This is a genomic window from Sphingomonas insulae (genome assembly GCF_010450875.1).
Taxonomy (GTDB): Bacteria; Pseudomonadota; Alphaproteobacteria; order Sphingomonadales; family Sphingomonadaceae; genus Sphingomonas; species Sphingomonas insulae.
Genome location: NZ_CP048422.1, coordinates 2320344 through 2433022, shown reverse-complemented (window position 1 = coordinate 2433022; position 112679 = coordinate 2320344). Strand labels below are relative to the sequence as shown.

Sequence of the window (112679 nt, the reverse complement as noted above, 5' to 3'; positions counted from 1 at the left end):
CGAACCGCGACTGTCGGCGATGTCGGCGGCGTAGGCGTCGGCGAACCACAGCATGGTATCGCGGGTCAGCAGAAAGCCGTCTGCGAATTCGTCGAACGACGGATAGGGCTTCGACGTGTCGGCGGCGGGATAGATGGGGGCCTGCACGATTACCGGTACCGCCGCGGGCCGATCGCGCAGGTCCATCGCCGCGACGATCGCCAGCGTGCCGCCGGCGCTGTCGCCGCACAGCACCAGGCCGGTGACGCGGCGGTCCAGTTCCGCCGGGCTCTGCGCGACCCAGCGCGCTGCCGCCTCGCAATCGTCGGGTGCCGCGGGCCAGCGATGTTCCGGCGCCAGCCGATAGTCGACCGACACGATCGGCACGTCGAGCACCCGCGCCATCTCGGCGCAGAAGCCCGCGTGCGTATCGAGATTGCCGATCACGAAACCGCCGCCGTGGAAGAAGACCAGGGCAGGGCCCGGCTCGCGCGTTTCGCGTGCGTCGAACAGGCGCGCGGGGATCGCACCGGCCGGTCCGGGAATGGTCAGGTCGCGGGTCACCGCCACGTCGCCGATGGGCAGATCGGCGACATCCTTCATCGCATGATACACCTGCCGCGCCGCGTCAGGCGTCATCTGGTGCGTGCGCGGCCCGGGCATGGCATTCAGATAGTCCAGGAAGCCGCGCACGTCCGGGCGGACGAACGGCAGGGGTGGAGTGGCGGACGGCGTATCGGTCATGCGGCTTTCTCCGGTGGCGCTTGGGCGGCGCCGGTCGGCACCCTAACTAGGTGACGTGATCGCGATCGTCCATCATCCCGCCTATGTCGCGCCCGCGCCGGCGCGCTCCACCTATCGCTGGAACAAGAACGGCCTGATCCGCGACCTGCTGCGGGCGGAGGGGGACCGCGTCGCCTGGCATGTTCCCGATCCGATGCCGCAGGCGTGGCTGGAGGCGGTGCACGATCCCGATTACGTGGCCGAGGTGCTGGCAGCGCGGGTGCCGCCCGCCAAGACCCGCCGCATCGGCTTTCCGGTGACGCCGGAAGTCGCGGCCCGCGCGCAGGCGGTACCGGGCGGGACCTGGCTCGCGGCACATCTCGCGCTGGAACACGGCTTCGCGGCCAACACGGCGGGCGGCAGCCATCATGCGCTCGGCGACACAGGTGCCGGCTATTGCGTGTTCAACGATCTCGCCATCGCTGCGGTACGGTTGATCGAGGAGGGGACCGTCGACCGGCTGGCGGTGGTCGACTGCGATGTCCACCAGGGCGACGGCACCGCCGCGCTGCTCGCCGGACGGCCGGGCATCGCCACCTATTCGATCCATGCCGAAAAGAACTTTCCTGCTCGCAAAGCTCGCTCAACGCTGGATGTGCCGCTGGCGGACGGGCTGGATGACGATGCCTATCTCGCCGCGCTGGCGGACAGTCTGGCGCCGTTCCTTGCCGAACACCGGCCGCAACTGATCCTCTACCAGGCCGGCGTCGATCCCTTCGCCGGCGATCGCCTCGGTCGATTGTCGTTGACCCTGGATGGCCTCGCCCGCCGCGAACGGTTGATCGCGCGCCTCGCCGCCGGTGTCCCGCTCGCGAGCACCGTCGGCGGCGGTTATGGCGACGATGCACTGGAGATCGCCCGCCGCCACGTCGCGGCCATTCTGACGCTCGGCGAGGCGTTCGGCGCAGGCTGACGGGCCGGATCGGAACACCGGGCCTTTCCCAACACTGAAAGCTGCGGCATGAGCGCGCCCGACATGCCAGGGGACACATTACAGCACCGCGTGCTCGCGCCCGTTTTTCACCGGTTCCTCGACCGGATCGATGCCGGGCTGGAGGCTGGCGGTATCGAGGCGCGGCTGCCCGACGGCACCCACCGCTTGCTCGGCGGGCGCAGGCCCGGACCGGTACCGATCGTCAGCCTGCATCGCTGGCGCGCGCTCACCCGGCTGGCGACCGGCGGATCGGTCGGCTGGTACCGCGCCTGGGCGGACGGCGACTGGTCCAGCCCCGATCCCGTGCCGCTGTTCGACCTCTTCATGCGCAATCGCGTCGCCCTCGCCGGCACCGCGCGGGCAGGGGGGCTGTCGAAGCTGCTGCTGCGCGGCTGGCACGCGCTGCGCCACAACGATCGCGACGGTTCGCGCCGCAACATCGCCGACCACTACGACCTCGGCAACGATTTCTACCGCGAATGGCTCGATCCCGGCCTGACCTATTCCAGCGGCATCTTCGATCCCGGCGATACGCTGGACACGGCGCAGGACCGCAAGCTGGCCGCGATCCTCGCCCGCACCGGCACCGCGCCCGGCGATACCATACTCGAAATCGGCTGCGGCTGGGGCTCGTTCGCCGCGGCGGCGTCCGCTGCGGGACGCACGGTCCACGCGCTGACCCTCTCGACCGAGCAGAAGGCTGCGGTCGATGCCCGGCATCTGCCCGGCGTCACCGTATCGCTGACCGACTATCGCGACGTCGCCGGCCGCTTCGATGCGATCGCTAGCATCGAGATGGTGGAGGCGGTCGGTCAGGCCTATTGGCCGATCTATTGCGACACGCTGGCACGCCTACTGAAACCCGGCGGCCGTGCCGCGATCCAATATATCAGCATCGCCGACGACGTGTTCGAACGCTATGCGCTCGGGGTCGACTTCATCCAGCGCTATGTGTTTCCCGGCGGCATGCTGCTGTCGGAGAGCCGCTTTCGTGCGCTCTGCGAGGCGCGGGACCTCGCGTGGACCGATCATCACAGCTTCGGCCTGGATTATGCCCAGACGTTGCGCCACTGGCGCGAACGGTTCGACAACGCCGATCAGGCCGGCCGCCTGCCGGAACGGCTCGATGCCCGCTTTCGCGACCTGTGGCGCTATTATCTGATGTACTGCGAAGGCGGCTTCCGCGGTCGCGGCATCGATGTCGCGCAGGTGACGCTGGTCAAGCGCTGACCGGCGTCCAGCCCGGCGTCATCCCACCCGCTCGCGGTGCCCCGCGGTAAAACCGGCGATCGCCAGCGCGACGATCCGTTCCGCCACCGTCTCGGGCGGCTTCACCGATGCCGGGTCTTCTCCCGGATAGGCGCGGGCGCGCATCTTGGTCCGGGTCGCGCCGGGATCGACGATCGCGGTGCGGATGCCGCTGATCTCGCTCGTCTCGTCGCCATAGGCGTCCAGGATCGTCTCGAACGCCGCCTTGGACGCGCCATAGGCCCCCCAATAGGCGCGCGCGTTGCGCCCGACGCTGGAGGTGACGCCGATCACCTTGCCCGCCGATGCCTTGCGCAGCATCGCGTCGAACGCCTGGATCATGGCGACCTGTGCGCTGACGTTCAGCGTCAGCACCTGCGCCAGCTCCTTGGGATCGATCGCCGGCACCGCAGCGAGACTGCCGAGCATGCCGGCGTTCAGCACCAGCACGTCCAGCGCCTGCCAGCGTTCGCCGACCGCCGATGCCAGCCGCGCGATGCTGTCGGTCTGCGTCAGGTCGAGCGGGGCGATCGTCGCCGATCCGCCGGCATCGAAGATCGTCTCCTCGACGCCCTCCAGGTCCTTGGCGGTGCGGGCGGTGAGCACGACGTGTGCGCCCGCCGCGCCCAGCGCGATGGCGGTGGCGGCACCGATGCCGCGGCTCGCGCCGGTCACCAGCGCGAGTTGGTCTGCAAGTGGCTTGGTCATGATCGGCGCTTAATTGACCCGCTCGGCGAGCATTGCGAACTGGTCGACCGCGACGCTGTCGTCCTGGTCGGTCAGCGAGGTCGGATAATCGCCGGTGAAGCAGGCATCGCAATATTTGGGGCGGATATCCGCACGCTTCGCCTCGCCCAGCGCCTTGTACAACCCGTCGATCGAAACGAACGCCAGGCTGTCGGCATGGATGAAGTCGGTCATGCCGCCGACGTCGTGCTTGGCGGCGAGCAGCTTGGCGCGCTCCGGCGTATCGACGCCATAGAAACAGCTGTGGCGGGTGGGCGGCGAGGCGATGCGCATGTGCACTTCCGCCGCGCCCGCATCGCGCATCATCTGCACGATCTTCAGGCTGGTCGTACCGCGGACGATCGAATCGTCGACCAGGATGATGCGCTTGCCCTTGATGAGCGCGCGATTGGCATTGTGCTTCAGCTTCACGCCCAGGTGGCGGACCTTGTCGCCGGGCTGGATGAACGTGCGGCCGACGTAATGCGACCGGATGATGCCGAGTTCGAACGGGATCCCCGATTGCTGCGCATAGCCGATCGCCGCCGGCACACCCGAATCCGGCACCGGGATGACCAGATCGGCCTCCACCGGCGATTCGATCGCCAGCTGCGCGCCAATCTCCTTGCGCACCGAATACACCGACTGGTCGCCGGCGATTGAATCGGGACGGCTGAAATACACCCATTCGAAAATGCACGGCCGCGGTGCCATCGGTGCGAAGGGACGGATCGACCGGACGTCCTGCCCGTCGGGCCCGTTCTGCACGATGACCAGCTCGCCCGGCTCGACCTGCCGTTCGAAGGTCGCGCCGCACACGTCGAGCGCCACCGTCTCGGATGCGAAGATCACCGCGCCGTCCAGCTTGCCCATCACCAATGGCCGGATGCCGAGCGGGTCGCGGCACGCGATCATTCCCTCCGGCGTCATCACGACGAGGCTGTAGGCGCCCTCGATCTGCTTCAGCGCGTCGATGAACCGGTCCAGCAGCGTGCGATAGTTGGACGTCGCGACCAGATGGATGATCGTCTCGGTATCGCTGGTCGACTGAAAGATCGACCCGCGCCGGATCAGTTCGCGGCGCAGCTTCATCGCGTTGGAGATGTTGCCGTTATGCGCCACCGCAAAGCCGCCGCTCGCCAGCTCGGCATAGAGTGGCTGGACGTTGCGCAGCGCGGTCTCCCCGGTGGTCGAATAGCGGACGTGGCCGACCGCATAGTCGCCGGGCAGCGACCGGATCACGTCGTCGCGGTCGAAATTGCCGGCGACGTGGCCCATCGCGCGATGGGTGTGGAAATGATGACCATCGAAGCTGCTGATGCCGGCGGCCTCCTGCCCCCGGTGCTGCAACGCATGCAGGCCGAGTGCCACGAGCGCCGCAGCGCTGTCGCTGCCGGATATGCCGAACACGCCGCACTCTTCGCGCAGCGTGTCGTCCCCATCGTCAGGGTCGGAATGGAAAGGATGGGTCGTCAGCATGGTGGCGGGGGCTCACGTCGTGGCGGTGGCCATATAGGAACGCATTCCGCGTTTGTCGCCTCCCTGTAACATGCAAATCGAACCCTTTCGTCCCGTTCTGCGTTTCGGGCGCGAACGAGGAGGCGATGCCATGGCCAGGGATCACGGCGCACAGATCAAGGACGACGCGCTCTACGAGGAGCTGCGCAAGCAGGGCGATTCCAAGGAAAAGGCCGCGCGGATCGCGAATGCCAGGGCGAACGGCTCGCTCGACCACCGCGGCGATGCTCTCGACGATCGGACGAAGGCAGACTTGCTGAAGGAAGCCCGCGAGCTCGGCATCGCGGGACGCTCGAAGATGGACAAGGCCGAACTCGTCAAGACGATCCGCGGGCATAGGTAGAACCTCCGCGGCACCGGAAGGGGAAGCGTCCCCTCCCGTCACGGGTTCGCCGCGCTTACCCCCTGTTCCGGGGCGGGGCGATGGTCCGCATCCGGCTTGCGTCGCACCCCGCCCAGCACGTCGGCATCTTTCGCCACCGGCATGGCGGTCATCAGCACCTGCTGTTTCATGCATTCGCGCCGGTCGACGCGTTTCGTCTGCGCGCAATTCCACAGCATCTTGTCGATCCCGGCATCGCGGTCGCGCAGATAGCTGAAGGTCATCGTCGCAACCTGTTCGGGCGCCAGCGGCAGGGCGGTCGGCGTCGCCGCCGCATCCGCCCAGGCGGAATATTTGCATATCTTGCGCCCCCCGCAGGCATGCGCTGCGAGGGCGGGGTAGCTGGCCGGCGTCGCATTGGCCGGTAACGTGACGAGCAGGCTGTCGGGATCGGCCGGACCGCCGCTCACCGCCACCGCCTCGGACGGTGCAATTTCGCCATCGACCAGTCCGAGCGCCGCGGATGCTTCCAGCAGCGCGGCATCCGCGTCCGCCATCGCCGCCGCGGTCTTGTGCGCATCGGACAGCGGGGCGAGCTGCGCGATCACCGGCTCCGACGAACTCACCGTCCGGTTGAATGCAGACGGCGTGCCCCACCAGCCGGTCCAGCGAAAGAACAGGTGGCTGTGCACCGCGACGACCTTGTCGAGACTGGCCTGCCAATACGGGACGACCCAATCGGTATGGTAATGCGTCGCATAGCCGATCGGCTTGTAGACCGACCCGTTCAGCGCCTGCGTCGCGACCTCGCGGGCGCGCCGCCAGGCATCGGCGGTCGGCGTCCAGCGGGTCAGGGCATGATCGCAGCTGAAGCTGAACTGGCAGCCGGTGCTGCGCTCCTGCCCCTCGAAGATCACGCCGCAGACGGTTTTCGGAAAGGCGGGGTGACGCAGGCGGTTGAGCACGACCTGCGCGACCGCGCGTTCGCCCTCGGTGTCGTCGCCCGCTTCGTACAGCACGCCCGCCGCCATACAGTCGAGCGCCCGGGCGCGATCCTCCTCGCCACCCGAAAAGCGGAACGGACGGGCCGCGGGATTGGGCAGCGTGGAAAACGGCACGCCCGCATTGAATGCCCTGGCGTCCTCCGGCGACAGGTCGACGAACTCGACCGGCTCGACCGGCGGCAGTTCGGCCGGCGGCACGATCCGGTGCTGTGGCATGGCAAGGCGCGTGTGGACCGGCACCGGTATCGTGGGGGGATGCGTGACCACGATCGCCGGAACGACGATGGCCAGCATCGCGGTCGCCACCAGCACCGGGCGCAGCCACATGGGGAAGGGCGGCGTCCCGCTACCCGATTTGATCGACGTCATCCCGGCCTCATTGCGAGGACAAGGCCGCCGATGCAATCCGCCGATCGCCGATCAGGCGTCGTTGCGAGCGCGACGACACGGTCCGCATGGATATCGCACCCCGTGTCGCGTCGCGCGCAACGACCACCCTGTCATTGCTCGGGCAGGAAATCCGGCACCGACAGATACCGCTCGCCGGTGTCGTAATTGAAGCCGAGCACCCGGACGGTGTCGGGCAGGTCGGGTAGCTTCTGCAGGATCGCCGCCAGCGTCGCGCCGGACGAGATGCCGACCAGCATGCCCTCCTCGGACGCCGATCGCCGCGCCATGTCCTTGGCCACCGCGGCGTCGACCTCGATCACGCCGTCCAGCGCCTGCGTGTGCAGGTTGCGGGGAATGAATCCGGCGCCGATGCCCTGGATCGGATGCGGACCCGGCTGGCCGCCGGCGATGACCGGAGAGGCGGATGGCTCCACCGCGAACACCTTCAGGTCGGGCCAATGCTTTTTCAGCGCTTCGGCGACGCCGGTGATGTGGCCACCGGTGCCGACGCCGGTAATGATGACGTCGATCGGCGAATCGCGGAAATCGTTCAGGATCTCCTGGGCGGTCGTCCGCACATGGACGTCGATGTTGGCGCCGTTCTCGAACTGCTGCGGCATCCACGCGTTCGGCGTCTGGCGCACCAGCTCCAGCGCCCGCTCGATCGCGCCCTTCATGCCCTTTTCGCGCGGCGTCAGGTCGAACGTCGCGCCATAGGCCAGCATCAGCCGGCGCCGTTCCAGCGACATCGATTCGGGCATGACGAGGATCAGCTTGTAACCCTTCACCGCGGCGACCATCGCCAGCCCGACGCCGGTATTGCCGCTGGTCGGTTCGATGATCGTCCCGCCCGGCTTCAGGTCGCCGTTCGCTTCCGCCGCCTCGATCATCGCCAGCGCGATACGGTCCTTGATCGATCCGCCGGGGTTCGACCGTTCGGACTTGATCCAGACTTCCGAACCGGGGAACAGCTTGGACACGCGGACGTGCGGCGTGTTGCCGATCGTTTCCAGGATGGTGTTGGCCTTCATGGCTTGGCTTCTCCGTGCTGAGGTTCGGTTTCGAGTATCTCTGGCGGGTCAAAGGTTCGCGCGGCGCCGAGTTCCGGAAACAGGCGTGCCCAGATCAACGTGATGCCGATCGCGCCGACCCCGCCGAACACCACCGCGCCGACGGGCCCGAGCAACGACGCCATGACGCCGCTCTCGAATTCGCCCAGTTCATTGGAGGCCGATATGGTCAGCTGCGACACCGCGCTCACCCGTCCGCGCATCGCGTCGGGCGTGTGCAGCTGGATCAGCGACTGCCGGACATAGACCGACACCATGTCCGCCCCGCCCGCGACGACCAGTGCGGCGAGGCTGAGGACGAAGGCCGGATCGATCGTCAGCACGGTGTCGGCGATGCCGATCCGCGACGTGGCGAGGCCCAGCGCGCCGGTGATGATGCTGGCAACGCCGAAGGTCAGGATGGCCAGTCCGAACACGACCACCGCGGCCAGCATCTTGGTGCCGACATTGGTGTTCATCGGCCGGAACGAGAACCAGATCGCGGTCGTCGCCGCGCCGATGCCCATGCCCGCCGCCAGCACGCCCAGGCCCTGCGACCCGACGTGGAGGATATCGCGCGCATAGACCGGCAGCAGCGACGTCGCGCCCGCAAGCAGCACCGCGAACAGGTCGAGCGTGATCGCCGCCAGCACCAGCCGGTTGCGTCGCACGTAGCGGAACCCCTCGGCGATCCGCGCCAGCGGGCGATGGTCGGTCTGTGCCGGCGGCTGCGGCACCGGCCCGATCAGGAACATGAAGACGAGCGCGACCGCGAACAGCGCGGTGGCCACGCCATAGGCGACTTCGGGGTGGATGGCGTACAGCAATCCGCCGACGCTGGGACCGGCAATCGTCCCCACCTGCCAGGCGATCGAGCTGACGGCGATGGCGGTCGGCAGGCTCTCGCGCGGCACCAGATTGGGGGCGAGCGCGGAATAGGCCGGCCCGGAGAACGCACGGGCGACCCCGAACGCCACCGCCGCCGCGAACAACGCGGTCAGAGTCAGATGCCCGGACCAGGTCAGCAGCCACAGCAACCCCGCGGTCAACACCAGCAGCGTCGTCGTCGCCCGGACGATCCACCGGCGATCGACGCTGTCCGCCACCAGCCCGGTGACCGGCGTCAGCAGGAACAGCGGGACGAATTGCGCGAAGCCGATCATGCCCAGCATGAACGCTGCCTGCGGCACGTCCATCGTCTCGCGCGCCAGATTGTACACCTGCCACCCGATCACGATCGACATCGCGCTGACCGCGATCGTGCCGCTGAAGCGCGACAACCAATAAGCGCGGAAGTTCGCGATGCGGAACGGGTGGACGGGACGGCTGGCCATAGGACGACCATTTGGCCTGTGCGGTGGGGAAGGGCAACATAGTTGCTCTTGCCTCCCGCGATGCCTGCGCCTGCGCGATCGGCGCCATCGGGCAGGGTCGGGCCGCCGCGTCCGGCCCGGTGCGTCGGGTCGCGTCTGGTAACGTTACGTCACAGCCAGATTGCGCCAGGGAATTGATGTTCTGGCGAAACCCGGCCTATAGGCTCCACCACATCCCCAGGACCGTTGAGGTAATACGTGGCCAAATCGCCTGCTCCTCCCGCCATACCGCTCTCCAACCGCGAGCGCCCTGCCGATCCCAAGCCGTTCGAGGCGACGAAGGAACAGCTGCTCGACTTCTACAAGCACATGCTGCTGATCCGCCGTTTCGAGGAAAAGGCGGGCCAGCTCTACGGCCTCGGCTTCATCGGCGGCTTCTGCCACCTCTACATCGGCCAGGAAGCGGTCGCGGTCGGTCTCCAGTCGGCGCTCGACGGCGACAAGGATTCGGTCATCACCGGCTACCGCGATCATGGCCACATGCTCGCCTACGGTATCGATCCCAAGGTCATCATGGCCGAACTGACCGGGCGTGCCGCCGGCATCAGCCGCGGCAAGGGCGGTTCGATGCACATGTTCTCGACCGAACATAAATTCTACGGCGGCCACGGCATCGTCGGCGCGCAGGTGTCGCTCGGCACCGGCCTCGCCTTCGGCCACAAGTACAGCAACGACGGTGGCGTCTGCCTCGCATACTTCGGCGACGGCGCGGCCAACCAGGGCCAGGTGTACGAGAGCTTCAACATGGCCGAGCTGTGGAAGCTGCCGATCATCTTCGTGATCGAGAACAACCAATATGCCATGGGCACCTCGGTCAACCGCGCGTCGGCCGAGGACCAGCTGTATCGCCGCGGCGAAAGCTTCCGCATTCCCGGCATCCAGGTCGACGGCATGGACGTGCTCGCGTGCCGCGGTGCCGCCGAGGAGGCGCTCGCCTGGGTCCGCGCCGGCAAGGGGCCGGTCATCCTCGAGATGAAGACCTATCGCTATCGCGGCCATTCCATGTCCGACCCCGCGAAATATCGCAGCCGCGAGGAAGTGCAGGGGGTGCGCGACAAGTCCGACCCCATCGAGCACGTCAAGAAGCTGCTGGAGGCCGAGGGCGTCACCGAGGCCGATCTCAAGACCATCGAGCAGGACATCCGCAAGACCGTGAACGAAGCCGCCGATTTCGCCGAAAGCACGCCCGAGCCGGATGCGGCAGAGCTGTATACCGACGTGCTGGTGGAGACGTATTAAGATGGCAATCGAGATCAAGATGCCCGCCCTCTCCCCCACCATGGAGGAGGGCACGCTCGCCAAGTGGCTCGTGAAGGAAGGCGATACCGTCAAGTCCGGCGACATCATGGCCGAGATCGAGACGGACAAGGCGACGATGGAGTTCGAAGCCGTCGATGAAGGCACGATCGGCAAGATCGTCATCGCCGAAGGCACCGACAACGTGAAGGTCGGCGACGTCATCGCCGTGCTGCTGGAAGAGGGCGAGAGCGCCGATTCGGCGGTGACGACCAAGGACGACAGCCCCAAGGGCGATGCCAAGGCCGACGAGAACAAGCCTGCCGACAAGGTCGAGGACTCGGCACACCCGGCGCAGGAGAAGGTCGAGACCGGCGCACGGCAGCTGTTCGACGCGGCGAAGAACGACGGCGTCGCCGATCCCGCGATCCCCGAAGGCACCGAGATGGTGAAGACCACCGTCCGCGAAGCGCTTCGCGACGCAATGGCGGAGGAGATGCGCAAGGACGACCGCATCTTCGTGATGGGCGAAGAAGTCGCGCAATATCAGGGCGCCTACAAGGTCACGCAGGGCCTGCTCGACGAATTCGGTGACCGTCGCGTCATCGATACGCCGATCACCGAATATGGCTTCGCCGGCGTCGGCACCGGTGCGGCGATGGGCGGGCTGAAGCCGATCATCGAATTCATGACGTTCAACTTCGCCATGCAGGCGATCGACCACATCATCAATTCGGCGGCCAAGACCAACTACATGTCGGGCGGCCAGATGCGCTGTCCGATCGTGTTCCGCGGCCCCAACGGCGCCGCAAGCCGCGTCGGCGCGCAGCATAGCCAGAATTATGCGCCCTGGTACGCATCGGTCCCCGGCCTGATCGTCATCGCGCCGTACGACGCGGCCGATGCCAAGGGCCTGCTGAAGGCGGCGATCCGCTCGGAAGATCCTGTCGTCTTCCTCGAGAACGAACTGATGTACGGTCGCTCGTTCGAAGTGCCCAAGCTCGACGATTACGTCCTGCCGATCGGCAAGGCGCGGATCATGCGTCCGGGCAAGGACGTTACCCTGGTCAGCTATTCGATCGGCGTCGGCCTTGCGCTCGAGGCGGCGGAGACGCTGGCGGGCGAGGGTTTCGAGGTGGAGGTCATCGACCTGCGCACGCTGCGCCCGCTCGACAAGGATACGGTGCTCAAGAGCCTCGCCAAGACCAATCGCCTGGTCGTGGTAGAGGAGGGCTGGCCGACCTGCTCGATCGCCTCGGAGATCACCGCGATCGTGATGGAAGAGGGCTTCGACGACCTCGACGCGCCCGTCCTGCGCGTCACCAACGAGGACGTGCCGCTGCCGTATGCGGCTAACCTCGAGAAGATCGCGCTGATCGACGCCAAGAAGATCGTCGCGACGGTCAAGAAGATCCTCTGATCCTTCGGGGAGGGGCGCGTGTGCGCCCCTCCCGCTACCCGGCCCAGCCATGCACGGCTTGCATGACCGGGCGAGACGCGGCAGCGGATGTCGCATGCCCACGCAAAGCCCTACCGACCGCAGCCTGGTGCTCGCCGCGGCACCGATCGCGGTACGTGCCGCTCTCTCTACGCTGTTCGCACTGGACGATCGGCTGGCGGACATCGTCCGCACCACGCGCGAACCGCTCGTCGGTCAGATGCGCCTGACCTGGTGGTATGAGGCGCTGGTTGCCCTCGACAGCACCGCCGCACCCGCCGAACCGTTGTTGCAGGATGTGCAGCGCACCATCCTGCCGCTCGGTATCCCCGCAACATCGCTCGCCGGCATGGTCGACGGGTGGGAGGCGCTGATCGTCGTCGACCCGGTCGATATTGCCGCCATAGCCCGTCATGCGCAAGCGCGCGGCGCGGGGCTGTTCGGAATCGCCGCACGTATCCTCGGCGCCGATTCGCCGTTGCTGGTGGCGGCCGGGGAGGGCTGGGCACTCGCCGACCTCGCAGCGCACCTGTCGGCACCCGCACTGGCAGATACCGCGACCGAATTGGCCGGCGACCGTATCTCGCAAGCATTTTCAGGCAATTGGCCCCGTCGATTGCGTCCTATTGCCCTGTTGAGTCTGATCGCGGGATTGGACAGGACCGTTGGCTCACCGATCGGCAAGGCGTTTCGCGTCGCGCAATTCAGGCTGACAGGGCGCTGAAGACTTGCTCATCTTGGCTTGCATGCTAGCCTGATCTTGCAAGGGGGGCGATGCGATGTGGCGATATCTGGCGGGTGGTGGCGCGTTGCTGGCGGTGGCGGGCGCAGGGGTGATGGCGCTGGGCGGCTCCTCCCGGCCGACATCCGCCTTGCCGGCAGCGCCGATCGCCCGGGCCAGCGATGCCACCACGGCGAACGCCGCCGACGATCCGGTGCCCGAAGCCTCGGCGGCGACGCGCGAGGAAAAGCGCTTCGGGCGCTACGACAAGGATCGCGACGGTAAGGTGACGCGCGAGGAATATCTCGCCGCCCGGCGCAAGGCCTTTGCCAAGCTGGACACCGATGGGGACGGCCGGCTCAGCTTCGATGAATGGGCGATCAAGGCGACGACAAAATTCGCCGCCGCCGATCGCGACAAGTCGGGTGCGATGGATCAGCCCGAATTCGCCACGACCGCGGTCAAGCGGAAGGGACCGGCTCGCGCGAAGTGTCCGCCCCGGCAGGCTGCTCCGGCGGACGAGGGCTGAGCCATTCGGCAAAGGCGGCGCGCGCGCGGTCGGTGTACATCCGCTTGCGATCCGCCTTCTTGGTGCGCCCCTCGATCGGCGGCATCAGACCGAAGTTGACGTTCATCGGCTGATAGGTTTCGGCGACCGCCGCGCCGGTGATGTGGTGCAGCAGCGCCCCCAATGCGGTCGTCACCGGCGGCGGGGCCAGCGCCTCGCCGGCCAGTTCCGCCGCCGCGAAACGCCCGGCCATCATCCCGACCGCGGCACTTTCGATATAGCCCTCGCAACCGGTGATCTGGCCGGCGAAGCGGATGTTCGGCCGGGTCTTCAGCCGCAACGTCGGGTCGAGCAGTTCGGGCGAGCGGATGAAGGTGTTGCGGTGCAATCCTCCCAGCCGCGCGAATTCGGCGTTCTGCAGGCCCGGAATGGTACGGAACAGCCGCACCTGTTCGGCATGCTTCAGCTTGGTCTGGAAACCGACGATGTTCCACAACGTCCCCTGCGCATTGTCCTGACGCAGTTGCACGACCGCATACGGCCAGCGGCCGGTGCGCGGATCGTCGAGGCCGACCGGCTTCATCGGCCCGTAGCGCAACGTGTCGACCCCGCGCTCCGCCATCACCTCGATCGGCATGCAGCCCTCGAAGTATGGCGTATCCTTTTCCCAATCCTTGAATTCGGTCTTTTCGCCGCCGACCAGCCCGGCATGGAAGGCGAGATATTCGTCCTTGTTCATCGGGCAGTTGATGTAATCGTGTCCGTCGCCCTTGTTCCAGCGCGACTGGAACCAAGCCGTCTCCATGTCGATGCTGTCGCGATGCACGATCGGCGCGATCGCATCGAAGAAGGCGAGCGCATCGCTGCCCGTCGCCGCGCCGATCCCTTCCGCCAGCGCTGGCGCGGTCAGCGGGCCGGTGGCGATGATCGCCGGCCCGTCCGGCAGGGCATCGATCCGTTCGCGTACGATGGTGATGTTGGCATGCGCCTCCAGCGCCGCGGTGACGCCCGCCGAGAATCCGTCGCGATCGACCGCCAGCGCCGATCCTGCCGGCACCTTGTGGATGTCCGCCTGCGCCATGATGAGCGATCCCATCCGCCGCATCTCCTGATGCAGCAGGCCGACCGCGTTGCTGTCCGCATCGTCCGATCGGAAGCTGTTCGAACACACCAGTTCGGCAAGGCCGTCGGTATGGTGTGCCGGGGTCGCGTCGCCGCCGCCGCGCATTTCGGACAGGCGCACGCGATATCCCGCTTCCGCGAGCTGCCAGGCCGCTTCCGATCCGGCGAGACCGCCGCCGACGATGTGGATGTGATGCATGGTCATGACGCTGTGCCGTATCGTGATAATGGGATTTGGGACGGGCCCGGCCCCGATCCATAGCGCGGCGGCGCGATCGAACATACCCCGCCGCACCATTCCGACCGATATGCCGCAACCATAACGGGTTTAGTACCGGGTTGTTTACCATTAATGATTTAAGTCCTTGTTTAACAAGGGGTATGTCAGGAATGGTTATATCTATCAGGGGGCTGCGCGCGATGTCGCGCGCACTGTGGCAGGATCGGCGCGGCTCCGCGATCACCATGATGGTGGCAGGATTGATCCCCGGCATCGCCGCGCTCGGTTCCGCGATCGATGCCGGCCGGGTCTATGTCGTGAAGTCGCAATTGCAGGCGGGCGTCGATGCCGCGGCGCTGGCCGGCGCGCGCGCCTACGAACTGGACAACGACACGCCCGCCGGTCGCAACGCGCAGGCATTGGCCTATTTCAGCGGCAACTTCCCCAACGGCTACATGGGGACCAGCAATCTCGATGTCCGGCCGGCCTTCGCGACGATCGACGGTCGCAACAACACGACCGTGCGCGCGACGGCGGTGGTACCGATGTCGTTCATGCGCGCCTTCGGTATTCAGCAGCAGAACGTCGCCGCGGTCGCCCGTGCCGAAATCCAGCCGCACCCGCTCGAAGTGATGATGGTCCTCGACAATACCGGGTCGCTGAAGGCGGATCTGCCCAGGGACCAGTTCGGCGTGAAGAAGACGCGCATCACCGCGCTGAAGGATGCCGCGAAGAGCTTCCTCGACGTCCTCTACCAGGGCGGCAACAGCCGTGCCGACCTGGCGATGGGGTTCATCATGTACGACATCACCGTGAACGTCGGAAAATTGCTGCCCAACTGGCAGTCGCCGACGGTGGTACGCCAGCAATTCGCCTTCAACGACGCCTATGTCGCCTCGATGAACCTGTCCTGGCCCTCCAGCCACCTCGCGTGGAAGGGGTGTGTCTTTGGCGACGATACCGTGAAGGATCTCAACAGCACGCTGACCTATCGCGAACCGGGCGCCTGGGACCTCGACCGGACCTTGCCGGGGGAGGGGGCGCATCCCCCGGTCAGTCCGTATTTCATCCCGCCGATGTACGTCCCCAACCTCGCCCTCGATCAGGCGACGGCGGCGGAAAAGGCGAAGGACAACGGCCAATATTACAAGGTTTCGAACGTCGAACCGGGCAACAACCTGTACCGGCTCGATCCGAACTACGCCAATTACATGCTCAATCCCGCCCAATATGGCGTTCCGGCGGGCTACAACCCGTATCGTCGCTGGTTCTACACCATGTACATCGGCCTGAACGATGGCGCGGCCAGCGCCGGGAACGACGTGGTGACCACGCCCAACGGCGACTATTACGATCCCGCCAACGGCTTCAATTTCACGACGAATCAGGGGCCGGCGTTCAAGATCAACTATGATCGCATCCCGCGCTTCTCGTCCGACTGGAAGGATGCGACCGAAGCGACCGTCAATCCGGCAGGTGGGTCGGTCAACGACGGCAACAAGAACAAGACCGACATGCCCTCGCCCAACTGGCAATGCCCCGAAGAGGCGGTGCCGGTCGGCTATGGCCGCGATCGCAGCTTCTACACCAACATCATCGATACCAAGAATGCCGCGATCTACCCGGCCAACGGCACGCTGCATCACGCCGGCCTGTTGTGGGGGTACCGGTTGCTGGTCCGCGACGACGTCTTCAAGCGCACCAATCCCACCCGCGAATCGCCGAAGCGTGCGCTCGTGTTCATGACCGACGGCGAAACCGCGCTCGGCGCATCGCAGAACGGTTATACCGACCGTACCTGGACCTTCTACGGCAACTATGCCGACGCGCCGATCTCCGCCTCCGCCGGCGGCCTGACGGGGCAGTCCGAACGGCGCTTCGCCAAGACCTGCGCGGCGTTGCAGGCAGAGGCGAACCCGCCGACCGTATACATCGTCGCGTTGACCACCACGGACGCCAACACGCTGAAGATGTTCGAACAATGCGCGCCCGGCCACGTCTACCGCACTTCCGATGCCGCGACGCTCACCGCCGCCTTCAACGACATAGCCGCCGAGCTTGTCGACCTTCATCTGGTGCAGTGACGGTGGCGCGTCTTTCCACCCTGCGGCGCGATCGACGGGGTGTCACCGTCGTCGAATTCGCCATCATCCTGCCGGCGATGCTGACGCTGATCTGCGGCACGATCGAGATGGGTCACATGATCCTCGCCCGACAGGTGCTGGAGGGGGCGGTGGTCGATGCCGCGCGCAAGGCGACGGCCAGCCTCGAAACGGACGAGGCGGCGCGGCGTCAGGTCATGATCGACAGCGTCACGCGCTCGATGGCGGCTTTCGCCACGGCGCCCGGCCAGGCGATCTCGATCCAGACCAGGGTCTATGCCGATTTCAGCTCGGCCTACCCCGAAACCTACACCGACCAGAACGGCAACGGCCGGTACGACACCGGCGAGCCCTATGTCGATCGCAACAAGAACGGGCAGTGGGACAACACCACCGCCAAGACCGGAACGCTGGGCGGGCCGGGTGACGTGGTGAGCTATACGGTGCGCTTCCCCAAGCGGCTGCTGTTCGGCTTCGTCGGCCGGTTCGTCGGCAGCAGCAACGGCGTGCTGCCGCTCAACGCGACCACCGTCGTCCGCAACGAAGCCGTGGTGCGCAGTTGATGCTTCGCCGCTTTTTCGCTGACCGCCGCGGCGTGTCGATGCTCGAATTCGCGCTGATGCTGCCGCTGTTCCTCGGCTTCGTGCTGACGGGCATCGAATTCGCCAATTACGTGATGGCCAACAACCGCGTGCAACGGCTCGCGGCGATGAGCGCCGACCTCGTCGCGCAGAGCGGCACCGGCAAGATCGGCGTGGCGGAAGGGCAGATCTACGACCTGTTCAGCGCGCTGGACCTCACCGCGCGGCCGTTCGACCTGCGTCGGTTCGGCCGGGTCGTCATCACCGGCGTGCAGGGCATCGACAACGACAATGACGGAAAGGTCGACAACAAGATCCTCTGGCAGCGGTTCGACGGCGATTTCGTGACGCCGCCGGCGCTCGGCTGCAACCTCAACACCGCGGTGGCGACGCTGCCGCAGGGTCGCCAGCTGATCCGCGACGAAATCCTGTTCCACGTCCAGGTCAGCTATCGCTATCAGCCGATCTTCAGCGCGATGCCGTTTCGCTGGCTGTCGCTGCCGACCAGCTTCACGCGCAGCGCGATGTTCCGCGCCCGCAACAAGGATTTCACCACGCCGACGCCCGATTCGCGTTTCCCGGCGAAGAAGAACTGCAACACCGCCACCGGCCTTTGATCTATACGGGTGGCATGACGACGATCTACACCATCGGCTACGAAGCGACGACGATGGCGGACTTTCTCGCCGCCCTGCAGGCCGCCGGCGTCGCCCGCGTCATCGACGTGCGGGCGTTGCCGCTGTCGCGCCGTCCCGGTTTTTCCAAATCCGGCCTTGCCGCCAGCCTCGCCGAAGCGGGCATCGACTATGTCCACCTGAAGGCGCTCGGCACCCCCAAGCGTGGCCGCGATGCCGCCAAGAAGGGCGACGTCGCCACGCTGGAGGCGGTATACGACGACCAGCTGGCCCTGCCGGAGGCGCAGGCCGCCGCCGCGATCATGCTGGGCCTCGCCGCCGAAAAACCGAGCGCGCTGCTCTGCTATGAACGCGATCCGCGGCATTGCCATCGCACGCTGCTGCTCGACGCGGTGGGCGAGGGGGCGACCGTGGTAGACCTCTACGCCTGATCGCGCCGCGGATAGGGCGTGCCGTTGCGCTGCTGCTCGCCGCCCTCGGGCGTCCAGATCAGGTCGATGTCGGAATAGACCACCTTCGATGCCTCGGGCAGGCTCACCGCCAGCAGCACCAGCGGCGCGTCACCTTCGTTGACCAGCTTGTGGCCGTTGCCGTCGCCCTTCGGAAACACCGCGATCTCGCCCGCCGCCATTGGGTGCCGGCCCTCCTCGTCGACCAGGATCGCCGCGCCCGACAGCACCACGACGATTTCGTCCTCGCCCACATGCCAATGCCGCTGCGACGACCAGCCGCCGGGCGGCACGATGACATGGTTGGCGACGAAATCGGCACCGGCGGGCATGACGTTGCGCGCCTCCCGCCCGGCCAGCGGCAGGTGGAACGGCGCCGGATAGTCGCTGCCACGCTTGGGTTCGATCGTCGCCGGGTCGATCCGGGGCATCATGCTCTCCTGTCGTCTAGAGCGCTCGCCTTGCGCGGGTCGCTGTCCATCCTGCCAGCGCCGCGACACCGCTGACCGGCACCGCCAGCACGGCACACATCGCCACGCCGAGCATCCACAACGCGGGAATACCCGTATTGGCCCACATCACCGGCAGTTGCGCCGCGGTGACGATGATCCCCGCCAGCCACGCCCGTTTCGGCATCGCCGCGCCCGCCACCGCGGCCAGGACGAAGGACACCGGGTACCAGAGCGTCCAGTAACGCGCCGCGTCCCAGGGTTCGGCGACGCGGTCCAGCTGGCATACGACCTGCCAATAGACGCCGCCTGCGATCAGCAGCGCAAGCAGCGCGGCGGGCCGGGCCATCGCGATCACCCCACCGGCCGCGGGCCGGCGGCGTCGGCCAGCCGCCGTACCCGCCGGATCCGCGGCTCGCGGTCCAGTTCCGCCTCGGCGCGGATCGACTGGCGCAGCTCGTCGCGCTTCTCGTGGATCGACGCGATCACCGGCCCCATCGCCACGCCCAGGTCGACCAGCACCGCCTCGGACAGTTGCAGCGAGCTTTCCAGCGTTTCCGGCACCGCATCGGTCACCCCGGCGCGGTACAGCTCGGCGGCGTGGCGCGGATCGCGAGCGCGTGCGATGATCGGCAGGCTCGGCGCCAGCGCGCGCATCCGCCGGGCCAGCCGCACCGTCAGCACCGGATCGTCCATCGTCAGGATCAGCGCCCGGGCATGGGCCAGGTCAAGCCGATCGACCAGCTCGTTGCGTGCGATATCGCCGAACAATACCGGATAGCCGCTGCGACGCGCCTCCGCGACGGTATCGATGTCCGCCTCCACCGCGATGAAGCGCTGGTCATGGATCATCAGCATGTCGGCGACCATCCGGCCGACCCGGCCAAAGCCGATCAGCACCGTACCCGGTCCCTCGCCGCTGTCGTCGGGGGGCAGGCCATCGCCGGCGATGCTGCCCTCGATTCCCCGCGACAGCATCTGCCCGGCCTTCGCCAGCAGGGGCGTGATCGTCAGGCCGATCGCGGTGACGGTCTGCCAGAATGCGGCGGTGGAGGGCAGGATCAGCTGTGCCTGTGCGGCGGTCGCCAGCACGATCAGCGTCGTTTCGGACGGGCTGCCCATCAGCAGCCCGGTTTCCGCCGCGGTGCCGCGCCCCGCCTGCGCGACGCGCAGCAGCAGGAACGTCACCACCGCCTTGACGCCGACGACCGCGACGACGGCGACCAGCAGCGACGACCAGTTCGCCACCACCTCGGCCAGGTTGACGCTCATGCCGACGGTGATGAGGAACACGCCGAGCGCCAGCCCCTTGAACGGGGCGGTCATCACCTCGACCTCGGTATGATATTCGGTCTCGGCGATCAGCAGTCCGGCCAGCAGCGCGCCGACGATCGGCGACAGGCCCGCCGCGGTCGTCGCGACGCTGGCGACGATCACGACCAGCAGCGATGCGGCGAGGAACAGCTCCGGGCTCTTGGTCCGCGCCGCCTGCGCGAACAATCGCGGCAGCACCAGGCGCCCGCCGACGTACATGACGACCACGGTCGCCGCGCCGCGCAGCGCGACCCCGGCAATTCCCGCCCAGCCCTCGTCGGTCGCGGTCGGCGCCATCGCCCCCAGCGCGAAGATGATCGGCACCAGCGCTAGGTCCTCGAACAGCAGCATCGCGAACGCGGCGCGTCCGACCGGGCTTGTCGTGCCGACCAGCGGCAGCACCAGGGCGGTCGACGACAGCGCCAGCGCCAGCCCCAGTCCCGCCGACCCGCCCCACTCCTGCCCCAGCAGGTGGACCGCGATCGCGATCAGCACCGCCGACCCGATCAGTTCCGCCGCACCGGTCCCGAACACCTGCGCCCGCATCGACCACAGCCGTTTGAACGACAGCTCCAGCCCGATCGAGAACAACAGCAGGACGATCCCGAACTCCGCAAACGGTTCGATCGAATGCGGGTTGGATATGGTCAGATAGTAAAGCCACGGCGCCCGGTCGGTCAGTTGCCCCAGCCCGAACGGCCCGACCAGCATGCCCACCAGGATAAACCCGATTACCGGGCTCACCCGGAACCGCGCGAAGGCGGGGATCACCAGCCCCGCCGCCCCCAGGATCACCAGCGCGTCGCTGAACCCCGCATTTTCCAGTCCGATCGCCATGATCGGACCTTAGAGGGGAGGGCTAGGAAAAGTCAGCCCTTGATCGAAATGCGCAGGCAAAAGGCATTCTTCGCCCGTCACGTCCCCGGCGAAGGCCGGGGCCCGGTCGGGGAGGGAGTCGTGATGGATGCGACGCGCTCGCCGATCGCCATCGTCCCGACCAGGCACGGTCTCCGCTGAGGGCTAGGGTGTATCGACGTTCAGCCTGCTACCTCCCCGGCGGAGGCCGGGACCCAGTTGGGGCAGGCTGGTGATGAGGCGCATGCCAGCGTCACAGTTGCTTTCCCTACTGGGCCCCGGCCTTCGCCGGGGAAGCAAGCTGATCCAATTGCCGTCTCACTGTTGAATGTCGATCCGACCTCAAGGTGGGTAGCGGCTGCTCACCCTCAGGCAGCGGCCAGCCGGTAATCCTTGTATTGTTCGCGCAGCGCCGTCTTCAACAATTTGCCCGTGGCGGTGTGCGGCAGGCTGTCGACGAACACCACCGCGTCCGGCAGCCACCATTTCGCCACCACGCCGGCCAGATGGTCGACGATCGCCGCCTCGCCGACGTCGCTGCCGGGCTTTCGCACCACGATCAGCAGCGGTCGCTCGTCCCATTTCGGATGTGCGATGCCGATCGCCGCCGCCTCCGCCACGCCGGGACAACCGATCGCGGCATTTTCGAGATCGACCGAACTGATCCATTCGCCGCCGGATTTGATGACGTCCTTCGACCGGTCGGTGATCTGCATGGTGCCGTCGGGGTGGATGACCGCGACATCGCCGGTGTCGAACCAGCCGTCGGCGTCGATCGCATCCGCCTCCGCCCCGAAATAGCGTTTGACGATCCACGGCCCGCGAATGTGCAACCGCCCCGCGCTGATGCCGTCGCGGGGCATGTGCCGGCCGTCGTCGTCGATCACGGCCAGTTCGACGCCGAACGGGATCTGTCCCTGTTTCGTCAGGAAATCGAGCTTGCGGTCCCTCGGCCAATCCGCCCAGCCGACCGGGGGGGCGCCGGCGGTCGCCACCGGCGACGTTTCGGTCATGCCCCACAGATGCTTCACCTCGACACCCATGTCCATCAGCCGCTCGATCATCGCCCGCGGCGCCGCCGATCCGCCGATCGTCGCGAGCCGCAGCGCGCGCGGCGTTTCGCCCGTCGCATCGATATGCGCGAACATCGCCAGCCACACCGTCGGCACGCCGGACGAGATGGTGACGTCCTCGCGGTTCATCAGCTCGCACAGCACCCTGGCGTCGTTGACGGCGGAAAAGACCAGCTTCGCGCCCGCCAGCGGCGCCGCGAACGGCGTGCCCCAGGCGGCGGCATGGAACAGCGGCACCACCGGCAACAGCACCGACGCCGACGACAGCGACAGTACCGCGGGCGACACCACCAGCATCGAATGCAGGACCGTCGATCGATGCTCGTACAGCACGCCCTTCGGATTGCCGGTCGTCCCGCTGGTGTAGCAGAGCATGCAGGGCTCGCGCTCCGCTCCCGTCACCCAGGCGTAATCGCCGTCCTCTGCCTCGATCAGCGCGCGGAACGTGCCGGGGCCGTCGCCATCCATGACGACGTAATGCTCGATCGTGGTCCAGCGGTCGCGCAGCCGGTCGACGATCGGCTGGAACGCCCGATCATAGAACAGCACGCGGTCTTCGGCATGGTTGGCAATATAGACCAGCTGGTCGTCGAACAGCCGCGGATTGATAGTGTGGATCACCCCGCCCATGCCGATCGTCCCGTACCAGGCGGCAAGATGATGGCCATGGTTCATCGCCAGCGTCGCCACGCGATCGCCGCGCCTGACGCCCAGCCGCTCCAGCGCCTGCGCCAGCCGCCGGGCATCCTCATGCAGCCCGTACCAGTCGCTGCGCGTCTCGCTGCCGTCGGCCCAGCGGCTGACGATCTCGCGGCGGCCGTGTTCACGCGCCGCATGATCGATCAGCGCCGATACCCGAAGTTCGAAATCCTGCATTCCGCCCAGCATCGGATCATCCTCTCGCATGGGGACGCCGCCCGCGCCTCCCGTTCGAACGGACCATACCCATTGGATGAGACAGGGCAATGCCGGCGACGTGAGGAAAGATTGCCCGGCCGCCTGTCGTCGCCGCCATTGTCGCGGGCGGGCGTTGCGCCCATCATGGCGTCCACCGCCCGGAGGAATCGATGGTCCCGGCCTGCCTCGCCTTGCTTGCCAGCGTTCTGCCCCCGATCGGCGGTGTCATGCCACCCGTCGGCACCACGCTGGTCGACATGGACATCACGCCCGCCGGCACCAACGACGTGCCGCCCGAAACCTATCGGATCGCCAGCGCCCTGCCACCGGCAGCATTCCGCGCCGCTTATGCGGCGGCGGCCAGGCGCGCGGGATATGAGACGTCGTCCAGCGCGCGCATCGTCGCCGGCATCCATCCATCGGGCCGGCGGTTTCGCCTCGTCCTCCAGCCGCATGGCGGCGGCAGTCGCGGCATCCTGACGATGATCGACACGCGCAAGGCTGGGAACTGAGCGTCACCTTTACCGCACGCCGCTCGCGGATATACCGGCGCAGCGCCTGATCATCCCGGCCTTGAGCGGGAGGGGAGCGCTATCGATCGACGAGCACGAACGCAGGAACCCGGATCAGGTCCGGCGTGACGGACGTCGTGACACGACACCCCACTTGAACCTGGGGTGTATCGACATTCAGCCTGCTACCTCCCCGGCGGAGGTCGCAGGCTGGCGATGAAGCGAACGCCAGCGTCGCAGCGGCTGTCCCAACCGGGTCCCGGCCTCCGACGAGGAAGCAAGCTGGCCCGAATGCCGCCTTCGCTTTTAAGATCGATCCGACCTAGCCTCGTCAGCCTTCGGGCCGAACCGCTCAATCCTTCGCCGGGGTCGACACCGTCGTGGACTGCGGGCTGACGCTGCCGTTGACCGCGGCGATCGTCGTCGGGTTCGGCCGGGCCGCCACCCGCACCGCCGCCGCGCCGGGCAGGCCGGGGAAGCGGGGCCACATACCCTGCGCCAGCGCCGAACGGCTGACCGATGCCTTGCGGCCGCCCTGCGCCTCGTACATCCAATAGTTGCGCAGGACCGTCGTCACATAGCCGCGCGTCTCCCAATAAGGGATGCTCTCGATGTAGAGCAGGGGATCGCCATTGTCGTGGACGATGGCGTTCCAGTCGCCCACCGGCCGGGGACCGGCATTATAGGCGGCGATCACCTTCGGCAGCAGTCCGCCGGTGACGCCGGCCATGTCGCGCAGCCGCTCCAGATGGCGTTGGCCGATATCCATGTTGGTCGCCGGCTTGGTCAGCGCCGCCTTGTCGAGCGGCAGGCCACGTTCGCGCGAGTAATCAGTCGCGGCCGCCGGCATGATCTGCATCAGGCCATAGGCGCCGGCCGGGCTCACCACCTTGTTGCGAAAACCGCTTTCCTCCAGCGTGTGGGCATAGACAAGCGCCTTGTCCACGCGCCATCCGCTCGACGGCGTCCAGTTCGGGGTGGGGTAACGCGCCTCGGCGGTCGCGACGATCCCCTGCGGGCAATTGTGCGCCAGCCAGACCGTGGTGGCAGGCAGGCTCAGCGCCTCGGCGACGCGGACCAGGCTACCGAATTCGGCCGGATCGCCGATCCGCGCCTGCTGGCGAACGACGGTGTCGGCAAGGTCGGTTTCGCCGATCTCCGCCAGGGCCGCGGCGACACGGATGTTCGGCCGCTTGTCGAGCCGCGCCCAATCCGCGGCGACGACCTGCGTCGACGGCTTGCCCTTGTCCTTGATGAGCAGGGCCTGGCGCGACAATTGGCCATAGAAGCTCTCGGAGAATTGCGCCGCCGATTGCAGCCGCGCCTGCACCTTGTCGGGCCGGCCGCAGACGATGTCGGCACGCGACGCCCAATATAAGGCCGCCGCGCGCAGGTCGACGTCGGTCGCGCGCGCCGCCACGCCCTCGAACCCGGTCTCCGCCGCGGCGCAATCGTTCTGCCGCCACGCCGACAGCGCACCCATCCAGCGGCCCTGCACCGCCCAGTCGCCCATGCCGTTCGCCGCCTTCGCCGCCATGCTGCGGGTGTTCGCATCGTCCCCGGTCAGGAAATACATCCAGGCGACCTTGGCCTGCCATTCGGTCTGCGCTTCCGGCGTCAGCCCCTGTGTGCTTTCCAGCAGCGCCTGCGCGTCCGGCCCCATGTCGGCCTTGACGAACGGCTGCATCCGCACCGCCAGGTCGGCGGCGATCTCGTCGCTCTTGTTGGTCTTGGCGCGCACCCGGCGCGGCGCACCATCCTGCCAGATCAGCCGCTGCGCCTGGGGCAGGGGGGGCAGCTCACTCGCGCCGCGGGCCTTGGCGAGGCGGGCGAGGTCCGCCGCCTCGGGCAGCTCCGGCGCTTCGTTGAGCAGCGCCATCAGCGGCTCCAGCTCGATCCGTGGCGATCCCTTGGCGGTATAGAGTTCGGCACGCGCGATGGCGTGCAACGGGCCGGGCTTCATCGCGTCCAGCCCCAGCTGCGCCGACTGCCACTGGCTGTCGCGGATCGCCTGGAACACCGCGCGATAGCCCTCGCGCTGCGTGGCATCCAGCTGGTCCGGAATATGGTCGGCGTTGCCCGCCCCCACGTTGCGCGTCTCGCCCGCGGGCGCGGCCACCGGGTCGGCCCAGGCGGGCAGCGCGGCCATCATCGTCACGGCCGTTCCAAACGTCAGCGCCAGCTTGCGGGTCACGCGGATAATCCCCCCATCAGCAATTGCAGATCCTTCCAGGCCTCGGCCTTCGCCGCGGGCTTCTCGATCAGGAAGCGCGGATGAAAGCTGGCGACCACCCCTGTCTGTCCACGCTTATGGTTAAACGGGTGTAAAGACCCACGCGTCCCCGGCATTTCCGCCCCCAAAATCGCACGGCTCGCCGCATTGCCCAGCAACAGCAGCCGTTTCGGCGCGACCAGGCCGATGTGGTGCTGCGAAATCTCGGCCAGCCGCGCCTCGACGTCGCGCGGCATCCGGCCCGCCACCGGCCGCTTCGCGCACACCGCCGCCAGATGCACCGTTTCCCGGCTCAGCCCGATCGCGGCCAGCATGCGGTCGAACAGCGCGCCGGTCGCGCCCGTCATCAGCGTGCCGGCATCGCCGTCGTCCTTGTCGGGGCAATCGACCAGCACCATCACCTGCGCGTCCGCCGGGCCGGATGCCGCGATCGACACGCCCCGCCACGCGACCTCGGGCACCGCATCGCCGCCGCGCCAGGCGATGAAATCGGCCAGCGCCGCGGGCATCGCCGCCGGCACGGCTGCCGGCGCGGCGGCCACGGCAAAGGCGACCGGCGCCGCCATCGGCTCGGCCAGCCAGTCGCGCGGATCATCGTCGACGAGGACGTCGACGCCCGCCTCCTGCCACCAGTCGAGCGCGCTCATCGCGCTGCTCATCCAATCGAGATGCTGATCGGCCCCCACGCATTCCCTTTTCTGTAGGTTGACGTTTTCGTCAACTTGTCCGATCGCGGTTCGGAGACGAGACGTTGTCGGCCTGCGCCTGACCGCTATCCCCCGGCGCCGACAACCGCAACCGTACCCGGGAGTGGATGAGATGACGACACGTGAATCCCAAAGAGAGTCGATGCCTTACGACGTGGTGATCGTCGGCGCGGGCCCGGCGGGCCTGTCGGCGGCGATCCGCTTCAAACAGGTCGCCTCGGAAAAGGGCGCGGACCTCAGCGTATGCGTGCTCGAAAAGGGGTCGGAGGTCGGCGCACACATCCTGTCGGGCGCGGTCATCGATCCGCGCAGCCTCGATGAACTGCTGCCCGACTGGCGCGACGATTGCCCGCTCGCCGAAGTACCGGTGACCGAGAATCTGCACTGGGTGCTGTCGGCGAAGAAGAAGGTGACGCTCCCGCACCTCTGGACGCCGCCGTTCCTGCACAACAAGGGCACCTACACCGGCAGCTTGGGCAATCTGTGCCGCTGGCTGGCGGGGAAGGCGGAGGAACTCGGCGTCGAGATCTTCCCCGGTTTTGCCGCCGCGGAGATCCTGTTCGACGATCAGGGCCGGGTGAAGGGCGTCGCCACCGGCGACATGGGCGTCGCCCGCGACGGCACGCACAAGGGCGATTATACCCCCGGCCTCGAACTCCATGCCAAATACACCTTCTTCGCAGAGGGCGTGCGCGGCCATCTGTCCAAGGAGGTCATCCGCACCTTCGACCTCGCCAGGGATGCGCAGCCGCAGGTCTACGGCCTCGGCGTCAAGGAATTGTGGGACATCGATCCCGCGCTCCACAAGCCCGGCCGCGTCATCCACACGCAGGGCTGGCCGCTCGGCGACGATGCCAACGGCGGCGGCTGGCTGTACCATCAGGCGAACGGCCAGGTCAGCCTCGGCTTCGTCACGTGGCTCAACTATTCCAACCCGTATCTCTCGCCGTTCCAGGAGATGCAGAAGTGGAAGACCCATCCCGAGATCGCCGCGATCCTGAAGGGTGCCAAGCGCGTCAGCTACGGCGCGCGTGCGATCAGCGACGGCGGTCTGCAGTCGATCCCCAAACTCGTCTTCCCCGGCGGCGCGCTGATCGGCTGTTCGGCGGGCTTCCTCAACGTGCCGCGCATCAAGGGCACGCACACCGCGATGAAGAGCGGCATGATGGCCGCCGAGGCCGCCGCCGATGCGATTCTGTCGCAGCGCGAGCATGACGAGCTGACGGCCTATCCCGAGGCGTTCGAGGCGTCGTGGGTGAAGAAGGAACTGTCGATCGTCCGCAACGTGGTGCCGCTGGTCAAGAAGTTCGGCGACTTCCTCGGCTCGGGCCTCTCGGGCGTGACGATGTGGCTCGAACATTTCGGCATCCGCATGCCCTTCACCCTCAAGCATCACCCGGACCACGAGACCCTGTGGCGCAAGGACATGGTGAAGCCGCCGGTCTATCCGAAGCCCGACGGCGTGCTCACCTTCGACCGTCTGTCCTCGGTGTTCCTGTCGAACACCAACCACGAGGAGGATCAGCCGGTTCACCTGACGCTGAAGGACCCGGACGTGCCGGTCGAATACGACCTGCCGATGTACGACGAACCCGCGCAACGCTATTGCCCGGCCGGCGTTTACGAAATCGTGGGTCAGGACACCGGTGATCCCAAGTTCGTCATCAACGCGCAGAATTGCGTCCACTGCAAGACCTGCGACATCAAGGACCCGACCCAGAACATCAACTGGGTCGTACCCGAGGGCGGTGGAGGCCCGAACTATCCCAACATGTAAGCGTCTGTTCCTCGCATCGGTCCTCAGTCTTGGCGCCATCGCGCCGGCGGGGGCCGATACGTCCCCCGTCGCCGATTATCTGAAGGCACGCGCCGCCGATGCGGCCGGCGACAGCGACCGCGCCCTTGCCGGCTATACCCGCGCCCTGGCGGCGGCGCCCGCCAGCACCGCGATCGCGACGCGGGCCTATCGCGAAGCGCTGGCATCCGGCGACATCCCGCTCGCCGAACGTGCCGCTGCCGTCCTGCGCGGCACCGCCGACGCGCCCGCCGACCTGCCGCTGTTGCCGCTCGCCCTCGCTGCCGCCCGCAACGATGGCGCCGGTACGGATGCGGCGGTGGCGGCGCTCGCGCCGACCCCGCTCGCCGTGCTCGTGCCCTCGCTGCGCGCCTGGATCGCCTACACCCGTGGTGCGGACCCGAAGTCCGCCGCCGCCGCCGCCGGCAAGAACCCGGTCGCCCAGCGCCTGGCCGCAGAGACGATGGCGCTGGTCCGGATCGCCCGCGGCGACGTGGATGGCGGGTTGGCGGCGGTGCAGGCCCTGCGCGAAACGGGCTCGCCGATCGACCTGCGACTGTCCGCTGCACAATTGCTGTTCGGCACCGGCCACGCCGATCGTGCACGCACACTATTGGTCGGCGACGATCCCGTATTCGTCGCGCTGCGGCAGGGGGCAGGGGCCAGGCCGACGCTCGGCTTCGGCGTATCGCGCCTGCTCGGGCGGATCGCCAGCGACCTGGCCGATCAGGATGCCGCCCCGCTGTCGATCGCCTTGTCGCGCACTGCGCTGATCGCCAGTCCCGCCAACGATCGCGCCCGCCTGCTGCTCGCCGCCGCGCTTTCGCGGGACGGCGCCGTCCCGCTCGCCCTCGCGACGCTCGATGCGATGCCGCCCGCCAGCCCGTTCGCCACCACCGCCGCCGCGGCGCGGATCGCGATGCTCGCCAACGCCGGCCGCGATGCGGAGGCGCTGGCGCTCGCCTGTACCGGCGCCACCCGCGGCGATGCCGGCCCTGCCGATTGGCAGACCTATGCCGACCGCCTTGTCGCCGCCGATCGGCCGGCCGATGCGGCGACATGGTATCGCCGCATCGTCGATGCCGATCCGCAGGAATGGAGTGCCTGGCTGCAATATGGCGGCGCGCTGGAACAGGCGGGCGACTGGCCCGGCGCCCGCGCCGCCTTGCAAAAGGCGGTGGCCATCGCGCCCGATGAACCGCTGGCGCTCAACTATCTCGGCTATGCGCAGGCCGAACGCGGCATCGACGTCAAGGCATCGACCGCGATGCTGGAACGCGCGCATGCGTTGAAGCCCGACGACGGATCGATCACCGATTCGCTCGGCTGGGCCTATTTCATCACCGGCGACACCGCGCGGGCGCGCCCGCTGATCGAACGTGCGGCGGCGGCCGATCCGACCAACGCCGAAATCGCCGAACACCTCGGCGACCTGTACTGGACGATCGGCCGCCGGTACGAGGCGCGCTACGCCTGGCGCGCCGCCGCGCTCACGGCACCCGCCGGCGACCAGGCGCGTCTGTCCACCAGGATCGTTCAGGGACTGATGCCCAAGTGATCGTCGAATCCGCGCCCGCCAAGATCAACCTCGCGCTCCATATCCGTCATCGCCGCCCCGACGGCTATCACGAACTGGAAACCCTGTTCGCCTTCGCCGCCGACGGCGACACGATCACGGTCGTCCCCGCACAGGCCGACAGCCTCCGGGTCACCGGCCCCTATGCAGAGGCGCTCCGATCTGCCCCTGACCGGGCGGGGGGGCGTTGGCGGAGGGGCAGCCCCAGCCGCAAAACCTCGTCGAGAAAGCCGCCCAGGCGTTCTGCCGGACCTTCGGCATCGACCGGCGCCACGCGATCACCCTCGACAAGCACCTTCCCGTCGCCAGCGGCATCGGCGGCGGTTCGGCCGATGCCGCCGCCACGCTGCGCGCGCTCGCCCGCCTCCACGCCATCGCCCCGCAGGACCCGCGCCTGTTCGTCATCGCCGAGGGGCTTGGCGCCGACGTGCCTGCCTGCCTGCTCGGCCGCACCACGCTCGGCACCGGCAAGGGGGAGGCGCTGATTCCCGTCCACGGCCTCGCCGGCACGCCGATGCTGCTCGTCAACCCCGGCGTCGCTGTGTCGACCGCCGCCGTGTTCGCCAGATGGGACGGCGTGGACCGCGGCGGCATCGCGCATGACGGCGACCTGCTCGCCCGTGCCGTCGCCGGCCGCAACGACCTCCAGCCCGCCGCCCTGCAGCTCGCCCCGGTGATCGCCGAAGTCCTGACCGCGCTTGGGCACGCGCCCGGCGCCACGCTCGCCCGCATGTCCGGCAGCGGCGCCACCTGTTTCGCCCTGTTCACCGACATTGCGGCGCGCGACGCCGCGGCGGCTGCGATGCGCGACAGGAACTGGTGGGTGCTGGCGACGCTCGTGACCTGAGGTCAGCGGCAGTAGAAGATGCCGTCCGTCTTCATATAGGCACGCGTCCGCGCCGGGCATTCGTGGATGACGATCACCAATGTTCCGGTCGCGGATTGCGATACGCGGTTGGTCCACCCCACCGGCGCATAGCCGGAATTATGGGCGCCGGTCATGGCGTTGCATGCTGGCGGATTGCTGGTCTGATACACCGTCGACTGGCGCCAGAAGAAACCGACGGGATCGCCGCAGCGATTGGCGTACTGGACGTACGAGCTGTCGTAGACGCCCGCGACCTGTCGTACGAAGGTCCAGCCGATGCAGCGTTGTCCGCCGGCCTGCACCTGCGCCATGGCGGGCTGCGGCATCGGGCCGAGCGTTGTTGTTGTCAGCAGTGTTGCCGCCATCGCCATCAATCGCTGGATCGCCACGTCCTCCACTGGTGTCGAACGTACGCGGGTCACCCGCGCCGGCAAGCCGAACTTGCTCCGTTCCGGTCCCATGTATCTGTTCGTTCATTCAAAAGTTCCCCTCTTGTTCCGTGAGAACAAATGACGTACATGGAGAACAGATGCGTTGCCCCGGTGGCGCGCTTGTTCTAGCGAGGGAAACTCCCGATGGCCGCCAATCTGAAAGTGATCGATACCGGCATGGCAACCGCTACCACCGACCGCCAGAAGGCGCTCGACGCCGCTCTGGCCCAGATCGACCGTGCCTTCGGCAAGGGTTCGGCGATGAAGCTCGGCGCGAAACAGTCGATGGAGGTCGAGACGATCTCCACCGGCTCGCTCGGCCTTGACATCGCACTCGGTGTCGGCGGTCTGCCGCGCGGCCGCGTGATCGAGGTCTATGGTCCTGAATCCTCGGGCAAGACTACGCTCGCACTGCATGTCATCGCAGAGGCGCAGAAGGGTGGCGGCACTGCCGCCTTCGTCGACGCCGAACATGCGCTCGACCCGGTCTACGCCAAGAAGCTGGGCGTCAACATCGACGAACTGATCGTCTCGCAGCCGGACACCGGCGAACAGGCGCTGGAAATCGTCGACACGCTCGTGCGTTCGAATGCGATCGACGTGCTGGTGGTCGATTCGGTTGCCGCACTCGTGCCCCGCGCGGAAATCGAGGGCGAGATGGGCGACAGCCACGTCGGCCTCCAGGCACGTCTGATGTCGCAGTCGCTGCGCAAGCTGACCGGTTCGATCAGCCGCTCGCGCTGCATGGTGATCTTCATCAACCAGCTGCGCATGAAGATCGGCGTGATGTACGGCAACCCAGAGACGACGACGGGCGGCAATGCGCTGAAGTTCTACGCCAGCGTGCGCCTCGACATTCGCCGCACCGGCGCGATCAAGGACCGCGAAGAGGTCACCGGCAACGCCACCCGCGTGAAGGTCGTCAAGAACAAGGTCGCGCCGCCGTTCAAGCAGGTCGAATTCGACATCATGTACGGCGAGGGCATCTCCAAGATCGGCGAGATCCTCGATCTCGGCGTCAAGGCCGGGCTGGTCGAGAAATCGGGTGCCTGGTTCAGCTACGACAGCGTTCGCATCGGGCAGGGCCGCGAGAATTCGAAGAACTATCTGCGCGAACATCCCGAAATGGCCGACCGCCTCGAAAAGGCGATCCGCCAGCGCACCGAAAAGGTCGCCGAAGAGATGATGACCGGGCCGGATGCCGAAGACGACATCTGATGACCGGGTGTCCCCTCGGGATGCAGAAAGGGCTCGCCGGCAACGGCGGGCCCTTTTCGCATACGGGGCATTCCGGGCGTGACGTAGTGTCAACTTCGGCAACTTCCGACGGCGTCGGACGCACCGACACCGGATCACGACGCGCATCAAGATGCGCGAGCCGGATCGAGCGGTTGGCGCCGGCAGCTTGCGGTAACAGCAACGCCGCGGTCGCGGCCAAATTGGATTGCATCAACACCCGATTTGCCCTCGACCCGACCGCCCCGCATCGTCACCCCGATCGCGTACGCAAAGCCGACGTACCACCCGGACAGGGCGAAAGGATCGACCCCGTCCCGCCCGGCGGCGCCTCCAGAGGTGCACAAAACAGCCAGCACGGGTTGGCACGCCATCCCGGCCAAACGGGGAGCGCAACCCCGCACGATGCGTCCTGCATGCATATCCAACCAGATCCATTTCCCGCCGGATATCGACGCCACCCTACACCCGGGGCAGGAATGCCCGATCACAACCACCACCAACGATTCGACCGAGCGCGCGACCGGACACCGACCGCAGTCCGGATATCGACCCCCCTACATCCCACGCAGGGACGCCCGATCACAACCACTACCAACGGCTGGACCGCCCGCGCCGACCGGACATCGACCGCAGTCCGGATATCGCCCCCTACATTCCACGCAGGGACGCCCGATCACAACCAGCAGCAACGGCTGGGTCACCCGCGCCGACCGGCCATCGATCGCAATCCAGATATCGCCGCCACCCTATACCCAGCGCAGGAACGCCCAATCATGACCACCACCGACGACCGGACCTGCCGCGCTGGCCGAACATCGCCCACAAACCAGAACTCGCCGCCACCCCCTACCCAGCGCAGGGACACCTGATCATGACCACCGCCAACGACTGGACCGGCCGCGTCGGCCAGACATGGGCCGCGGAATGGCAGCGCATCGAACGCTCGTTCGCCGCCCTCGCGCCGCATCTCGACGCCGCGATCCGGACCGCCGCCTCCGACGCTCCGATCCGCGTTCTCGACATCGGCTGCGGTGCCGGCTCGACCGGCCTTGCGCTTGCCGCCGCCCGCCCGCACGCGACGATCACCGGCGTCGACCTGTCCACCGATTTGCTCGCCGTCGCCCGCGATCGCGGGGCAGGGCACGCCAATCTCACGTTCCGGCAGGGCGATGCCACCGCCGTCGCCGCCGACCTCGCCCCGCTCGACCTGCTGCTATCGCGCCACGGCGTCATGTTCTTCGCCGATCCCGTCGTCGCCTTCACCGGCCTGCGCCAGGCCAGCCGCCCGGGCGCGTCGCTGGTCTTTTCCTGCTTCCGGCATCGTGCCGACAATCCCTGGGCATCCGACCTCGTCGAACAGGTCACCGGCACGCCCCCGCCCGCCGCATCCGGCTATGCGCCCGGCCCGTTCGGTTTCGCCGATCCCGCCGTCACCGCCGCCATCCTCTCGGACGCCGGCTGGACGATCGACGGCCATGCCCGCGTCGATTTCGGCTACCGCGTCGGCGCCGGCGACGATCCGGTGGCGGACGCTGCCGCCTTCTTCCGCCGCATCGGTCCGCTCGCCTCCGCGTTGCGGCAGGCGCCCGATCCGGCCACATCGAACGCGCGGCTCAAAACCGCGCTGGAACGTTATCGTACCGACAACGACGTCGTCTTTCCGGCGTCGGCATGGATCTGGCGGGCCACCGCCAATCAAGGGGAGAGAGCATGATCGTCGTCCACCATCTCGAAAACAGCCGGTCGCAGCGGGTGCTGTGGATGCTGGAGGAACTCGGCCTCGACTATCGCATCGAACGCTATGAGCGCGACAGGAAGACGATGCTCGCGCCGCCCGAACTGAAACGCGTCCACCCGCTCGGCAAGTCACCGGTGATCGAGGATACCGACGGCGCGGGCACCCATGTCATCGCCGAAACCGGCGCGATCGTCGAATATCTGGTTGAAAAGGCGGACGGTCGCCTCGGCGCCCCCGCGCGCCGCGACGACGCACTCCGCTATCGCTTCTGGCTCCATTATGCCGAAGGATCGATGATGCCGCCGCTGCTGCTCAAGCTGGTGCTCGGCCGCATACCGTTGATGGGCAAGCCGGCGATGAAGCGCATCCAGCCGATGATTGACGTCCACCTCGACTATGTCGAATCGGAACTCGCCCGGCGGCCGTGGTTCGGCGGTGCCGACCTCACCGCCGCCGACGTCATGATGAGCTTCCCCCTGGAAGCGGCGCGCAGCCGTGCCGGCCTGGACGCTTCCCGCCCCGCGACGATCGCCTGGCTGGACAAGGTGCACGCCCGTCCGGCCTATCAGGCCGCCCTCGCCAGGGGCGGCCCCTATGCCTACGCCTGATGGCCGCCGCCGACCGGCTAGTGGCGGAAGCTGGTCGGTGCCGGTGGCTCCGGCACGTGCGCGGGTGCGTGCGCCGGCTCGATCTCGGCGGGTTCGCGCGGATCGAATCCGCCTTCCCATTTCGCCACCACCGCGCTCGCCACGGCATTGCCGATCACGTTGGTCGCGGTGCGGCCCATGTCGAGGAAATGGTCGATCGCCAGGATCAGCAGCAGCCCCGCCTCGGGTATGTCGAACACCGGCAGCACGGCGGCGATGACCACGAGGCTGGCGCGCGGCACCGCGGCGATGCCCTTGGACGAGATCATCAGGAACAGCAGCATCGCGATCTGCGTCCCCAGCGGCATGTCGATGCCATAGGCCTGGGCGATGAACACCGACGCGAACGTGACGTACATCATCGATCCGTCGAGGTTGAACGAATAACCGAGCGGCAACACGAAGCTGGCGATCTTGGGGGGCACGCCGAACCGGTCCAGCGCCTCCAGCATCCGTGGATAGGCGGCCTCGGACGATGCGGTCGTGAACGCGACCAGCAGCGGCTCGCGGATGTAGCGGATGAGGTCGCGGATACGGGGCCCGATGAACAGGAAGCCGAAGCCCAGCAGGACCGCCCACAGGATGAACAGCGCCAGGTAGAAGCTGCCCATGAAGAACGCGAGTTGCCCGATCACCCCTGCGCCGCGCTCGGCCAGCGTCGCGGTGACCGCGCAGAATACGGCGATGGGTGCAAAGCGCATCACATAGTCGGTGATCTGCAGCATGATCGCCACCAGCGCCTCCACGGCGCGGATCAGCGGCTTGGCGACGTCGCCGACCGCGGTGATCGCCACCCCGACGAAGATCGAAAAGACGACGATCTGCAGGATCTCGTTGGTCGCCATCGCCTCGACCATCGATGCGGGGACGATATGGGTGATGAACTTGGCGAGGCTGAACGCATCCGTCGACACGCCGGCATCGGCGCCGACCGGCGGCAGCGGCAGGTTGATGCCGACCCCCGGATGGATCGCGTTGACCAGGATCAGCCCCAGCCCCAGCGACAGCAGGCTGGCGCAGACGAACCAGCCGATCGCCTTCGCGCCAACCCGGCCCAGTGCCGCGGTATCGCCCATCTGCGCGATCCCGCTGACCAGCGTCGCGAACACCAGCGGCGCGATGATCATCTTGATGAGCCGCAGGAAGATCGTCGTGCCGATCGAGACATAGCCGGCGACGTCCTTCAGCCGCGCCGCCGCGGCGGGCGTGCCGTCGTCCAGCCAGCCGTGGATCGCCAACCCCGTGACGATGCCGAGCAGCAGGCCGATCACGATAAACACAGTCAGCCGTTTGGCCATTCATGCACTCCCGAAACTGCACGGCAGGGAAGGGGATTGCGGCCGTCGGGTCAAGCGCCCTATCGATCCGCGATGGTCGTCTCCCCCTCCCGCCGCACGCTGCTCGCCGGTTTAGCCGCGATCCCGCTGCTGTCCACTGGCGTGCTGCGCGCCGCCGAACCCGATCTGGCGGAACTGCACGATATCACGGCGGGCGCCATCCCGATCGGGGCGGACGAACGCGCCCGTCGCCTGTCCAGGGCGCAGGCGCTGATGCGGGCCAACGGCATGGGCGCGGTGCTGATCGAGCCCGGCTCCTCGATGACCTATTTCACCGGCATCCGATGGGGCCGCAGCGAACGCCCGACGCTAGCCATCCTCCCCCGGGACGGCCAGCCGCTGATCGTCACCCCGTTCTTCGAGGAACCATCCGTCCGCCAGTCGCTCGCCGTCCCGGCAGAGGTCCGCGTCTGGCAGGAGGACGGCAACGCGCTTGCCGTCGTCGCGGCGTGGCTGAAGGAACGGCGGCTCGATCGCGCGACGATCGGCATAGAGGAAACCACCCGCCTCTTCATACCGACCGATCTCGGCCGTTTCGCGCCTGATGCCAGGCAGGTCGTCGCCAATCCGGTCGTCCGTGGCTGCCGCATGATCAAGACGCCCGCCGAACTCGCGCTGATGCAGGTTGCGACCGACGTCACGATCGCGGCCTATCGCTGGCTCGCGCCGCGTATCGAAACCGGCATGACGGGGGGCGAGATCGGCGCGCTGATGAACGCGGCGACGCGCAGGCTCGGCGGCGACCCGGAATTCGCGCTCGCCCTGATCGGACCCGCCGCCGCGCTGCCGCACGGCAGCCGCGAGGTCCATCGCATCGCACCCGCCGAAATCCTGCTGATGGATTGCGGCTGCACCGTGCAGGGCTACCAGTCCGACGTGTCGCGCACCTGGGTGCCACAGGGCGCCGCCACAGTCGCGCAGCGCAAGGTGTGGAACGACGCCGCGCACGGACAGCAGGTCGCACTTGCGGCGGCGAAGATCGGCGCCACCGCCGGCAGCGTCGACGATGCGGTCCGCGCCTATTATACCGGGCTGGGCTATGGTCCCGACTACGCGCTGCCCGGCCTGTCGCATCGTACCGGCCATGGCATCGGCATGGACGGTCACGAACCCGTCAATCTCGTCCGCGGCGAGTTGACGCGGCTGACTGCGGGCATGTGCTTTTCCAACGAACCCGGCATCTACCTGCCCGGTCGCTTCGGCGTTCGGCTGGAGGATTGCTTCCACCTGACCGCCGACGGCCCGCGCTGGTTCAGCACGCCGCCCAGGTCGATCGACGCGCCGCTCGCATGAAGCAGTTGCTGCACGAGGAGGGCTACGCACGCTGGCCGCGGACATTGGACCGCGCGGCGCTCGCCGGGCTGGATCGGCTGTTTGCGCGACTGGCGGCGGACCGGCCAGGCGTCCGGATCGACGCGGCCGCGTGCAACGACCTTGCCGCGGTCCAAGACATCCGGCCGGATGTCGAGGCATTGCTGGGGCGATCGGCGCGTCCGGTTCGCGCGCTGCTGTTCGACAAGCGCGACGGCGCCAATTGGGCACTGGGCTGGCATCAGGATCGCACGATCGAGGTTGCCGAACGGATCGAGGTTCCGGGTTTCGGCCCGTGGACGTGCAAACAGGATCGGCTTCATGTCGCCCCGCCGATCGAACTGCTCGAACGCATGCTCACCGTGCGCATCCATCTCGATGCCGTGCCGCCCGACAATGCCCCGCTGCGGGTCGCGCCGGGGTCGCACCGGCTTGGCTGTATCGCGGAAGACACGATCGATGACGTGGTGGCGGCGTGCGGAGTTGCTACCTGCCTCGCCGATGTCGGCAGCGTCTGGTTCTACGCGACGCCGATCCTGCATGGATCGGCCCGCGCCGCGTCGGGTGGGCGCCGCCGCGTGCTTCAGCTCGAATTCGCTGCCGAGGATTTACCCGGCGGCCTTCGCTGGGCCGCGCAACGGCGCTTGAGGGTGGCGGAAGTCTCGCCTAAGCCGCTGACGCTATGACCTCGACCAACGACATCCGCCGCGGCTTTCTCGATTACTTCGCATCGCAGGGGCACACGATCGTGCCGTCCGCGCCGCTCGTGCCGCAGAACGATCCGACGCTGATGTTCGTCAACGCCGGCATGGTGCCGTTCAAGAACGTCTTTACCGGGCTGGAATCGCGCCCCTACGTCACCGCGACCAGCAGTCAGAAGTCGGTCCGCGCGGGCGGCAAGCATAACGACCTCGACAACGTCGGCTATACCGCGCGCCACCACACCTTCTTCGAGATGCTGGGCAACTTCTCGTTCGGCGACTATTTCAAGGAACAGGCGATCCATCATGCCTGGACCTTGCTGACCGATGTCTGGGGCATCGCGGCGGACAAGCTGACCGCCACCGTCTATCACACCGACGACGAGGCTTATGCCCTCTGGACCAAATACCTGCCGGCGGAGCGGATCATCCGCATCGCCACCAAGGATAATTTCTGGGCCATGGGCGACAGCGGTCCATGCGGGCCATGCTCGGAAATCTTCTACGACCACGGCGCTCATATTCCCGGCGGCCCTCCCGGCAGTCCGGACGAGGATGGCGACCGCTTCGTTGAGATCTGGAACCTCGTGTTCATGCAATATGAGCAGGACGCCAATGAGATCGTCGGCGAACTGCCTAAGAAGTCGATCGACACGGGCATGGGGCTGGAGCGGATCGCCGCAGTGCTTCAGGGCGTCCACGACAATTACGACACCGACACGTTCAAGGCGCTGATCGCCGCATCGACATCGTTGACCGGCACCGATGCGGACGGGCCGCACAAGGCATCGCATCGCGTTATCGCCGATCATTTGCGCTCGTCCTGCTTCCTGATCGCCGATGGCGTGCTGCCGGCGAGCGAGGGACGGGGATACGTCCTGCGGCGGATCATGCGCCGGGCCATGCGGCACGCGCACCTGCTCGGCGCGAAGGAGCCGTTGATGTACCGGCTCGTCCCGGCGCTGGTCGCGGAAATGGGCGCCGCCTACCCGGAACTGGTGCGCGCGCAGCCGCTGATCGAGGCGACGCTGCGTCAGGAGGAAACGCAGTTCCGCAAGACGCTCGACAAGGGGCTGAAGCTGCTCGACGAAGCCACCGCCGGCATGGCCGATGGCGCGACGCTCGCTGGTGAGACCGCCTTCCGGCTCTACGATACGTTTGGCTTCCCCTACGACCTTACCGAGGATGCGTTGCGCGAACGCGGGCTGACCGTCGATCGCGCCGGCTTTGATGCTGCGATGGCCGAACAGAAGCGCGCGGCGCGTGCGGCCTGGAAGGGATCGGGCGCGAAAGCCTCCGATGACGTGTGGTTCGACATCGCAGAGGAAACGGGTTCGACCGAATTCATCGGCTATGCCGCCGATGCCGGTGAGGGCGAGGTCGTCGCGCTGGTCAGGGACGGCGCGCGCGTGGAACGGGCGAACGCCGGCGATACGGTGGCGATCATCGTCAACCAGACGCCATTCTATGGTGAAAGCGGCGGTCAGGTCGGCGACACGGGGACGATCTCGACTGATGCTGGCCTGCGCGCCCATGTGGGGGAAACCTCGAAGCAGCTCGGCCGTATCTTCGTGCATCATGCGACCATCGAGAGCGGCGGCGTTACCGTCGGCGACGCGGTGCGGCTGCAGATCGACGTTGCCCGACGCGCGCGGATCCGTGCCAACCATTCCGCCACGCACCTGTTGCACGAAGCGCTCCGGCAGCGGCTCGGGACCCATGTCGCGCAGAAGGGGTCGCTAGTCGCGCCCGAACGGCTGCGCTTCGACGTCTCGCATCCGGTCTCGATGAGCGCACTGGAACTTGCCGACGCCGAGGCGGCGGTGAACGCCCAGATTCGCGGCAACGGCAGCGTGACAACGCGCCTGATGACTCCGGACGAGGCGATCGCAGAGGGTGCGATGGCGCTGTTCGGCGAGAAATACGGCGACGAAGTGCGCGTTGTGTCGATGGGGACTGAGGACGGCGGCAAGACCTATTCGGTTGAGCTCTGCGGCGGCACCCACGTCAACGCGCTGGGCGACATCGGCCTGTTCAAGGTCGTGGGCGAAGGCGCGGTATCCTCCGGCGTCCGCCGGGTCGAGGCGCTGACCGGCGAGGCCGCACGCGCCTATCTGATCGGGCGTGACGAACGCTTGCGCGAGGCCGCAACCGCACTGAAGACCACGCCCGATGAGGTGCCTGCACGCGTCGCCGCGTTGCTCGAAGACCGCCGCCGGCTTGAGCGCGAACTGGCCGATGCCAAAAAGGCGCTCGCCCTGGGCGGTGGCAGCGGCGGGGTAGCCAGCGGTCCTGAACAGGTCGGCGGCGTCGCGTTCATCGGCCAGGTGCTCGATGGATTCGAGGCGAAGGGACTTCGTGGTGCGGTGGACGACGCGAAGCAGCGTCTGACGGGATCGGGAGTCGCGGTCATGGTCGCGGTCAACGACGGCCGCGCATCGATCGCGGTCGGCGTTACAGACGACCTCGTCGGCCGGATCAGCGCGGTCGACCTGCTGCGCCGCGCGGTGACCGTGCTTGGCGGGCAGGGCGGCGGCGGCCGTCCCGACATGGCGCAGGGGGGCGGTCCCGACGGCACCAAAGCCACGGAGGCGCTGGACGCGATCCGCAGCGCCTTGGCGGAGCAGCCACAGACAGCGTGATGGCGTTTCAGGTGACCGGTTTCAGTGATCAACTAGATTACCCGACCGCTGGTCGGCGTTAGCTGACTGGTCGATCAAACCGTGACGACCTGCACCTGATACGACAACGGGGAGGGCATTCGCCCTCCCCGTCACCGCGTTCAAACCACGTTTACTTGGTCGGCGCGGCAGCGCTCGCGCTGGTACCGGCGGTAGCCGCTGCCAGCTGATCGGCGGTAATTCCGACGATCACCTTGCCGCTGGCATCGGCGCTGAAGCCCGCGATCGGAAGCTTCACGTCACCCTTCGCGGTCGTGACCGTAACGAACTGGGCGTCAGCCGACTTGATCGTGCCAAGCGATGCACCTTGCAGGCCACTGACCGCGGTACCGGGGGTCAGTTTCGCCTTCACCGCCGCCTGTGCCTGCGCCTGCGAACTCGCAACCGCGGCATCGAGATCGGTCTTGGTCATCGCCATTGCGAACCCCTTGTCGGTCTTGCCGATCGAGGCGGGCGGCACCGGAACCTGTGCTGTGCCGGTGTTGAGGATCACCGCCTGGGGCGTGATGCTGGCGACGGTGCCGAGGGCTACACCGGCGCTGTCGTAGATCGTCGCACCGACCGTCGGTGCGGCTGCGGTGGCAGAGGTGGCAGGCGCCGCGGCGCCGGGGGCAGGCTGGGCTTGCTGTGCCAGAGCCGCGGCGGGCACCATCATCAGGCTGCCGATCGTCAGGGCTAGGGTACGCATGGGGATTCTCCATCTTCTGTCGTTGTGACAGGGTAACGATGGTCGGTCCGATGCGGTTCCGCCCGCCTTGATCGGCGAGCGGAGGTGCCTGCGGGATCAGCCGGTTACCGGCAAACGGATGATCCCGTCTTCGCCACGGCTCATCGGCGCATAGGCGATCACCGTCTCGAGCAGCAGCGGCCCGTACAGATGCGGAAAAAGCTGGCCGCCGCGTGATTCTTCCCACTTCAACGATGCGCCGAAGCTGCCCAGATCAACGGCGACGACATGCAAATCGCTTTGGCCGGCGAAATGCTTGTCGACCGTTTCTGTTAACTGCGCGGCGGTCGACATATGGATATACCCATCCTGCAGGTCGATGGCCGCACCGGCGAAGCGACCGTCGCGCTCCAGCGCCGCCATCTGATCCGCGGTCAACACCTTATAGGCCGTGGTCGGCAGATCGCTCATGCATCCTCCTCGCCGCCGTCGTCGCTGTCATCGACCGCCTCGTCCATCGTGTGCGGCCCCGTGCCGTCGTCCACCGTCAGCTGGCCTTCGGCCGGCGCGGCAGGCGCATCGCTCAATTCCTCGGCAACCAGTGCCTCGGCGTCGTTTTCGGGATCTTCCTCCTCGTCGATGCGAGCGGCGGAGACGACATGCTCGTCCTTGGCCACGCTGAACAGCGTAACACCCTGCGTGTTCCGCCCGGTGACGCGAACGTCGCCAACCGACATGCGGATCAGCTTCGCCTGATCGGTGACCAGCATCAGCTGCTCGCCCGAATGCGCCGGGAAGCTCGCCACTACCGGGCCGTTGCGGCCGGCAGAGACGATGTTGGTGATGCCCTGGCCACCGCGGTTCGTGCGCCGATACTCATACGCCGAGGTACGCTTGCCGAAGCCATTCTGGGTGACGGTCAGAATGAATTCCTCCGCCGCCTCGAATTCGGCCATGCGATCCGGCGACAGCGCTATCTCGCGCTCGCCCTCCTTCCACGGGGCGGCTTTCAGATAGGCATCGCGCTCATCCGTAGTCGCCGCAAACCCGCGCAGGATCGACAGGCTGATGACCTCGTCGTCGCCGATCAGGCTGACGCCGCGTACGCCGGTGGACGTGCGGCTCTGGAATTCGCGCACGTCGGTCGCGGCGAAGCGGATCGCCTTGCCGTTGCGCGTTGCCAGCAGGACGTCGTCCGTCTCGGTCAGCACCGCGACGCCGATCAGCTTGTCGTTACTGCCTTCATCGAAGCGCATCGCCAGCTTGCCGTTGGTCGGAATGTTGGCGAAGGCGTCCATCGCGTTGCGCCGGACCGTCCCGTTGGCGGTCGCGAACATCACGTGCAGGTCGCCCCAGCGGGTTTCGTCCTCGGGCAATGGCAGGACGGTTGAGATCGTTTCTCCCTCGGCGAGCGGCAGCAGGTTGATCATCGGTCGGCCGCGCGTAGCCGGGCCGCCTTCGGGCAGGCGCCATACCTTCTTGCGATAGACCTTGCCGTGGTTGCTGAAGAACAGCACCGGCGTGTGGGTCGATGTGACGAAGAGCGAGGTGATCGCATCCTCCTCCTTCGTCGCCATGCCGGCGCGGCCCTTGCCGCCGCGCTTCTGCGCTCGAAAGGCGTCGAGCGGGGTCCGCTTGATATAGCCCTGCACGGTGACGGTGACCACCATCTCCTCGCGCTCGATCAGGTCCTCGTCGTCGATCCCGTCCGCGGCAGCGGCGATCTCGGTCCGGCGCGGCGTCGCGAAGATTGAGCGGACGTCGACCAGCTCCTCGCGCATCACCTCATACAGGCGGACGCGATTGCCGAGGATCTCCAGCAGGGCGGCGATCGAATCGGCCAGCCCCTTCAATTCCTCGCCGATCTCGTCGCGGCCCAGCGCGGTCAGGCGATGCAGGCGCAGATCGAGGATTGCGCGGACCTGCGTATCGGACAGCTTGTACCCGTCGCCGACCTGCGTGCCCTCGACGGCCTCGACCAAACTGAGATAGGGGGCGATCTCGGCGATCGGCCATTCGCGCGCCAGCAGTGCGGCGCGCGCTTCGGCCGGGCTGCCCGATCCACGGATGATCCGGACCACTTCGTCGAGGTTGGTGACCGCGATCACCAACCCCAGCAAGATGTGCGCCCGGTCCCGTGCCTTGTTCAGCTCGAACTTCGACCGGCGCGTGATGACCTGTTCGCGGAACTGGACGAACGCCTGGATGATGTCCTTGAGGTTCAACGTTTCCGGTCGGCCACCGCGGATGGCGAGCATGTTGGCGGGGAACGACCCCTGCGCGGGCGTGTGCCGCCACAATTGGTTCAGCACCACTTCCGGCGTCGCATCGCGCTTCAGGTCGATGACGATGCGCACGCCCTCGCGGTTCGATTCGTCGCGAATGTCGCTGACGCCCTCGATCCGTTTGTCCTTCGCAGCTTCCGCGATCTTCTCGACCAGCGCGTTCTTCCCCTGTTGAAAGGGGATGGCGGTCAGTACGATCGAGCGCCGATCGCCGCGGCTTTCCTCGACAATGTGGCGCGAGCGCACGATGATCGATCCACGCCCGGTGTGGTACGCGGATCGCGCGCCGGCCTTGCCGAGGATGATCGCGCCGGTCGGAAAGTCCGGCCCCGGTACGATCTCGATCAGCTCGTCGATCGTGATCGCCTGATTGTCGATATAGGCGAGGCAGGCGTCGACCACTTCGCCCAGGTTGTGCGGCGGGATGTTGGTCGCCATGCCGACCGCGATGCCGCCCGCGCCGTTGACCAGCAGATTGGGGAAGCGCGCCGGCAGCACCTGCGGCTCGCGCTCGCTGGCATCGTAGTTCGGCTGGAAATCGACGGTGTCCTTGTCGAGATCCTCCATCAGGTAATTGGCGGCACGGGCGAGGCGCGCCTCGGTATAGCGCATCGCGGCGGGCGGATCGGGGTCCATCGAGCCGAAGTTGCCCTGGCCGTCGATCAGCGGCAGCCGCATCGACCAATCCTGCGTCATCCGTGCCAGGGCGTCGTAGATCGCGGTGTCGCCGTGCGGGTGGTATTTACCGATCACGTCACCGACGATGCGGGCGGATTTGCGGTAGGGCCGGTTGAACAGGAACCCGTTCTCCTGCGCGGAGAACAGGATGCGGCGATGCACCGGCTTCAACCCGTCGCGCACGTCGGGCAGCGCCCGCGCGACTATCACGCTCATCGCATAGTCGAGATAGCTCGACTTCATCTCGTCGACGATGGAGATCGTCGAAATGCCGTCGTGATGGGAGGGGGGTTCGGCGAGTGTGGTCTCGTCGGCCAAGGCAATACGCTTTCGGATTGTTACAGATGTGTGCCGAACATGTAGGCACGTCCGCACCGAAAGTCACGCGCGCGTACGCACCTACGCGTACGCGCGCGGATCGCTCACCGAGGTGAGCGGAGCCTCACTTCTTGCAGGCGGCCTTGTTGGCGTTGCCGGCCTTGCCGCAATCGTAGGTCATGGTCTTGCCGGTGCTGGTCTTCACGGTGACCATCCGCCCCTTTGCGGCGGTCGTCGTCTTGGTCGTCGTGTGCGTCGCGACGGTCGGCTTGCCGACCATGGGCTTGGTGGTCGTGGTGGTGCGGCTGGTCGCCGTCGTCTTGGCGGCGGTGGTCTGGCCGCCCGTGGCGAGGGCGGCGGAACCGCAGCACGGCGAGGCTGCGGCGAGCAGGGCGAAGGGCAGGGACTTGATCATGGCATCATCTCCACCGGCGGACGCGGGGGAGCCCGCGTCGTCGTGATGGCACGATGCGCGCGGTCGATTGACGCCGACGTGGCCGGATCATGACGTTTCTGTCATCTTGATCCACGCCGCCGGCGATCAGGGCGCGACCTCGTTTCCTTCGAAATCGAACAGCTTGCCGCTGTCCGGCACCTTCAATCCGTCGAGTACGTCGAGCAGCTGCGATGCGGCGCGATCGGGGGTGAACAGCGTGCCCGGCCGGACGTTGCCCTGGAATGGCTTGGACAAGGCGGTGTCCACCGTGCCGGGGTGCAGACCGACGACGATGGACCGGTCGTTACGCCGTTTCTCCTCGATGCTCAGAGTCCGCACCAGCTGGTTGAGCGCCGCCTTTGCCATGCGATAGCCATACCAGCCGCCCAACCGATTGTCCGAGATGCTGCCGATCCGTGCAGACAGGACCGCAAAAACGGTCCGCCCCTGCTTCGGCATCAGCGGCAGCAGATGCTTGGCGACCAGTGCCGGTCCGACCGCATTCACCGCCATCGTCTTCGCCAGCCATGCCCCGTCCAGTTCGCGATAGCTCTTCTCGGGCAGACGATCTCCATCGTGCAGCAGGCCGGTCGCCACGATCACGAGCGCGGGCGGGGGGCCGGCTGCGATCCGTGCCGCTGCGGCCGCGACGCTCGCTTCATCCTCGATATCGATCGGCGTCTCGCCGGATCGCGACAGCGCGTGCACCACCGCATGTGCGCCCTCATCCGCGATCGCATCGCGCAAGGCCGCACCGATCCCGCCGGATGCGCCGATGACGACCGCGCTCGCACCGCCTGCGCTCATCGTGCGAACCGCCACTGATCGTCGCTACTGGCATCGGCATCATAGGCGTAGCCGGCGCTGTCGAAGCTTTTCATCGCCTCGATGTCGGTGATGCGATGCTCGATCATATAGCGGGCCATCAATCCGCGCGCTTTCTTGGCATGAAAGCTGACGAAGCGTTCGCCATCGCGGAAATCGACGCTGACGACGCGGACGCCCGCCGGCAACTGCCCATCGACGGCAGCCCAATATTCCTGGCTGGCGAGGTTCAGCACCACGCCCGATCCATCCTGTGCCACGTCGGCGGCCAGCACCTTGGCGATCCGGTCGCCCCACCAATCGGTCAATTTCTTGCGGCGCGGCGCCCAGCGCGTGCCCATTTCCAGTCGATAGGGGCGCATCAGGTCGAGCGGGCGCAACAGGCCATACAGCCCCGACAGCATCCGCAGATGATCCTGCGCGAACGGCAATGCCTCGGATTCCAGGCTGCCGGCGTCCAGCCCTGTATAGACATCGCCATCGAAGGCGAACATCGCCGGCCGCTCAGGCGCATCGGCGAAGTCGCGAAACCGGTCGGCATTCAGCTTCGCCAACGCGGGCGAGATATGCATCAGCTCCGACAGCTTCTTCTGGGTCAGGTGCGCCGCGGCTGCGGCGAGTGTCTTCGCCTCCGCCGCGAAATGCGGCGTCGTCGGCGACATTGCGGGCAGCGGCGTCTCGTAATCGAGCGTCTTGGCGGGGGAGATAACGGCGATCATCGTCGCTGCCGGTAGCCGCCATGGCGACCGCGTTCAATCGTGGTTCAGCGGTCGCCGTTCAGGGAAATCGTTCGATTGCCCCAGCTTGAACGGCCCGCGGCGGACCGTTAGAGGCCTGCGAACGTTAGCGGCAGCGATGCCCCACTTGTTGGAGAGAGAGTTAGCATGAAGACCCTGTCGAAGCTCGCGCTTGCCGCGGTGCTGGCCGCCGGCGTGAGCGGCCTTGCGATCGTCGCGCCCGCGGCCGCCAAGGACAAGAAGGAAGAGCAGGCTGCACCCGGCTTCAAGCTGAGCAAGCCGGTTCAGGCGATCGCCTTCCAGGCGCAGGATGCCATCAAGCAGCGCAACCCCGCCGTCGCGGAGCCGCTCGTTGTCCAGATCGAAGCCGCGGCGACGACGGATGACGACAAATATATCGCCGCCGCCCTCCGCTACGACCTCGAGAACACGAAGCTCGCGATGGCGCAGACCGCCAATCCCAAGGCGCCGATCGACGAAACCGTATTGGCCAAGCCGCTCGATGCCCTCCTCGCGGCCAAGTCGACGCCGGCGGCCGATCGCGGCAAATACCTGTTCCGCCGTGGCCAGCTCGCCTACAACAGCGGTCAGTATCCGGTCGCGACGCAGTATTTCAACCAGGCGAAGACCGCCGGCTACAGCAGCCCGGATTTCGATCTTCAGCTGGCGAAGGTGAAGGTTCAGGCCGGCGACACCGCCGGTGGCTTGGCCGACCTCGACCGCTATATCACGGCGCAGAAGGCGGCAGGTCAGCCGGTCCCGGAATCCTACTATCGCTTCGGTATCGCGACCGCCAACGGCAAGAAGATGGCGCCGGAAACGCTCGCCTGGATGCAGAAGTACGTCGCAGCCTATCCGAACGCCAAGGTCTGGCGTGACGTGATCCTGCAATATGCCTTTGCGCAGAACAGCTTGGCGGCTCCGGACAAGGCGCAGAATGTCGATCTGTACCGGTTGATGCGCGCGGTCGGCGCGATGCCAGACCAGGCGATGTACGAGGATTACGCCAAGAGCGTCTACGATCGCGGCAATCCGTACGAGGCGGCTGCGGTGCTGAAGGAAGGGATGGCGTCCGGCAAGATTCCGGCGTCGAGCACCTTCTCCAAGGGGCTGTTGACCGCCGCGAATACCGCGATCAAGGCGGAAGGCTCGCTGGCGACCAGTGAAAAGCAGGCGATGGCGGCGAAGGACGGCAAGATCGCCGCGTCGACCGGCGATGCCTATCTCGGCCAGAACAACTACGCCAAGGCAGTCGAACTGTATCGTACCGCGCTGACCAAGGGCGGCGTCGACGCGAATGAAGTGAATACCAGGCTCGGCATCGCGCTGGCGCGCTCGGGTGACAAGGCGGGTGCGCAGGCTGCCTTCGGGGCGGTGACCGGCAATCCGCGGGCAGGTATCGCGGCGCTGTGGACGACCTGGACGCAGGTGGGTTCGTCGCCGGCGTCGACCGCCGCACCGGCGGCATAAAACCGATCAATCGATCATGGGGCGGTTCCGCGAGGAGCCGCCCTTTTTCTTTGCCGTCAGTCGATGATGACGGGGATGCCGGACGTAGACTTGGCGGTGCGGATCGTCAGCGACGTTTTGACGCTCGCGACATTGGGCGCCGGCGTCAGGTGCGTCGTGAGAATTTCCTGAAAGCTCTTCAGATCGCTGGCAACGATCTTGAGGATGAAGTCGATTTCGCCGTTTAGCATGTGGCATTCGCGAATCTCGGGAATGTCGGCGACATGCGCTTCGAATGCGGTCAGATCGTGTTCGGCCTGGCTCCGCAGCGACACCATTGCGAACACCGTGATCGGAAAGCCGAGGCTGGCGGGATCGAGATCCGCGTGATAGCCGCGGATGACGCCGGCTTCCTCCAGCGCACGTACGCGGCGCAGGCAGGGCGGGGCGGTCAGCCCGACACGTTCGGCCAGCTCGACATTGGTCATCCGCCCGTCCTGCTGCAGGTGAGCCAGAATTTGACGATCGATCCGATCGAAGGACATTGCGTACGAAACTCCGAAAACAGGCCGGTTGGCGGCGGCGCAACTCTCTAATCATAATAAAATTGCGGCGCAACGCAATTGTCCCACTATGCGACGCGCCGATCCTCTCCGCAAATGAGCGGTTTCCACGATGAGTCACCCTCGATAAGGACGGTCGAGGCTTATCGTCGGATAAGCCCGATGCGGGAGTTGACGTGCGTTTCGACGACAGCCTGAAAACCGTGCTTTCGGCGGACATGGAGAGCGGCTTCGGCGCGCAATCCGCATGGCGTCAACTGATCGACCTGATGGGTCGCGGTCGTATCCCACCCGACGAACCCTCGCTCGCCCGCCTTCGTCTGTTACGGCAGGCGGTGCCGGTCGCGGTACGGTCGGCCAGCGCGCGCGCGCTGGCGTTCACGAGCCCGCCGGCGTCGCTCATCGCCTTTTTCGCGGAGGATGAAATCCTTGTCTCCGCGCCGGTGCTGCGCACGGCGTGCATCGATGACGATGCGTGGTTGGCCATATTGCCGCGCCTGGACCCGCATGGCCGCGCCCTGTTGCGCCACCGCCGCGACTTGCCGGCGGCCGTCAGCCGTGGGCTGGAAAGCTTCGGTCCTGCCGATTTCGTCCTGCCCTACGATCCGCCGATCGCCGCCAACGATCCAGTCGTGAGTACGCCGGTGACCGATGTGCCGCCGGCCCCGGACCTCGGCTCGGCTCCTGATCCCGTGATCGCTTCGCCGCCATTGCCGGCGCATTCGCCCGTGCCCGTCGCGCCACCCGAACCGCGCCCCGTTGCCAACGGCGGATTCCAGATCGCCGACCTCGTGGCGCGGATCGATGCGTTCCAGCGGCAGCGTGAGCCCGCAATCCCGTTGGCGAACGACATGGCCGAGCCGGATGGCGAGGTGACGAGCTTCCGCTTCGACACCGACAGCAAGGGGGTGATCTGCGCGGTCGACGGCGTGTCGCGCGGCGCGCTCATCGGCGCATCGCTCGCTTACGGTGCACCCCAGGGCGACGTCCGGATCGACGCCGTCATCAACGGTGCGCTCCGGCAGCGTCAGCGCTTCGCCGATGCACGCCTGGACGTCGACGGGCGATCCGACGCCGCAGGAACGTGGCGCGTCACCGGCATGCCGCAGTTCGACACGGCGACGGGCCGATTCACCGGCTATTCCGCGATCGCCCGCCGTCCGCGCAGCGACGAGGATGTCAGTCGCGCACCACGCCGCGCGGCATCGGATTTGCTGCGGCAACTGGTCCACGAGCTGCGAACCCCGACCAACGCCATCGCCGGTTTCGCCGAATTGATCGAGGCGCAACTGCTCGGGCCCGTGTCGTCGGTATACCGCCAGCATGCGATGACGATCCGTGACTCTGCGACCAGCCTGCTCGGCGCGATCGAGGATCTCGACACCGCAGCACGGATAGAGGGGAAGGCGCTGGACCTGCGCGCCGGCTCCGTGGCGATCGAGCCGATGCTGGTCCGCATCGCGCAGGATCTCGAGCCGCTTGCCACCTTGCGGGGAACCGCGCTCGATATCCACCCGATGGGCGATCATGCCGCACTGGCCGACGACCGCGCGTTGGAGCGTCTGCTGTCGCGCCTGCTGGCCGCCCTTACCGCGGCCGCCGTCGCAGGCGAAAGGATCGACATTGCGGAGGCTCCCGCACCCGACGGACAGGTCGCGCTCTGTTTCGCTCGTCCGCAATCGCTCGGCACCGCCGAGGAGAATGTGTTGCTCAGCATCGATGGCGACACGCCCGATCCCAGCGAAGCGGAGGGCGGCGCGCCGTTGCTCGGTACGGGATTCGCCCTCCGCCTCGCGCGCAACCTCGCTCGTGAACTGGGCGGAGAGTTGATCTTCGGCGAGCACCTCTTGACGCTGCGGCTACCCGCCGCGTCGAATGTTGCGGTGGGGCAGGCAATCAACTGACCGTGGCGGACGGCGTCGTCTCGCCATATCGGCCGCCGCGCCCCGCACCGGGCGACGTCATCGCGTGGCCCGCGACGTTCGGCGACCGGTTCATCGTCTTCGTCGATGTCGAGGAGGAGTTCGACTGGTCGGCGCCGCGTGACCGGCGGCACCGCGCGGTCACTGCGATGCGCGCCTTTCCCGCGGCCCACCGGCGTTTCGCCGAACGCGGCATCGGGCTCGCCTGCATGGTGGATCATCCGGTGGCCAGCGACGCTGCCGCCGTGGACATTCTGAACACGGTCGTGGCGGACGGGCGATCCTCGATAGGTGCGCAGCTCCATCCATGGGTGAACCCGCCCTACGCACCGCTCCAGCCCGGCGACAGCTATGCCGGCAATTTGCCGATCGCCTTGGAAGCAGCGAAACTCGATACGCTGACCGATCTGTTGCACGAGGCATTCGGCCGGCGTCCCCTGGCCTATCGCGCCGGTCGCTATGGCATCGGGCCTGCGACCACGGCATTGCTCGCCGAGCGTGGCTATCGCATCGATGCCTCGGTTCGGGCACGCTATGATTATCGCGGCGATGGCGGTCCGGACTTTTCAGCCATCGGCAGCGCCGCCTACCGCTGGGACTCGCTGGTCGAGATACCGCTCACGACCGTCTTCACCGGCAGGCTGCGCGCTCTCGGTCCGGCCCTCCATCCGCTTCTCGGTCGGCTCCCCTTCGGCCACGGGCTGGGCGCGGGGACGGGCCTGTTGCAACGCGTCGCCCTGACGCCGGAGGACATGCCGATCGACGATGCACTGGAAGCGGTGCGCAGCGCCTTGGGGGAGGGGCAGCAACGTTTGCTAAGTTTCTCGTTCCACTCACCGTCGCTGGCATCCGGACACACGCCTTACGTGCGCGATGCTGCCGACCTCGCCCGGTTCTGGACATGGTGGGACCGGATGCTGGATTGTCTGGATCGCCTGAACGCGATGCCGACAACGCTCGATGAACTCATCGCAGCCGCGGCGCACATTACAGATGCCTGAACCCATGGCGGGGTCGCCAAACCTATCATATAGTTCACGAGTAATGGCCCTGGCGGCGTGCGGTCGAACTGCGCATCAGCAATAACGGATGGGCGGCGTCGGCGTGTTCGAAGATGGCTCAAGTGTCTGGAGATACTATATTTGCACCATCACATCCGGCTGGACGCATGTCGGGCCACTGCTGACTTAAAACTGCAATCTAAGGCGATGGTAAGTCACCAAAAATTCTGGTTGTCTTTTATGAGAATCATGCCATTGGTGACGCTCACTTTATGAGGGGGAACCACCATGGTTGCCAAGTACCTGATGGCCGCAGCTGCAGCCACTCTCGCCGTGGCGCCCGCCGCGGCTGCTCCTGCGAATCCTGCTGCCAGCCTGTCGGTTGCCAAGTCGGTCCGCACCGGTTCGGCTTCGAAGAAGCAGAACGAACTCGCTGGTGGTGGCATCATCATCGCGCTGGTCGCAGCCGCTGCGGTCGTTGCCGGCATCGTGATCGTTGCCGACGACGACAGCGACAGCAACTAACAGCAGTCGGCGTACGGCTGAGTTCCCAAGACGCAGGCCATATGCTGAAATGCTAAAGACAAGGGGAGCTTCGGCTCCCCTTGTTGATTCTGGCCTTGTTGATTCTGGCGCCGTTGTATCTCGCTGACCAATGCCGCCGGCAGGAAACGGCAGAGTAGACGCCGCCGCCGACTATCCGATGTCAGGGCAGGTGCCCCGGCGCGGCATCGGCAACCCCTTGTTGATCGGCCGCCAATATCGTCGATCGTGCTGCGGCGGCGAAATGCGCGACCGCGACCGCGATCGCAATCACGACGCGGCGGGTGGGCGAAAATAGCCGATCATATGCGCCGCGTAATCGGCCTTTCCCAGCTCGATACCTTCAGCGCGCAGGATCGCATACGCGGTCACCACGTGAAAATAGAATTGCGGCAGTGCCCAGTCGCGCGCGTATTGCTCTGCCGTCAGGTCCAGGGTCATCCCGTTCGGTAGAGCATGAGCGATCGGGGCGGAGGATTCGATCGCGATTGCGCCCACTGTGGCCTCCACCACCGCCAACGTCTCCGCAATCCGGGCTTGCGCGTCTGCAAGCGTACCGGGCCGGTCACCCGCATTGCGCCCCTCATCGAGCAGCGTTTGCAGTGCCGGAGGAAAATCCTGCTCCGCCAGCCGAAATACCCCCTCCTGCGCCTGCCGGCATGCGAAACGAATCTGGGTGGCGAGAGGAAACATATCCGGTGCAAGCCGCGATGCCAGCAGCGCATCGGCTTCATCCGCCGGCCGCTGCGCTGCGGCCTTGTCGAGCCACTTCGACAGCGCACCCAGCATCTGGACGTAAGTCGGCACCACGAGATCTGATGGCGTCATAAGAGGTGGCTTTCCTTGGCTTTTCGATGACGGAGCCAAGCTCGTGCGTGCGCTGCGGTCAAGCGGATTAGCAGGCGATCACCGGCGTTACGCCACGAGGGATCGCGATGACGGCGGCGCCACCCGCCCGACGCATCGCCGGCGCCATCGAAACCCGGCAAGGGCGCTGCCGCTGCGACACCTGTTGCACCGCTCCCCCGGGCGGACGAACCCCGCGATCGGGCGTCCGGCGGATGCGTACCCGATCCGAAACCTCGACCGACGCAGTGATCGAATACGATCCGGCACTGCAAATTGCTGTCGTTCCTGCTAGCGCTTCGTCATGCTCAAGACTCGAATGAAGCGACTGTCGGCCGAAACCGAGCGTGCGCTCGATCGCCTCGCCGCCGTGGAGGCGTCCGTAGCGGCGCTCGGCGATGACGATCTGCTCGACTTTGCCGACATTTTCGCCGCCGGCGAACCGACGCCGCTTCGCACGATGGCCGAAACCGAGATGCGACGCCGCAACCTCAGTCTGTGAAACGGATTCCCTCCCGCTTCCGTCGCCTCGACGCTGCGCTCGCCGATCTGCCCGTCGAGGAGCCGATGCTGCTCACCGAGTTGGATGGCTTCCTCACCGGCCTCGTCGTCTGTCCCGAAGCGGTTCCAGCCGATGAATGGATGACCATCGTCTGGGGGGCGGACGTCGATGGCGTCCCGCCATTCGACGATCCGCTCGATGTGCAATGGTTCACCAAGGCGGTGGCGGCGCGTCGCTATGAGGTCTCGCGCGACCTCGCGCGTGGCAGGCTTCAGCCGATTTTCGACATCGCCGAGCGCGATGGCGAGGTCCTGTGGGAATATTGGGTGGACGGCTTCGCCGAGGCGATCGCGCTGCGCCCGACGGCCTGGGACGCATTGGCCACCGATCCCGATTGGGCCGCGTCGTGGCATCACCTCGGCACGCTGATCGCGATCGCACACGAGGAGAGCGGGCTGGACAGCATCGCGATCAACGCCATGCAGGACCGTGTCGCGGACGATCTGCCCGATATCGTACAGCGCCTCTATGCAGCGCGTGCACGAATCGTCGGGTCTTTGCCCGCGGTAACGCCAGCGTCGGCTTTAAAGGTCGGTCGTAACGACCCGTGTCCCTGCGGCTCGGCGAAAAAACACAAGCACTGCTGCGGCTGATCCGGTTCCGGGTGGCATCGGTCATACCGATGCACCGGTGGCGGCGGAAGGTGAATGCAACGCCAATGCTTACGGTTCTGCTCCGGAACAGCCGAAACCCGCGAATGTCAACGCTGACTGAATCATGGTCGGGGAGACAGGATTCGAACCTGCGACCCCCTGGTCCCAAACCAGGTGCGCTACCAGCCTGCGCCACTCCCCGACATGTCGGCGGTTGTCGGTGCGGACGCGGCAGGCGCGTCGGCGAACGACCGCGGACGAGAGGGCAGTAGATCGCCCGGACCGATCTGGCAAGCCGTGCAATGCGTCGGGGCGTCGCGACCAGGATCGATCGTCCGGATGTCGCGCGACTGCCCGAACGGCAGCGGATCATGTCGTGATCGCACGTCCACAGCGCGCCACACCTATCGATCGGGCATTCTGCGATAAGGCTGCTCGCGCGTCGATCGACACGCCGCAACATACGTGGTGGGCCCGGCAGGACTCGAACCCGCAACCTAGCCGTTATGAGCGGCCAGCTCTAACCATTGAGCTACAGGCCCCACACGCGACCCGTGCGCTAGCGCACCCGTCGTCAAAGAAAAAGCCGTGCGCCGCGCTCGCGCATAGAAAAAGGGGCGCTTCCCGTGTGGAAAACGCCCCTTTTCGGATCGTGCGACAGCATGACCGGCGCGCCGGGCGAAACCCGGCGCAGCGCGATTACATGTTGTCGGCCTTCTCCTCGGCTGCATCGCGAACGTTGTCCGCTGCCGAGTTGATGTTGTCCGCAGCGTTCTCGAGCACGGCTTCAGCCGACGCGTTCGAGGTGTTGTCGGCCAGCGCGTCCATGTTATCCGCCTGCATTTCCATGTTGTCCGCCAGCATGTCCGCGTTGTTCTCAACGGCGGCAGCTTCAGGCGACTTCGAGCAGGCAGCGACGGACATCAGGCCGGCGGCAGCGAGAACGAAAGCGATCTTCTTCATTCGAATGCTCCCAAGCAAAGCAAAAATCGCGGCCGGCCCGATCGCCGTCGCGAGACAGCCCAAATACCGCACGACTTCCCCCGGTCAATCACCAAATTCATCTGACGGTCATGTCCCGGCCTGCTTGCGACCACATTGGCGCTCCTAACGCCGGGGTGTCACCGGCCCGATATCCTCCGGCGCATTGGCGACGACGGCGAGCATGGTGGTCCATGCGGCGACGTTCTGGCGCAGCTGTTCGGGGTCGATCCGGTCAAGCGTATCGTCCGGCGTGTGGTGCGTGTCGAAGTAGCGCGTCCCGTCCTGGTCGAGGTCGATCGCCGCGACACCGAGCGCCAGCGTCGGTCCGACATCGGTGCCATCGCCGCCGACGCCGGCACCGCGGGCGATCCCGAGCGGCGCCAGCGCGGCCTGCAACCGGTCGGCGATCGGCTTGGCGGTGTCGGGCAGGTTGACCTCGAACCGCCAGATACGGTCGGCGCCGAAATCGCTTTCGCCGGCGGTCGCGTGCCGTTCGCCGCCATGGACGCGGGCATAGTCCTTGCCGCCATAGCCGCCCGGCTCCTCCGCGCCGAACCAGACGACGCGAATCGTCCGCCGCGGCTTCGGCCCGTCAAGGATCCGCTTGGCGGCGGCAGCGGTGATCGCCACGCCCGATGCGTCGTCGATCGCACCGGTGCCAAGGTCCCAGCTGTCGAGGTGCCCGCCGATCAGCACCACCCCGGCCTTGGGGTCGCTGCCCGGTACTTCGGCGATGACGTTGCCCGACGTGCCCGTACCGGCGAAGCGGGGGTCAGCACCAGCTTCAACGTGATCGGCTTGCCGCGATCCGCCATCCGTTCGATCAACTCGGCGTCGGGCACCGACAGGGCGGCCGCCGGGATCGGCGCGACGCCCTCGGGAAAGTTGGTGCCGCCGGTGTGTGGATTGCGATGATGGTCGGTACCGATCGATTTGATCACGACCGCCGCAGCCCCCAGCCGTGCCGCGAGTGCCGGCCCGACGAAGCGGGCAGGGCCATAGGCGCCATAGCTCGATCCATCCTGGGTCGGCCGCATCGCATTGCCGATATAGACGATCTTGCCGCGAACGCTGTCCGGCGCGGCATTCGCCAAATCGCCATAGCTGCGGAACACCACCACCGGGGCGGTCAGCCCGGTCGCCGGCGTTGCGCCCGAATTGCCCAGCGCGACGAGCTTCAGTGTCTGCGGGAAGGGGGCGACGACCTCGGCGGTTTCCGCGCCGCGCAGCCACACCGGCATCTGGTACGTCTCGACATGCACGTTTTTGAAGCCGAGTGCCTTCAGCCGCGCGACGCTCCACGTCCGTGCCCGTGCCTCCGCGTCTGTCGCCGCCAGGCGCTGGCCCACCTCGGTCGTCAGCCCCTCGACGATGTCATAGGCGACGTCGTCCTTCAGCGCCGCATCGCGCAGCGCCGCGACCCTGGGATCGACGCGCGCGGGCAGCGGCGGTGCGGCACGCTGGGCGGATGCCACGCTCGCCGCTGCGGTCGAAGAGGCGAGGGCGAGCAGCGCGATCGCGAGACGGGTCATTTGGTCAATCCCCTTGTCATTCCTGTTGGCGACGGTGTGAGCGATGACGGCGCCCGGCACAAGCGCCAGCCATTTGCGCCCGGGCTTCGCGGTCGCTACATGCGCACCGCAGAATTCCCGTCCGTATCGATCAGGAGCGCGTGCCGACCATGGCCGTCCAGTACACCTACGTCATGAAGGGCCTGACCAAGACCTTCCCCGGCGCCAACAAGCCGGTGCTCAACAACATCCACCTCCAGTTCATCCCGTCGGCGAAGATCGCGATCATCGGCCCGAACGGCGCCGGCAAGTCGACGCTGATGAAGATCATGGCGGGCATGGACCCCGACTTCACCGGCGAGGCCTGGGCGGCCGAGGGCGTACGCGTCGGCTATCTGGCGCAGGAGCCGCAGCTCGACCCGACCAAGGACGTGATGGGCAACGTAAAGGACGGCGTGCGACCCGTCGCGGACCTCGTTGACCGCTTCAATGCGATCTCAGCCGAAATGGGCGATCCGAAGGACGACACCGACTTCGATGCGCTGATGGAAGAGATGGGGGACCTCCAGGGCAAGATCGACGCGGTCGACGGCTGGACGCTCGACAATCAGCTCCAGGTGGCGATGGAAGCATTGCGCTGTCCGCCGGGCGATGCCGACGTGTCGAAGCTGTCGGGCGGTGAAAAGCGCCGCGTCGCGCTGTGCAAGCTGCTGCTCGAAAAGCCGGACATCCTGCTGCTCGACGAACCGACCAATCACCTCGACGCCGAAAGCGTGTCGTGGCTGGAAAATTATTTGAAGGAATATACCGGCAACGTCATCCTCGTGACGCACGACCGCTACTTCCTGGATAATGTCGTCAACTGGGTGCTCGAGCTCGATCGCGGCCGTTACTACACCTATGAATCGAACTATTCGGGCTATCTAGAAAAGAAGGCCAAGCGCCTCGAACAGGAAGAGCGCGAGGAGGCCGGCAAGCAGAAGGCGATCGCCGACGAGCTCGCCTGGATGCGCCAGACCCCCAAGGCCCGCCAGACCAAGTCCAAGGCGCGTATCCGTGCTTTCGACGAACTGATGGCGAAGCAGGAGAATCGCGTCGCCGGCAAGGCGCAGATCCTCATCCAACTGCCCGAGCGTCTCGGCGGCAAGGTGATCGAGGCCAAGGGGCTGACCAAGGCCTATGGCGACAAATTGCTGTTCGACGGCCTCGACTTCACGCTGCCGCCGGGCGGAATCGTCGGTGTCATCGGCCCCAACGGTGCCGGCAAGTCGACCCTGTTCAAGCTCATCACCGGCCAGGAACAGCCCGACAGCGGCACGATCGAGGTCGGCTCGACGGTGAAGCTCGGCTATGTCGACCAGAGCCGCGACCACCTCGATCCGAACAAGAACGTCTGGCAGGAAATTTCTGACGAGCTGGAGGTGTTCCGCTTCGGCAAACAGGAACTGGGCACCCGCGCCTATGTCGGGGCGTTCAACTTCCGCGGGCCGGATCAGCAGAAGAAGGTCGGCCAGCTGTCGGGCGGTGAACGCAACCGCGTCCACATGGCCAAGATGCTGAAGGAGGGCGGCAACGTGCTGCTGCTCGACGAACCGACCAACGATCTCGACGTTGAGACGCTGCGGGCGCTCGAGGAGGCGTTGGAGACGTTCGCAGGCTGCGCGGTGGTGATCAGCCACGATCGCTTCTTCCTAGATCGCCTGTGCACGCACATCCTTGCGTTCGAGGGTGATAGCCACGTCGAATGGTTCGAGGGCAATTATGAAAGCTACGAGGAGGACAAGCGCCGCCGACTGGGCGATGCCGCCGATCGTCCGACGCGTCTCGCCTACAAGAAGCTGACGCGCTGACCCGACGAGGGTGGAGGACCGGCACGGCTCCTCCACCAAGGCCCGTGTAGCAGCGAGTTGAAAACGCTCGCTTATGTTCTATGGGCGTGGGTCAGCGTAGCAGGCGGATATCCGCGGCGAGGGGATGAAAAGGGTTGGCGGTCGTCGAACAATCACCGGGCGGGGATGAACCGCCGGGTGCCAGCGAGCTGCAATATCGACTGCAGCAGCAATCGGTGCTGGCCAAATTCGGTATCGAGGCGCTGCGCGCGCGCGACCTTCAGCCGATGCTGCAGCGTGCCGTCGAGCTATGTGCGGAAGGCATGCGGTCGCGCTACTGCAAGTTCCTCGAACATTGCACCGACGAGGACGTGCTGCTGGTCCGCAACGGTGTCGGCTGGCGCGACGGCGTCGTCGGCGGCACGGAGATGCGCGCCGACCTCGGCTCGCCCGCGGGTTATGCCTATCATACCGGCGAACCGGTGATCTCGAACCACCTCGAGAACGAAACGCGTTTCCGCACCCCCGCCTTCATGGCTGACCATCGTATCCGCCGCGCGATCAACGTCCTGGTCGAGGCTGGCGGCCGGCGCTTCGGCGTGCTCGAGGTCGACAGTCAGGACGAGGGCAAATTCGAAGCGTCCGATCTCGCCTTCATGCAGGGCTTCGCCAACCTCATCGGCGTCGCCATCGAACGGCAGGAGGCCGAGCGTCGCCTGAACGATGCGCTGCAGCATCAGGAACTGCTGACGCGCGAGGCGAGCCATCGCGTCAAGAACAGCCTGGCGATGGTGTCGGGATTGCTCAATCTCCAGATGCAGTCCGATCCCGACGAACGGATCGCGCGATTACTCGGCGATGCGCAGGCGCGGATCACCGCGATCGCGCAGGCGCACGACCGGCTGTGGCGCGGCGAACAGGTCGGCATCGTGGCGCTCGACGACCTGATCGGCGGTATCGTCGAGCAGCTGCGCGAACAGGCGCCGCTCCATACGATCCATTGCGACATTGCGAGGGTGCACATCAGCGCCGATGCGGCGATCCCGATCGGCCTGCTGGTGACAGAACTGGTCACCAACGCGATCAAATACGCCTATGACGACGGCGGCGAGATAGCGGTGACGATCGCCGATCGCGAGGGCGAACTCCATCTCATCGTCAGCGACCAAGGCCACGGCCTGCCCGCCGGATTCGACCTCAAATCGGCCTCGCGGCAAAGCCTGGGCATGCGCATGATCGCCAGCCTGGCGCGCCAGTTGCGCGGCGAGCTGGCCTATGAGGAGGCCGACCCCGGCACCCGCGCGCTGATGGTCATGCCCGACCCGCGGACTGCGTGATCAAAGTCGGTTGGTTGCGACGGACAGGCCGGCAATGGTGACTGCGCCGATCGTCTGGCCGAAGGCGATCTGGCGCCTTTGCGCATAGACCTCCCCTTCGGGCTTCCACATCTGGTGGATGATCTCGCCCTGCACGTCGACAACCCAATATTCCGGGACCGATGCACCGGCATAGATGGCCTGCTTTCGGCCCAGATCGTTGTCCAGCGTCGAGTCCGCCACCTCCACGACCATGGCGAGCGAGGCGAGGGGGATCAGCCCGTCACCTTCCGGTTCGGCGGTCACCGCGATATCCGGTTCGGTAACGGTGTGCGGCGGCATCGATACCGATCCTTCGACCAATGCCTCCAGCGGGCTGTTGATATCGGTCAATCCGCGCGATATCAGCCGGTACAGTCGCGACGTGATCCGCGCATGGGGGGCGATATTGCGCGTCGATATAGACGACGTCGCCGTCCAGAAGTTCGGTCTTGCCATACGTGTCGAAGGCCCCCGCCGCATCCAGCCGCAGGTAGTCGTCCACGCATAACTTGACGCGCTGCGGCGACGTGACGAGAGACGGCATCTTGGTCATGCCACGATCCTATTGCGCCTCCGTCGCTAGCGCACGCGCTTGACGAAGACCCCGCTTTCACGGCGTTCCGATTGGAAGTTCGGCACCGCCAGGATCAGGTCCGACAGCCGCTGATAGCCGTAGTTACGCGTGTCGAAGCTGGACCGGTTGCCGGCCAGCTGTCCCATCGCCGACAGGCTGACATAGCCCTTTTCGTCGCGCTTTACCGACTGATAGGCATCGATCAGCAAAGCGATCAGTTCCGGGTCGATCGGCTTCTTCACCTTCGCCGCACCGGTCAGCGCGGGTGGCAGGGAATCGCCGATCGGCACGTCGACGCTCGCCGGCTTTGCGGCGGCAGGGCCCTTGCCGGCGGCGGCACTGGCCGCGACGGTCTCCGCCTTCGCCTCGCTCACCAGCGCGCCGACGTCGATGAAGCGGGTGCACGCCTGTTTGAATGCCTCGGGCGTCTTGGCATTGCCGAATCCATAGACGGGTATGCCGTCCTGGCGGATGCGCATCGCCAGCGGCATGAAGTCGCTGTCCGACGACATGATGCCGAACCCGCCGATCCGGCCGCGGAACAGCAGGTCCATCGCGTCGATCGTCATCTTCATGTCGGTGGCGTTCTTGCCCTTGGTCAGGTCGAACTGCTGCTGCGGCTCGATGCCGTGCTTCACCGTCATGTCGCGCCAGCCCTTCAGGGCGGGCTTCGACCAATTGCCGTAGACCCGGCGGATGTTGACGGTGCCGAGTTCGGCCAGCACCGTCAGGACGGGGTCGATCGCATGCCAGGACGCATTGTCGGCATCGATCAGCAAGGCGATGTTACGCAGATTATCTTCCATGCGCGCGAACCTCGCCGTCCGACCGCATGGGGTCAACCGTTAACCGTCGTCGTTCAGCGGCCGGGGCCGCGATCCGCCGGCCGCGCCTGCCCTTGATCCACATCGTCCTGCTTGGCCGCGCGGTCGCGTGCCTCGGGATCGTCGATCGCGCGGGTCAGGTCAGCGTTGCTGCCGACATCCTGCGCCAGTGTGCCGCCGCCCGATCCGGCCACCGCCTCGTCGGCGGGGATCATGCCCTCGATCAGATCCGTGTCATCGTTTTCGCGGGCGGTTTCGGTGCGTGGGTTGTCGGTCATCGTCGCTCTCCTTCTGCCGCCTCCAACGGGACAGGGGGCGCACCGTTCCTCACCCCGCCGGGTAGGCGATGGCGATCACCTCATATTCCTTCTCGCCGCTCGGCAGGGTCACCCGCCGCAGGTCGCCGATGGTAGAACCGCGCAGCGCCCGCGCGATCGGCGCGCTCCAGCCGACGCGGCCGGCCCCTGCCTCCGCCTCGTCGTCGCCGACCATGGTCAGCACGCGTTCGGCATCGTCCTCGTCGGCGATCGTCACCGTCGCGCCGAACCACACCCGGTCGCGGTCCTGTGCCTGCGCCGGATCGACGACCTTCGCCGCCTTCATCCGCTTCGACAGCCAGCCCAACCGCCGGTCGATCTCTCGCAGCCGTTTGCGTCCGTAGATATAGTCGCCATTCTCCGACCGGTCGCCGTTGCCCGCCGCCCAGGCGATCGTCTCGACCAGCGCCGGCCGCTCGACGCCGAACAGCTGCTCATATTCGCCGCGCAGCGCCGCATAGCCCGCCGGCGTGATGTAGTTCGGCCGTTGCTCCACCGCGTCAGCCCGGTCGCTTGCCGAGATACCAGCTGAGGTTCGCCGGCCCGCGGCTTTTGGCGCGGGCGGGGTTGATGAGATCGTAGACGACGGCATTCTCGACCACGCGCTGCACATAGTTGCGCGTTTCCTGATAGGGGATCGCCTCGATCCAATCGACCATGTCGACGGCGCCGGTGCGCGGGTCGCCGTTGGCCCGCAGCCATTTGTTCACGTTACCACCGCCCGCATTGTACGCGGCGATCGCCAACGGATAGCTGCCATAGATGCCGAAGATCCGCTGGAAATAGCTCGACCCCAGCATGATCGACAGATTGGGATCGGTGGTCAGCGACGCCGGATCGTACGAAATGCCGATCTTCCCCGATTGTTCGCGTGCGGTGGCGGGCATCAGCTGCATCAATCCGCGCGCACCGGCATGGCTGACCGCGGTCTTGTCGAACTGGCTCTCCTGCCGCGCAATGGCGTGGATCAGCGTCCAATTGTCCTCATAACCGGTCGGCACCGTCACCGTCGGGAAGCCGGCGGCGGAATAGTCGCTCAGCCCGTTCTGCATCGCACTGCGCCCGACCATCACGCCCAGGTCCGGCCGATTGATCTCGCGCGACAGTTCGGCCGCGAGCAGGTGGTCGGTATCGCTGGTCGCCTGCGCCGCAATCTGGCGAACGAAGGCGGTCTGGTCCTGCCAGCTGCCGATCTGCCCCAGAAAGCGTACCGCCCGCACCGTCTCGCGGGCGGCGAAGGCCTGTCGCACCGCCGGTGCGATCGCCGGCGTGCCGATCGCCGGTGGGGCGACCAGCGGCTTGCCGGTCCGCTCCAGCGCCAGCTGGCCGTAGAATTGATCGCGATAGCCGCCGGCGCGCGCGTAATAGCTCGCCGCCTCCGCCGACTTGCCCGCCGCTTCCGCCGCACGGCCCGCCCAGTAGAAGCCCTTCGCCCGCGTCTGCGGCGCCTGGCTGCCGCGGCCGTAGCGTTCGAACATCACCATCGCATCTGCAGGCCGGCCGAGTTGCTTCATCGCGACCTGTCCGGCGAGCCACACCAGGCTCGTATAATCGTCGCGTTCGCCATAGGGCTTGGTCGAAACGTCGGTCCCCGCCGGATAGGCGTCGTCGACCTGCCGGGCGATGTCATAGGCCAGCTGATACTGGCTATCCGCCTGCGCAGCCCGCGCGTTGGTCAGCAGCACCTCATACCATTTCTCGACATCGCCCGGCCGGCTGGCCAGCGCCCGCGGCCGGGCCAGCCAGGATCGTGCGGTCGGCGATGCACCGGTGTTGCGCAGCCACGTCGCACGGTCGGCGACATAGCCCGGATCGCTCGCATATTGATCCTGCGTCCGCATCGCGAGATCGGCGGCATTGGCCGCATTCGTCCGGAACGCCAGTCGCGCCTCGAAGATCGGCCGCCTCGCCGGGCTGGTATAAGCGATCTGCCGCGCCGCCACTCCGGTCGCATTCTGCCACAGCAGCGCATCCATGCGCGCATCATGGTCGTCTGGCGTCAGCGCGCCCGCAAAGCCGGTCAGCACCATCGCTTCGTCGTTCGCCGACAGGCCGCCCTTGCGCCAGGCAGCGCGCGCCGCCGCCTGCGCTTCCGTACCGCGGCCCAGCGCCTGCAATGCCCGGGCCTGGGCGGTCAGTCCGGCGCCGGTCTGCGCCGGAAAGCGAGTGAAATAGGCGGCGGCGTTCGCCGGTGATGCGTTCGCCGCCTGCCGTTCCGCCGCCCGCCGGTTGGCCGCCTCGCTCGGCCAGCCGGGATGCGTCATCAGGAAACTGGCATAGCTGTCGAACGGCAGCGCATCGGTCTGGCCGATCGCCTTCCACTGCGCGATGGCGGCGGCGATCGCACCGTCCGCGGGATTTTGCGGCGCGCGCGGCGACATGTTCGCCATCTGGGTGCGATAGCGGTCGAGCTGATCCTGGTCCGCCGCCTGCGGCACCGGCTGGATCTGCATCTGCAGGGGCGCGGCGGTGACGCCTGCGAAGGTGGCGAGAAGAAGACCGATCGGGAGTGTGGCTGGGTGCATGTGGACATCATATGGCCTCCACCCGTATCTGTCCTGAACGAAAACCCGTCCCGGCGCAGCAGGAGCGCGAATTACCTCATGTTTTCAGGTTCCATCCCCGCCCTCGTCACGCCCTTCACCGATGATGGCGCATTCGACGAGGCCGCATATCGCGCACTGATCGACTGGCAGATCGCCGAAGGATCGTCGGCGCTCGTTCCCTGCGGCACCACGGGAGAGGCGGCGACGCTGACCGCGGACGAACATTTTGCCATCGTCCGCGTCTGCGTCGATCAGGCCGCCGGGCGCGTGCCGGTGATCGCCGGCGCGGGGTCCAACGATACCGCCGTCGCCGCCGCGAACATCACCCGCGCTCGCGATGCCGGTGCCGATGCCGCGCTCATGGTCCCGCCCTATTACAACCGCCCCGGCCAGGAAGGGATCTACCGCCATTTCGCGAAACTGGCAGAGACGGCCGAACTGCCGATCGTCCTCTACAACGTCCCCGCCCGCACGGTGACCGACATTCAGCCCGCCACGCTGGCACGGATCGTCAACGCCTTTCCGACCGTGTTCATCGCGGTGAAGGACGCCAGCGGCGCCATCGCCCGCGTTTCCGCGCATCGCGACGCTTGCGGCCCCGACTTCGTCCAGCTGTCGGGCAACGACGACATGGCGCTGGCGTTCAACGCGATGGGGGGCAGGGGCTGCATCTCCGTCTCCGCCAATGTCGCGCCGCGGCTATGCGCGCAATTCCAGGCGGCCTGCCAGGCCGGCGACTATGCGCACGCGCTGGCGTTGCAGGACCGTCTCTATCCCCTCCACGACGCCCTGTTCACCGACGCCTCGCCCGGTCCGGTGAAATACGCGATGACCCGCGTCCGCCCCGGCTTCCCCGCCGGCATCCGCCTGCCGATGACCTGGCCGGCGGACGCATCCCGCGCCGCAGTCGATGCGGCGCTGGCGCATGCGGGCCTCGTTTAACGGACGGCTTGAACTTCGACCCAGGAATCCACGGGTCGTTCGTTGCGATAGGCGGGCATGAACGTCCACGTCGGGATAAGCCGGCGCAATACCACCGTCGCCTGTCGAGACGATCGACTGACGACCCGGATGGCATCCGGCCGCCCGGTGGCGGTTATGTGGACGCAGGCGGTCAGATTTCCGACGTCTGTCGCGCTCGGCAACCGCGCGTCGATCAACTGCGGCAGGCGATCGACCGGGTCTTGCCCGGCGCATGGTCTGCGCAGGACGACCGCCATCGGTGATCCGCTCGCGACGACCGGCGTCGGCACGGCGTCGATCGGGTAGACGTTGATACGACTGCCCAGTTCGAACGCGGCGATCGGATCGGGTTCCGGGAACCACCATCCGCCGCCGCAGTCGGCACATATGATGATCGGAAACGGCGCAAACACCCCGGCCAGCACGGCGGCCAGCGCCGCATGCACGAACGACGTTCCGATCACGGCGCGTGGGTCGATCATGGATGAGACGCTATCACATGCATCGGCGCGCGCAATCGTCGCCGCGCCGCTTCCCCTGCGGCACATCACCCCCTACATCGCCGGGACATGTCGCGTCCCAAACCCGCCACCTTCGACAAGAAGAAGATCGTCGCCGAGAATCGCAAGGCGCGGTTCGAATATACCATCGACACCGTCTACGAAGCGGGGATCGCGCTGACCGGCACCGAGGTGAAGTCGCTTCGCTTCGGCGAGGGGAGCATCGCCGAAAGCTATGCCGAGGTGCGCGACGGGATGGTATGGCTGGTCAACGCCAACGTCCCCGAATTCAGCCACGGCAACCGCTTCAACCACGAGGCCAAGCGTCCCCGTAAATTGCTGCTTCACGAACGCGAGATAAACAAGCTCCACGGCGCGGTCGCGCGCGAGGGTATGACCCTCGTGCCGCTCAGCGTCTATTTCAACGGCCGCGGTCGCGCGAAGGTGGAACTCGCCCTGGCGAAGGGGCGCAAGGACCACGACAAGCGCGCTGCGATCAAGGAGCGCGAATGGAAGCGGGAAGCCGGACGAATCATGCGCGACCGGGGCTGATGGATTCCCGGTCGCCGGGCGTGGTCCACAAAAGTCTCGCATGGTGCCGGCGCAACATGCCGACGCGCGAATCGATGGAATCGAACCGGCTGCTCCGTCCGGTCGCGCATCGGGTGATGGAGCCGGGGCTGTGGCGCTTCAATCGCCGCTCGGTGCCTCGCGGTGTCGCGCTCGGCATGGTCGCGGGTTTCCTGTTTCCTGTCGCGCAGATCGCCATCGCGGCGCTGTTCGCGCTGCCCTTCCGCGCCAACGTGCCGGTGGCCGCGCTGACCACCTTCATCACCAATCCGTTCACCACCCCGTTCCTGTGGTTCGTCGCCTACCGGATCGGCGCCTGGATGCTGCGCAGCGACGCGCCCGCGATCACCCAACCGGTGACGGAGGCGGCGACCGGCTGGCTGCAATGGATCACCGGTGCCTTCCACTGGCTGTGGTCGAAAGGGCCGGCGTTCGGCCTCGGCCTTATCGTGCTCACCGCGGTGTGCGCACTGCTCGGCTATGCGCTGTCGGCGCTCGGCTGGCGGCTGTGGATCGCCCGCAAGTGGCGACATCGTCACAATGGAAACCATATTTGACGAGGCGCTTTAACCGGTTACAACACCGCACATCAGAGTCGCCTTCCCGAAGAACACCAGTCTCCCGATATCCCTTTTTCAAGGACATATGATGCGCAAACCGGTTCTCGCCGCTCTTCTGCTCGCCTCCGCCGCATCCGGCGTCGTCTACGCTCAGACCAAGCCTGCTGCCACGAACCCGGCGGCAACGGCGCCCGGCAAGCCGCAGCTCGGCGACTTCGGCGTCGATCTCACCGCGATGGACACGAAGGTCCTGCCCGGCAACGATTTCTATAATTACGTCAACGGCGCCTGGATGGCCCGTACCGAAATTCCGGCCGACCGGTCCAGCTGGGGCGGCTTCGCGATCCTGCGCAACCTGTCCGACGAGCGCACCCGCGCCGTGATCGAAGGTGCGGCGGCGAACCCCGGCGGCGATCCCGTTTCCGCCAAGATCGGCGACACCTATGCGACGTTCATGGATGCCGCGACGATCGAGGCTGCAGGCGCGGCGCCGCTGAAGCCCTATCTCGCCAAGATCGCCGCGATCAATACGCAGGCCGACCTCGCGAAGGCATTCGGTGAAGCGACGATGCACGGCATCGACGTGCCGATCGGCGCCGGCGTGCAGCAGGACCTCAAGGACAATACGGTCTACGCCGTCTATCTCGGTCAGGGCGGCATCGGCCTGCCGGATCGCGATTACTTCCTGAAGGACGATCCCAAGTTCGCCGAGGCGCGCACCAAGTACGTCGCCTATATCGCCGACATGATGCGCATGGCTGGACAGCCCGATCCGCAGGGCGCCGCTCAGCGCATCTTCGACCTCGAAAAGAGCATCGCGCAGGTCCATTGGGAGCGTGCCGAACTTCGTCAGGTCGAAAAGGGCTACAACCCGATGGAGGTGGCGCAGCTTGCCACCGCAATGCCCGGCTTCGACTGGAAGACGATGCTCGCCGCACAGGGGCTGGGCGCGCAGACCCGCGTCATCGTCGGCCAGCCGTCGGCGTTGACCGCGACGGCGAAGATCGTCGCCGCCACGCCGCTGCCGACGTGGAAGGAATATCTGGCGTTCCACACCATTTCGAACGCAGCGCCGCTGCTGTCGTCGAACTTCGTCAACACCCAGTTCGCCTTCTACGGCACCACGCTGTCCGGTACGCCGCAGCTCAAGGAACGCTGGAAGCGCGGCGTCGATCTCGTCAACGGCAGCCTGGGCGAGGCGGTCGGCCAGGTCTACGTCCAGAAGTATTTCCCGCCTGCCGCGAAGGCGAAGGCCGATGAACTGGTACGCAACCTCATCAGCGCGATGGACATCCGCCTGTCCAACCTGACGTGGATGGCGCCCGAGACGAAGGTGAAGGCGCGCGCCAAGCTGGCGGCGTTCACGCCCAAGATCGGCTATCCGGACAAGTTCCGCGACTATACCAACCTGCGCGTGGTAAAGGGCGACGTGCTCGGCAACGCCGATCGGGTGGCGGAATTCGAATACAAGCGCCAGCTCGACAAGATCGGCAAGCCGGTCGATCGCAGCGAATGGTTCATGACCCCGCAGACGGTCAACGCCTACGCCAACCCGCTGATGAACGAGGTCGTGTTCCCGGCCGCGATCCTGCAACCGCCGTTCTTTGATCCCAACGCGGACCCGGCGGTGAACTATGGCGCGATCGGCGCCGTGATCGGTCACGAACTGTCGCACCATTTCGACGATCAGGGCCGCAAGTTCGATCCGAAGGGCAATTTCTCCGACTGGTGGACCGCCGAGGACGTCAAGCGCTTCACGGCACTGACCGACAAGGTCGTCGCGCAATATGGCGCGTACGAGCCGATTCCGGGCAGCCACGTCAACGGCAAGCTGACGCTCGGCGAGAACATGGCCGACCTCGCCGGCATCAATGTCGCCTATGATGCGTACAAGCTGTCGTTGAAGGGCAAGAAGCCCCCTGTGCTCGACGGCTTCACCGGCGATCAGCGCTTCTTCATGGGCTTCGGCCAGGTATGGCAGACCAAGGCACGCGAGGCGTCGATCAAGAACCAGCTCACCACCGATCCGCACACGCCGGGCCAGTGGCGTGCCTATGTCGTGCGCAACCTTGATGCCTGGTATCCGGCATTCAACGTGAAGCCGGGTCAGACCTATTATCTGGCGCCTGCCGATCGCATCAAGATCTGGTAAGGCCCCGGCTCTATCCTCCGTCACCCCGGGATGGTTCGGAGGTGACGGGGGCATGGTGTCATGCCCCTGCGGCCCGCCCGGCCGCGGAGTGAACCCCGCAGCCAGCCCGGATTGACGGTCCCCACCCGCGGTAATGGGCGTCGTCCCTCTGGCGGTTCGCATCGCAGGCTCCACCCGCCAAACCAATCGCTTGACGGCGGGCGCCACATCCCGCGATGACGGCACCGACATGGCGTCCCTTCCGATCCCTGCCGGCCCCGACCCTCGGCGCACCGCGATCCTCGTCGCGGGCGGTGCGACCGTCGTGGCCGCCGGACTGGTCCTCTTCCTCGTCGGCAGCATCGCGGTCGCCGCCGGGTTCCTGGGGCTCGGCATCGTCGCTGGCGGCCTCCTGCTTGGCTGGCGACTGCTTCGCCAGCCGGGTGTCGCCGATCCGCAGTCGATCGACTGGGCGTTCACCCGCGCCGTCGCGCAGGCCAGCGGCGATGCGGTCGCCATCACCGATCGTGCCGGCCGGCTGGTTTGCGCCAACGACGCCTTCGAAACGCTGTTCGGCGGCTTCCCGACACCGCCCGGCCTGCCGCTGGAGGGCGATGGCGTCGCCGTCCTCGGCAACGCCGGCCGCATCGCCTGGCGCGACGGCAGTGGCGAGGTCGCAGGGCTGATCGTCGGCCGCCATCGCGTCACGGCGCACATCACCCGCGCCGGCGACGACGGCGACATGCTCGTCTGGCGCTTCGTCGTCCTGCAACGCCAGGATCTCGCCGCCTCGACCGAAGCGCTGATCGGCGGGGCGACCGGCGACCGGCTCGGCGGGGCAGGGGTCATGGCCGCGCTGATCGGCCCCGACGGGCGCGTGCGTGCCGGCAACCGCGTCCTCGCGGAGCGCGCGCTGGGCGCGGCCGGGCCGATCGACGGCCGCGATTTCGCCCGGCTGCTGATCACCGACAGCCGCGGCCTCGTCCGTTTCGAACGCGAGGGGCTCGACGGCACGCCGCTTCGCGTCGTCCAGATCCCGTTCCTGGACAGCGACGACGCGCCCGTCCTCGTCGCCCTGCTCGATGACGAAGATACCGCCCCGGCGATCGGCGCCAGCGCCTCCGCCCATGTCCGCAGCCTCGTCAGCCTGATGCCCTTCGGCATGGCGCTGGTCGATCGCGAGGGGCGCTTCCTGCAGATGAACGACGCCTTCATCCGCGCGGCCGGTGTCGATCCGCATGCTCCGCCGCTCTATCCCGGCGACCTGGTGGTGCGCGAGGACAAGACCGCTGTCGCCGACGCCATCCGCCGCTTCGCCGGCGGCGCGACCCACTCCTCCGACATGGCCGTCCGCCTCAAAAGCCATCCTGAGGAACCGGTCGCCCTCACCATTGCCGGCGCCCGCGGGCTGGGCGATGCCGCGGTGCTGCTCAGCCTCAAGGACAATAGCGAGGAATCGCGGCTGAAGCGCGAGGTGGCGCAGGCGACCAAGATGCAGGCGGTCGGCCAGCTCGCCGGCGGCGTCGCGCACGATTTCAACAATATCCTGACCGCGATCATCGGCCATTGCGACCTGATGATGATGCGCCATTCGCCCGGCGACAGCGATTACGACGATATCCAGCAGATCCGCACCAACTCCAACCGCGCCGCCAGCCTGACGCGCCAGTTGCTCGCGTTCAGCCGCCAGCAGACGCTTCGCCCGCAGACGCTGCAACTCCCCGATGTCGTCGCCGAGGTATCGAACCTGCTCAAGCGACTGATGGGCGAACAGATCACGCTCGACGTTACCCACGGCCGCAACCTGGGCGCGGTGCGCGCCGATCCGGGCCAGCTCGAACAGGTCGTCGTCAATCTCGCGGTCAACGCGCGCGACGCGATGCTCACCCACAATCCGCGCGGCGGCGGCACGCTGACCATCCAGACCAAGGCCGTCACGGCGAGCGAAGTCCGCGCGATGGCGTCCGACATCCTGCCCGTCGCCGACTATACCGCACTGGTGGTCAGCGACACCGGCGGCGGCATCCCGCCCGAAATCCTGCCCAAGATATTCGAACCCTTCTTCACCACCAAGGAAGTTGGCAAGGGAACGGGCCTCGGCCTCTCCACCGTCTACGGCATCGTCAAACAGTCGGGCGGCTGGATCTTCGCCGATCCGAAGCCGGGGCAGGGCGCCACCTTCACCATGTATCTGCCGGTCCACGCCGCCGGCACGGTGACCAAGCCGCCGCTCGCGCGGCCACCTGCAAAGCCGGTCGAAATGTGGGGCACCGGCACCATCCTGCTGGTTGAGGATGAGGACATGGTCCGCGCCGTCGCCGAACGCGCGCTGACGCGGCAGGGCTATACGGTGATGACCGCCGAGAATGGCGAGGCGGCGCTCGACCTGCTCGACCGCAATGGCCGCCCGGACCTGCTCATCAGCGATGTGGTGATGCCAACGATGGACGGCCCCACCATGGTCCGCCACGCGCGCGATCGCTATCCCGACCTGCCGATCATCTTCATGTCGGGCTATGCCGAGGAACAGCTGCGCCGGTCGATCGACCTCGACAACGTCGCCTTCCTCCCCAAGCCGTTCAGCGTGCAGCAGCTGGCAGAAGCGGCACGCGACGTTCTGGTCGGCCGATAGGGCGCCGTTTCCCGGCGTGTTGCGCCGCCGAAAAAAAACAAGATGTTGGCATTGCGCAACAACCATGGGTATGGGCCGGGGATGGCTGCTCCGACCCAGATCCTCATCGTCGAGGACGAACCGCTGATCGCGATGATGCTCGAAGATTTCCTCGAGGTGCTGGAAAAGACTGCCGTCGGCACCGTCGACAGCGTCGCGAGCGCGCTCGCCCGCGTCAACGACGGCGGCATCGACGCAGCGATCCTCGACGTCAACCTGCGGGGCGGCGAGAAGAGCACGCCCGTCGCCGAAGCGCTTGCCGCCCGCGACATTCCGTTCGTGTTCGCCACCGGCGGCAGCGACGACAGCGTCGATGCGCAATTCCGTGATCGCCCGGTCCTGCAAAAGCCGTTCACCATGGAAGGCGTGGCGAGGGCGCTCGAAGCTCTCTGACGCTCGTCCCGCATGATGCGGGCATGCCGGCTATCCGCACGGACGGGTTTCCCGCCACTGTGCCTGCCGGTCGCCGCTCGCATGACGCATTTGTCACCGGAACGAACGTGATCCGGTCGCATTTCTCCTGACGATGACGCCAGGGGATGCCATGACCGACACGCCGATCGCAATTGTTACCGGGGGCGAATCCGGAATCGGCGCCGCCTGCGTCGCCGCGCTGGCGAAGGCGGGAGCGCGCGTCGTCTTCACCTATTTCCGTGACGCCGCCGCTGCTGACGGCGTGGCAAGCGCGGCGGGTGGCGCCGACCACGCCCACGCCGTCCAGTGCGACGTGTCCGACGAAGCCGCGGTAGAGGCGTTGTTCGCCGAGGCGGAGCGCACCTTCGGCTTCGCAACGTGGCTCGTCAATTCCGCCGGCCTCAACATGACGGGTACGAAGCTGGTCGACATGCCGTTCGCGCAATTCGATCGCGTCGTCCGGTCCGATCTTTACGGACCGTTCCTCACCTGCCGCCGCTTTGCGCGGGCTGCGGAAAAGGCGGGGCAGGGTGGCCGCATCGTCAACATATCGTCAATCCACGAACGCGCGCCGCGGCCCGGCGGCGCGGATTACGATTCGGCCAAGGGCGGCCTTGCCCAGCTGACCGCGACGCTGGCGCTGGAACTCGCGCCGAACCGGATCGCGGTCAACGGCGTCGCCCCCGGCATGATCCTGACGCCGATGAATGCCCATGCCGTCGCCGATCCCGTCTATCGCGCCCGGCAGGAGGCGAACATCCCCTGGGGTCGGGCGGGCAGCGCCGACGAGGTCGCAGGCCTCGTCGCCTTCCTCCTCTCGCCGGCCGCCGATTATATCACCGGCACCACCGTCACCATCGATGGCGCATTGTCGCTCATCGTCGCGCCGGGGGCCTGATGCCCACCTACGCGGTCGAGCAGCTCGACACCGTCACCATCGCCCCCGGCTCGCCGATCGACGGCATGGACCTGATGAGCCCCTTCGTCTGGCGGGAAGGGGATCGATTCCGCATGCTGGTCCGCGGCGTACCCGCGCCATTGAGGTTGCACGATCCCACCGGCCTGATCGCCAGCGGCTGGAGCGACGATGGGCTGCACTTCACGCTCGACGCGCAACTGGCGATCGCGCCCGGCGACGATCCCGCCGATCCGGATGCGGGCGGCTGCGAAGACCCGACCGTCCTCGTCACCGACGATGGCGGCTATGTCGTCTATTATACGGGTGTCGATGCCGCCCGTTCGCAAGGGGTGCTGATCGCCGCGTCCGGGCCATCGCTCGACCGACTGATCAAGCGCCGCGTCGCGCTCGCCGCGCCGGCGGGTGAGGGCAACATCAAGGAGGCGACCTTCGCGCAGACCGCCGCAGGCGACTGGCGCCTGTTCTACGAATATGCCGCTGCCGAAGAACGGGGCATCGGCGCCTCCCGCATCGGCATCGCGCGGGCCGACACGCTCGGCGATCCCTGGACATCGCTCGCCGATCCCTTTCCGATCCGCGTCGATTCGTGGGACAATTGGCATTTGTCGACCGGCCCGATCTGCCGGGTGCCGGGCGCCGATCCGGTCATGTTCTACAACGGCGCGACGCTGGATGCGCGCTGGCGGATCGGCTGGATCAGCTTTTCGCCCGACTTCGCCACCGTCACCGGCCGCGGCCTCGAACCCGTCATCCTGCCGCCACCGCCGGAAGATCGCGGCAAGACCGATATCGCCTTTGCCGCCTCCACCGTGATCGAGGACAATCTGATTTCCCTCTATTTCTCGCTGGAGGATCGCACGCTGCGGTGTGCGCGCATCCGATATTACGCGTAAGAAGCTTGCGTCGAAGGGCCTTCTCGCGACATAGGGCGTCGCCATGACCCAGTTCGACAAGACCCGCCTGCCGAGCCGCCACGTCTCGGTGGGGCCAGAGCGCGCCCCGCACCGCAGCTATTATTATGCCATGGGCATCGGCGAAGAGGATATCGCCAAGCCCTTCGTGGCGCTGGCCAGCGCCGGCAACAACTCCGCACCCTGCAACACCACGCTCGATGCGCAGGCGGATGCGGCGCAGGCGGGCGTCATCAACGGCGGCGGCATGCCGCGCAGGTTCAATACGATCACCGTCACCGACGGTATCGCCATGGGCCATCAGGGGATGAAGGCCTCGCTCGTCAGCCGCGAAGTGATCGCCGATTCGGTCGAACTGTCCGTCCGTGGCCATTGCTACGACGCGCTGGTCGGCTTCGCCGGCTGCGACAAGTCGCTGCCGGGCATGATGATGGCGATGCTGCGCCTCAACATCCCCTCGATCTTCGTCTACGGCGGCTCGATCCTGCCCGGCCGCTTCCAGAACCGCGACGTCACCGTCGTCGACGTATTCGAGGTCGTCGGCAAATATGCCGCCGGCGCCTGCCCGCTGTCCGAAGTGCACGAGCTGGAAAAGGTCGCCTGTCCCGGCCACGGTGCCTGCGGCGGACAGTTCACCGCGAATACCATGGCGTGCGTCGGCGAGGCGATCGGCCTCAGCCTGCCCAACAGCAACATGGTCCCCGCGCCCTATACGACGCGCGAACAGATCGCCGTCGCGGCGGGCGCACAGGTGATGGAACTGGTGGGCCGGCAGCTGCGCCCGCGCGACATCTGCACCCGCGAAGCCTTCATCAACGCCGCCCGCGTCGTCGCCGCCACCGGTGGGTCGACCAACGCCGCGCTCCACCTGCCAGCGATGGCGAGCGAGGCGGGCATCGATTTCGACCTGTTCGACGTTGCCGAGGCGTTCAAGTCGACGCCCTATATCGCCGACCTCAAGCCCGGCGGCCAATATGTCGCCAAGGACATGTACGAGGCGGGCGGCGTCTACATGCTGATGAAGACGATGCTGGCGAACGGCCTACTCGACGGCAATTGCATGACCGTCACCGGCAAGACCCTGGGCGAGAACATCGATCAGGTGACGTGGAACCCCGATCAGAAGGTCATCTACGACGTCCGGACGCCGCTCAGCCCGACCGGCGGCGTCGTCGGCCTGCGCGGCAGCCTCGCGCCCGATGGTGCGATCGTGAAGGTCGCGGGCATGCACCGCCTGCAGTTCGAGGGCCCCGCGCGCGTCTTCGATTGCGAGGAGGATTGCTTCGCCGCGGTGGAGGCGCGCTCGATCGTCGAGGGCGAGGTGCTCATCATCCGCTACGAAGGACCCAAGGGCGGCCCCGGCATGCGCGAGATGCTGTCGACCACCGCCGCGCTCTATGGCCTTGGCATGGGTGAAAAGGTCGCGCTCATCACCGATGGCCGTTTCTCAGGCGCGACCCGCGGCTTTTGCATCGGCCACGTCGGCCCGGAAGCGGCAGAGGGCGGACCGATCGCGCTGGTCGAGAATGGCGACACGATCCGCATCGATGCCGCGGCGGGGACGATCGATCTCCTCGTCGACGACGCGACGCTCGCCGCTCGCCGGGCCGCATGGCAACCGCGGGTGAACGATTATGGCTCGGGCGCATTGTGGCGCTATGCCCGAAACGTCGGACCCGCATGGCAAGGTGCCGTCACCCATCCCGGCGCCAAGGCCGAAACCCACGTCTATGCCGACATCTGATCGTGGTATCGCGGCGGGGGCGCTGTTGCTCCTCGCCGCGTGCGGCCAGTCCGGCCCGCAGACTGCCGACACCAACGTCCTCGCCCGGGTCGAGGCCGATCAGGCCAAGGCGGCAGAGGACGACGGCAACATCCTGTGCGCGCGCGGGCAGGGCGCGTTGCAGCGCACCTGCACCGTCGAACAGGCGCAGGGCGAACGCGGCCTGATCCTCACGGTGCGCCATGCCGATGGCGGTTTCCACCGGCTGCTGGTGACCAGGGATGGCCGCGGCGTCGTCGCCGCCGACGGTGCCGAACCGGCGCGCGTCACCATCCCCGATCCGCGCTCGATCGATGTCGCCATCGGCGACGATCGCTACCGCCTGCCCGCGACGATCAAGAGCGGGTCGTGATCGCCATCGACGGCCAGCCGATCCTGACGGCGGCCGGCATGCGCGCCGCCGAAGACGCCGCCGTCGCGGCCGGCACGTCCGTCGACACGCTTATGCGCTGCGCGGGCGAGGGCATCGCAGCGGCGGTACGACGGCTCGCGGCGGGCTCGGATATCCTGGTGGTGTGCGGCCCCGGCAACAACGGCGGCGATGGCTCTATCGCCGCGTCGGTCCTGCACTCCCAGGGTTTCCCCGTCCGGATCGCCGCGACCGCCGATCCGAAGACCCCGGCCGCCCGTAACGCCCGTGATCGGTGGGTTGGCGAAGTGGAGCCCTTCGCACAGGCACGACCCGCTCCGATCCTGATCGACTGCCTGTTCGGCACCGGTCTTTCACGCGCCCTCGACGACGATCTCGACACGCGGATGACCGAACTTGCCCGCGATGCCCGCCTCGTCATCGCCGCCGACCTGCCGAGCGGTACCGATGCCGACGCCGCCACCGCTCCCGATTGGGCGCGGCACGCGCCGGTGATGGTGACGCTCGCGCTAGGTGCGCTGAAGCCGGCCCACGTCCTCCACCCCGCTGCCGCTGCCTGCGGTGCGGTCCGCCTGATCGACCTCGGCATCGATCGTCCGGCCGCCGTCACCGTCGCCGGCACGCCCGACCTGCCGTGTCCCGGCCCCGCCTCGCACAAATATACCCGCGGCATGGTCGCCATCGTCGCCGGGCACATGGCGGGTGCCGCCCGCCTCGCTGCCGTCGCCGCACTGCGCAGCGGTGCCGGCTATGTCGCGCTCTACGGTGACGGCGGGCAGGGCGGTCCCGACGCCATCGTCCACCGCCCCTTCGACGGCGACGCCCTGTCCGACGCGCGCATCGGTGCCATCCTCATCGGTCCCGGCCTCGGCCGCGACGCCGTGGCGCGCGACCGGCTCGCCGCGCTGGTCGCCGCCGACGCCCATCCGCTCGTGATCGACGGCGATGCGCTCCACCTGCTCGATCTCGACGCGCCCGCGCGCCGCACACGGCCAGTGGTGCTCACCCCCCACGCCGGCGAATTCAAGGCGCTGTTCGGCACGCCCGCCGGCTCGCTGCTCGATCAGGCGCGCAGCGCGGCTGCCCGCGCCGGTGCGATCGTCGTCCTGAAAGGCCCGACCACCATCGTCGCGAGCGCCGCCGCCACCCGCGTCCACCCGGGTGGCAACCCATGGCTCTCCACCGCAGGCACCGGCGACGTCCTTGCCGGCACGATCGCCGCGCAGCTCGCGCATCCCGGCGCCGATCCGCTCGCCGCCGCCAGCGCCGGCACCTGGCTGCACGCCCGCGCAGGCCAGCTTTGCGGTGCCAGCTTCGTCGCCGACGACTTGGCAAACGCGCTGACCCCCGCCAGAGCCGGCGCATGACTTCCGACAACACGATCCTGCGCGTCGCCGCCCGCGGCGATGGCGTCACCGCAGACGGCCGCCACGCCGCATTCGCCGCCCCCGGCGACAGCCTCGCCGCCGACGGCACCCTCACCCGCGGCCCCCATCACCAGACGCCGCCATGCCGGCACTTCCCGGCATGCGGGGGCTGCCAGCTCCAGCATCTGGACGACGCGTCCTACGCCGCCTTCGTCACCGATCGCGTCGCGAGCGCGCTCGACGGACAGAACCTTACGGCCGATCTGCGCCCACCGCTCGTCTCGCCGCCGAACACCCGCCGCCGCGCGACGCTGCATGCAGAGGGCAAGGGCGGCCGTGTCACCCTCGGCTTCACCGCCGAAAAGAGCCACGACATCGTCGACATGCGCGAATGCCACATCCTGGCGCCGGCGCTGTTCGCGGTCGTCGGGCCGTTGCGCGCGCTGCTGCAAAAGCTTGGCTTCAAACGCCGCGGCGATGTTCAACTGACGCTGTCCGACCAGGGGCCGGACGTCATGGTGACCAACCTCACCGCCGACGGCCTCGTCGCCGCCGAAACGATCACCGGCTTCTGCGAACGCCACGGCATCGCGCGCTTCACGCTCGACAGCGGCGATGGCGCAGAGACCCGCTGGGAACCGCAACCGGTCACCATCACCCTCGGCGGCCACCCGGTGCCGCTGCCCCCGGCATCGTTCCTGCAGGCGACGCAGGGGGGCGAGGACGCGCTCGTCGCCGCGATGCGCGAAGCGACCCGGGGCGCGGGTACCGTCGCCGACCTCTTCGCCGGTCTCGGCACCTTCACGCTCGCGCTGCCCGCCCGCGTCTATGCGGCAGAGGGCGCGCGCGATGCCCTGTTCTCGCTCAAGGCCGCCGCCTCGCGCGGCCAGCTGCAGGTCTTCACCGAACACCGCGACCTGTACCGCCGCCCGCTGACCGTCGCCGAACTCGACCGCTTCGACGCCATCGTCATCGATCCGCCCCGTGCCGGCGCGCGCGACCAGGCCGAAGCGCTCGCCGCCTGCCAGGCCAGGGTGATCGGCTACGTCAGCTGCAACCCGTCGAGCTTCGCCCGCGACGCCCGGCTGCTGGTCGATGGCGGCTGGCGCATCGACTGGATCCAGCCCGTCGGCCAGTTCCGCTGGTCCACCCACGTCGAACTGGCCGCCCGCTTCGTGCGGTAGCGGCAGGCGGGAAAGCGCGGGAGGCGACGTCGATCTTCGCCGCCTTCGCGCCTCAATACGCCGCAGCCACAAAGAACAAGCCATCAGGCGGCGCATTCAGCCCCAGCCGTGCCCGGTCCCGCGCCGCCAGCGCGTCGGCCACATCGTCGACCGACCACCGGCCCATGCCCACCAACGCCAGGCAACCGACCATCGACCGCACCTGATGATGCAGGAACGACCGTGCCGCGGCCCGCACTGCGATCCGCTCCCCGGTCCGCTCCACCGACAGGACGTCCAGCGTCCGCACCGGCGAATCGGCCTGGCAATGCGCCGAGCGGAACGTCGTGAAATCGTGCCGCCCGACCAGCACCGCCGCGGCCCGGGCCATCGCATCCGCATCCAGCACCTGCGGTACCTGCCACGCCAGCCCCGCCTCCCACGTCAACGGCGCCCGCCGGTTGACGATGCGATATTCGTACGACCGGCCGATACAGGAAAACCGCGCGTGCCAGTCGTCGGCAACCGGCACGCAATCCAGCACCGCCACCGGGTGCGGCCGCACCCGCGCGTTCAGCGCCTCCATCAGCCGGAACGGCGCGATGTCCTTCGCCACGTCGACATGCGCCCGCATCCCCAGGCCATGCACGCCGGCATCCGTGCGCCCGGCCGCATGCACCGCCGCCCGCTCGCCGGTTACCGCGAACACCGCCGCCTCCAGCGCCTCCTGCACGCTCGGCCCATGCTTCTGCCGTTGCCAGCCCATGAACGGCCGGCCGTCATATTCCACCGTCAGCGCGAACCGCGTCAAAGCGCACCCTCGTTCAACCGCGCGCCCGATCGCACCGGAAAGCCGCGCAGCAGCTCGGCGGTCGTCGTCACCCCACGCCCGGCACGCTGCACCGATGTCGGGCGGATCGCCCCGTCGCCGCACGCGATCGTCAGCCCGGCATCGACGGTCGTGCCGTCGCCACCCGGAAAGCTGAACGGCAGCACCTCGGCTCGCAGCACCTTGATCCGCTCGCCCGCGACCTCGAACCACGCGCCCGGTGCCGGGTTCATCGCCCGGACCAGCCGTTCCACCTCCACCGCGCTGCGGGTGAAGTCGATGCGCGCCTCCGCCTTGTCGATCTTGTTCGCATAGGTGACGCCGTCGTCCGGCTGCGCCACCGGCGCGTGCGCGTCCAGGTCGTCCAGCACCTCGACCATCAGCCGTGCGCCCAGCATCGCCAGTTCGTCGGTCAACGCGCCGGCGGTCTTGCCGTCGATCGCGGTGCGTCCCTCCAGCCGTACCGGTCCGGTGTCCAGCCCCGCCTCCATCTGCATGATGCCGACGCCGGTCTCGGCATCGCCGGCCAGGATCGCCCGCTGTACCGGCGCCGCCCCCCGCCAGCGCGGCAGCAGCGACCCGTGCACGTTCAGGCAACCGTGGCGCGGCGCATCCAGCACCGCCTGCGGCAGGATCAGCCCGTATGCCGCCACCACGGCGACATCCGCCGCCAGCGCCGCGAACGCCGCCTGCTCCTGCGCATCCTTCAGGCTTACAGGGTGCCGCACCGCGATCCCCAGCGCCTCGGCCCGCTGCTGTACCGGCGATGCCACCGTTTCGCGCCCGCGGCGCCCGCCCGGTCGCGGCGGCTGGCTGTACGCCGCCACGACGTCGTGCCCGGCCGCGACCAGCGCCTCCAGCGTCGGCACCGCGAAGTCGGGGGTTCCCATGAAGATGATCCGCATGGGGACGCCTTCAACGCGCTGGCGGGCGGGCGCGCAACCCCCTATCTGTTCCCAATATGGCGTCTCCTGAAATCGAAGCCCTGACCCAGGCGCTGGCACGTCTTCCCGGCCTCGGCCCCCGCTCGGCCCGCCGCGCCGTGCTCCACCTGCTCAAGAAGCGCGAGGCGGCGCTCGGCCCGTTGCGCGCCGCGCTCGAAGCGGTCGACGAGCGGCTCGAAACCTGCACGGTGTGCGGCAACGTCGACACCGCCAACCCCTGCGCGATCTGCGCCGATCCCCGCCGCGACCAGCGCTCGCTCTGCGTGGTCGAGGAGGTCGCCGACCTCTGGGCGCTCGAACGCTCGCGCCTCTTTCCGGGCCGCTTCCACGTCCTCGGCGGCCGCCTGTCCGCTCTCGAAGGCATCCGTCCCGAGGACCTGGCGATCGACGCCCTCGTCGCCCGCGTCGAGGTGGGCGGCATCGACGAGGTGGTGCTCGCCATGAACGCCACGCTCGAAGGGCAGACCACCGCACATTATCTCGCCGATCGCATCGAACGCTTCCCGATCCGCATCACCCAACTCGCGCACGGCCTGCCGGTCGGCGGCGAACTCGACTATCTCGACGAAGGGACGCTGGCGCAGGCGCTGCGCGCCCGCCGTCCGGTTGCGTGATCCCGCCAATCTTGACGCCAAAGGTCGCGCGACCTAGCGGACGCGGCATGGCAGTCCTTCCCATCGTCGAAATCCCCGATCCGCGCCTGCGCGTCATCTCCAAGCCGGTCGAAACGATCGGTGACGATACGCGCGCCTTCGTGCAGGACATGATCGACACCATGTATGCGGCCAACGGCATCGGTCTCGCCGCGATCCAGGTCGGCGTCGACAGCCGCATCCTCGTCATCGACCTGCAGGACGACAAGGACGAGGACGACAAGCCGATCAAGGCGCCCCACGCCTATATCAATCCCGAAATCCTCTCGACCAGCGAAGAGACGAGCACCTACAACGAGGGCTGCCTGTCGATCCCCGAACAATATGCCGACGTGCAGCGTCCCGCCGCCTGCCGCGTCCGCTGGCAGGATGAACAGGGCGCAAGCCATGAAGAAGACCTGACTGGCCTGCTCGCTACCTGCATGCAACATGAGATCGACCACCTCAACGGCGTCCTCTTCATCGATCACATCAGCCGGCTGAAGCGCGATATGGTGATGAAGAAGCTGACGAAGATGCGCCGGGGCTGACGCTGGCGCGGCGTGACACCGTCCGTTTGCATCGGCTCCCGCGACGATTGACCCCGCCGGCCTTTTTAACGCTGTCCTACACGCCGCGTTCGACGTATGTTCCCCGCTGACGCATGTCCTTCGGGGTGTTCGTCGCAGTGGTCGCACCTTTGCACGAGTGCGACTTTCGTGACTTTCGGGACATACGGACGTGGATCAGTCGCTCATCATCGCCATCCTGGCGCTCATCGCCGGCCTCGTCGTCGGCTGGCTGCTCGCGAGTCGCAAGTCGGCGACCCTCGTCGCCGATCTTGCCGTCGCGCAGAGCAGGGCGGCGGACGCCGATCTGATCCGCCAGACCCGCGATGCCGTCGAGCGTGAGCGCAACGACGCGATCCGCGACCTCGCCGCGCTGCGTGCGCAGGCCGAAGACCGCATCGCCACCGCCGAATCGCTCCGCACGGAATTGACGGCGATCCGCGCCGATCGCGACGCCGCCCGCGCCGACCTCGCCACCATGGCGGCGCAGCACGAGGCGTTCGAGGCGCGGCTGACGGACATGCGCGAGGCCAAGGACCTGATGGCCACGCAGTTCAACGACCTCGCCAACAAGGCGCTGACCGACGCGCAAAAGGCCTTCCTCGATCGTGCCGAGGCGCGCTTTCGCCAGTCCGAGGAACTGGCCGGCACCAATCTCAAATCGCTGCTCCAGCCGGTCAATGATCGCCTGCTCCGCTACGAGGAAGGGGTCGCTAAGGTCGAGGCGGAGCGCCGCGACGCCTTCGGCGACCTCAAGGGGCAGATCGAACAGATGCGCCTCGGTCAGGAGCGGGTGTCGGGCGAAGCGGCAAAGCTCGTCAACGCGCTCCGCAACGCGCCCAAGGCCCGCGGCCGCTGGGGCGAACAGCAATTGCGCAACGTGCTGGAAAGCTGCGGTCTCGCCGAACACACCGACTTCGCGATGGAGGTCAGCGTCGCGGACGGGGAGGGCGGCCGCCTGCGTCCCGACGCGATCGTCAACATTCCGGGCGGGAAATCGCTCATCATCGATGCCAAGGTGTCGCTCAACGCCTATCAGGATGCCTTCGGCGCGGTCGATGATGCCGACCGTCGCACGGGGCTCGCTGCCCATGCGGCCTCCATTCGCGCGCACATCAACGGCCTGTCGGCGAAAAGCTATTGGTCGCAGTTCGCCGATACCCCCGACTATGTCATCATGTTCATTCCGGGCGAGCACTTCCTGTCCGCCGCGCTCGAACACGACAACGACATCTGGCAGTTCGCCTTCGACAAGCGCGTGCTGCTGGCGACGCCGACCAATCTGGTGGCCATCGCCCGCACCGTCGCGGCGGTGTGGCGGCAGGAAAAGCTCGCGACCGAAGCGCGCGAGATCGGGGTGCTTGGCAAGGAACTCTACGACCGCCTCGCCAAGGCGGGCGAGGACCTTCGCAAGGTGGGCACTGGCCTCACCAGCGCGGTCAACAATTACAACAGCTTCGTCTCCAGTTTCGAAAGTCGGGCGCTGGTGTCGGCTCGCAAGTTCCGCGACCTCAACATCGAACCGGGCGCGCGCGACATCGCCGTGCTGGAACCGGTGGACGCCCTGGCACGCTATGGCGACGAACAACCGCTGCGCCTGCCGGACGCAGCCGAATAGGAGGACGAATGATGCGCGGCATGCACAGTGGCGATCTCATCATGGATGGCGATGGTCGCGTATCGGGCATGATCGCCGGCGACGTGGTCGTGCGATCGGGGTGCGACGTCCGAATCAGCGGCATGGTCGCCGGCGACGTGATCGTCGAACCGGGCGCCAGCGCGTGGATCAGCGGCATGGTGTCCGGCCGCGTCATCGACCAGGGCGGCCGCGTCCGCGTCTCCGGCATGGTCAGGGGCTGACCCCTCGTCCCTCTCCCATCGGGAGAGGGAAAGACGCTGAAGGCGGCGCAGGGTGAGGGCAGGGCGCAACAGACACCGAATCGACTCCCGCGGCCGGATAACAGGGAACGTTGGACGACGCCCCCACCAATGTACTGACAAAGATCGGACATACGGCGGCGCTGTCCTACCCCGCCGCGGCGCGTTACCCGCCGGCCACGACGCTCCTTCTCATCGCCGCCGGCCGATCATCACCGAAACGGAAACGGTCCCGTCGGCACGTTTCCATCCAGGTGCCCCACTTGTTCATGTTGTCCTGCTTGGCAGGTTATCCGCGCTGCTGCGCCAGCACCTCATAGGCCATCACCGCCGTCGCCACCGCGGCGTTCAGGCTGTCCGCCTTCCCCAGCATCGGGATCTTGACCAGCAGGTCGCAGGCCGCGGCATAGTCCGCCGGCATCCCCTGCGCCTCGTTGCCGGTCAGCAGGAACGTCGGCGCACTATAGGCTGCACTGCGATAATCATGTTCGGTATCCAGGCTCAGCCCGACCAGCTGTCCGGGACCCTGCCGCAGCCAGTCGAGGAACGGCGTCCATTCGCTCTTCACGACCGGAATCGTGAACAATGCCCCCATGCTCGCGCGCACGGCCTCGACGGAAAACGGATCGACGCACTCGCCGATCAGGATCAGCCCGCCCGCACCGACCGCATCCGCGGTGCGCAGGATGGTCCCGAGGTTGCCCGGATCGCGCAGTCGCTCCGCCACCAGCCAGATCCCCGCCGTCGACCGGTCGAGATCCTCCAGCCGCGCGTCGAATTCGTCGAACACGCCGACGACCGCCTGCGGATTGTCCTTCCCCGACAGCTTCGACAGGATATCGGGCGTCGTCTGGATCGATTCGCCGCCCGCCATCTCGACGTCGATCGACAGGGCGTGCACCAGTGGGTGGTCGGCATTGCCGGCGGCGTAGAACAGGATGCTGGGCAGGCGCCCGGTATCCCGCGCCTCCGTCAGGATGCGCAGCCCTTCCGCCATGAACTGGCGCGATCCGCGGCGATGCTTCTTGTCGCGCAACTCACGCGCATATTTGACGAGGGGGTTCGAAAAGGCGGTGATTTCACGGGGCATGGCCGCTTCGCCATCGCCCCGGCCGCTGGCCGGTGCAAGCCGAAAACGACCCGCGCCCCAAGGCTCGATCCCTGCGCTCGGCGCCCGCGGTCAGTCCATGCGGCCGGTCCGCGCGGTCAGTCCTCGCCGAACTTGGCCTCGACCAGTTCCACCAGGGCACCGACCGCGGCATCGGCCCCGTCGCCGGTGGCGCTGATCGTGATCTCGTCCCCCATCGCCGCGCCCAGCATCATCAGGCCCATGATCGACGTGCCGGTGACCGCGCCATCGTCCTTGCGGACATGCACCTCGCATGGCTGGCTGGAGGCGAGGGTGACGAACTTGGCGCTAGCCCGCGCATGCAGGCCACGCTTGTTGGTGATCAGCACGGTGCGCGCGATCTCGCTCACGCCGCCGCCTCGCCCAGCACTTCCGACGCGACGGAGATGTACTTGCGCCCGGCCTCGCGCGCCGCGGCGACGGCCTCGACCACCTTCATCGCCTTGCGTGCCGATCCCAGCCGGATCAGCATCGGCAGGTTCATGCCCGCGATGACCTCGACCCGGCCGCGCTCCATCAGCGAGATGGCGAGGTTGGACGGCGTGCCGCCGAACAGGTCGGTCAGCACGATCACGCCGCGCCCGACATCGACGGCGGCGATGGCCGCGGCGATGTCGGCGCGGCGCGTCTCCATATCGTCGTCGGGACCGATGGAGATCGTCGCGATCCGCTCCTGCGGACCGACGACATGCACCATCGCGGTCACGAACTCTTCGGCGAGCCGCCCATGCGTCACCAGAACGAGGCCAATCATCTCAGATACGTTACTCATTTGCTGGCCGGCGGCCCCTCGAGCGAGTCCTGCGGTGCGGCCCCCAGGTCGCGATGCATGATGGTGGGCGAAAAACCCGCCGCGCGCAACCGGTCAGCGAGGTGCTCGGCGACATGAACCGACCGGTGTCTCCCTCCGGTACAGCCGATCCCCACGCTGACATAGGATTTGCCCTCCGCCCGATAGCGGGGGATCAGCAGCTCCAGCAGCGCGCCGATCTGTTCCATCGCCGCCGCATAGGCCGGGTCCGCCGCGACATAGGCCGCGACATCGGGGTCCAGTCCGGTCCCCGGCCGCAGCACGGGGTCCCAATGCGGGTTGCGCAGGAACCGCATGTCGAACACCAGATCGGCATTGCGCGGCAGCCCGCGGGCAAAGCCGAACGACTGGATCGACAGCACCGGCGCATCGTTGCCCGATGTCGCAAAGGTCGTCCGCACCTGCTGCGCCAGGGCATTGGCGCCCAGGTCGGTGGTGTCGATCAACCGATTGGCCCAATCGCGGAGCGGCCGCAGCAATTCGCGTTCCCGCGCGATACCGTCGCCGGCCGGGCGATCCGGGGCGAGAGGATGCCGCCGCCGCGTCTCGGAATAGCGCCGCTCCAGTTCCGCGCCCGAACAGTCGAGGAACAGCATGCCGATGTCGAGATCGTGATCGTCGCGCAGCGACCGGATGCGCTCGACGATCCGCTTCGGATCGAAATCGCGGGTGCGGGCGCCGATCCCGATCGCCAGCGGCTGGCTGTCGTCGGCGGTACCCGCGGCGAGCGGGGCGTCCAGCAGCCGGTCGAGCAGCACCAGCGGCAGATTGTCGACGACTTCCCAGCCAAGGTCTTCCAGCGTCTTCAACACCGTCGACTTGCCCGCGCCCGACAGGCCGGTGACGAGCAGGATGTCCTTGGTCATGCGGGACGCCTCACGCCGGGGTTGCCTCTGGCTGGCGCAGCGACCATTCGATCTTCAGCGGCGTCGATGCATGGAACGCCTCGAACGCCACCTCGCGCACCACCACGCCGGCTAGCCGCCGCTGGCGTCGCTCGGGCATCCGCATCGGCTCGACGCCCAGCCGCACGATCAGCGCAACCGGCACATCCTCGACATGCGGCAGGGTGACGATACCCACCCCGCGCACCTCGATCTGGCCGCGGATCGTCCCCGGCGCGCGGGCGAGCAATTGCTGTCCCTTGCGCACGAGCAGGGTCTGGTCGTCGCTGACCAGCACCGCCCCCCGGTCGATCAGGCGCAGCGCCAGGTCGGACTTGCCCACGCCCGACAGCCCTTCCAACAGCACGGCGCGGCCATCGATCGCGACGCTAGTCGCGTGCAGGGTTTCCGATGAAAGGCTCGCCATGGCTCCGTACCGTTCAATGACCATCGACGAGCGGCAGGCGGACGACGAAGCGGGCGCCGCCCAGCCGATCCTCGCGCGATTCGACGGCGATGCTGCCCTGATGCGCCTCGACGATGGTTCGCGCAATGGCGAGCCCCAGTCCGGAATGCTGTCCGAACGCCTCGCCTTCGGGGCGGATCGACTGGAACCGCCGGAAAATCGCCTCGCGCGCCTCTTCGGGTACGCCGGGGCCTTCGTCCTCGACCCGTACGACGATGTCCTCGCCTTCGCGCCCCAGCGCGATCGCGATCACGCCGTCGTCCGGGGAAAAGGACAGCGCGTTGTCGATCAGATTCTCGAACACCCGCTCCAGCCGCGCACCTTCACCAAGCGTCACCAGCGCGCCGCCTTGGTGATCGAACCGCAACCGCACGCCGCGCTCGACGTCGCGCGCGATCCGCTGTTCGACCAGCGCGTCGATCATCGCGGCGACATCCAGCGGTTCGAACTTCGCGCGGCTCAACTGTGCATCCAGGCGCGACGCCTCGGAGATATCGGTGATCAGCCGATCCATCCGGTGGACGTCGTCGCGTACGATCGCCAGCAGCCGCGCCTGCAACGCCGGGTCCTTCACCGCGCCCAGTCCCTCGACCGCGGACCGAAGCGAGGCGAGGGGGTTCTTCATCTCGTGCGTCACGTCGGCGGCAAACGCCTCGGTGGCGTCGATCCGCGCCCGTAGCGCAAGGCTCATGTCCGACAGGGCGCGCGCCAGACTGCCGATCTCGTCCCGGCGCGACGGCAGGCGCGGCACCACCACCTCGCGCGCGCGGCCCAGCCGGACGCGAATGGCGGCGCGCGCCAGCCGCCGCAGCGGCCGAACGATGGTGCGTGCCAGAAACAGCGACAGCAGCACCGATACGATCGTCACGACCAGCAGCACCAGGCTCAGCCTGAACCGTTCGATCCGCACCGTCTGCGTGATGTCGCGTGCGTTGATCGTCGTCATGACCACGCCGCCCGGCAGCGGTGCTGCTGCGGTGATGACTGGCGTCCGGTCCGGCGCACGCCACACGCTGGCCGATGGGCGCATCTGCCGGCGCGCGGCAGCGACGTCGGGCCATTGCCGGCCATCCCGGCGTTCGCGGTACAGCGGCGGACGCGATGCGCCCACCACCGTGTCGATTCCCGCGTCCAGAAACCGCGCGACCGTCTGGTCCCATTCCTGCTTGTCCGGATCGAGCAGGATGGCATTGCGGACGCCCAGCGCGCGGCTGTCGGCCACCATCCGCCCATCGGTCGCGAAGACACGCAGCCGGGCACCGGTATCCTCGGCAAGGCGCGCGATCAGGTCGTTGCGCTGGTCGGCGCGGACCATGGCGAGCGCCTCGCCGATCAGTCGCGCCTCGCGATCCGCCTGCGCGACACGACCATCGACGATCCGGCTGCGATACGAATCGAGATAGAAGAACCCTCCCGCAAGCAGCAGCAACGCAAAGATGTTGACCGCGAGGATACGCCGGGTGAGCGAGATCTGCCCAGACCAGCGCAGCGCCAGATCGGCACCCTCCAGCCGCGACTCACTCCTCGGAGAATCGGTAGCCGGCGCCATACAGGGTCTCGATGGAATCGAAGGTCGGATCGACCTGACGGAACTTGCGGCGCAGGCGCTTGATGTGGCTGTCGATCGTCCGGTCGTCGACGTAGATGTCGTCGTGATAGGCGGCGTCCATCAATTGGTTCCGCGTCTTCACGATGCCCGGTCGCTGGGCCAGCGTTTCCAGGATGAGGAACTCGGTGACGGTCAGCGTCACCGGCTCGGCGTTCCAGGTCGTCCGATGACGGGCGGGGTCCATGGACAGTCGGCCGCGCACCAGCGGATCGGCGCCTGCGGCCCCGCTGTCCTCGGTCGGCGACATCGCGATTTCCGTACGGCGCAGGATCGCGCGGATCCGTGCGATCAGCAGGCGCTGGCTGAAGGGCTTGGCGATATAGTCGTCCGCCCCCATCGCAAGGCCCAGCGCCTCGTCCAGCTCGTCGTCCTTGCTGGTGAGGAAGATCACCGGGATCTGGCTTCGCTCGCGCAGGCGGCGCAGCAGTTCCAGCCCGTCCATCCGCGGCATCTTGATGTCGAAGATGGCAAGGTCGGGCGGATTGTCCGTCAACGCCTTCAACGCCGTCTCGCCGTCCGAATAGACGCGGGTCAGGAAACCCTCCGTCTGGAGCGCGATGGATACGGATGTCAGGATGTTGCGGTCGTCGTCGACCAGCGCGATCGTCGCCGTCATGCGGGGGATAGCCTCAGTCCCATGATCGCCCCGCGGTAGGGCAAAGCGGGCACCGGCTCAACCGTCCTCGCGCCGGTCGCGTGGTTTGACGCCTGCGTCCGCCCGGCTTATGCGACATGCATCGCCGGCGCGCGTGCAGACCCTCCCCAGGATGCGTGCGCCAGGCTGGAACATAGGGAGGATGTTAGTGAACGAGCGTATTCCGCACGCCGGACTTGCCGCGCAGGGTATCGAGACCCGCGCCGACCTGCACTGGAATCTGGTGACGGCCCGGCTGGTCGAAGCCGCCGTGGCGCGTGGCGAGGGCAAGCTGTCCGCCGATGGTCCGCTCGTCGTCGAGACCGGCCAGCACACCGGGCGCTCGGCGCAGGACAAGTTCATCGTCCGCGATGGGGAAACCGACGGCACCGTCTGGTGGGGTAAATCCAACAAGGCGATGAGCCCTGAGCATTTCGCCTCGCTCAAGGCCGATTTCCTTGCCGCCCTGCGCGACAGGGAACATCTGTTCGTGCAGGACCTGTATGGCGGGTCGCAGCCCGAGAATCGCGTCCGGGTGCGCGTCGTCAACGAACTCGCCTGGCACAATTTGTTCATCCGCACGATGCTGGTCCGGCCCGAGGAGCATGAGCTTGCCGGGTTCGAGGCGGAATATACGATCATCGATCTGCCGAGCTTCCGCGCCGATCCGGCGCGGCACGGGACGCGCAGCGAGACCGTCATCGCCGTGAACTTCACGGAAAAGCTGATCCTGATCGGCGGCACGAAATACGCCGGCGAGATGAAGAAGTCGGTCTTCGGCCTGCTCAACTATCTGCTGCCGACGTCGGGCGTCATGCCGATGCATTGTTCGGCCAACATGGGCGCGGACGGGTCGACGGCGGTGTTCTTCGGGCTGTCGGGAACCGGCAAGACCACGCTGAGCGCGGACGCCAGCCGCACGCTGATCGGCGACGACGAACATGGCTGGTCCGATACCGCAGTCTTCAACTTCGAGGGCGGCTGTTATGCCAAGATGATCCGCCTGTCGCGTGATGCCGAACCGGAGATCTTCGCGACCACCAAGCGGTTTGGAACCGTGCTCGAAAACGTCGTGATGGACCCCGTCACCCGCCAGCTGGACCTCGACGACAACAGTCTGGCCGAAAACAGCCGCGGCGCCTATCCGATCGACTTCATCCCCAACGCCTCCGAAGACAATATGGGCGGGGTGCCGAAGAACATCGTGATGCTGACCGCCGATGCATACGGTGTGCTGCCGCCGATCGCGCGGCTGACCCCGGATCAGGCGATGTACCACTTCCTGTCCGGCTATACCGCGCGGGTGGCGGGAACGGAGATCGGCGTGACCGAGCCCGACGCGACCTTCTCGACCTGTTTCGGGGCACCGTTCATGCCGCGCCACCCCTCGATCTACGGAAACCTGCTGAAGGAGCGGATCGCGAAGGGCGGCGTCGATTGCTGGCTGGTCAACACCGGCTGGACGGGCGGGAAATACGGGGTCGGCAACCGCATGCCGATCAAGGCGACGCGCGCGCTGCTGAATGCGGCGCTCGACGGCAGTCTGAAGGATGCCGAGTTCCGCATCGATCCCAATTTCGGCTTCGCGGTGCCGGTTACCGTGCCGGGCGTGGATGCAGCGATCCTTGACCCGCGGGAGACGTGGGCGAACACCGCCGACTACGATGCCACCGCCGCGAAACTGGTCGACCTGTTCGTCGACAATTTCGCGCAATTTGCCGAACATGTCGACGAGGGCGTTCGACAGTCGGCGCCACGGGGCAAGGCGGCGCAACCCGCGTAGACCGATCGCGGGGCCGGCGGCATCGTCCGCCGGCCCCGCACCCCGGCGGCGGCTGTCATCGCGGCATCGCACGATCGACCCTCGCCCGTCACAATGCGGGCGCAAGGTGCCGCTGACGAACAGCAGGGGCGGATCGATGACGGGCGCGACGCACAAGGCCGTGGCCGCCGCAATGCAGCGGCACAGGCAATTGTCGAAACAGGGCCTACTGGAACGCGCATTCGCCTGGGCATTTCGGGGGCTCGTCTATGCCCAGATCTGGGAAGACCCCGTCGTCGACATGGCGGCGCTGGCGATCACCCCCGATTGCCACGTCGTCACCATCGCCTCGGGCGGCTGCAACGCATTGTCCTACCTGACCGCCGACCCGGGCGCGATCACCGCGGTCGACCTCAACACCGCGCACATCGCGCTCGGCACCCTGAAGCTCGCCGCGGCACGCCATCTGCCGGATCACGCCAGCTTCCTCCGCTTCTTCGGCAATGCCGCCAGCCGCGACAACCTCGCAGCATACCAGCGGTATATCCGTCCCCACATCGACGAACCGACCCGGCGCTATTGGGAAGGGCGCGACCTGATCGGTCGGCGCAGGATCGGCGGGTTCGTCCATGGCGTCCACAAGCGGGGTCTGCTGGGCCGCTTCATCGGCGCGGCTCATCTCGTCGCGCGGTTGCATGGCATGGACCCGCGCCTGCTGCTCGCGGCACAAACCTTGGACGAACAGCGCGCGATCTTCGAACGCGACGTCGCCCCCGTCTTCGATCGGGGGTTGGTAAAATGGCTGACGGATCAGCCCGCGTCGCTGTTCGGGCTCGGTATCCCGCCCGCGCAGTTCGACGCGCTCGCCGGCGATGGACGCATGGCCGACGTGCTGCGCCAACGGCTGGAGAAGCTCGCCTGCGACTTCGACCTCAGCGATAATTATTTCGCCTGGCAGGCATTCGGACGTCGATATGGCGAGGGACCGGCGGCGCCGCTCCCGCCATATCTGCAGGCGCGGCATTATACGGCGGTGGCGAGCCGGGTCGACCGGATCGGGCTGGTTCACGCCAATCTTGCGGAACATCTCGCCACGCTGCCGGCTGCGTCTTGCGACCGCTACGTCCTGCTCGATGCGCAGGACTGGATGACCGACGCGCAACTCGATGCCTTGTGGGGGGAGATCACCCGTACCGCCCGGCCGGGCGCGCGCATCCTCTTCCGCACTGCGGGAGAGGATGACATCATACCCGGCCGGATCGCACCGGCGACCCTGTCACGCTGGCGATATCAGGCAGAGGCATCGCGCACCTTCACGGGCCAGGACCGCTCGGCGATCTACGGCGGCGTGCACCTCTACATCCTTGCGGGGGCATGAGGTGGATCATGCCGTCCGCATGGATCGCATCTACAGCGCGCAACGCCACATCTACGACCTGACCCGCAAATATTACCTCTTCGGCCGCGATGCCCTGATCGACGAGCTGGACTTGCGACGCGGGGATACGGTGCTGGAGATCGGTTGCGGCACCGGTCGCAACCTGATCCGTGCGGCCCGTGCATGGCCACAGGGACGGTTCTACGGCCTCGACATTTCCGAAGCCATGCTGACCACGGCGCGCGCCCGGACCGCGTCGGCAGGATTGTCGGATCGCATCACGCTGGCGCAAGGGGATGCCGCTCGGTTCGATGCGGCATCGCTCTTCGGGTTGCCGCGGTTCGATCGCGTGGTGTTCAGCTACACTTTGTCGATGATCCCGCCCTGGCGCGACGCCCTGGCTCAGGGGCTCGCGGTGACGGCGCCAGCCGGGCGCATGGCTGTCGTGGATTTCGATACGCAGCACGACTGGCCGGCGTTGTGGAGAAGGCCGTTCCTGGCTTGGCTGAAGCGCTTCGAGGTGACGCCACGGCACACCCTTCGCGAAGAGCTCACTCGCCTGGCACAATGCCATGGCCGCCACAGTCAGACGGAGACGCTCTGGAAAGGATACGCCTGCAAGGCGCTTGTCCGATAGGGCGACACGCGTCCCATGGCCCCGGCGATGCGGCTGCTGCCGTCCTGTGCAACTGGCAGCCAATCCGATCTGGTCGAGGTTACGCCTTGCCCTCGGCCAGACCGCTGGCCGATCCCGGACCATCGCCGCGCTGGAAGAACTGTTCGACGATATCGCGCGCCAGCCGCGCCGGCTTCAGGGTTTCCGCATCCAGGCAACACCAGCTCGACTTCACCTCGGCCAGCACCTCTTCGCCGCGCCGGATCACCGTCTCGTAGAATGCGCGGGCGCCCTGCACCTTTTCCAGCAGCACCGTCGCAATCACGTCGTCGCCAAGGAAGGTCGGCTTGCGATAGGTGATCTCGTGCTTCAGCGCGACCCACAGATGCGCGGCGACCGCCTCGGCCGGCGCCAGCTTCTGCCAATGGCTTACCACCGCATCCTGGACCCACTTCAGGTAGCTCGCGTTGTTGACGTGCCCCATGAAGTCGATGTCGCCGGGATCGATGCCGATCGGGTAAAGATGGGGAATGCTCTGCGTCACGGTACGCCATATAGCAGGTCCGCGGCGATCTGACACCTGCCCGGCGGCATAGAATAGATTTAGGTGTCGATCGCTTCCACGACCACCAGGCCGCCGCGCACCTCGGTGATCCGCACGCGCTCGCCTGCCGCAGCGTCCGTTCCGCATGCGGGCCACGACCCGTCACCGATCCGAACGCGCCCGCCGTTCGCGTCGATCGCCACGTCCACAATGGCCGTCGTCCCGATCAGGCGAGCCGCCCGATCGTTGAGCTGCGGATCGCTGGTCGCAATCGGGAAATCGACGTACCATCGCTTGCCGATCACGACGGTGACGACACTCCACACGGCAAATGCCGCGATCTGCCCCTCTAGCGGCAGCGCCGGTGCGACGAGTACGGCGAGCCCTACCACGGCCGCCGCGATCGCGAGGAAGACGGCGAAGACACCGGGGATCAGCAGTTCCGCGATGCCGAGCGCCAGGGCACCGATCAGCCACGCGCCGCCCGCACCGCCGATCGCGTCGAGCGTCACTGTTGGGGCAGTTCGAAGGGTCCCCGCTTCGGTTCGCCGCGCGTCGGCGCGGGCGCCGGGGCCTTGCCCAACGCATCCTTGGCGAGTTCGCCGATGCCACCCAGCGTCCCCATCAGCTGCGTCGCCTCCACCGGGAACAGGATCGTCTTGGCATTGGGGCTGGTCGCGAACTTGCCGATGGCCTCCACATATTTCTGCGCGACGAAATAGTTGATCGCCTGTGTCCCGCCCTGTTCGATCGCCTCGGACACCACGCGGGTCGCCTTGGCCTCTGCTTCGGCGGCGCGTTCGCGCGCCTCCGAATCGCGATAGGCCGATTCACGCCGTCCTTCGGCCTCCAGGATACGCGCCTGCTTCTGGCCTTCGGCACGCAGGATCTCCGATGCCCGCGTCCCTTCGGCCTCCAGAATGTTGGCGCGCTTCTCGCGCTCCGCCTTCATCTGGCGACCCATTGCCGTGACAATATCGGCCGGCGGCCGGATATCCTTGATCTCGACCCGGGTGATCTTGACGCCCCACGGCACCGTCGCATGGTCCACGACGGAGAGCAGCCGCGCGTTGATCTCGTCGCGCTTGGACAGCGTTTCGTCGAGATCCATCGACCCCATCACGGTGCGCAGGTTGGTCGTCGTCAACTGGAGCAAGGCGACGTACAGGTCGCTGACCTCATAGGCGGCCTTGGGCGCGTCGAGCACCTGGAAGAAGACGACGCCGTCGGTCGACACGATCGCATTGTCCTTGGTGATGATCTCCTGTCCCGGAATATCGATCACCTGCTCCATCATGTTCACCTTGCGGCCGACGCGATAGAAGAAGGCGGGGTAGAAATTGAAGCCGGGACTGGCCGTGGTGATGTATCGGCCGAAATGTTCGATCGTGTACTGATAGCCCTGGCGAACGATCTTGATGCTCGTGAACAGGTAGAACAGCACCAGTACCAAAGCGAATGCAGCGATCGTGATACCCATATGCCCTCCGCCGAAGCGACTCCCGCGCAACGTCCCGCGTGCATAGCATACCCTCACGTCGCACAAAGACGCCTCGCGCTTCGGCAGATCGTCGGTCGCATCGCAACCGGATACGCCGCCCTCTAGCGCTACGCCCGCGCTGCGGTTACATGGCCCGCCACTTCTCCCTCCCGCGAGGAACGGCATTTTGAACATCCGGCTCGGCCTCACCTTCGACGACGTCCTGCTCGTACCAGCCGAGTCGGACATCCTGCCGAGCACCGCGGATACGCGCACGCAGCTGACGCGGGGGATCGCGCTCAACATCCCGATCCTGTCGTCGGCGATGGATACGGTGACCGAGGCGGACATGGCGATCGTCATGGCGCAGCTGGGCGGCATCGGGGTGTTGCACCGGAACCTGTCTGTCGAGGAACAGGTGGCCGCGGTGCGCCAGGTCAAACGGTTCGAATCGGGTATGGTTGTTAACCCGATCACGATCGCACCGACCGCGACGTTGGCCGAGGCGCAGGCGCTGATGGCGCATCACAAGATCAGCGGCATTCCCGTGGTGGAGCGGGACGGCAAACTGGTCGGCATCCTCACTAACCGCGATGTCCGCTTCGCCGAAAACCCCAAGCAGCCCGTCGCCGAGCTGATGACGCACGACGACCTCGCCACCGTGTCGACCGATGTCGGGCAGGAAGAGGCGAGGCGGCTGCTCCATCAGCGCCGGATCGAAAAGCTGCTGGTGGTGGATGACGCGTATCGATGCGTCGGGCTGATCACGGTCAAGGACATCGAAAAGGCGGTGACCTATCCCACCGCCACGAAGGACGCCGCGGGTCGGCTGCGGGTCGCCTCGGCGACGACGGTCGGCGACAAGGGGTTCGAACGGACCGAGGCGCTGGTCGATGCCGAATGCGACCTGATCGTCATCGATACGGCGCATGGCCACAATCGCGACGTCGCGCGAGCGGTGGAGCGTGTGAAGAAGCTGAGCAATTCGGTGCAGGTCGTCGCCGGCAACGTCGCGACCGGCGCGGCGACGCGGGCGCTGATCGATGCCGGCGCGGACGGGATCAAGGTGGGGATCGGGCCGGGATCGATCTGCACCACCAGGGTGGTGGCCGGGGTCGGCGTGCCACAATTGACCGCGGTGATGGACTGCGCGGAGGCGGCTGCTCGGGCCGGCGTGCCGGTGATCGCCGACGGCGGACTGCGCACCTCGGGTGACCTTGCCAAGGCGCTGGCAGCGGGTGCGTCGACCTGCATGGTCGGCTCGCTGCTGGCCGGCACCGAGGAAGCACCGGGCGAGACGTTCCTGTATCAGGGGCGCGCCTACAAATCGTATCGCGGCATGGGGTCCGTCGGCGCGATGGGACGCGGATCGGCCGATCGCTATTTCCAGGGTGACATCAAGGATCAGATGAAGCTGGTGCCGGAGGGTATCGAAGGACAAGTCGCGTACAAGGGACCGGCGAAGGACGTGATCCACCAACTGGTCGGCGGCATCAAGGCCGCGATGGGCTATACCGGGTCGGCGACGATCCCCGATCTGCAAACGCGTGCGCAATTCGTTCAGATCACCGGGGCGGGGCTGAAGGAGAGCCACGTGCACGATGTGACGATCACCCGCGAAGCGCCGAATTATCCGACACGCTAGGTGACGCCCGCCGCACGCACCCAAGCCGCCATCGAACTGCTCGACGAGGTGATCGTCGCCGCGCGGGGAGGCGGTGCGGCCGCCGATACGCTGGTCACGCGTTATTTCGCGACGCGGCGCTATGCAGGATCGAAGGATCGGCGCGCGGTGCGGGAACTGGTCTATGCCGCCATTCGCCGGGCGGGCGAGATGCCGGCGTCGGGCAGGTCCGCCATGCTGGCGATTGCTGCGGACGACGGCGACGTCGCCGCTACGTTCGACGGATCGACGCACGGTCCGGCACCCATCGGGCCCGAGGAACGCGCCGCATCCAGCGGCGTCATGCCGGAATGGCTCGTGCATGCGCTGGACCGATCGGGTGTATCGACCGATGAGCAGGCCGCGTTGATCGCGCGCGCGCCGCTGGATGTGCGGATCAATCGGTTGACAGCAGATGTCGCGGCGATCGACGCGCTGGGCGGCGTACCCATTCCCGGCCTGGCGGATGGCCTGCGCCTGCCGTCCGGCACCAACGTCAATGCGTTGGCCGGGCAGGTCGAGGTGCAGGACGCCGGCAGCCAGATCGTCAGCCTGGCGGCCCGTGCTCAGGCTGGACAGGCGATCGTCGACCTGTGTGCCGGCGGCGGCGGCAAGACGCTCGCCATCGCCGCGGCAATGGGCAACCACGGCCATATCCTCGCCACGGATGTCGACCGGGGACGGCTCTCCCGATTGGCGCCGCGCGCGGCCAACGCTGGGGTGACCATCATCGAGCCGCGGTTGCTCGATCCCAAACGCGAGGCTGATGCCCTCACCGATTGGCGCGGCTCCGCCGATTGCGTCCTGATCGACGCACCTTGTTCCGGCACCGGTACGTGGCGGCGCAATCCTGAGGCACGGTGGCGGCTGACGCCGGACAGACTTGGGAAGTTCGCTGCACAGCAGCGGCACGTATTGGACGTCGGCGCTTCACTCGTCCGGCCGGGCGGCGCATTGGTCTATATCGTCTGCTCGCTGCTGGATGAAGAAGGCGCTGGCCAGATCGACGATTTCCTGACCGATTATCCCGGCTGGCTTGCTGACACCTCGGACCTGCCGGCGGGGCGGGGCCGGGGGCGTGGCACGCGGCTCGATCCATTCCACGACGGCACCGACGGCTTTTTTGTCGCGCGGCTGATAAGCCCCTGCTAATCCTCGACGCGATGCCCCGAGTGGAGAACTTCATGCGCGTTACGTCCGTCGCCATCGCCGCAACGTTGACCCTGGTATGCGTTTCCACCTCGTTGAACGGACAGCGGCCCGACAATGCGATCGACGCGCGGTCCCTGCAATTGCTCGCCGAAGGGCGCGCCGCGCGCGCGGCCGGCAATCTCGACGGGGCCACCGACTTGCTGGAGACGGCTTTGGCGGTCGATCCCCGCAACCGTCAGGCTTTCGTGACACTCGCCGAAGTGGCGGAAACGCGCGGCCTGCCCGGAAAGGCGATCAGGCTGTACCGCGAGGCGCTGACATTGGAACCGAACGACGTCGGTGCGCTGCGCGGGCAGGGTGAGGCGCTGGTGGCCAAGGGCGCGGTCGCAGTGGCCCGCGGAAATCTCGCCAAGATCCGCACGCTCTGCAAGGCGGGTTGTCCCGAGGCAAACCAGCTGGCGGCAGTCATTGCCAAGGGGCCACCGGTGACGACGGCGCAGACCGAAACGAAATCGCCTGAAACGCAGCCGGCCGCAAAGGAATAGCATCGCGGCATCGCGATGAAGGGTCGTTCGTCCAAGGCCCACGATCCGCTATTTGTGCCATCGCCGCCACGCGCTCGCCCCCCTGATGCTGGTCAAGACAAAGCATTGGCCGACGAGTGGCAACGCCCGACCCGGTTACTGGCGCCCGACCTCTCGCGCCAAGGTGACGAATTCGGCGACGCTCACCGTTTCGGCCCGGCGGGTCGCATCGATGCCGATCCGCTCCAGGGCAGCGAGAGCGCCAGCCACACCCTTCAGGCTCTGGCGCAGCATCTTGCGACGCTGGCCAAAGGCGGCGGCGGTGATCCGCTCGATCACGCGGACGTCGACATCCGCCGGCGCGTCGCCCGGCACGATATGCACCACCGCGGACATCACCTTTGGCGGCGGAGTGAAGGCCGACCGGTGGACGGGCATCGCGATCCTCGCGGACGATCGCCACTGGCTCAGCACCGCCAACCGGCCGTACGCATCGTCATTCGCGGATGCGACGATCCGGTCGGCCACTTCTTTCTGAAACATCAGTGTCGCGGATTGCCACCACGGCTGCCACGCCGCCGTCAACCAGCCGACGAGCAGCGCCGTGCCGACATTGTATGGCAGGTTGGAGACGATGTGCGGCCGCCCCTCGAACAGACTTGGCGCATCCACATCGAGCGCATCGCCTTCGATCACCCGCAGGCGATCCGGATAGGCGGCGGCCAATTCGGCGAGCGCCGGGATGCAGCGACGGTCGCGCTCGATCGCCGTCACGCGCGCTCCGGCGGCCAGCAGCGCACGCGTCAAACCGCCCGGGCCGGGTCCAACCTCCAGCACTTCCGCATCGTGAATGTCGCCGGGCACCGCGGCGATGCGGGCGAGCAATTGCCCGTCGAACAGGAAATTCTGTCCCAGTGCCTTGCTGGCGTTCAGCCCATATCTGGCGATGACGTCGCGCAGCGGCGGCAGCTTGCCGCCAACGGGTGCGACGATCATATGCCGATGCGGCGATCCGCCGCCTGTCCGGCCATCGCGATTGCCGCGATCATCGCGCCCGGATGCGCCCGGTCCTGACCGGCGATGTCGAACGCGGTGCCATGGTCCGGGGACGTGCGCACGATCGGCAGGCCGAGCGTGATGTTGACCCCCTCATCGAAATGCAGCGTCTTGATCGGCACCAGCGCCTGATCGTGATAGCAGCATAGAACGGCATCGTAGCCGGTGCGCGCGGTTGCATGGAACAGCGTATCGGCGGCAAACGGACCGGTGGCGTCGATGCCCTCGGCGCGCAATTGCGCGATGGCCGGCTGCAGCAGGTCGATCTCCTCCCGCCCGATCGTACCGCTTTCGCCCGCATGGGGGTTGAACCCGGCAAATGCCAGACGCGGCGCGACGAGCCCGAAATCCTGCATCAGGCCCATCGCCGTCGCGCGCCCCTTCGCCACGATCAGTTCGATCGACAGCAGCGACGATACCTCAGCCAGCGGTACATGTGCGGTGATGGGTACCACGCGCAGCGACGGACCCGCCAGCATCATCACGGCGGCATCGGCCGCGATGCCACAGCGTTCCGCGACGAATTCGGTCTGGCCCGGCTGATTGAACCCGATGCCATAGAGCTGCGCCTTCGACACCGGTCCCGTTACGAGGCCTCGCGCCACACCGGATCGGGTAAGATCGATCCCATGCTCCAGCGCGCGCAGGGCGGCACGCGCACCGTGCGTGTCCGGCGTGCCCGGCGTGACCGCACCGCCCTCGGCGACGCTCAGGACCGGCAGCGCGCGATCGAAGACCGTCGACGCGGCGTCGAGGCTCTCGACCCGTTCGATCGGCCCGGTCCATACCTGTGCTACGGCCGCCACGTCACCGATCAGGGCGAAGGGCGGCAGGCTGTGCAGGTTTCGCACCGCCCAGCTCTTGGCGATGATCTCCGGGCCGATCCCGGCAGGATCGCCCATCGGTATCGCGAGCGGCACGGCGCGCGCCATATCAGCGATACTCGATGACCGCGTCGCGCCGCAGGTCGCGCAGCTTGCTTTGTGCCCGCAAATTGACGCGCTGCTGTTCCAGCTGCCCCTGGATCTGGGCTGCTCCCGGCACGGCGGACTGCTGCGGATCGTCGCGACCGCACAGCACGAGTGCGCGTACGCCCTCGGTCGGCGAACCGAACGGCGGGGTCGCCTGGCCGACTTGCAGCTTTACCATGATCTCCTGCAGCGGGGCGGGAAGGTCGCGGATGCGGATGCTGTCGTTGTCCACGACCTCGGCGTTGATCGTGGCCGCGACCTTTTCGACCGTGCCGCAACCCTGGATCGACTGCACCGTCTTGGCGAAGGTCGCGGCCCGTGCCTGGGCCTGCGCCTGCGTGGTGCCGGCCGGGAACTGAACGGTAAGCTGCTTGAGGCTGAGCTTCGCATCGCGTGGATCGGCGGCACCGATCGTCCGCTTGTCGGTGAGATACAGGATCGAGAAACCGCCGGGCGTCTCGATCGGCCCCGCGACCTGGCCGACCGCCATCTGCGTCGCCGCATCGGCGAGCGGCTGCGGCAGGGTCACCAGCCGGATCCAGCCGAGATCGCCGCCGACACCGCGCGTGGATGCCTCGGAATAATTGCGGGCGAACAGCTCGAACGGCTGCTGCGCCTTCTGGATTTCGGCGATGATCTGCTTGGCCTTGGCGAACACCTCGGCCCGGTTGCCGTCATTGGCGCTGAGGTAGATCTCGCGGAGGTTGTATTCCTCGGTACCGCGCGACGCCTCGATCCGCTTCTGGATCGCGGTGACTTCCTCCTCGCCGACGTTGACGAACGGTTCGATCTTGCGGCGCAGGTATCGACTCCAGACCAGCTCGCCCTCGATTGCCCGCCGCAGCGACCGCTCCGACGATCCCGCCTTGCGAAGCGCGACGCGCAGCTGGGGGACGGTCATGTTGAACCGCTTGGCGAGCCCGGCCTCGCTCTGGTCCAGTTCGGCGGATGCGATCGTGATCTCGGCGGTCTTGGCCTCCTGGATCTGCAGCGTCTCGTCGATGAGCTGGCGCAGGATCTGAAGCTTGAACTCGTCTATCTGCTCCGGCGCCGGGGCGCGGCCGCCGTTGTTGAATACGGTCAGCGCCAACCGCTGGTCGACGTCGGTCCCGGTGATGACCGTATCGTTGACGATCGCGGTGGGTTTGCGGACATTGGGGTCGAGCTTGCCGAAGATCTGCAGGTTTGCCGGGATGTTGAGGTTGGTCTCCGGCACCTGGCTGTCCTGCACCGTCTGCGCCACCGCGCCGGTGCCGAATGCCGCCAGCGCGACCCAGCCCGACAGGCGGGCGAGGCGGGCGTTGCGTCGAATGTTGTGCGTCACGTTGTTCCGTTACCCCAAAGCTCGGCTGCGCACGGTGGCGCCGCCCCTTGTCCCGGTATTGCCCCGATCCAGCTGAACTGCGGCTTAGCGGCCGAGATTGGTCAAGGCCAGCGTCAACAGGAAGCTGTTGCCCGACCGGGCATCGCCGGTGTCCTGATAATCGCGCCGCCACGTGGCGCCCAGCCGGATGCAATCGTCTTCGTATTGCACGCCGAGCCGGTGACGAATGGGGTCGAACCCATCCGACAGCGACAACGGATCCTCGCTGCGATCGGTCAGGTCGACCACCGCCGATCCGAAGACTGACCAGAAGCGCGCAAACTGGACGCGACCGGCGACGCGTGCTTCCTCGCGATCCTGCAGATCCTCGATCGCGGGAAAAATATTGCGATTGAGCCGGAGATAGCCCGCCAGGACGTAGGTCGAACGAGACCCGACGGTGACGTCGACCTCGTTGCGGCGCACCGCGAACCCGTCCTTGTCGAGGCGGTAGCGATGGGTCAGCGATACGAAGTCGCGCACGCGCAGCGTCGTGCGCCCGACATAGTCGGAGAAGCGATCGCTGAGACCCGTGCCATCGGGCAGAATGGTCGGCCGCGTCGACAGGCGGTAGCTCTGGCCGATCACCGTATCCAGCGTCATGCCGGGCAGCGCGAGCGACCATTCCGCGCCATAGGTGACGCGGCTGCTGTCCTCGAACCGGTCATAGCCGGCGAAGCGGTTGAGCGCGAACAGGTTCGAATCCTCGAGATCGACGGCACGCGCATCCTCGTTCGGCACGTCGAGGTTCGCGATCTTGGGCGAGGCCACGATCTGAACGCGCGGCGTCAGCCGCTGCGTACCGCCGAGGAACTGACCGATGAACGGCCATTTGACGTCGGCCGCCAGCGCACCGATCGCCCGGGTCTGAAAGCCCTCGTTGCCACGATAGCTGACCACCGACGTCAGCAGCGAATCGTTCGTGTTGTAGGCATCGGCGCGGCCATAGGCGGTCAGCGTCACCTCCTGACCCCAGTTGGTCAGGCGGCGCAGGTCCCATTGCCCGGACACGAATGCGCGTTGCGTGTCCTGCCCGGCGGTGCGGGTGATCGCCAGCGTGTTCGCCTGCAACTGCAACTTGCCGCCGGCAAGGTCGAGGCGTTTGCGGAAATCGAGTTCCGGCAGAGCTATCGGCTGATTGCCCTGCGGATCATTGACCCGCAGCGTCTGCACGTACCAGCCGGTCAGCGCGAAATAGGTGTTGGGGTCGATCCGCTCCAGCGAGGCGGTCGTCCGCAACCGGTCGTCGCGCGAAATGTCGTAGCGGCGCAGGAAGGTCCGGTCGCTCGCGATCCGCGCCGATCCGCTGATGCTCCAATAGGGCGACAGCTGGTAGCGGGCGATCCCGTCGATGTAGCCGCGGAACGCGCGTTCCGTCTCGGTCGGCGTGATGGTGTTGAGATCGTCGCTGCGCCGGCTTTCGGTGCCATAAGCGGTGACCCGGAACGCCCCCTTCGTCCCCAGCGCCTCGTAGCGCGCCTCCATCATCGGCAGCACCCGCGTGAACACGTGCGGCGTCAGGATCAGGCCCTTGTTGGGCGCCAGCCGGAAGTAATACGGCGTGACGAACTCGAGGCCATTGACCCGGTCGAGCTGGAAATCGGGCGCGAGCAGGCCGCTTTCCGATCCGGCGCCGACCGGCATTGAGAAGGCGGGAAGCGGCAGTGCCGGCAGGCCGAACAGGTGAAATTGTCCGCCACCGAAATACACGCGCTCGGCCTCCGGACGATACGTGATACGGACGGCCGTGATCTTCCACGACGGCTCCTTGGGGCAGCCGTCCGACGTCTGTACCGCGCATGGGGTGTAGGCGGCCTTGTCGAGCTGCATGGTGCCGTCGGGCTGGCGCGTGCCACGCTCCGCCGCCATGCGGCCGCCCTGCTCCAGCACGACGAGCATGTTGTCGACCATGCCGTCCTTCAGGGAATCGGTCAGCTCGATCGAATCGCCATAGGCGACATCGCCTTGCGGATTGGTGACGGCGATGTTCCCGGTGGCGATCACCTTGCCCGTCTTGCGGTTCCACACGACCTTGTCGGCCCGCAGGCGATCGCCCTGCCGGAACATGCGAACCTCGCTCAGCGCGGTGACGACATCCGTGTTGGTGTCGTATTCCAGGCTGCCGGCGCTGAATTGCACCTGGTCCGCCGCAGCCGGAGCGGTGATCGCGGGGTCGCTGGCGGCGGGCGGCGCGACGGCGCGGTTCTGAAGGTCCTGCGCCAGGGCGGGAACGGACAGGGTCGCGGCAAGGGCCGCAGCCATAGCACCGCCGGCCAGAAGGTCGAAACGCAACACGATGATCCGAACACCCTTTCGGCGCGACCGGCACCGCCCTGAACGGCGCCTCACGCATCCGCCTATCGCATCACCGGCGCGCCTCCGCAATCGTTGTGCTTCGGCCCCCGGAACCCTAGATCGCATCCCTGTCTTTCAGTTCAGGAAGTACCGTTTCATGCAGATCGCCTTTTCCGCCGCCGCCTCCACCGCACCTGCGATCCTCGCGCTGCCGGTGGAAAAGGACCTCGCCGGCCGTGCCGGCTGGCCGGGCGTGGCGGACGGGCATCAGGGCCAGGCGAACGCCGCGGCCCGCGCCGCGCGCTTCGATGGTGAAGCCGGCACCATCGTCGAACTGTTCCTGGCGGATGGGGATGGCGCATCGCACGTGCTGCTGGTGGGCGTCGGCACCGGCAGCGAGGCGGATTGGGAAAAGGCCGGCGGCGCGCTGGTGGCCAAATTGCTGCGGTCCGGCGCAACCGACGTCACCGCCGACCTGTCCGCTGCCAGCCCGACGGCAAAGGCTGCCGCCCGCTTCGTCGCCGGTGCCGCCCAGCGTGCGTGGCGCTACGACCAGTATCGCACCCGGCTGCCCGAAAAGCAGAAGGCGACGTTGGCGACGCTCACCGTCGTCGGCGCGCCTGACGGGATCGAGGGTGCGTGGGCCGATCAGGATGCGTTGACCAGGGGCCTGGAGCTGACCCGCAATCTGGTCGCGGCACCGCCCAACATCCTCTACCCCGAAAGCTTCGTCGAACAGGTCCGCAAGGATGTCGAGGGCCTGGGGCTTGAGATCGTCGTCGTCGACGAGGCGGAGATGACACGGCACGGCATGGGCGCGCTACTGGGCGTCAGCCAGGGTTCGGTGCGCGAGGCTCGCATCCTGGCGCTGAAGTGGAACGGCGCGGGTGAGGGCGATCCCAGCGTGGCGCTGGTCGGCAAGGGCGTGACGTTCGATTCCGGCGGGATCTCGCTGAAGCCCGGCGCCGGCATGGAGGACATGAAGTGGGACATGGGCGGCGCCGGCGCGGTCGCCGGCACGATGAAGGCGCTCGCCGCCCGCAAGGCCAAGGTCAATGTCGTCGGCGTCATGGGGCTGGTCGAGAACATGCCCGATGCGAACGCACAACGCCCCGGTGATGTCGTGACGTCAATGTCGGGCCAGACGATCGAGATCCTCAACACCGACGCCGAAGGCCGGTTGGTATTGGCGGACGCGATCACCTGGACCCAGGCGACGTTCCGGCCAAAGACGATCATTGACCTTGCGACCCTGACCGGCGCGATGATCGTCAGCCTCGGCAACGAATATGGCGGCCTGTTTTCCAACGATGACGCGCTTGCAGACAAGCTGTTGGCGGCCGGCGTGGCGACGGGCGACAAATTGTGGCGGTTCCCGCTGTCTGAAACGTACAACAAGCTCATCGATTCGCCGATCGCCGACATGAAGAATGTCGGACCGCGCGGCGCGGGATCGATCACCGCGGCTCAGTTCATCCAGCGCTTCGTCGACGAAGGGGTGAAGTGGGCCCACCTCGACATCGCCGGCATGGTGTGGAGCGACAAGCCCGGAGCGACCTATGACAAGGGCGCGACAGGTTATGGCGTGAAGCTGCTCGACCGGGTGATCGCCGAGAATTTCGAGGGCTGATCGGCCGCGTCCAATGCCCTCCGGCTGCGGCCGGGGTCCAGTCGGCGCACGCTGATTTGCTGGCGTGACGCTTATTCCAGCTGGACCCCGGTCGTCGCCCGGGAGGACGGGAGCTTGAGGGACATGCAGGTCGACTTCTACCATCTCACCGCCACCCCCCTCGATCGTGCGTTGCCGCAGATCGCGGCGAAGGTTGTGGAAACAGGCGCCCGGTTGCTGATCGTCAGCGCCCGCGACGAACAGCGCGCCGACCTCGACCGCCTGCTGTGGACATGGCGCCCCGACAGCTTTCTCGCCCATGCGCAGGCCGGCGCCGGCGACGACGCTCTACAGCCGGTGCTGATCGCATCCGACTGCACCGCGGCCAACGCCGCCCGCCACATCGCACTGGTGGACGGCACGTGGCGCGACGACGCTCTCTCCTTCGAACGGGCGTTTCATTTCTTCGAGGACGACCATATCCGCTCCGCCCGCGACGCTTGGCGCGCGCTGGCCGGTCATGACGGTGTCGAGCGTCGCTATTGGAAGAAGAACGACGCAGGACGGTGGGAGCAGGCAGCGTAGCGCAGCGCGCGCGTTGAATGAAAATCGTATGCGGCGGGGCTCGGATCACGCATTGCTAATATCCGGCACAGACCTTCCACGTCAGTCCTGCGCTTACCTGATGAACGTTGCGGTCCGGCGGGAATGGCAGCGATGGGTGTCACGTAGTCACCCGGCGTCGCTTTGCTGCCGACGCCCCCCGCGAAACCGAAGCGGTTGCAAAGGCTACGTCCCGCGACTAGGGCGGCGCCACTTCAAGACCGACCCAAAACCACAGGAGCCCGTGACCATCATGGCCGCGAACCGTACCTTTTCGATCATCAAGCCCGATGCCACCCGCCGCAACCTGACCGGTGCGGTCACCAAGATGCTGGAGGATGCCGGCCTGCGCGTCGTCGCTTCGAAGCGCATCCAGATGACGCGCGAGCAGGCCGAGGGCTTCTACGACGTGCATCGTGAGCGTCCGTTCTTCAACGATCTCGTCACGTTCATGATTTCCGGTCCGGTCATCGTGCAGGTGCTCGAGGGCGACAACGCGATGCAGCGCAACCGCGACATCATGGGCGCGACCAACCCGGCCAATGCCGAGCCCGGCACGATCCGCAAGGAACTGGCGGAATCGATCGAAGCCAACACGGTGCATGGTTCGGACTCGGACGAGAATGCCGAGATCGAGATCGCCTATTTCTTTCAGCCGGACGAGATCGTCGGCTGATGACGACCTGGCGACTGCGGCGTGCGTCTTCGGCTGACGCCGCCGCGGTCGCGCTGGTGGCGGGGGCAAGCTTCCTCGACACGTTCGCCGGTATTCTCGACGGGGCCGACATCGTCGCCCACGTCGCCAGGAACAGCTCGGTCGATACGTTCGCCGCCGTGTGCAGCGACCCGGCGAACATCGTGACGCTGGCCGAACATGCCAATGGCGGTGCGCCGATCGGCTATACGCTGGTGACGGCGCCGGACTTCCCGATCCCGACCGATGATCGCGATATCGAGCTTCGCCGGATTTACACGCTACCGCTGGCGCAGGGCATCGGCCTTGGCAAGGCGTTGATGGCACAGGCGATCGACGACGCCAGGGCGCTCGGCAGGGCGAGGCTGTTGCTGGGTGTGCTCGGCAGAAACCAACGCGCGTGTGCATTCTACGAGCGATGCGGCTTCGCGGTGGCGGGGCGTCGCCGCTATCTGGTCGGCGCCACCCTGTGCGACGACTATATATACGCCCTGGATCTATGAGAGGCTTACCCTCCCTCCGGTCGGAGAGAGGGCAGGCCGGTCAGGTCGATGGGAAGGCTCAGGCCGGCACGAAGACCTCGTCGTCGTCCATCACGTGCAGAACGCCATCGGCAATCGCGAAATACGCGCCGCGCAGTTTCAGCTTGCCCGCCGCCTCGCGTTCCGCGACGAACGGGAAGGTGCGAAGGTTGGCGATGCTGACGCGTACCGCCTCATGCTCCATTTCGCGCTTGGCCTCGGCGCCATCGCCGAACTTGCCGATCACGCGTTCGCGCGCGTCGTCGAGCAGGCCGACCCAGTCGGAAATGAACTTGCCCTTGCCGGGTTCGCTGTCCTTGAAACCGTGCGACAGTGCCGCCGCACAGCCGCCGCAGGACGCATGGCCCATCACGACGACTTCCGGCACTTCGAGTTGCGTCACCGCGAATTCGACTGCCGCCGACACGCCGTGATAGCCGCCGCCGGTTTCGAACGGGGGCACGAGGTTGGCGACGTTGCGAACCGCAAAGATCTCGCCGGGCGACGTGTCGAAGATCTGCGACGGGTCGACCCGGCTGTCCGAACAGGCGATCACCATCACCTTGGGGCTCTGGCCCGCGCTCAGTTCCGTCCAGCGTTCGCGCTGCTGAGTCCAGCCGCCCTTGCGGAACCGGCGATAGCCTTCGATCATGTTCGAAAAGTCGGTCAATGAAGCCTCCGTTGTGTCCGTTACGGCGATATAACGCGGGGATCGCACCGAGTTCCAGCACGACCGCCACCAGCCACGAAGCCTTACAAACGGGCAAGGCGGCACAAAGGTTGTGAGAGGCCGGCTTGATCGCTATCTCGCCGTCATGAACGAGATGACCCCGCTCGCCCGTCCGGAACGCCTGCGCAAACCCGACTGGATTCGCGTCAAGGCGCCGACCAGCGCCGGCTTCGCCGCGACGCGCGAACTGATGCGGTCCAAGAGCCTGACGACGGTGTGCGAAGAGGCGGCCTGCCCGAACATCGGCGAATGCTGGTCCAAGAAACACGCGACGGTGATGATCCTGGGCGACACGTGCACGCGCGCCTGTGCGTTCTGCAATGTCAAGACGGGCATGCCGCGCGCGGTCGATCCGATGGAACCCAACAACGTCGCCGATGCCGCCGCGCAAATGGGGCTGGAGCATATCGTCGTCACCTCGGTCGATCGCGACGATCTGCCCGATGGCGGGGCGCGACAGTTCGTCAAGGTGATCGAGGCGATCCGCCGCTCCAACCCGCGCACGACGATCGAGATCCTGACGCCCGATTTCCGCAACAAGCACGAAGCCGCGGTCGAGGCGATCGTGGCGGCGCGCCCCGACGTGTACAACCACAATCTGGAGACGGTGCCGCGGCTGTACCCGACCATCCGTCCGGGTGCGCGCTATTATGCGTCGATCCGCCTGCTGGAGAGCGTCAAGAAGCTTGACCCCTCGATCTTCACCAAGTCCGGGGTGATGCTGGGTCTCGGCGAACAGCGGCTGGAGGTGCACCAGGTGATGGACGACATGCGGTCGGCCGACATCGATTTCCTGACGATGGGTCAATATCTCCAACCCACGCCGCGCCATGCGAAGGTCGAGGAATTCGTCACGCCCAAGGCATTCGACAGCTATGCGGCGATCGCGCGCGCCAAAGGCTTCCTGCTGGTCGCATCGTCGCCGCTGACGCGGTCGAGCTATCACGCGGGCGACGATTTCGCGAAGATGCGCGCCAACCGCGAGGCGAAGCTCGGCAAGGTTCAGGACGTCCGTGCCTAAGCACGCCGAAACGCGCCATCTGCCCTATACGCCAGAGCAGATGTTCGACATGGTGGCCGACGTCGCCCGCTATCCAGAATTCCTGCCCTGGGTCAGCGCGATGCGCGTGCGCCAGGACAATGATGTCGCGACGCTTGCCGACATGATCGTCGGGTTCAAGGGGCTGCGCGAAACCTTCACCTCGAAGGTCGAGAAGACGCGGCCTGCCAGCATCCATGTCGAATATATCGATGGTCCGCTGAAGTATCTGCACAACGACTGGCGGTTCCGGGCGGAAGAAGGCGGTTGCGCCGTCGACTTCGCCGTCGACTTTCAGTTCAAGAACCGGATGTTCGAGATGCTGGCGGGGCAGGTGTTCGGCGTGGCGCTGCGGCGGATGATCGGGGCGTTCGAGGATCGCGCCCGCGTCCTTTACGGCAGCAGCAATTCGAGCGCGACCAGCGCTGCCTGAAGGCGGATGCCGCCACGGCCGAGGTCGCCGAACATCTTGCGATCGGCGTGGACGTCGGACGGATCACCGCCCTTTTCGGCGCGGGCGAATACGACCGTACCCACCGGCTTCTTCTCAGACCCGCCGCCCGGCCCGGCGATGCCGGTGATCGCCACTGCGACATCGGCTCCGCTGTTGGCCAGCGCGCCCTGCGCCATGCTCCACGCCACCGCGATCGACACCGCGCCAAAGGTCTCGAGCACGTCGGAATTGACCTTGAGCAGCTTCATCTTGGCTTCGTTGGAATAGGTGACGAAGCCGGCGCCAAAGACGTCGGAGGATCCCGGTATCTCGGTGATCGCCGCAGCCACGAGTCCGCCGGTGCAGCTTTCCGCCAGTGCCACGGTACGGCCGACGGCACGGTTCGCCTCGACCACGCGTGCGGCGGCTTCGATCAATTCCGGCGGTAGCAGGCTGTTCATCAGCGACGCTCCTCGGTGCAGAGCGGCAGGTCGGGGACCGCGATGGCCTTGCCCTTGGCCTTCTCCGCCTTGAAGTAACGCAGTGTCGTAACGATCACGCCCGCCGTATTCACCGGCGGTAACGGGGCAAGCTGCGTCACGAACTGATCGATCGTCCCGCAATCCGCCGGATTGATCCGTCCGACCAGCACCGGCGCCAGCGCCGCGGTGAGCAGCGGCCGCGCGAATTCCGACTGGAGCAGCGTGTCGATCATCGGATCCGACAGCTTGACGATCGCCGCGCGTGCGTTGGGCCATGCGCGGTCGGCGGCATCCTGATATTTCGCCAGGAAACCGCTGTCGTTCCGCCGCAACAGGCTGCTCGCAGGCAAACGGGTCGCGCAGATGATACCCGTCTGCTGGATGATGTCGGGCAAGGCGACCAGGGTCATCGCCTCTGCCTCCGGCGTGGTGATGCAGCGCGTCTGGGCCTGCGCCGGGCTGGTCAGCAGCGCCACAGCAGCGAGCAGCGCCCTCATCGTGGCAGGCTCACGGTTGCGATCGCCTGGGCCGCAATCCCTTCGCCACGTCCGGTGAAGCCCAGCCGCTCGGTCGTCGTCGCCTTGATGCTCACGCGGTCCTCGCCCAGACCAAGCAGTTCGCCGATCCGGCCGCGCATGGCCCCGCGATGCGGACCGACCTTCGGTTCTTCGCAGATCAGGGTCAGGTCGACGAAATCGATCCTGCCGCCCTTGTCGGCGATGAGCGATGCGGCATGCTGGAGGAAACGCGCCGAATCCGCGCCCTTCCATTGCGGGTCGGATGGCGGGAAATGCGTGCCGATGTCGCCGGCCGCGATCGTCCCCAACAGGGCGTCGGTCAGGGCGTGCAGGCCGACGTCGGCGTCGCTATGCCCCGACAATCCCTTGTCGTGCGGGATCAGCACGCCGCCTAGCCACAATTCCTCGCCCGCCTCCAGCCGGTGGACGTCGAATCCCGACGCGCTGCGCGTCTCCCATGCCACTTTCGCCTCGGCGGCAGAAAAATCCTGTGGATGCGTCACTTTGTCGAGCATCGGATCGCCCTGCACCAAAGCCACGCTCCCGCCAAGTCGCTGCACCATCTGGGCATCGTCGGTCGCCTCCTCGTCATTCGGCCACGCCGCATGCGCGGCTCGTAACGTATCGATGCGGAAGCCCTGCGGCGTCTGCACCCGCGACAGTCCGTCGCGTGGCACCACGATGCCGTCGCGCACCAGCGTATCCGCCATGGTGAGCACGGGCATCGCCGCCGCATGGTCCCTGAGCGCGGTCGCGATGCGATCGATCACCTCTGCCGGAACGAACGGCCGCGCGGCGTCGTGGACGAGGACGAGGTCCGCCTTCACCGCCGCCAGACCGTGGGCGACCGACTCGCGCCGCGTCGCGCCCCCGACGATCAGCGGCACATCTCCGAGCGCCGCGCGCGCCAGCGGTTCGGCACCGGCGGCGATCACCACCATCACCTCGTCCACCAGAGGGTGGCCGCATAACGCCGCATAAGCGTGGGCGATCAGCGGCTTGCCCGCCACCATCGCATATTGCTTGGGAACCGCGCCGCCCGCGCGCGAGCCGCTGCCCGCCGCCACGATCAGCGCCACCATCCGTGGTCGATCCGTCATGCACGCCGCCTAGCGCATGGCCGCCAACCTTGCCAGCGCCGGCCGAAGCGGATAGGGTATGCCCGTTTTTCAGGCAGATCATGGCACAGCTTACGCCCATCCAGATCGGTCCCGTGCGGATCGACAGTCCCGTCGTGCTGGCACCGATGACCGGCGTCACCGATATGCCGTTCCGTACGCTCGTGCGCCGCTATGGCTCCGGCCTCAACGTTACCGAGATGATCGCCAGCCAGGCCGCGATCCGCGAGACGCGGCAATCGATCCAGAAGGCGGCGTGGCATCTGTCGGAAGAGCCCGTCTCGATGCAGCTGGTCGGTTGCACGCCCTATGAAATGGCAGAGGCGGCGAAGCTGGCCGAGGATCGCGGTGCGGCGATCATCGACATCAACATGGGCTGCCCCGTCCGCAAGGTGACCAACGGCGATGCCGGATCGGCGCTAATGCGCGACCCGACGCTGGCCGCGCAACTGGTCGATGCGGTGGTGAAGGCGGTCAAGGCGCCGGTGACGCTCAAGATGCGGATGGGGTGGGATCTCGATAGCCTCAACGCCCCCGAATTGTCTCGGATTGCGCAGGACCTGGGTGTGCAACTCATCACCGTCCATGGCCGCACCCGCAACCAGATGTACAAGGGGAGTGCCGACTGGCGCTTCATCCGCACCGTCAAGGAAGCGGTCGGCATCCCGGTCATCGCCAACGGCGACATCTGCACGATCGACGACGCCGTCGCCGCGCTCGACCAGTCGGGGGCCGATGGTATCATGATCGGTCGCGGTGCTTATGGCCGGCCGTGGGTATTGGGGCAGGTGATGGAGTATCTCGCCACCGGCGCCCGCCGCCCCGATCCGTCGCTGGACGAACAATATCGTGTGATCGTCGAGCATTACGACGCGATGCTCGACCATTATGGCGAGGTGACGGGCGTCAACATGGCGCGCAAGCACATCGGCTGGTATACCAAGGGTCTGACCGGATCGGCGGAGTTCCGCAACGCGGTGAACCAGCAGCCCGATGCCAGGGTCGTCAAGCGCATGCTCGCCGACTTCTATGCGCCGCACCGCGACCAGCCTGCCATCCGACAGGCCGCATGATCTGTCGATGAGTGGCCGTCCGGGGTTTGCCGAGCTGTTTGCGGCGCTGCCCGTCGCGGTGATCGTGGTCGACCCGGACGATCGGATCGCGCATGCCAATGCGCTGGCCGAGCAGTTGCTCAACCTGTCGGAACGGGTGATGCGCGGCCAGCCGCTGACGGCGATCCTGCCGCCTCCCGCCGCCGGCGATCGCCCGGAGGGGCAGGGCATGGCCTTCTACGATACCGAGATCGCGACGCCCCATGGCCCCAAGATCCGCGTCGATTTCGTCGAGGCGG

Annotated in this window: 109 protein-coding genes, 2 tRNA genes and 2 pseudogenes (2 of these 113 cut by a window edge); 59 read left to right on the top strand and 54 right to left on the bottom strand. The window is 67.0% G+C overall.

Annotated elements, in window-relative coordinates; all coding sequences use genetic code 11:
* Nucleotides 1-723, bottom strand: the 5' portion of a protein-coding gene (locus GTH33_RS13210; RefSeq protein WP_163958785.1) for an alpha/beta hydrolase. The gene continues 279 nt to the left of window position 1, outside the view; only the first 723 of its 1002 coding nucleotides appear in the window; its start codon is at nucleotides 721-723; its stop codon lies beyond the left edge, outside the window.
* A 55-nt stretch (nucleotides 724-778) separates the two neighbouring features.
* On the opposite strand from GTH33_RS13210, the gene GTH33_RS13205 reads away from it, so the two are divergent.
* Both GTH33_RS13205 and GTH33_RS13200 read left to right on the top strand, forming a co-directional pair.
* Nucleotides 779-1675: a histone deacetylase family protein gene (locus GTH33_RS13205; RefSeq protein WP_163958784.1), complete on the top strand. Its 897-nt coding sequence runs from the start codon at nucleotides 779-781 to the stop codon at nucleotides 1673-1675.
* A 48-nt stretch (nucleotides 1676-1723) separates the two neighbouring features.
* Nucleotides 1724-2926 (top strand): SAM-dependent methyltransferase, encoded by a 1203-nt coding sequence (locus tag GTH33_RS13200; RefSeq protein ID WP_163958783.1) that lies wholly within the window; start codon nucleotides 1724-1726, stop codon nucleotides 2924-2926.
* Nucleotides 2927-2944: 18 nt separating this feature from the next.
* On the opposite strand, the gene GTH33_RS13195 is transcribed toward GTH33_RS13200, so the two are convergent.
* Together GTH33_RS13195 and purF are read right to left on the bottom strand one after the other, a co-directional pair.
* Nucleotides 2945-3652: an SDR family NAD(P)-dependent oxidoreductase gene (locus tag GTH33_RS13195; RefSeq protein ID WP_163958782.1), complete on the bottom strand. Its 708-nt coding sequence runs from the start codon at nucleotides 3650-3652 to the stop codon at nucleotides 2945-2947.
* 9 nt (nucleotides 3653-3661) lie between these two features.
* Nucleotides 3662-5149, bottom strand: coding sequence for an amidophosphoribosyltransferase (gene purF, locus GTH33_RS13190; RefSeq protein WP_163958781.1), 1488 nt, complete (start codon nucleotides 5147-5149; stop codon nucleotides 3662-3664).
* Nucleotides 5150-5279: 130 nt separating this feature from the next.
* Between purF and GTH33_RS13185 the strand changes: the two genes are divergently transcribed.
* The gene (locus GTH33_RS13185) at nucleotides 5280-5531 is read left to right on the top strand and encodes a DUF7218 family protein (protein ID WP_163958780.1); all 252 of its coding nucleotides are present in this window, start codon (nucleotides 5280-5282) and stop codon (nucleotides 5529-5531) included.
* A gap of 38 nt (nucleotides 5532-5569) precedes the next feature.
* Here the strand turns inward: GTH33_RS13185 and GTH33_RS13180 are convergent, their stop codons facing one another.
* The 3 genes from GTH33_RS13180 to GTH33_RS13170 form a co-directional block, all read right to left on the bottom strand.
* A complete protein-coding gene (locus tag GTH33_RS13180) occupies nucleotides 5570-6883 on the bottom strand; it encodes a cell wall hydrolase (RefSeq protein WP_163958779.1) in 1314 nt (437 codons plus the stop codon).
* Nucleotides 6884-7014: 131 nt separating this feature from the next.
* Nucleotides 7015-7935, bottom strand: a complete 921-nt coding sequence (cysK, locus tag GTH33_RS13175) for a cysteine synthase A (protein ID WP_163958778.1) — start codon at nucleotides 7933-7935, stop codon at nucleotides 7015-7017.
* Nucleotides 7932-9287 carry an MFS transporter gene (locus GTH33_RS13170; protein ID WP_163958777.1) on the bottom strand — a complete coding sequence of 452 codons (1356 nt, stop codon included), beginning with the start codon at nucleotides 9285-9287 and terminating at the stop codon, nucleotides 7932-7934. Before GTH33_RS13170 ends, cysK begins: the two co-directional genes overlap by 4 nt.
* Before the next feature lie 237 nt (nucleotides 9288-9524).
* Between GTH33_RS13170 and pdhA the strand changes: the two genes are divergently transcribed.
* From pdhA to GTH33_RS13150, 4 genes are all read left to right on the top strand, one after another.
* The gene (gene pdhA, locus GTH33_RS13165; protein ID WP_163958776.1) at nucleotides 9525-10565 is read left to right on the top strand and encodes a pyruvate dehydrogenase (acetyl-transferring) E1 component subunit alpha; all 1041 of its coding nucleotides are present in this window, start codon (nucleotides 9525-9527) and stop codon (nucleotides 10563-10565) included.
* A 1-nt stretch (nucleotide 10566) separates the two neighbouring features.
* Nucleotides 10567-11982, top strand: coding sequence for a pyruvate dehydrogenase complex E1 component subunit beta (locus GTH33_RS13160; protein WP_163958775.1), 1416 nt, complete (start codon nucleotides 10567-10569; stop codon nucleotides 11980-11982).
* A gap of 94 nt (nucleotides 11983-12076) precedes the next feature.
* Nucleotides 12077-12724 (top strand): squalene/phytoene synthase family protein, encoded by a 648-nt coding sequence (locus GTH33_RS13155; RefSeq protein ID WP_163958774.1) that lies wholly within the window; start codon nucleotides 12077-12079, stop codon nucleotides 12722-12724.
* A 55-nt stretch (nucleotides 12725-12779) separates the two neighbouring features.
* Nucleotides 12780-13250 (top strand): EF-hand domain-containing protein, encoded by a 471-nt coding sequence (locus GTH33_RS13150; RefSeq protein WP_163958773.1) that lies wholly within the window; start codon nucleotides 12780-12782, stop codon nucleotides 13248-13250.
* Here GTH33_RS13150 and trmFO read toward each other — a convergent pair.
* The gene (gene trmFO, locus GTH33_RS13145) at nucleotides 13183-14556 is read right to left on the bottom strand and encodes a methylenetetrahydrofolate--tRNA-(uracil(54)-C(5))-methyltransferase (FADH(2)-oxidizing) TrmFO (RefSeq protein ID WP_163958772.1); all 1374 of its coding nucleotides are present in this window, start codon (nucleotides 14554-14556) and stop codon (nucleotides 13183-13185) included. The two genes, GTH33_RS13150 and trmFO, sit on opposite strands and share 68 nt — an antisense overlap.
* 215 nt (nucleotides 14557-14771) lie before the next feature.
* Between trmFO and GTH33_RS13140 the strand changes: the two genes are divergently transcribed.
* The 4 genes from GTH33_RS13140 to GTH33_RS13125 are packed head-to-tail and all read left to right on the top strand — an operon-like array spanning nucleotide 14772 to nucleotide 18320.
* On the top strand, nucleotides 14772-16655 hold the full coding sequence (locus GTH33_RS13140) for a pilus assembly protein TadG-related protein (protein ID WP_163958771.1): 1884 nt from the start codon (nucleotides 14772-14774) through the stop codon (nucleotides 16653-16655).
* A gap of 2 nt (nucleotides 16656-16657) precedes the next feature.
* A complete protein-coding gene (locus tag GTH33_RS13135) occupies nucleotides 16658-17236 on the top strand; it encodes a TadE/TadG family type IV pilus assembly protein (RefSeq protein WP_163958770.1) in 579 nt (192 codons plus the stop codon).
* The gene (locus GTH33_RS13130) at nucleotides 17236-17871 is read left to right on the top strand and encodes a TadE/TadG family type IV pilus assembly protein (RefSeq protein WP_163958769.1); all 636 of its coding nucleotides are present in this window, start codon (nucleotides 17236-17238) and stop codon (nucleotides 17869-17871) included. The genes GTH33_RS13135 and GTH33_RS13130 overlap by 1 nt, the downstream gene beginning before the upstream one ends.
* 14 nt (nucleotides 17872-17885) lie before the next feature.
* Nucleotides 17886-18320: a DUF488 domain-containing protein gene (locus GTH33_RS13125; protein WP_163958768.1), complete on the top strand. Its 435-nt coding sequence runs from the start codon at nucleotides 17886-17888 to the stop codon at nucleotides 18318-18320.
* Here GTH33_RS13125 and GTH33_RS13120 read toward each other — a convergent pair.
* The 4 genes from GTH33_RS13120 to GTH33_RS13105 all read right to left on the bottom strand — a co-directional run bounded on the left by GTH33_RS13120 (nucleotide 18311) and on the right by GTH33_RS13105 (nucleotide 22917).
* Nucleotides 18311-18772 (bottom strand): cupin domain-containing protein, encoded by a 462-nt coding sequence (locus GTH33_RS13120; protein WP_249054898.1) that lies wholly within the window; start codon nucleotides 18770-18772, stop codon nucleotides 18311-18313. The two genes, GTH33_RS13125 and GTH33_RS13120, sit on opposite strands and share 10 nt — an antisense overlap.
* Nucleotides 18773-18785: 13 nt before the next feature.
* Nucleotides 18786-19136: a hypothetical protein gene (locus GTH33_RS13115; RefSeq protein ID WP_163958767.1), complete on the bottom strand. Its 351-nt coding sequence runs from the start codon at nucleotides 19134-19136 to the stop codon at nucleotides 18786-18788.
* Nucleotides 19137-19141: 5 nt separating this feature from the next.
* Entirely contained in the window at nucleotides 19142-20938 is a 1797-nt protein-coding gene (locus GTH33_RS13110) for a cation:proton antiporter domain-containing protein (protein ID WP_163958766.1), read from the bottom strand.
* Between the two features lie 386 nt (nucleotides 20939-21324).
* Nucleotides 21325-22917: a long-chain fatty acid--CoA ligase gene (locus GTH33_RS13105; RefSeq protein WP_163958765.1), complete on the bottom strand. Its 1593-nt coding sequence runs from the start codon at nucleotides 22915-22917 to the stop codon at nucleotides 21325-21327.
* 179 nt (nucleotides 22918-23096) lie between these two features.
* On the opposite strand from GTH33_RS13105, the gene GTH33_RS13100 reads away from it, so the two are divergent.
* Entirely contained in the window at nucleotides 23097-23438 is a 342-nt protein-coding gene (locus GTH33_RS13100; protein ID WP_163958764.1) for a hypothetical protein, read from the top strand.
* Nucleotides 23439-23790: 352 nt separating this feature from the next.
* On the opposite strand, the gene GTH33_RS13095 is transcribed toward GTH33_RS13100, so the two are convergent.
* Both GTH33_RS13095 and GTH33_RS13090 read right to left on the bottom strand, forming a co-directional pair.
* A complete protein-coding gene (locus GTH33_RS13095) occupies nucleotides 23791-25590 on the bottom strand; it encodes a lytic transglycosylase domain-containing protein (RefSeq protein ID WP_163960041.1) in 1800 nt (599 codons plus the stop codon).
* A gap of 38 nt (nucleotides 25591-25628) precedes the next feature.
* A complete protein-coding gene (locus GTH33_RS13090) occupies nucleotides 25629-26330 on the bottom strand; it encodes a uracil-DNA glycosylase (RefSeq protein WP_208404029.1) in 702 nt (233 codons plus the stop codon).
* Nucleotides 26331-26520: 190 nt separating this feature from the next.
* On the opposite strand from GTH33_RS13090, the gene GTH33_RS13085 reads away from it, so the two are divergent.
* From GTH33_RS13085 to GTH33_RS13075, 3 genes and pseudogenes are all read left to right on the top strand, one after another.
* Nucleotides 26521-28155: an electron transfer flavoprotein-ubiquinone oxidoreductase gene (locus tag GTH33_RS13085; protein WP_163958762.1), complete on the top strand. Its 1635-nt coding sequence runs from the start codon at nucleotides 26521-26523 to the stop codon at nucleotides 28153-28155.
* Nucleotides 28127-29731 (top strand): tetratricopeptide repeat protein, encoded by a 1605-nt coding sequence (locus tag GTH33_RS13080; protein WP_249054897.1) that lies wholly within the window; start codon nucleotides 28127-28129, stop codon nucleotides 29729-29731. Before GTH33_RS13085 ends, GTH33_RS13080 begins: the two co-directional genes overlap by 29 nt.
* A pseudogene (locus GTH33_RS13075) lies at nucleotides 29728-30596 on the top strand (4-(cytidine 5'-diphospho)-2-C-methyl-D-erythritol kinase). The gene GTH33_RS13080 and the pseudogene GTH33_RS13075 overlap by 4 nt, the downstream one beginning before the upstream one ends.
* 2 nt (nucleotides 30597-30598) lie before the next feature.
* On the opposite strand, the gene GTH33_RS13070 reads toward GTH33_RS13075, so the two are convergent.
* Nucleotides 30599-31078, bottom strand: coding sequence for a hypothetical protein (locus GTH33_RS13070; protein ID WP_163958761.1), 480 nt, complete (start codon nucleotides 31076-31078; stop codon nucleotides 30599-30601).
* 114 nt (nucleotides 31079-31192) lie between these two features.
* Between GTH33_RS13070 and recA the strand changes: the two genes are divergently transcribed.
* The 3 genes from recA to GTH33_RS13055 all read left to right on the top strand — a co-directional run bounded on the left by recA (nucleotide 31193) and on the right by GTH33_RS13055 (nucleotide 34633).
* Nucleotides 31193-32266, top strand: a complete 1074-nt coding sequence (gene recA / locus GTH33_RS13065) for a recombinase RecA (protein ID WP_163958760.1) — start codon at nucleotides 31193-31195, stop codon at nucleotides 32264-32266.
* An 892-nt stretch (nucleotides 32267-33158) separates the two neighbouring features.
* On the top strand, nucleotides 33159-34001 hold the full coding sequence (locus GTH33_RS13060; RefSeq protein ID WP_163958759.1) for a class I SAM-dependent methyltransferase: 843 nt from the start codon (nucleotides 33159-33161) through the stop codon (nucleotides 33999-34001).
* On the top strand, nucleotides 33998-34633 hold the full coding sequence (locus tag GTH33_RS13055) for a glutathione S-transferase family protein (protein ID WP_163958758.1): 636 nt from the start codon (nucleotides 33998-34000) through the stop codon (nucleotides 34631-34633). The genes GTH33_RS13060 and GTH33_RS13055 overlap by 4 nt, the downstream gene beginning before the upstream one ends.
* Before the next feature lie 17 nt (nucleotides 34634-34650).
* Here GTH33_RS13055 and GTH33_RS13050 read toward each other — a convergent pair whose 3' ends face one another.
* The gene (locus GTH33_RS13050; protein ID WP_163958757.1) at nucleotides 34651-35970 is read right to left on the bottom strand and encodes a dicarboxylate/amino acid:cation symporter; all 1320 of its coding nucleotides are present in this window, start codon (nucleotides 35968-35970) and stop codon (nucleotides 34651-34653) included.
* A gap of 72 nt (nucleotides 35971-36042) precedes the next feature.
* Between GTH33_RS13050 and GTH33_RS13045 the strand changes: the two genes are divergently transcribed.
* The 3 genes from GTH33_RS13045 to alaS are packed head-to-tail and all read left to right on the top strand — an operon-like array spanning nucleotide 36043 to nucleotide 40663.
* Nucleotides 36043-37302, top strand: a complete 1260-nt coding sequence (locus GTH33_RS13045) for a M24 family metallopeptidase (protein WP_163958756.1) — start codon at nucleotides 36043-36045, stop codon at nucleotides 37300-37302.
* The gene (locus GTH33_RS13040) at nucleotides 37299-38006 is read left to right on the top strand and encodes a phytanoyl-CoA dioxygenase family protein (RefSeq protein WP_163958755.1); all 708 of its coding nucleotides are present in this window, start codon (nucleotides 37299-37301) and stop codon (nucleotides 38004-38006) included. The genes GTH33_RS13045 and GTH33_RS13040 overlap by 4 nt, the downstream gene beginning before the upstream one ends.
* Nucleotides 38003-40663 (top strand): alanine--tRNA ligase, encoded by a 2661-nt coding sequence (gene alaS, locus GTH33_RS13035; protein ID WP_163958754.1) that lies wholly within the window; start codon nucleotides 38003-38005, stop codon nucleotides 40661-40663. Before GTH33_RS13040 ends, alaS begins: the two co-directional genes overlap by 4 nt.
* A gap of 151 nt (nucleotides 40664-40814) precedes the next feature.
* On the opposite strand, the gene GTH33_RS13030 is transcribed toward alaS, so the two are convergent.
* The 6 genes from GTH33_RS13030 to yaaA all read right to left on the bottom strand — a co-directional run bounded on the left by GTH33_RS13030 (nucleotide 40815) and on the right by yaaA (nucleotide 46630).
* Nucleotides 40815-41390 carry a hypothetical protein gene (locus GTH33_RS13030; protein WP_163958753.1) on the bottom strand — a complete coding sequence of 192 codons (576 nt, stop codon included), beginning with the start codon at nucleotides 41388-41390 and terminating at the stop codon, nucleotides 40815-40817.
* A 96-nt stretch (nucleotides 41391-41486) separates the two neighbouring features.
* Nucleotides 41487-41840, bottom strand: a complete 354-nt coding sequence (locus tag GTH33_RS13025; RefSeq protein WP_163958752.1) for a DUF952 domain-containing protein — start codon at nucleotides 41838-41840, stop codon at nucleotides 41487-41489.
* Entirely contained in the window at nucleotides 41837-44650 is a 2814-nt protein-coding gene (gyrA, locus tag GTH33_RS13020; RefSeq protein WP_163958751.1) for a DNA gyrase subunit A, read from the bottom strand. Before gyrA ends, GTH33_RS13025 begins: the two co-directional genes overlap by 4 nt.
* A gap of 124 nt (nucleotides 44651-44774) precedes the next feature.
* Nucleotides 44775-45065: a hypothetical protein gene (locus GTH33_RS13015; protein WP_163958750.1), complete on the bottom strand. Its 291-nt coding sequence runs from the start codon at nucleotides 45063-45065 to the stop codon at nucleotides 44775-44777.
* Nucleotides 45066-45191: 126 nt separating this feature from the next.
* A complete protein-coding gene (locus GTH33_RS13010) occupies nucleotides 45192-45893 on the bottom strand; it encodes an SDR family NAD(P)-dependent oxidoreductase (protein WP_163958749.1) in 702 nt (233 codons plus the stop codon).
* Entirely contained in the window at nucleotides 45890-46630 is a 741-nt protein-coding gene (gene yaaA, locus GTH33_RS13005) for a peroxide stress protein YaaA (protein ID WP_163958748.1), read from the bottom strand. The genes GTH33_RS13010 and yaaA overlap by 4 nt, the downstream gene beginning before the upstream one ends.
* 165 nt (nucleotides 46631-46795) lie before the next feature.
* On the opposite strand from yaaA, the gene GTH33_RS13000 reads away from it, so the two are divergent.
* Nucleotides 46796-48118: a tetratricopeptide repeat protein gene (locus tag GTH33_RS13000; protein WP_163958747.1), complete on the top strand. Its 1323-nt coding sequence runs from the start codon at nucleotides 46796-46798 to the stop codon at nucleotides 48116-48118.
* Between the two features lie 56 nt (nucleotides 48119-48174).
* On the opposite strand, the gene GTH33_RS12995 is transcribed toward GTH33_RS13000, so the two are convergent.
* Entirely contained in the window at nucleotides 48175-48642 is a 468-nt protein-coding gene (locus tag GTH33_RS12995) for an Lrp/AsnC family transcriptional regulator (RefSeq protein WP_163958746.1), read from the bottom strand.
* Between the two features lie 194 nt (nucleotides 48643-48836).
* On the opposite strand from GTH33_RS12995, the gene GTH33_RS12990 reads away from it, so the two are divergent.
* The 3 genes from GTH33_RS12990 (at nucleotide 48837) to GTH33_RS12980 (ending at nucleotide 52108) form a co-directional block, all read left to right on the top strand.
* Nucleotides 48837-50564 carry a sensor histidine kinase gene (locus GTH33_RS12990; RefSeq protein ID WP_249054895.1) on the top strand — a complete coding sequence of 576 codons (1728 nt, stop codon included), beginning with the start codon at nucleotides 48837-48839 and terminating at the stop codon, nucleotides 50562-50564.
* 2 nt (nucleotides 50565-50566) lie between these two features.
* Nucleotides 50567-51583: a polysaccharide deacetylase family protein gene (locus GTH33_RS12985; RefSeq protein ID WP_163958745.1), complete on the top strand. Its 1017-nt coding sequence runs from the start codon at nucleotides 50567-50569 to the stop codon at nucleotides 51581-51583.
* 288 nt (nucleotides 51584-51871) lie between these two features.
* On the top strand, nucleotides 51872-52108 hold the full coding sequence (locus tag GTH33_RS12980; RefSeq protein WP_208403984.1) for a hypothetical protein: 237 nt from the start codon (nucleotides 51872-51874) through the stop codon (nucleotides 52106-52108).
* 288 nt (nucleotides 52109-52396) lie between these two features.
* Here the strand turns inward: GTH33_RS12980 and GTH33_RS12975 are convergent, their stop codons facing one another.
* Nucleotides 52397-52954, bottom strand: coding sequence for a DUF1993 domain-containing protein (locus tag GTH33_RS12975; RefSeq protein ID WP_163958744.1), 558 nt, complete (start codon nucleotides 52952-52954; stop codon nucleotides 52397-52399).
* 322 nt (nucleotides 52955-53276) lie between these two features.
* On the opposite strand from GTH33_RS12975, the gene GTH33_RS12970 reads away from it, so the two are divergent.
* Entirely contained in the window at nucleotides 53277-53474 is a 198-nt protein-coding gene (locus GTH33_RS12970; RefSeq protein ID WP_243848233.1) for a hypothetical protein, read from the top strand.
* Nucleotides 53471-54127: a UPF0149 family protein gene (locus GTH33_RS12965; protein WP_163958743.1), complete on the top strand. Its 657-nt coding sequence runs from the start codon at nucleotides 53471-53473 to the stop codon at nucleotides 54125-54127. The genes GTH33_RS12970 and GTH33_RS12965 overlap by 4 nt, the downstream gene beginning before the upstream one ends.
* Before the next feature lie 125 nt (nucleotides 54128-54252).
* On the opposite strand, the gene GTH33_RS12960 is transcribed toward GTH33_RS12965, so the two are convergent.
* The 4 genes and pseudogenes from GTH33_RS12960 to GTH33_RS12945 all read right to left on the bottom strand — a co-directional run bounded on the left by GTH33_RS12960 (nucleotide 54253) and on the right by GTH33_RS12945 (nucleotide 56643).
* Nucleotides 54253-54329, bottom strand: a tRNA-Pro gene (locus GTH33_RS12960).
* A 264-nt stretch (nucleotides 54330-54593) separates the two neighbouring features.
* Nucleotides 54594-54669, bottom strand: a tRNA-Ile gene (locus GTH33_RS12955).
* Between the two features lie 157 nt (nucleotides 54670-54826).
* Nucleotides 54827-55090 carry a hypothetical protein gene (locus GTH33_RS12950; RefSeq protein ID WP_163958742.1) on the bottom strand — a complete coding sequence of 88 codons (264 nt, stop codon included), beginning with the start codon at nucleotides 55088-55090 and terminating at the stop codon, nucleotides 54827-54829.
* A 144-nt stretch (nucleotides 55091-55234) separates the two neighbouring features.
* Nucleotides 55235-56643 (bottom strand): annotated as a pseudogene (locus tag GTH33_RS12945) (M20/M25/M40 family metallo-hydrolase).
* 149 nt (nucleotides 56644-56792) lie between these two features.
* Between GTH33_RS12945 and ettA the strand changes: the two are divergent.
* Together ettA and GTH33_RS12935 are read left to right on the top strand one after the other, a co-directional pair.
* On the top strand, nucleotides 56793-58472 hold the full coding sequence (ettA, locus tag GTH33_RS12940) for an energy-dependent translational throttle protein EttA (RefSeq protein ID WP_163960031.1): 1680 nt from the start codon (nucleotides 56793-56795) through the stop codon (nucleotides 58470-58472).
* 134 nt (nucleotides 58473-58606) lie between these two features.
* The gene (locus GTH33_RS12935; protein ID WP_163958741.1) at nucleotides 58607-59788 is read left to right on the top strand and encodes a sensor histidine kinase; all 1182 of its coding nucleotides are present in this window, start codon (nucleotides 58607-58609) and stop codon (nucleotides 59786-59788) included.
* On the opposite strand, the gene GTH33_RS18220 is transcribed toward GTH33_RS12935, so the two are convergent.
* From GTH33_RS18220 to GTH33_RS12910, 6 genes are read right to left on the bottom strand one after another with little or no spacing between them, the layout of a single operon-like run.
* Nucleotides 59789-60160: a Uma2 family endonuclease gene (locus GTH33_RS18220; protein ID WP_243848266.1), complete on the bottom strand. Its 372-nt coding sequence runs from the start codon at nucleotides 60158-60160 to the stop codon at nucleotides 59789-59791.
* Nucleotides 60051-60362: a hypothetical protein gene (locus GTH33_RS18215; protein WP_243848275.1), complete on the bottom strand. Its 312-nt coding sequence runs from the start codon at nucleotides 60360-60362 to the stop codon at nucleotides 60051-60053. Before GTH33_RS18215 ends, GTH33_RS18220 begins: the two co-directional genes overlap by 110 nt.
* 26 nt (nucleotides 60363-60388) lie before the next feature.
* Nucleotides 60389-61189, bottom strand: a complete 801-nt coding sequence (locus GTH33_RS12925; protein WP_163958740.1) for an NYN domain-containing protein — start codon at nucleotides 61187-61189, stop codon at nucleotides 60389-60391.
* Nucleotides 61190-61242: 53 nt separating this feature from the next.
* The gene (locus GTH33_RS12920; RefSeq protein ID WP_163958739.1) at nucleotides 61243-61485 is read right to left on the bottom strand and encodes a hypothetical protein; all 243 of its coding nucleotides are present in this window, start codon (nucleotides 61483-61485) and stop codon (nucleotides 61243-61245) included.
* Between the two features lie 49 nt (nucleotides 61486-61534).
* Nucleotides 61535-62020, bottom strand: a complete 486-nt coding sequence (gene greB / locus GTH33_RS12915) for a transcription elongation factor GreB (RefSeq protein ID WP_163958738.1) — start codon at nucleotides 62018-62020, stop codon at nucleotides 61535-61537.
* 4 nt (nucleotides 62021-62024) lie between these two features.
* Nucleotides 62025-64049: a lytic transglycosylase domain-containing protein gene (locus GTH33_RS12910; RefSeq protein WP_163958737.1), complete on the bottom strand. Its 2025-nt coding sequence runs from the start codon at nucleotides 64047-64049 to the stop codon at nucleotides 62025-62027.
* A gap of 78 nt (nucleotides 64050-64127) precedes the next feature.
* Between GTH33_RS12910 and dapA the strand changes: the two genes are divergently transcribed.
* Complete coding sequence (gene dapA / locus GTH33_RS12905; RefSeq protein ID WP_163958736.1) at nucleotides 64128-65012, top strand: 4-hydroxy-tetrahydrodipicolinate synthase; 885 nt, start codon at nucleotides 64128-64130, stop codon at nucleotides 65010-65012.
* On the opposite strand, the gene GTH33_RS12900 is transcribed toward dapA, so the two are convergent.
* Entirely contained in the window at nucleotides 65009-65515 is a 507-nt protein-coding gene (locus tag GTH33_RS12900) for a hypothetical protein (protein ID WP_163958735.1), read from the bottom strand. The two genes, dapA and GTH33_RS12900, sit on opposite strands and share 4 nt — an antisense overlap.
* 87 nt (nucleotides 65516-65602) lie before the next feature.
* On the opposite strand from GTH33_RS12900, the gene smpB reads away from it, so the two are divergent.
* The 11 genes from smpB to GTH33_RS12845 all read left to right on the top strand — a co-directional run bounded on the left by smpB (nucleotide 65603) and on the right by GTH33_RS12845 (nucleotide 78413).
* On the top strand, nucleotides 65603-66085 hold the full coding sequence (gene smpB, locus GTH33_RS12895) for an SsrA-binding protein SmpB (RefSeq protein WP_163958734.1): 483 nt from the start codon (nucleotides 65603-65605) through the stop codon (nucleotides 66083-66085).
* A 56-nt stretch (nucleotides 66086-66141) separates the two neighbouring features.
* Complete coding sequence (locus GTH33_RS12890; protein ID WP_243848234.1) at nucleotides 66142-66660, top strand: DUF2062 domain-containing protein; 519 nt, start codon at nucleotides 66142-66144, stop codon at nucleotides 66658-66660.
* A 91-nt stretch (nucleotides 66661-66751) separates the two neighbouring features.
* Nucleotides 66752-68815 (top strand): M13 family metallopeptidase, encoded by a 2064-nt coding sequence (locus GTH33_RS12885; RefSeq protein WP_163960027.1) that lies wholly within the window; start codon nucleotides 66752-66754, stop codon nucleotides 68813-68815.
* Between the two features lie 229 nt (nucleotides 68816-69044).
* Complete coding sequence (locus GTH33_RS12880) at nucleotides 69045-71426, top strand: response regulator (RefSeq protein ID WP_163958733.1); 2382 nt, start codon at nucleotides 69045-69047, stop codon at nucleotides 71424-71426.
* Nucleotides 71427-71507: 81 nt separating this feature from the next.
* On the top strand, nucleotides 71508-71858 hold the full coding sequence (locus GTH33_RS12875) for a response regulator (RefSeq protein WP_163958732.1): 351 nt from the start codon (nucleotides 71508-71510) through the stop codon (nucleotides 71856-71858).
* 151 nt (nucleotides 71859-72009) lie between these two features.
* Entirely contained in the window at nucleotides 72010-72777 is a 768-nt protein-coding gene (locus GTH33_RS12870) for an SDR family NAD(P)-dependent oxidoreductase (RefSeq protein WP_163958731.1), read from the top strand.
* Nucleotides 72777-73691, top strand: a complete 915-nt coding sequence (locus GTH33_RS12865) for a glycoside hydrolase family protein (protein WP_163958730.1) — start codon at nucleotides 72777-72779, stop codon at nucleotides 73689-73691. The genes GTH33_RS12870 and GTH33_RS12865 overlap by 1 nt, the downstream gene beginning before the upstream one ends.
* A 43-nt stretch (nucleotides 73692-73734) precedes the next feature.
* On the top strand, nucleotides 73735-75453 hold the full coding sequence (ilvD, locus tag GTH33_RS12860; protein ID WP_163958729.1) for a dihydroxy-acid dehydratase: 1719 nt from the start codon (nucleotides 73735-73737) through the stop codon (nucleotides 75451-75453).
* Nucleotides 75440-75844: a hypothetical protein gene (locus tag GTH33_RS12855; RefSeq protein WP_208403987.1), complete on the top strand. Its 405-nt coding sequence runs from the start codon at nucleotides 75440-75442 to the stop codon at nucleotides 75842-75844. The genes ilvD and GTH33_RS12855 overlap by 14 nt, the downstream gene beginning before the upstream one ends.
* On the top strand, nucleotides 75841-77229 hold the full coding sequence (locus GTH33_RS12850) for an NAD(P)H-hydrate dehydratase (protein WP_163958728.1): 1389 nt from the start codon (nucleotides 75841-75843) through the stop codon (nucleotides 77227-77229). The genes GTH33_RS12855 and GTH33_RS12850 overlap by 4 nt, the downstream gene beginning before the upstream one ends.
* Nucleotides 77226-78413 carry a class I SAM-dependent RNA methyltransferase gene (locus GTH33_RS12845; protein ID WP_163958727.1) on the top strand — a complete coding sequence of 396 codons (1188 nt, stop codon included), beginning with the start codon at nucleotides 77226-77228 and terminating at the stop codon, nucleotides 78411-78413. Before GTH33_RS12850 ends, GTH33_RS12845 begins: the two co-directional genes overlap by 4 nt.
* 52 nt (nucleotides 78414-78465) lie before the next feature.
* On the opposite strand, the gene truA is transcribed toward GTH33_RS12845, so the two are convergent.
* Nucleotides 78466-79203, bottom strand: a complete 738-nt coding sequence (truA, locus tag GTH33_RS12840) for a tRNA pseudouridine(38-40) synthase TruA (RefSeq protein WP_163958726.1) — start codon at nucleotides 79201-79203, stop codon at nucleotides 78466-78468.
* Nucleotides 79200-80126, bottom strand: coding sequence for a methionyl-tRNA formyltransferase (gene fmt / locus GTH33_RS12835; RefSeq protein WP_163958725.1), 927 nt, complete (start codon nucleotides 80124-80126; stop codon nucleotides 79200-79202). The genes truA and fmt overlap by 4 nt, the downstream gene beginning before the upstream one ends.
* A 56-nt stretch (nucleotides 80127-80182) precedes the next feature.
* On the opposite strand from fmt, the gene recR reads away from it, so the two are divergent.
* The 4 genes from recR (at nucleotide 80183) to GTH33_RS12815 (ending at nucleotide 83226) form a co-directional block, all read left to right on the top strand.
* Nucleotides 80183-80779, top strand: a complete 597-nt coding sequence (gene recR, locus GTH33_RS12830; RefSeq protein ID WP_163958724.1) for a recombination mediator RecR — start codon at nucleotides 80183-80185, stop codon at nucleotides 80777-80779.
* Between the two features lie 47 nt (nucleotides 80780-80826).
* Nucleotides 80827-81348, top strand: a complete 522-nt coding sequence (gene def / locus GTH33_RS12825) for a peptide deformylase (RefSeq protein ID WP_163958723.1) — start codon at nucleotides 80827-80829, stop codon at nucleotides 81346-81348.
* Nucleotides 81349-81538: 190 nt separating this feature from the next.
* Entirely contained in the window at nucleotides 81539-82984 is a 1446-nt protein-coding gene (locus tag GTH33_RS12820) for a DNA recombination protein RmuC (protein WP_163958722.1), read from the top strand.
* Between the two features lie 8 nt (nucleotides 82985-82992).
* A complete protein-coding gene (locus GTH33_RS12815; protein WP_249054894.1) occupies nucleotides 82993-83226 on the top strand; it encodes a hypothetical protein in 234 nt (77 codons plus the stop codon).
* Between the two features lie 307 nt (nucleotides 83227-83533).
* On the opposite strand, the gene GTH33_RS12810 is transcribed toward GTH33_RS12815, so the two are convergent.
* The 7 genes from GTH33_RS12810 to GTH33_RS12780 form a co-directional block, all read right to left on the bottom strand.
* Nucleotides 83534-84334, bottom strand: coding sequence for a TrmH family RNA methyltransferase (locus GTH33_RS12810; RefSeq protein ID WP_163958721.1), 801 nt, complete (start codon nucleotides 84332-84334; stop codon nucleotides 83534-83536).
* A gap of 116 nt (nucleotides 84335-84450) precedes the next feature.
* Nucleotides 84451-84723 (bottom strand): HPr family phosphocarrier protein, encoded by a 273-nt coding sequence (locus tag GTH33_RS12805; RefSeq protein ID WP_163958720.1) that lies wholly within the window; start codon nucleotides 84721-84723, stop codon nucleotides 84451-84453.
* Entirely contained in the window at nucleotides 84720-85127 is a 408-nt protein-coding gene (locus GTH33_RS12800; RefSeq protein ID WP_163958719.1) for a PTS sugar transporter subunit IIA, read from the bottom strand. The genes GTH33_RS12805 and GTH33_RS12800 overlap by 4 nt, the downstream gene beginning before the upstream one ends.
* Nucleotides 85128-85141: 14 nt before the next feature.
* Nucleotides 85142-86050, bottom strand: coding sequence for an RNase adapter RapZ (rapZ, locus tag GTH33_RS12795; RefSeq protein ID WP_163958718.1), 909 nt, complete (start codon nucleotides 86048-86050; stop codon nucleotides 85142-85144).
* A 10-nt stretch (nucleotides 86051-86060) separates the two neighbouring features.
* On the bottom strand, nucleotides 86061-86495 hold the full coding sequence (locus GTH33_RS12790; protein ID WP_163958717.1) for an HPr kinase/phosphorylase: 435 nt from the start codon (nucleotides 86493-86495) through the stop codon (nucleotides 86061-86063).
* Nucleotides 86496-86508: 13 nt separating this feature from the next.
* Entirely contained in the window at nucleotides 86509-88083 is a 1575-nt protein-coding gene (locus GTH33_RS12785; protein WP_163958716.1) for a sensor histidine kinase, read from the bottom strand.
* Nucleotides 88052-88759: a response regulator transcription factor gene (locus GTH33_RS12780; protein ID WP_163958715.1), complete on the bottom strand. Its 708-nt coding sequence runs from the start codon at nucleotides 88757-88759 to the stop codon at nucleotides 88052-88054. The genes GTH33_RS12785 and GTH33_RS12780 overlap by 32 nt, the downstream gene beginning before the upstream one ends.
* A 181-nt stretch (nucleotides 88760-88940) precedes the next feature.
* Between GTH33_RS12780 and GTH33_RS12775 the strand changes: the two genes are divergently transcribed.
* The 3 genes from GTH33_RS12775 to GTH33_RS12765 all read left to right on the top strand — a co-directional run bounded on the left by GTH33_RS12775 (nucleotide 88941) and on the right by GTH33_RS12765 (nucleotide 92554).
* Nucleotides 88941-90560, top strand: coding sequence for a phosphoenolpyruvate carboxykinase (locus GTH33_RS12775; RefSeq protein ID WP_208403988.1), 1620 nt, complete (start codon nucleotides 88941-88943; stop codon nucleotides 90558-90560).
* Between the two features lie 136 nt (nucleotides 90561-90696).
* Nucleotides 90697-91917, top strand: coding sequence for a BtaA family protein (locus GTH33_RS12770; RefSeq protein WP_163958713.1), 1221 nt, complete (start codon nucleotides 90697-90699; stop codon nucleotides 91915-91917).
* A gap of 19 nt (nucleotides 91918-91936) precedes the next feature.
* Nucleotides 91937-92554: a class I SAM-dependent methyltransferase gene (locus tag GTH33_RS12765; protein ID WP_163958712.1), complete on the top strand. Its 618-nt coding sequence runs from the start codon at nucleotides 91937-91939 to the stop codon at nucleotides 92552-92554.
* A 79-nt stretch (nucleotides 92555-92633) separates the two neighbouring features.
* Here GTH33_RS12765 and GTH33_RS12760 read toward each other — a convergent pair whose 3' ends face one another.
* From GTH33_RS12760 to GTH33_RS12750, 3 genes are read right to left on the bottom strand one after another with little or no spacing between them, the layout of a single operon-like run.
* Nucleotides 92634-93077, bottom strand: coding sequence for an acyl-CoA thioesterase (locus GTH33_RS12760; protein ID WP_163958711.1), 444 nt, complete (start codon nucleotides 93075-93077; stop codon nucleotides 92634-92636).
* 59 nt (nucleotides 93078-93136) lie between these two features.
* The gene (locus GTH33_RS12755; RefSeq protein ID WP_163958710.1) at nucleotides 93137-93589 is read right to left on the bottom strand and encodes an NfeD family protein; all 453 of its coding nucleotides are present in this window, start codon (nucleotides 93587-93589) and stop codon (nucleotides 93137-93139) included.
* On the bottom strand, nucleotides 93586-94557 hold the full coding sequence (locus GTH33_RS12750; protein ID WP_163958709.1) for an SPFH domain-containing protein: 972 nt from the start codon (nucleotides 94555-94557) through the stop codon (nucleotides 93586-93588). The genes GTH33_RS12755 and GTH33_RS12750 overlap by 4 nt, the downstream gene beginning before the upstream one ends.
* A 187-nt stretch (nucleotides 94558-94744) precedes the next feature.
* Here GTH33_RS12750 and guaB point away from each other — a divergent pair, with 187 nt between their 5' ends.
* The 3 genes from guaB to GTH33_RS12735 are packed head-to-tail and all read left to right on the top strand — an operon-like array spanning nucleotide 94745 to nucleotide 97917.
* Nucleotides 94745-96202, top strand: a complete 1458-nt coding sequence (gene guaB / locus GTH33_RS12745) for an IMP dehydrogenase (RefSeq protein WP_163958708.1) — start codon at nucleotides 94745-94747, stop codon at nucleotides 96200-96202.
* Nucleotides 96203-97372, top strand: a complete 1170-nt coding sequence (locus tag GTH33_RS12740; protein WP_163958707.1) for an RsmB/NOP family class I SAM-dependent RNA methyltransferase — start codon at nucleotides 96203-96205, stop codon at nucleotides 97370-97372.
* Between the two features lie 32 nt (nucleotides 97373-97404).
* On the top strand, nucleotides 97405-97917 hold the full coding sequence (locus GTH33_RS12735; protein ID WP_163958706.1) for a tetratricopeptide repeat protein: 513 nt from the start codon (nucleotides 97405-97407) through the stop codon (nucleotides 97915-97917).
* A gap of 135 nt (nucleotides 97918-98052) precedes the next feature.
* Here GTH33_RS12735 and rsmA read toward each other — a convergent pair whose 3' ends face one another.
* The 4 genes from rsmA to GTH33_RS12715 form a co-directional block, all read right to left on the bottom strand.
* Nucleotides 98053-98892, bottom strand: coding sequence for a 16S rRNA (adenine(1518)-N(6)/adenine(1519)-N(6))-dimethyltransferase RsmA (gene rsmA, locus GTH33_RS12730; RefSeq protein ID WP_163958705.1), 840 nt, complete (start codon nucleotides 98890-98892; stop codon nucleotides 98053-98055).
* Complete coding sequence (gene pdxA, locus GTH33_RS12725) at nucleotides 98889-99884, bottom strand: 4-hydroxythreonine-4-phosphate dehydrogenase PdxA (RefSeq protein ID WP_163958704.1); 996 nt, start codon at nucleotides 99882-99884, stop codon at nucleotides 98889-98891. Before pdxA ends, rsmA begins: the two co-directional genes overlap by 4 nt.
* Before the next feature lies 1 nt (nucleotide 99885).
* Nucleotides 99886-101247, bottom strand: coding sequence for a peptidylprolyl isomerase (locus GTH33_RS12720; protein WP_163958703.1), 1362 nt, complete (start codon nucleotides 101245-101247; stop codon nucleotides 99886-99888).
* A gap of 84 nt (nucleotides 101248-101331) precedes the next feature.
* Nucleotides 101332-103548, bottom strand: coding sequence for an LPS-assembly protein LptD (locus GTH33_RS12715; protein ID WP_163960019.1), 2217 nt, complete (start codon nucleotides 103546-103548; stop codon nucleotides 101332-101334).
* A 190-nt stretch (nucleotides 103549-103738) separates the two neighbouring features.
* Here GTH33_RS12715 and GTH33_RS12710 point away from each other — a divergent pair, with 190 nt between their 5' ends.
* The 4 genes from GTH33_RS12710 to GTH33_RS12695 all read left to right on the top strand — a co-directional run bounded on the left by GTH33_RS12710 (nucleotide 103739) and on the right by GTH33_RS12695 (nucleotide 106990).
* Nucleotides 103739-105211 (top strand): leucyl aminopeptidase, encoded by a 1473-nt coding sequence (locus GTH33_RS12710; protein ID WP_163958702.1) that lies wholly within the window; start codon nucleotides 103739-103741, stop codon nucleotides 105209-105211.
* Nucleotides 105212-105334: 123 nt separating this feature from the next.
* The gene (locus tag GTH33_RS12705) at nucleotides 105335-105775 is read left to right on the top strand and encodes a DNA polymerase III subunit chi (RefSeq protein ID WP_163960017.1); all 441 of its coding nucleotides are present in this window, start codon (nucleotides 105335-105337) and stop codon (nucleotides 105773-105775) included.
* Between the two features lie 271 nt (nucleotides 105776-106046).
* A complete protein-coding gene (gene ndk / locus GTH33_RS12700) occupies nucleotides 106047-106469 on the top strand; it encodes a nucleoside-diphosphate kinase (protein WP_163960015.1) in 423 nt (140 codons plus the stop codon).
* Nucleotides 106469-106990, top strand: a complete 522-nt coding sequence (locus GTH33_RS12695; protein ID WP_163958701.1) for a GNAT family N-acetyltransferase — start codon at nucleotides 106469-106471, stop codon at nucleotides 106988-106990. The genes ndk and GTH33_RS12695 overlap by 1 nt, the downstream gene beginning before the upstream one ends.
* A 58-nt stretch (nucleotides 106991-107048) precedes the next feature.
* Here the strand turns inward: GTH33_RS12695 and GTH33_RS12690 are convergent, their stop codons facing one another.
* Complete coding sequence (locus GTH33_RS12690) at nucleotides 107049-107678, bottom strand: carbonic anhydrase (RefSeq protein WP_163958700.1); 630 nt, start codon at nucleotides 107676-107678, stop codon at nucleotides 107049-107051.
* Between the two features lie 145 nt (nucleotides 107679-107823).
* Here GTH33_RS12690 and lipA point away from each other — a divergent pair, with 145 nt between their 5' ends.
* Both lipA and GTH33_RS12680 read left to right on the top strand, forming a co-directional pair.
* Nucleotides 107824-108759, top strand: coding sequence for a lipoyl synthase (lipA, locus tag GTH33_RS12685; protein ID WP_163958699.1), 936 nt, complete (start codon nucleotides 107824-107826; stop codon nucleotides 108757-108759).
* The gene (locus tag GTH33_RS12680) at nucleotides 108752-109210 is read left to right on the top strand and encodes a type II toxin-antitoxin system RatA family toxin (protein WP_163958698.1); all 459 of its coding nucleotides are present in this window, start codon (nucleotides 108752-108754) and stop codon (nucleotides 109208-109210) included. The genes lipA and GTH33_RS12680 overlap by 8 nt, the downstream gene beginning before the upstream one ends.
* Here the strand turns inward: GTH33_RS12680 and GTH33_RS12675 are convergent.
* The 3 genes from GTH33_RS12675 to GTH33_RS12665 are packed head-to-tail and all read right to left on the bottom strand — an operon-like array spanning nucleotide 109171 to nucleotide 111310.
* Nucleotides 109171-109671, bottom strand: a complete 501-nt coding sequence (locus tag GTH33_RS12675) for a CinA family protein (protein ID WP_163958697.1) — start codon at nucleotides 109669-109671, stop codon at nucleotides 109171-109173. The genes GTH33_RS12680 and GTH33_RS12675 overlap by 40 nt on opposite strands.
* Nucleotides 109671-110189: a hypothetical protein gene (locus GTH33_RS12670; RefSeq protein ID WP_163958696.1), complete on the bottom strand. Its 519-nt coding sequence runs from the start codon at nucleotides 110187-110189 to the stop codon at nucleotides 109671-109673. Before GTH33_RS12670 ends, GTH33_RS12675 begins: the two co-directional genes overlap by 1 nt.
* Nucleotides 110186-111310, bottom strand: a complete 1125-nt coding sequence (locus GTH33_RS12665; RefSeq protein ID WP_163958695.1) for a bifunctional 2-C-methyl-D-erythritol 4-phosphate cytidylyltransferase/2-C-methyl-D-erythritol 2,4-cyclodiphosphate synthase — start codon at nucleotides 111308-111310, stop codon at nucleotides 110186-110188. The genes GTH33_RS12670 and GTH33_RS12665 overlap by 4 nt, the downstream gene beginning before the upstream one ends.
* Nucleotides 111311-111390: 80 nt before the next feature.
* Between GTH33_RS12665 and dusB the strand changes: the two genes are divergently transcribed.
* Entirely contained in the window at nucleotides 111391-112401 is a 1011-nt protein-coding gene (gene dusB, locus GTH33_RS12660) for a tRNA dihydrouridine synthase DusB (protein ID WP_163958694.1), read from the top strand.
* Between the two features lie 7 nt (nucleotides 112402-112408).
* A protein-coding gene (locus tag GTH33_RS12655; RefSeq protein ID WP_163958693.1) for a two-component system sensor histidine kinase NtrB crosses the window boundary here: on the top strand, nucleotides 112409-112679 show its 5' portion. It continues 773 nt past the right edge of the window; 271 of the gene's 1044 nt are visible here — the first part of the coding sequence; the start codon lies at nucleotides 112409-112411; the stop codon falls past the right edge of the window.

Excerpts from the sequence above, each read along its gene's own strand:
- GTH33_RS13200 (WP_163958783.1), top strand. The coding sequence starts at position 1,724 with ATGAGCGCGCCCGACATGCCAGGGGACACATTACAGCACCGCGTGCTC.
- GTH33_RS13195 (WP_163958782.1), bottom strand. The coding sequence starts at position 3,652 with ATGACCAAGCCACTTGCAGACCAACTCGCGCTGGTGACCGGCGCGAGC.
- purF (WP_163958781.1), bottom strand. The coding sequence starts at position 5,149 with ATGCTGACGACCCATCCTTTCCATTCCGACCCTGACGATGGGGACGAC.
- GTH33_RS13185 (WP_163958780.1), top strand. The coding sequence starts at position 5,280 with ATGGCCAGGGATCACGGCGCACAGATCAAGGACGACGCGCTCTACGAG.
- GTH33_RS13180 (WP_163958779.1), bottom strand. The coding sequence starts at position 6,883 with ATGACGTCGATCAAATCGGGTAGCGGGACGCCGCCCTTCCCCATGTGG.
- cysK (WP_163958778.1), bottom strand. The coding sequence starts at position 7,935 with ATGAAGGCCAACACCATCCTGGAAACGATCGGCAACACGCCGCACGTC.
- GTH33_RS13170 (WP_163958777.1), bottom strand. The coding sequence starts at position 9,287 with ATGGCCAGCCGTCCCGTCCACCCGTTCCGCATCGCGAACTTCCGCGCT.
- GTH33_RS13160 (WP_163958775.1), top strand. The coding sequence starts at position 10,567 with ATGGCAATCGAGATCAAGATGCCCGCCCTCTCCCCCACCATGGAGGAG.
- GTH33_RS13155 (WP_163958774.1), top strand. The coding sequence starts at position 12,077 with ATGCCCACGCAAAGCCCTACCGACCGCAGCCTGGTGCTCGCCGCGGCA.
- GTH33_RS13150 (WP_163958773.1), top strand. The coding sequence starts at position 12,780 with ATGTGGCGATATCTGGCGGGTGGTGGCGCGTTGCTGGCGGTGGCGGGC.
- trmFO (WP_163958772.1), bottom strand. The coding sequence starts at position 14,556 with ATGACCATGCATCACATCCACATCGTCGGCGGCGGTCTCGCCGGATCG.
- GTH33_RS13140 (WP_163958771.1), top strand. The coding sequence starts at position 14,772 with ATGTCGCGCGCACTGTGGCAGGATCGGCGCGGCTCCGCGATCACCATG.
- GTH33_RS13130 (WP_163958769.1), top strand. The coding sequence starts at position 17,236 with ATGCTTCGCCGCTTTTTCGCTGACCGCCGCGGCGTGTCGATGCTCGAA.
- GTH33_RS13125 (WP_163958768.1), top strand. The coding sequence starts at position 17,886 with ATGACGACGATCTACACCATCGGCTACGAAGCGACGACGATGGCGGAC.
- GTH33_RS13120 (WP_249054898.1), bottom strand. The coding sequence starts at position 18,772 with ATGATGCCCCGGATCGACCCGGCGACGATCGAACCCAAGCGTGGCAGC.
- GTH33_RS13115 (WP_163958767.1), bottom strand. The coding sequence starts at position 19,136 with ATGGCCCGGCCCGCCGCGCTGCTTGCGCTGCTGATCGCAGGCGGCGTC.
- GTH33_RS13110 (WP_163958766.1), bottom strand. The coding sequence starts at position 20,938 with ATGGCGATCGGACTGGAAAATGCGGGGTTCAGCGACGCGCTGGTGATC.
- GTH33_RS13105 (WP_163958765.1), bottom strand. The coding sequence starts at position 22,917 with ATGCTGGGCGGAATGCAGGATTTCGAACTTCGGGTATCGGCGCTGATC.
- GTH33_RS13100 (WP_163958764.1), top strand. The coding sequence starts at position 23,097 with ATGGTCCCGGCCTGCCTCGCCTTGCTTGCCAGCGTTCTGCCCCCGATC.
- GTH33_RS13095 (WP_163960041.1), bottom strand. The coding sequence starts at position 25,590 with ATGATGGCCGCGCTGCCCGCCTGGGCCGACCCGGTGGCCGCGCCCGCG.
- GTH33_RS13090 (WP_208404029.1), bottom strand. The coding sequence starts at position 26,330 with ATGAGCAGCGCGATGAGCGCGCTCGACTGGTGGCAGGAGGCGGGCGTC.
- GTH33_RS13085 (WP_163958762.1), top strand. The coding sequence starts at position 26,521 with ATGCCTTACGACGTGGTGATCGTCGGCGCGGGCCCGGCGGGCCTGTCG.
- GTH33_RS13070 (WP_163958761.1), bottom strand. The coding sequence starts at position 31,078 with ATGGGACCGGAACGGAGCAAGTTCGGCTTGCCGGCGCGGGTGACCCGC.
- recA (WP_163958760.1), top strand. The coding sequence starts at position 31,193 with ATGGCCGCCAATCTGAAAGTGATCGATACCGGCATGGCAACCGCTACC.
- GTH33_RS13060 (WP_163958759.1), top strand. The coding sequence starts at position 33,159 with ATGACCACCGCCAACGACTGGACCGGCCGCGTCGGCCAGACATGGGCC.
- GTH33_RS13055 (WP_163958758.1), top strand. The coding sequence starts at position 33,998 with ATGATCGTCGTCCACCATCTCGAAAACAGCCGGTCGCAGCGGGTGCTG.
- GTH33_RS13050 (WP_163958757.1), bottom strand. The coding sequence starts at position 35,970 with ATGGCCAAACGGCTGACTGTGTTTATCGTGATCGGCCTGCTGCTCGGC.
- GTH33_RS13045 (WP_163958756.1), top strand. The coding sequence starts at position 36,043 with ATGGTCGTCTCCCCCTCCCGCCGCACGCTGCTCGCCGGTTTAGCCGCG.
- GTH33_RS13040 (WP_163958755.1), top strand. The coding sequence starts at position 37,299 with ATGAAGCAGTTGCTGCACGAGGAGGGCTACGCACGCTGGCCGCGGACA.
- alaS (WP_163958754.1), top strand. The coding sequence starts at position 38,003 with ATGACCTCGACCAACGACATCCGCCGCGGCTTTCTCGATTACTTCGCA.
- GTH33_RS13030 (WP_163958753.1), bottom strand. The coding sequence starts at position 41,390 with ATGCGTACCCTAGCCCTGACGATCGGCAGCCTGATGATGGTGCCCGCC.
- GTH33_RS13025 (WP_163958752.1), bottom strand. The coding sequence starts at position 41,840 with ATGAGCGATCTGCCGACCACGGCCTATAAGGTGTTGACCGCGGATCAG.
- GTH33_RS13015 (WP_163958750.1), bottom strand. The coding sequence starts at position 45,065 with ATGATCAAGTCCCTGCCCTTCGCCCTGCTCGCCGCAGCCTCGCCGTGC.
- GTH33_RS13010 (WP_163958749.1), bottom strand. The coding sequence starts at position 45,893 with ATGAGCGCAGGCGGTGCGAGCGCGGTCGTCATCGGCGCATCCGGCGGG.
- yaaA (WP_163958748.1), bottom strand. The coding sequence starts at position 46,630 with ATGATCGCCGTTATCTCCCCCGCCAAGACGCTCGATTACGAGACGCCG.
- GTH33_RS13000 (WP_163958747.1), top strand. The coding sequence starts at position 46,796 with ATGAAGACCCTGTCGAAGCTCGCGCTTGCCGCGGTGCTGGCCGCCGGC.
- GTH33_RS12995 (WP_163958746.1), bottom strand. The coding sequence starts at position 48,642 with ATGTCCTTCGATCGGATCGATCGTCAAATTCTGGCTCACCTGCAGCAG.
- GTH33_RS12980 (WP_208403984.1), top strand. The coding sequence starts at position 51,872 with ATGGTTGCCAAGTACCTGATGGCCGCAGCTGCAGCCACTCTCGCCGTG.
- GTH33_RS12975 (WP_163958744.1), bottom strand. The coding sequence starts at position 52,954 with ATGACGCCATCAGATCTCGTGGTGCCGACTTACGTCCAGATGCTGGGT.
- GTH33_RS12970 (WP_243848233.1), top strand. The coding sequence starts at position 53,277 with ATGCTCAAGACTCGAATGAAGCGACTGTCGGCCGAAACCGAGCGTGCG.
- GTH33_RS12950 (WP_163958742.1), bottom strand. The coding sequence starts at position 55,090 with ATGAAGAAGATCGCTTTCGTTCTCGCTGCCGCCGGCCTGATGTCCGTC.
- ettA (WP_163960031.1), top strand. The coding sequence starts at position 56,793 with ATGGCCGTCCAGTACACCTACGTCATGAAGGGCCTGACCAAGACCTTC.
- GTH33_RS18215 (WP_243848275.1), bottom strand. The coding sequence starts at position 60,362 with ATGACCAAGATGCCGTCTCTCGTCACGTCGCCGCAGCGCGTCAAGTTA.
- GTH33_RS12925 (WP_163958740.1), bottom strand. The coding sequence starts at position 61,189 with ATGGAAGATAATCTGCGTAACATCGCCTTGCTGATCGATGCCGACAAT.
- GTH33_RS12920 (WP_163958739.1), bottom strand. The coding sequence starts at position 61,485 with ATGACCGACAACCCACGCACCGAAACCGCCCGCGAAAACGATGACACG.
- GTH33_RS12910 (WP_163958737.1), bottom strand. The coding sequence starts at position 64,049 with ATGCACCCAGCCACACTCCCGATCGGTCTTCTTCTCGCCACCTTCGCA.
- dapA (WP_163958736.1), top strand. The coding sequence starts at position 64,128 with ATGTTTTCAGGTTCCATCCCCGCCCTCGTCACGCCCTTCACCGATGAT.
- GTH33_RS12900 (WP_163958735.1), bottom strand. The coding sequence starts at position 65,515 with ATGATCGACCCACGCGCCGTGATCGGAACGTCGTTCGTGCATGCGGCG.
- smpB (WP_163958734.1), top strand. The coding sequence starts at position 65,603 with ATGTCGCGTCCCAAACCCGCCACCTTCGACAAGAAGAAGATCGTCGCC.
- GTH33_RS12890 (WP_243848234.1), top strand. The coding sequence starts at position 66,142 with ATGCCGACGCGCGAATCGATGGAATCGAACCGGCTGCTCCGTCCGGTC.
- GTH33_RS12885 (WP_163960027.1), top strand. The coding sequence starts at position 66,752 with ATGCGCAAACCGGTTCTCGCCGCTCTTCTGCTCGCCTCCGCCGCATCC.
- GTH33_RS12880 (WP_163958733.1), top strand. The coding sequence starts at position 69,045 with ATGGCGTCCCTTCCGATCCCTGCCGGCCCCGACCCTCGGCGCACCGCG.
- GTH33_RS12875 (WP_163958732.1), top strand. The coding sequence starts at position 71,508 with ATGGCTGCTCCGACCCAGATCCTCATCGTCGAGGACGAACCGCTGATC.
- GTH33_RS12870 (WP_163958731.1), top strand. The coding sequence starts at position 72,010 with ATGACCGACACGCCGATCGCAATTGTTACCGGGGGCGAATCCGGAATC.
- GTH33_RS12865 (WP_163958730.1), top strand. The coding sequence starts at position 72,777 with ATGCCCACCTACGCGGTCGAGCAGCTCGACACCGTCACCATCGCCCCC.
- ilvD (WP_163958729.1), top strand. The coding sequence starts at position 73,735 with ATGACCCAGTTCGACAAGACCCGCCTGCCGAGCCGCCACGTCTCGGTG.
- GTH33_RS12855 (WP_208403987.1), top strand. The coding sequence starts at position 75,440 with ATGCCGACATCTGATCGTGGTATCGCGGCGGGGGCGCTGTTGCTCCTC.
- GTH33_RS12845 (WP_163958727.1), top strand. The coding sequence starts at position 77,226 with ATGACTTCCGACAACACGATCCTGCGCGTCGCCGCCCGCGGCGATGGC.
- fmt (WP_163958725.1), bottom strand. The coding sequence starts at position 80,126 with ATGCGGATCATCTTCATGGGAACCCCCGACTTCGCGGTGCCGACGCTG.
- recR (WP_163958724.1), top strand. The coding sequence starts at position 80,183 with ATGGCGTCTCCTGAAATCGAAGCCCTGACCCAGGCGCTGGCACGTCTT.
- def (WP_163958723.1), top strand. The coding sequence starts at position 80,827 with ATGGCAGTCCTTCCCATCGTCGAAATCCCCGATCCGCGCCTGCGCGTC.
- GTH33_RS12815 (WP_249054894.1), top strand. The coding sequence starts at position 82,993 with ATGATGCGCGGCATGCACAGTGGCGATCTCATCATGGATGGCGATGGT.
- GTH33_RS12810 (WP_163958721.1), bottom strand. The coding sequence starts at position 84,334 with ATGCCCCGTGAAATCACCGCCTTTTCGAACCCCCTCGTCAAATATGCG.
- GTH33_RS12800 (WP_163958719.1), bottom strand. The coding sequence starts at position 85,127 with ATGATTGGCCTCGTTCTGGTGACGCATGGGCGGCTCGCCGAAGAGTTC.
- rapZ (WP_163958718.1), bottom strand. The coding sequence starts at position 86,050 with ATGACCAAGGACATCCTGCTCGTCACCGGCCTGTCGGGCGCGGGCAAG.
- GTH33_RS12790 (WP_163958717.1), bottom strand. The coding sequence starts at position 86,495 with ATGGCGAGCCTTTCATCGGAAACCCTGCACGCGACTAGCGTCGCGATC.
- GTH33_RS12785 (WP_163958716.1), bottom strand. The coding sequence starts at position 88,083 with ATGGCGCCGGCTACCGATTCTCCGAGGAGTGAGTCGCGGCTGGAGGGT.
- GTH33_RS12780 (WP_163958715.1), bottom strand. The coding sequence starts at position 88,759 with ATGACGGCGACGATCGCGCTGGTCGACGACGACCGCAACATCCTGACA.
- GTH33_RS12775 (WP_208403988.1), top strand. The coding sequence starts at position 88,941 with ATGTTAGTGAACGAGCGTATTCCGCACGCCGGACTTGCCGCGCAGGGT.
- GTH33_RS12770 (WP_163958713.1), top strand. The coding sequence starts at position 90,697 with ATGACGGGCGCGACGCACAAGGCCGTGGCCGCCGCAATGCAGCGGCAC.
- GTH33_RS12765 (WP_163958712.1), top strand. The coding sequence starts at position 91,937 with ATGGATCGCATCTACAGCGCGCAACGCCACATCTACGACCTGACCCGC.
- GTH33_RS12750 (WP_163958709.1), bottom strand. The coding sequence starts at position 94,557 with ATGGGTATCACGATCGCTGCATTCGCTTTGGTACTGGTGCTGTTCTAC.
- GTH33_RS12735 (WP_163958706.1), top strand. The coding sequence starts at position 97,405 with ATGCGCGTTACGTCCGTCGCCATCGCCGCAACGTTGACCCTGGTATGC.
- rsmA (WP_163958705.1), bottom strand. The coding sequence starts at position 98,892 with ATGATCGTCGCACCCGTTGGCGGCAAGCTGCCGCCGCTGCGCGACGTC.
- pdxA (WP_163958704.1), bottom strand. The coding sequence starts at position 99,884 with ATGGCGCGCGCCGTGCCGCTCGCGATACCGATGGGCGATCCTGCCGGG.
- GTH33_RS12715 (WP_163960019.1), bottom strand. The coding sequence starts at position 103,548 with ATGGCTGCGGCCCTTGCCGCGACCCTGTCCGTTCCCGCCCTGGCGCAG.
- GTH33_RS12710 (WP_163958702.1), top strand. The coding sequence starts at position 103,739 with ATGCAGATCGCCTTTTCCGCCGCCGCCTCCACCGCACCTGCGATCCTC.
- GTH33_RS12705 (WP_163960017.1), top strand. The coding sequence starts at position 105,335 with ATGCAGGTCGACTTCTACCATCTCACCGCCACCCCCCTCGATCGTGCG.
- ndk (WP_163960015.1), top strand. The coding sequence starts at position 106,047 with ATGGCCGCGAACCGTACCTTTTCGATCATCAAGCCCGATGCCACCCGC.
- GTH33_RS12695 (WP_163958701.1), top strand. The coding sequence starts at position 106,469 with ATGACGACCTGGCGACTGCGGCGTGCGTCTTCGGCTGACGCCGCCGCG.
- lipA (WP_163958699.1), top strand. The coding sequence starts at position 107,824 with ATGAACGAGATGACCCCGCTCGCCCGTCCGGAACGCCTGCGCAAACCC.
- GTH33_RS12675 (WP_163958697.1), bottom strand. The coding sequence starts at position 109,671 with ATGAACAGCCTGCTACCGCCGGAATTGATCGAAGCCGCCGCACGCGTG.
- GTH33_RS12670 (WP_163958696.1), bottom strand. The coding sequence starts at position 110,189 with ATGAGGGCGCTGCTCGCTGCTGTGGCGCTGCTGACCAGCCCGGCGCAG.
- GTH33_RS12665 (WP_163958695.1), bottom strand. The coding sequence starts at position 111,310 with ATGACGGATCGACCACGGATGGTGGCGCTGATCGTGGCGGCGGGCAGC.
- dusB (WP_163958694.1), top strand. The coding sequence starts at position 111,391 with ATGGCACAGCTTACGCCCATCCAGATCGGTCCCGTGCGGATCGACAGT.